The sequence below is a fragment of the Roseibium sp. SCP15 genome, assembly GCF_040329435.1.
Lineage (GTDB): Bacteria > Pseudomonadota > Alphaproteobacteria > Rhizobiales > Stappiaceae > Roseibium.
Genome location: NZ_JBDZYI010000003.1, coordinates 964,254 through 1,078,654 on the forward strand (window position 1 = coordinate 964,254; position 114,401 = coordinate 1,078,654).

The 114,401-nt window shown below is 56.5% G+C and carries 109 protein-coding genes and 2 pseudogenes (1 of these 111 only partly in view); 76 read left to right on the forward strand and 35 right to left on the reverse strand.

All coding sequences use genetic code 11. The features are described 5' to 3' along the window. Positions 1-209 precede the first annotated feature (209 nt). Both ABLO27_RS18495 and ABLO27_RS18500 read left to right on the forward strand, forming a co-directional pair. On the forward strand, positions 210-437 hold the full coding sequence (locus ABLO27_RS18495; protein WP_353034575.1) for a hypothetical protein: 228 nt from the start codon (positions 210-212) through the stop codon (positions 435-437). Between the two features lie 59 nt (positions 438-496). After that, positions 497-727 (forward strand): hypothetical protein, encoded by a 231-nt coding sequence (locus ABLO27_RS18500; protein ID WP_353034576.1) that lies wholly within the window; start codon positions 497-499, stop codon positions 725-727. Positions 728-840: 113 nt separating this feature from the next. Here the strand turns inward: ABLO27_RS18500 and ABLO27_RS18505 are convergent, their stop codons facing one another. Together ABLO27_RS18505 and ABLO27_RS18510 are read right to left on the reverse strand one after the other, a co-directional pair. Then, positions 841-1,272 carry a YqaA family protein gene (locus ABLO27_RS18505; protein WP_353034578.1) on the reverse strand — a complete coding sequence of 144 codons (432 nt, stop codon included), beginning with the start codon at positions 1,270-1,272 and terminating at the stop codon, positions 841-843. 317 nt (positions 1,273-1,589) lie between these two features. Continuing rightward, positions 1,590-1,901, reverse strand: a complete 312-nt coding sequence (locus tag ABLO27_RS18510; RefSeq protein ID WP_353034579.1) for a helix-turn-helix domain-containing protein — start codon at positions 1,899-1,901, stop codon at positions 1,590-1,592. Positions 1,902-2,031: 130 nt separating this feature from the next. Between ABLO27_RS18510 and ABLO27_RS18515 the strand changes: the two genes are divergently transcribed. Beyond that, a complete protein-coding gene (locus ABLO27_RS18515; RefSeq protein ID WP_353034581.1) occupies positions 2,032-3,471 on the forward strand; it encodes a helix-turn-helix domain-containing protein in 1,440 nt (479 codons plus the stop codon). On the opposite strand, the gene ABLO27_RS18520 is transcribed toward ABLO27_RS18515, so the two are convergent. Then, positions 3,468-4,691, reverse strand: coding sequence for a LysR family transcriptional regulator (locus ABLO27_RS18520; protein ID WP_353034583.1), 1,224 nt, complete (start codon positions 4,689-4,691; stop codon positions 3,468-3,470). The genes ABLO27_RS18515 and ABLO27_RS18520 overlap by 4 nt on opposite strands. 120 nt (positions 4,692-4,811) lie before the next feature. Between ABLO27_RS18520 and ABLO27_RS18525 the strand changes: the two genes are divergently transcribed. The 4 genes from ABLO27_RS18525 (at position 4,812) to ABLO27_RS18540 (ending at position 8,342) form a co-directional block, all read left to right on the forward strand. Then, on the forward strand, positions 4,812-5,546 hold the full coding sequence (locus ABLO27_RS18525; protein ID WP_353034585.1) for a PIG-L deacetylase family protein: 735 nt from the start codon (positions 4,812-4,814) through the stop codon (positions 5,544-5,546). 88 nt (positions 5,547-5,634) lie between these two features. Beyond that, positions 5,635-6,594, forward strand: coding sequence for a VOC family protein (locus ABLO27_RS18530; RefSeq protein ID WP_353034587.1), 960 nt, complete (start codon positions 5,635-5,637; stop codon positions 6,592-6,594). 1 nt (position 6,595) lies between these two features. Beyond that, positions 6,596-7,267, forward strand: coding sequence for a 4-carboxy-4-hydroxy-2-oxoadipate aldolase/oxaloacetate decarboxylase (locus ABLO27_RS18535; protein ID WP_353034589.1), 672 nt, complete (start codon positions 6,596-6,598; stop codon positions 7,265-7,267). Then, a complete protein-coding gene (locus ABLO27_RS18540) occupies positions 7,260-8,342 on the forward strand; it encodes a 4-oxalomesaconate tautomerase (RefSeq protein WP_353034590.1) in 1,083 nt (360 codons plus the stop codon). The genes ABLO27_RS18535 and ABLO27_RS18540 overlap by 8 nt, the downstream gene beginning before the upstream one ends. Here the strand turns inward: ABLO27_RS18540 and ABLO27_RS18545 are convergent. The 5 genes from ABLO27_RS18545 to ABLO27_RS18565 all read right to left on the reverse strand — a co-directional run bounded on the left by ABLO27_RS18545 (position 8,339) and on the right by ABLO27_RS18565 (position 11,785). Beyond that, positions 8,339-8,839, reverse strand: a complete 501-nt coding sequence (locus tag ABLO27_RS18545) for a thioredoxin family protein (protein ID WP_353034592.1) — start codon at positions 8,837-8,839, stop codon at positions 8,339-8,341. The genes ABLO27_RS18540 and ABLO27_RS18545 overlap by 4 nt on opposite strands. Before the next feature lie 93 nt (positions 8,840-8,932). Continuing rightward, the gene (locus ABLO27_RS18550) at positions 8,933-9,610 is read right to left on the reverse strand and encodes a L,D-transpeptidase (RefSeq protein WP_417714805.1); all 678 of its coding nucleotides are present in this window, start codon (positions 9,608-9,610) and stop codon (positions 8,933-8,935) included. 24 nt (positions 9,611-9,634) lie between these two features. Continuing rightward, positions 9,635-10,213, reverse strand: a complete 579-nt coding sequence (locus ABLO27_RS18555; RefSeq protein WP_353034595.1) for a L,D-transpeptidase — start codon at positions 10,211-10,213, stop codon at positions 9,635-9,637. Positions 10,214-10,280: 67 nt separating this feature from the next. Continuing rightward, positions 10,281-10,610 (reverse strand): hypothetical protein, encoded by a 330-nt coding sequence (locus ABLO27_RS18560; protein ID WP_353034597.1) that lies wholly within the window; start codon positions 10,608-10,610, stop codon positions 10,281-10,283. A 146-nt stretch (positions 10,611-10,756) separates the two neighbouring features. Then, positions 10,757-11,785, reverse strand: coding sequence for a LacI family DNA-binding transcriptional regulator (locus ABLO27_RS18565; RefSeq protein WP_353034599.1), 1,029 nt, complete (start codon positions 11,783-11,785; stop codon positions 10,757-10,759). Positions 11,786-12,086: 301 nt separating this feature from the next. Between ABLO27_RS18565 and ABLO27_RS18570 the strand changes: the two genes are divergently transcribed. Continuing rightward, entirely contained in the window at positions 12,087-12,749 is a 663-nt protein-coding gene (locus ABLO27_RS18570; protein ID WP_353034601.1) for a hypothetical protein, read from the forward strand. A 44-nt stretch (positions 12,750-12,793) separates the two neighbouring features. Here the strand turns inward: ABLO27_RS18570 and ABLO27_RS18575 are convergent, their stop codons facing one another. Further along, positions 12,794-13,465, reverse strand: a complete 672-nt coding sequence (locus ABLO27_RS18575) for a cyclic nucleotide-binding domain-containing protein (protein ID WP_353034602.1) — start codon at positions 13,463-13,465, stop codon at positions 12,794-12,796. A 169-nt stretch (positions 13,466-13,634) separates the two neighbouring features. Beyond that, complete coding sequence (locus tag ABLO27_RS18580; RefSeq protein WP_353034604.1) at positions 13,635-13,994, reverse strand: nuclear transport factor 2 family protein; 360 nt, start codon at positions 13,992-13,994, stop codon at positions 13,635-13,637. A gap of 289 nt (positions 13,995-14,283) precedes the next feature. Between ABLO27_RS18580 and ABLO27_RS18585 the strand changes: the two genes are divergently transcribed. Continuing rightward, a complete protein-coding gene (locus ABLO27_RS18585; protein ID WP_353034606.1) occupies positions 14,284-15,924 on the forward strand; it encodes a tetratricopeptide repeat protein in 1,641 nt (546 codons plus the stop codon). Positions 15,925-15,977: 53 nt separating this feature from the next. On the opposite strand, the gene ABLO27_RS18590 is transcribed toward ABLO27_RS18585, so the two are convergent. After that, positions 15,978-16,838, reverse strand: a complete 861-nt coding sequence (locus ABLO27_RS18590) for a DMT family transporter (protein ID WP_353035068.1) — start codon at positions 16,836-16,838, stop codon at positions 15,978-15,980. Between the two features lie 115 nt (positions 16,839-16,953). Between ABLO27_RS18590 and ABLO27_RS18595 the strand changes: the two genes are divergently transcribed. Beyond that, a complete protein-coding gene (locus ABLO27_RS18595; protein ID WP_353034608.1) occupies positions 16,954-18,348 on the forward strand; it encodes a PLP-dependent aminotransferase family protein in 1,395 nt (464 codons plus the stop codon). 33 nt (positions 18,349-18,381) lie between these two features. On the opposite strand, the gene ABLO27_RS18600 is transcribed toward ABLO27_RS18595, so the two are convergent. Beyond that, on the reverse strand, positions 18,382-19,269 hold the full coding sequence (locus tag ABLO27_RS18600; protein WP_353034609.1) for a DUF5666 domain-containing protein: 888 nt from the start codon (positions 19,267-19,269) through the stop codon (positions 18,382-18,384). 2 nt (positions 19,270-19,271) lie between these two features. Then, complete coding sequence (locus ABLO27_RS18605; RefSeq protein WP_353034611.1) at positions 19,272-20,084, reverse strand: DUF6502 family protein; 813 nt, start codon at positions 20,082-20,084, stop codon at positions 19,272-19,274. 166 nt (positions 20,085-20,250) lie between these two features. Here ABLO27_RS18605 and ABLO27_RS18610 point away from each other — a divergent pair, with 166 nt between their 5' ends. From ABLO27_RS18610 to ABLO27_RS18625, 4 genes are all read left to right on the forward strand, one after another. After that, a complete protein-coding gene (locus ABLO27_RS18610) occupies positions 20,251-21,873 on the forward strand; it encodes an amino acid adenylation domain-containing protein (RefSeq protein ID WP_353034613.1) in 1,623 nt (540 codons plus the stop codon). Continuing rightward, positions 21,873-23,186 carry a hypothetical protein gene (locus ABLO27_RS18615; protein WP_353034614.1) on the forward strand — a complete coding sequence of 438 codons (1,314 nt, stop codon included), beginning with the start codon at positions 21,873-21,875 and terminating at the stop codon, positions 23,184-23,186. The genes ABLO27_RS18610 and ABLO27_RS18615 overlap by 1 nt, the downstream gene beginning before the upstream one ends. 1 nt (position 23,187) lies before the next feature. After that, positions 23,188-23,958 (forward strand): enoyl-CoA hydratase-related protein, encoded by a 771-nt coding sequence (locus ABLO27_RS18620; RefSeq protein WP_353034616.1) that lies wholly within the window; start codon positions 23,188-23,190, stop codon positions 23,956-23,958. A 349-nt stretch (positions 23,959-24,307) separates the two neighbouring features. Beyond that, a complete protein-coding gene (locus ABLO27_RS18625; RefSeq protein ID WP_353034617.1) occupies positions 24,308-24,781 on the forward strand; it encodes a DUF3775 domain-containing protein in 474 nt (157 codons plus the stop codon). Positions 24,782-24,900: 119 nt separating this feature from the next. Here the strand turns inward: ABLO27_RS18625 and ABLO27_RS18630 are convergent, their stop codons facing one another. Beyond that, entirely contained in the window at positions 24,901-25,809 is a 909-nt protein-coding gene (locus tag ABLO27_RS18630; protein ID WP_353034619.1) for a LysR family transcriptional regulator, read from the reverse strand. Positions 25,810-25,926: 117 nt separating this feature from the next. On the opposite strand from ABLO27_RS18630, the gene ABLO27_RS18635 reads away from it, so the two are divergent. From ABLO27_RS18635 to ABLO27_RS18655, 5 genes are all read left to right on the forward strand, one after another. Continuing rightward, positions 25,927-26,952 (forward strand): D-cysteine desulfhydrase, encoded by a 1,026-nt coding sequence (locus tag ABLO27_RS18635; RefSeq protein WP_353034620.1) that lies wholly within the window; start codon positions 25,927-25,929, stop codon positions 26,950-26,952. A gap of 12 nt (positions 26,953-26,964) precedes the next feature. After that, on the forward strand, positions 26,965-28,167 hold the full coding sequence (locus ABLO27_RS18640; RefSeq protein ID WP_353034622.1) for a DegT/DnrJ/EryC1/StrS family aminotransferase: 1,203 nt from the start codon (positions 26,965-26,967) through the stop codon (positions 28,165-28,167). Continuing rightward, positions 28,164-28,913 (forward strand): aspartate/glutamate racemase family protein, encoded by a 750-nt coding sequence (locus ABLO27_RS18645; protein WP_353034624.1) that lies wholly within the window; start codon positions 28,164-28,166, stop codon positions 28,911-28,913. Before ABLO27_RS18640 ends, ABLO27_RS18645 begins: the two co-directional genes overlap by 4 nt. Continuing rightward, positions 28,910-30,217, forward strand: a complete 1,308-nt coding sequence (hisD, locus tag ABLO27_RS18650; protein WP_353034626.1) for a histidinol dehydrogenase — start codon at positions 28,910-28,912, stop codon at positions 30,215-30,217. The genes ABLO27_RS18645 and hisD overlap by 4 nt, the downstream gene beginning before the upstream one ends. A 521-nt stretch (positions 30,218-30,738) precedes the next feature. Further along, positions 30,739-31,698: a heparan-alpha-glucosaminide N-acetyltransferase gene (locus ABLO27_RS18655; protein ID WP_353034628.1), complete on the forward strand. Its 960-nt coding sequence runs from the start codon at positions 30,739-30,741 to the stop codon at positions 31,696-31,698. On the opposite strand, the gene ABLO27_RS18660 is transcribed toward ABLO27_RS18655, so the two are convergent. Further along, positions 31,688-32,512 carry a choline/ethanolamine kinase family protein gene (locus ABLO27_RS18660; RefSeq protein ID WP_353034629.1) on the reverse strand — a complete coding sequence of 275 codons (825 nt, stop codon included), beginning with the start codon at positions 32,510-32,512 and terminating at the stop codon, positions 31,688-31,690. The genes ABLO27_RS18655 and ABLO27_RS18660 overlap by 11 nt on opposite strands. Positions 32,513-32,653: 141 nt before the next feature. On the opposite strand from ABLO27_RS18660, the gene ABLO27_RS18665 reads away from it, so the two are divergent. After that, the gene (locus ABLO27_RS18665) at positions 32,654-32,959 is read left to right on the forward strand and encodes a SelT/SelW/SelH family protein (protein WP_353034631.1); all 306 of its coding nucleotides are present in this window, start codon (positions 32,654-32,656) and stop codon (positions 32,957-32,959) included. Between the two features lie 209 nt (positions 32,960-33,168). Beyond that, the gene (locus ABLO27_RS18670; RefSeq protein ID WP_353034633.1) at positions 33,169-35,700 is read left to right on the forward strand and encodes a methyl-accepting chemotaxis protein; all 2,532 of its coding nucleotides are present in this window, start codon (positions 33,169-33,171) and stop codon (positions 35,698-35,700) included. A 77-nt stretch (positions 35,701-35,777) separates the two neighbouring features. Here ABLO27_RS18670 and ABLO27_RS18675 read toward each other — a convergent pair whose 3' ends face one another. Continuing rightward, positions 35,778-37,427, reverse strand: coding sequence for a hypothetical protein (locus ABLO27_RS18675; RefSeq protein ID WP_353034635.1), 1,650 nt, complete (start codon positions 37,425-37,427; stop codon positions 35,778-35,780). Positions 37,428-37,708: 281 nt separating this feature from the next. Between ABLO27_RS18675 and ABLO27_RS18680 the strand changes: the two genes are divergently transcribed. Both ABLO27_RS18680 and ABLO27_RS18685 read left to right on the forward strand, forming a co-directional pair. Then, complete coding sequence (locus tag ABLO27_RS18680; protein ID WP_353034636.1) at positions 37,709-39,172, forward strand: SLC13 family permease; 1,464 nt, start codon at positions 37,709-37,711, stop codon at positions 39,170-39,172. Between the two features lie 242 nt (positions 39,173-39,414). Further along, complete coding sequence (locus tag ABLO27_RS18685) at positions 39,415-39,894, forward strand: hypothetical protein (RefSeq protein WP_353034638.1); 480 nt, start codon at positions 39,415-39,417, stop codon at positions 39,892-39,894. Between the two features lie 117 nt (positions 39,895-40,011). Here ABLO27_RS18685 and ABLO27_RS18690 read toward each other — a convergent pair whose 3' ends face one another. Beyond that, on the reverse strand, positions 40,012-40,395 hold the full coding sequence (locus tag ABLO27_RS18690) for a carboxymuconolactone decarboxylase family protein (protein WP_353034640.1): 384 nt from the start codon (positions 40,393-40,395) through the stop codon (positions 40,012-40,014). Further along, complete coding sequence (locus ABLO27_RS18695; protein ID WP_353034641.1) at positions 40,349-40,825, reverse strand: MerR family transcriptional regulator; 477 nt, start codon at positions 40,823-40,825, stop codon at positions 40,349-40,351. Before ABLO27_RS18695 ends, ABLO27_RS18690 begins: the two co-directional genes overlap by 47 nt. Positions 40,826-41,017: 192 nt before the next feature. On the opposite strand from ABLO27_RS18695, the gene betC reads away from it, so the two are divergent. Further along, positions 41,018-42,532 carry a choline-sulfatase gene (betC, locus tag ABLO27_RS18700; RefSeq protein ID WP_353034643.1) on the forward strand — a complete coding sequence of 505 codons (1,515 nt, stop codon included), beginning with the start codon at positions 41,018-41,020 and terminating at the stop codon, positions 42,530-42,532. A 91-nt stretch (positions 42,533-42,623) separates the two neighbouring features. Next, positions 42,624-43,526, forward strand: coding sequence for an HNH endonuclease (locus ABLO27_RS18705; RefSeq protein WP_353034645.1), 903 nt, complete (start codon positions 42,624-42,626; stop codon positions 43,524-43,526). A 68-nt stretch (positions 43,527-43,594) separates the two neighbouring features. Here ABLO27_RS18705 and ABLO27_RS18710 read toward each other — a convergent pair whose 3' ends face one another. After that, positions 43,595-44,446: a hypothetical protein gene (locus ABLO27_RS18710; protein WP_353034647.1), complete on the reverse strand. Its 852-nt coding sequence runs from the start codon at positions 44,444-44,446 to the stop codon at positions 43,595-43,597. 265 nt (positions 44,447-44,711) lie between these two features. Between ABLO27_RS18710 and ABLO27_RS27150 the strand changes: the two are divergent. The 3 genes and pseudogenes from ABLO27_RS27150 to ABLO27_RS18720 all read left to right on the forward strand — a co-directional run. After that, positions 44,712-45,141, forward strand: a pseudogene (locus ABLO27_RS27150) (excinuclease ABC subunit UvrB); the annotation flags it as partial. Between the two features lie 77 nt (positions 45,142-45,218). Then, positions 45,219-47,702: pseudogene (gene uvrB / locus ABLO27_RS18715) on the forward strand (excinuclease ABC subunit UvrB); the annotation flags it as partial. Between the two features lie 26 nt (positions 47,703-47,728). Then, positions 47,729-49,381, forward strand: a complete 1,653-nt coding sequence (locus ABLO27_RS18720; RefSeq protein WP_353034650.1) for a DUF262 domain-containing protein — start codon at positions 47,729-47,731, stop codon at positions 49,379-49,381. A gap of 55 nt (positions 49,382-49,436) precedes the next feature. On the opposite strand, the gene ABLO27_RS18725 is transcribed toward ABLO27_RS18720, so the two are convergent. Continuing rightward, a complete protein-coding gene (locus ABLO27_RS18725; RefSeq protein ID WP_353034652.1) occupies positions 49,437-50,741 on the reverse strand; it encodes an adenylate/guanylate cyclase domain-containing protein in 1,305 nt (434 codons plus the stop codon). A gap of 207 nt (positions 50,742-50,948) precedes the next feature. Between ABLO27_RS18725 and ABLO27_RS18730 the strand changes: the two genes are divergently transcribed. Then, entirely contained in the window at positions 50,949-52,157 is a 1,209-nt protein-coding gene (locus tag ABLO27_RS18730) for a DUF1176 domain-containing protein (protein WP_353034653.1), read from the forward strand. Positions 52,158-52,463: 306 nt separating this feature from the next. Here ABLO27_RS18730 and ABLO27_RS18735 read toward each other — a convergent pair whose 3' ends face one another. Continuing rightward, positions 52,464-52,607, reverse strand: a complete 144-nt coding sequence (locus tag ABLO27_RS18735) for a hypothetical protein (protein ID WP_353034655.1) — start codon at positions 52,605-52,607, stop codon at positions 52,464-52,466. A gap of 23 nt (positions 52,608-52,630) precedes the next feature. Further along, positions 52,631-52,918, reverse strand: a complete 288-nt coding sequence (locus ABLO27_RS18740; protein ID WP_353034657.1) for a GIY-YIG nuclease family protein — start codon at positions 52,916-52,918, stop codon at positions 52,631-52,633. Positions 52,919-53,296: 378 nt separating this feature from the next. Here ABLO27_RS18740 and ABLO27_RS18745 point away from each other — a divergent pair, with 378 nt between their 5' ends. The 5 genes from ABLO27_RS18745 to ABLO27_RS18765 all read left to right on the forward strand — a co-directional run bounded on the left by ABLO27_RS18745 (position 53,297) and on the right by ABLO27_RS18765 (position 59,845). Next, positions 53,297-54,196, forward strand: coding sequence for a dienelactone hydrolase family protein (locus ABLO27_RS18745; RefSeq protein WP_353034658.1), 900 nt, complete (start codon positions 53,297-53,299; stop codon positions 54,194-54,196). An 84-nt stretch (positions 54,197-54,280) separates the two neighbouring features. Then, positions 54,281-55,282, forward strand: coding sequence for an agmatine deiminase family protein (locus tag ABLO27_RS18750; protein ID WP_353034660.1), 1,002 nt, complete (start codon positions 54,281-54,283; stop codon positions 55,280-55,282). A 167-nt stretch (positions 55,283-55,449) separates the two neighbouring features. Further along, entirely contained in the window at positions 55,450-55,737 is a 288-nt protein-coding gene (locus ABLO27_RS18755) for a hypothetical protein (RefSeq protein WP_353034661.1), read from the forward strand. Between the two features lie 273 nt (positions 55,738-56,010). Next, the gene (locus ABLO27_RS18760) at positions 56,011-57,498 is read left to right on the forward strand and encodes a hypothetical protein (protein ID WP_353034663.1); all 1,488 of its coding nucleotides are present in this window, start codon (positions 56,011-56,013) and stop codon (positions 57,496-57,498) included. 184 nt (positions 57,499-57,682) lie between these two features. Further along, positions 57,683-59,845, forward strand: coding sequence for a cation:dicarboxylate symporter family transporter (locus ABLO27_RS18765; RefSeq protein ID WP_353034664.1), 2,163 nt, complete (start codon positions 57,683-57,685; stop codon positions 59,843-59,845). A gap of 33 nt (positions 59,846-59,878) precedes the next feature. On the opposite strand, the gene clpS is transcribed toward ABLO27_RS18765, so the two are convergent. Continuing rightward, positions 59,879-60,181 carry an ATP-dependent Clp protease adapter ClpS gene (clpS, locus tag ABLO27_RS18770; RefSeq protein WP_353034665.1) on the reverse strand — a complete coding sequence of 101 codons (303 nt, stop codon included), beginning with the start codon at positions 60,179-60,181 and terminating at the stop codon, positions 59,879-59,881. Between the two features lie 305 nt (positions 60,182-60,486). On the opposite strand from clpS, the gene ABLO27_RS18775 reads away from it, so the two are divergent. The 4 genes from ABLO27_RS18775 to ABLO27_RS18790 all read left to right on the forward strand — a co-directional run bounded on the left by ABLO27_RS18775 (position 60,487) and on the right by ABLO27_RS18790 (position 64,054). Then, the gene (locus ABLO27_RS18775) at positions 60,487-61,050 is read left to right on the forward strand and encodes a chalcone isomerase family protein (protein ID WP_353034666.1); all 564 of its coding nucleotides are present in this window, start codon (positions 60,487-60,489) and stop codon (positions 61,048-61,050) included. Further along, positions 61,047-62,423, forward strand: coding sequence for an MFS transporter (locus ABLO27_RS18780; RefSeq protein WP_353034667.1), 1,377 nt, complete (start codon positions 61,047-61,049; stop codon positions 62,421-62,423). The genes ABLO27_RS18775 and ABLO27_RS18780 overlap by 4 nt, the downstream gene beginning before the upstream one ends. Before the next feature lie 39 nt (positions 62,424-62,462). Next, the gene (locus ABLO27_RS18785) at positions 62,463-62,822 is read left to right on the forward strand and encodes a DUF6665 family protein (RefSeq protein ID WP_353034669.1); all 360 of its coding nucleotides are present in this window, start codon (positions 62,463-62,465) and stop codon (positions 62,820-62,822) included. Positions 62,823-63,118: 296 nt separating this feature from the next. Beyond that, positions 63,119-64,054: a DUF1402 family protein gene (locus ABLO27_RS18790; RefSeq protein WP_353034671.1), complete on the forward strand. Its 936-nt coding sequence runs from the start codon at positions 63,119-63,121 to the stop codon at positions 64,052-64,054. Positions 64,055-64,183: 129 nt separating this feature from the next. Here ABLO27_RS18790 and ABLO27_RS18795 read toward each other — a convergent pair whose 3' ends face one another. Continuing rightward, complete coding sequence (locus tag ABLO27_RS18795) at positions 64,184-64,855, reverse strand: MBL fold metallo-hydrolase (protein WP_353035070.1); 672 nt, start codon at positions 64,853-64,855, stop codon at positions 64,184-64,186. Between the two features lie 187 nt (positions 64,856-65,042). Here ABLO27_RS18795 and ABLO27_RS18800 point away from each other — a divergent pair, with 187 nt between their 5' ends. The 7 genes from ABLO27_RS18800 to ABLO27_RS18830 all read left to right on the forward strand — a co-directional run bounded on the left by ABLO27_RS18800 (position 65,043) and on the right by ABLO27_RS18830 (position 70,649). Further along, entirely contained in the window at positions 65,043-66,140 is a 1,098-nt protein-coding gene (locus ABLO27_RS18800) for a DUF1176 domain-containing protein (RefSeq protein WP_353034672.1), read from the forward strand. Positions 66,141-66,353: 213 nt separating this feature from the next. Then, positions 66,354-67,178: a cold-shock protein gene (locus tag ABLO27_RS18805; protein WP_353034674.1), complete on the forward strand. Its 825-nt coding sequence runs from the start codon at positions 66,354-66,356 to the stop codon at positions 67,176-67,178. 138 nt (positions 67,179-67,316) lie between these two features. Beyond that, positions 67,317-67,829 (forward strand): GNAT family N-acetyltransferase, encoded by a 513-nt coding sequence (locus ABLO27_RS18810; RefSeq protein WP_353034676.1) that lies wholly within the window; start codon positions 67,317-67,319, stop codon positions 67,827-67,829. 26 nt (positions 67,830-67,855) lie between these two features. Continuing rightward, the gene (locus ABLO27_RS18815) at positions 67,856-68,704 is read left to right on the forward strand and encodes a 23S rRNA (adenine(2030)-N(6))-methyltransferase RlmJ (protein WP_353034677.1); all 849 of its coding nucleotides are present in this window, start codon (positions 67,856-67,858) and stop codon (positions 68,702-68,704) included. A 96-nt stretch (positions 68,705-68,800) separates the two neighbouring features. After that, positions 68,801-69,247 (forward strand): cytoplasmic protein, encoded by a 447-nt coding sequence (locus tag ABLO27_RS18820; protein ID WP_353034679.1) that lies wholly within the window; start codon positions 68,801-68,803, stop codon positions 69,245-69,247. A gap of 24 nt (positions 69,248-69,271) precedes the next feature. Beyond that, complete coding sequence (locus ABLO27_RS18825; protein ID WP_353034681.1) at positions 69,272-69,928, forward strand: ribonuclease T2 family protein; 657 nt, start codon at positions 69,272-69,274, stop codon at positions 69,926-69,928. 70 nt (positions 69,929-69,998) lie between these two features. Next, positions 69,999-70,649, forward strand: a complete 651-nt coding sequence (locus tag ABLO27_RS18830; RefSeq protein ID WP_353034682.1) for a glutathione S-transferase family protein — start codon at positions 69,999-70,001, stop codon at positions 70,647-70,649. A 281-nt stretch (positions 70,650-70,930) separates the two neighbouring features. On the opposite strand, the gene ABLO27_RS18835 is transcribed toward ABLO27_RS18830, so the two are convergent. The 3 genes from ABLO27_RS18835 to ABLO27_RS18845 form a co-directional block, all read right to left on the reverse strand. Further along, on the reverse strand, positions 70,931-74,110 hold the full coding sequence (locus tag ABLO27_RS18835; RefSeq protein ID WP_353034684.1) for an efflux RND transporter permease subunit: 3,180 nt from the start codon (positions 74,108-74,110) through the stop codon (positions 70,931-70,933). 44 nt (positions 74,111-74,154) lie between these two features. Beyond that, positions 74,155-75,654, reverse strand: coding sequence for an efflux RND transporter periplasmic adaptor subunit (locus ABLO27_RS18840; RefSeq protein WP_353034686.1), 1,500 nt, complete (start codon positions 75,652-75,654; stop codon positions 74,155-74,157). Positions 75,655-75,838: 184 nt separating this feature from the next. Further along, positions 75,839-76,507 (reverse strand): outer membrane protein, encoded by a 669-nt coding sequence (locus ABLO27_RS18845; protein ID WP_353034687.1) that lies wholly within the window; start codon positions 76,505-76,507, stop codon positions 75,839-75,841. A gap of 373 nt (positions 76,508-76,880) precedes the next feature. Between ABLO27_RS18845 and ABLO27_RS18850 the strand changes: the two genes are divergently transcribed. The 7 genes from ABLO27_RS18850 (at position 76,881) to ABLO27_RS18880 (ending at position 87,473) form a co-directional block, all read left to right on the forward strand. Further along, complete coding sequence (locus ABLO27_RS18850) at positions 76,881-77,894, forward strand: calcium/sodium antiporter (RefSeq protein WP_353034688.1); 1,014 nt, start codon at positions 76,881-76,883, stop codon at positions 77,892-77,894. A 77-nt stretch (positions 77,895-77,971) separates the two neighbouring features. Continuing rightward, positions 77,972-79,951, forward strand: a complete 1,980-nt coding sequence (gene uvrC, locus ABLO27_RS18855; protein ID WP_353034689.1) for an excinuclease ABC subunit UvrC — start codon at positions 77,972-77,974, stop codon at positions 79,949-79,951. 292 nt (positions 79,952-80,243) lie between these two features. Then, positions 80,244-81,353 (forward strand): endonuclease/exonuclease/phosphatase family protein, encoded by a 1,110-nt coding sequence (locus ABLO27_RS18860; RefSeq protein ID WP_353034691.1) that lies wholly within the window; start codon positions 80,244-80,246, stop codon positions 81,351-81,353. A 94-nt stretch (positions 81,354-81,447) separates the two neighbouring features. Further along, a complete protein-coding gene (locus tag ABLO27_RS18865; RefSeq protein WP_353034692.1) occupies positions 81,448-82,026 on the forward strand; it encodes a thymidine kinase in 579 nt (192 codons plus the stop codon). Positions 82,027-82,545: 519 nt separating this feature from the next. Next, the gene (locus ABLO27_RS18870) at positions 82,546-83,658 is read left to right on the forward strand and encodes an efflux RND transporter periplasmic adaptor subunit (protein WP_353034693.1); all 1,113 of its coding nucleotides are present in this window, start codon (positions 82,546-82,548) and stop codon (positions 83,656-83,658) included. Positions 83,659-83,673: 15 nt separating this feature from the next. Beyond that, positions 83,674-86,733 (forward strand): efflux RND transporter permease subunit, encoded by a 3,060-nt coding sequence (locus ABLO27_RS18875; RefSeq protein ID WP_353034694.1) that lies wholly within the window; start codon positions 83,674-83,676, stop codon positions 86,731-86,733. A gap of 191 nt (positions 86,734-86,924) precedes the next feature. Continuing rightward, positions 86,925-87,473, forward strand: coding sequence for a TetR/AcrR family transcriptional regulator (locus tag ABLO27_RS18880; RefSeq protein WP_353034695.1), 549 nt, complete (start codon positions 86,925-86,927; stop codon positions 87,471-87,473). 55 nt (positions 87,474-87,528) lie between these two features. Here the strand turns inward: ABLO27_RS18880 and ABLO27_RS18885 are convergent, their stop codons facing one another. After that, entirely contained in the window at positions 87,529-88,452 is a 924-nt protein-coding gene (locus ABLO27_RS18885) for a LysR family transcriptional regulator (protein ID WP_353034697.1), read from the reverse strand. A gap of 101 nt (positions 88,453-88,553) precedes the next feature. Between ABLO27_RS18885 and ABLO27_RS18890 the strand changes: the two genes are divergently transcribed. The 9 genes from ABLO27_RS18890 to ABLO27_RS18930 all read left to right on the forward strand — a co-directional run bounded on the left by ABLO27_RS18890 (position 88,554) and on the right by ABLO27_RS18930 (position 96,135). Then, positions 88,554-89,513: a tripartite tricarboxylate transporter substrate binding protein gene (locus tag ABLO27_RS18890; RefSeq protein ID WP_353034699.1), complete on the forward strand. Its 960-nt coding sequence runs from the start codon at positions 88,554-88,556 to the stop codon at positions 89,511-89,513. 116 nt (positions 89,514-89,629) lie between these two features. Continuing rightward, positions 89,630-90,106 (forward strand): tripartite tricarboxylate transporter TctB family protein, encoded by a 477-nt coding sequence (locus ABLO27_RS18895; protein ID WP_353034700.1) that lies wholly within the window; start codon positions 89,630-89,632, stop codon positions 90,104-90,106. A 4-nt stretch (positions 90,107-90,110) separates the two neighbouring features. After that, positions 90,111-91,625: a tripartite tricarboxylate transporter permease gene (locus tag ABLO27_RS18900; protein WP_353034702.1), complete on the forward strand. Its 1,515-nt coding sequence runs from the start codon at positions 90,111-90,113 to the stop codon at positions 91,623-91,625. Next, positions 91,618-92,736, forward strand: a complete 1,119-nt coding sequence (locus tag ABLO27_RS18905; protein WP_353034704.1) for a lyase family protein — start codon at positions 91,618-91,620, stop codon at positions 92,734-92,736. The genes ABLO27_RS18900 and ABLO27_RS18905 overlap by 8 nt, the downstream gene beginning before the upstream one ends. A gap of 196 nt (positions 92,737-92,932) precedes the next feature. Continuing rightward, positions 92,933-93,220 (forward strand): HlyU family transcriptional regulator, encoded by a 288-nt coding sequence (locus tag ABLO27_RS18910; protein ID WP_352940748.1) that lies wholly within the window; start codon positions 92,933-92,935, stop codon positions 93,218-93,220. A 136-nt stretch (positions 93,221-93,356) separates the two neighbouring features. Beyond that, positions 93,357-93,929 carry a CDP-diacylglycerol--glycerol-3-phosphate 3-phosphatidyltransferase gene (gene pgsA, locus ABLO27_RS18915; RefSeq protein WP_353034705.1) on the forward strand — a complete coding sequence of 191 codons (573 nt, stop codon included), beginning with the start codon at positions 93,357-93,359 and terminating at the stop codon, positions 93,927-93,929. 55 nt (positions 93,930-93,984) lie between these two features. Continuing rightward, complete coding sequence (gene moaD, locus ABLO27_RS18920) at positions 93,985-94,236, forward strand: molybdopterin converting factor subunit 1 (RefSeq protein ID WP_353034707.1); 252 nt, start codon at positions 93,985-93,987, stop codon at positions 94,234-94,236. A gap of 3 nt (positions 94,237-94,239) precedes the next feature. After that, positions 94,240-94,719: a molybdenum cofactor biosynthesis protein MoaE gene (locus ABLO27_RS18925; RefSeq protein WP_353034709.1), complete on the forward strand. Its 480-nt coding sequence runs from the start codon at positions 94,240-94,242 to the stop codon at positions 94,717-94,719. 108 nt (positions 94,720-94,827) lie between these two features. Further along, positions 94,828-96,135, forward strand: coding sequence for a multidrug effflux MFS transporter (locus ABLO27_RS18930; protein WP_353034710.1), 1,308 nt, complete (start codon positions 94,828-94,830; stop codon positions 96,133-96,135). Between the two features lie 96 nt (positions 96,136-96,231). On the opposite strand, the gene ABLO27_RS18935 is transcribed toward ABLO27_RS18930, so the two are convergent. Continuing rightward, positions 96,232-97,134: a branched-chain amino acid aminotransferase gene (locus tag ABLO27_RS18935; protein ID WP_353034711.1), complete on the reverse strand. Its 903-nt coding sequence runs from the start codon at positions 97,132-97,134 to the stop codon at positions 96,232-96,234. A 244-nt stretch (positions 97,135-97,378) separates the two neighbouring features. Here ABLO27_RS18935 and ABLO27_RS18940 point away from each other — a divergent pair, with 244 nt between their 5' ends. From ABLO27_RS18940 to ABLO27_RS18950, 3 genes are read left to right on the forward strand one after another with little or no spacing between them, the layout of a single operon-like run. Then, positions 97,379-97,936: a MarR family winged helix-turn-helix transcriptional regulator gene (locus ABLO27_RS18940; protein WP_353034712.1), complete on the forward strand. Its 558-nt coding sequence runs from the start codon at positions 97,379-97,381 to the stop codon at positions 97,934-97,936. Between the two features lie 32 nt (positions 97,937-97,968). After that, a complete protein-coding gene (locus tag ABLO27_RS18945) occupies positions 97,969-98,667 on the forward strand; it encodes a response regulator transcription factor (protein WP_353034714.1) in 699 nt (232 codons plus the stop codon). An 11-nt stretch (positions 98,668-98,678) separates the two neighbouring features. After that, positions 98,679-100,073, forward strand: coding sequence for an ATP-binding protein (locus tag ABLO27_RS18950; RefSeq protein ID WP_417714806.1), 1,395 nt, complete (start codon positions 98,679-98,681; stop codon positions 100,071-100,073). Positions 100,074-100,091: 18 nt separating this feature from the next. Here ABLO27_RS18950 and ABLO27_RS18955 read toward each other — a convergent pair whose 3' ends face one another. From ABLO27_RS18955 to ABLO27_RS18975, 5 genes are all read right to left on the reverse strand, one after another. Beyond that, positions 100,092-100,433, reverse strand: coding sequence for a tRNA-binding protein (locus ABLO27_RS18955; protein ID WP_353034716.1), 342 nt, complete (start codon positions 100,431-100,433; stop codon positions 100,092-100,094). A 69-nt stretch (positions 100,434-100,502) separates the two neighbouring features. Next, positions 100,503-101,201, reverse strand: coding sequence for a TetR/AcrR family transcriptional regulator (locus tag ABLO27_RS18960; RefSeq protein ID WP_353034718.1), 699 nt, complete (start codon positions 101,199-101,201; stop codon positions 100,503-100,505). 92 nt (positions 101,202-101,293) lie between these two features. Beyond that, positions 101,294-102,112: a pyrroline-5-carboxylate reductase gene (proC, locus tag ABLO27_RS18965; protein ID WP_353034719.1), complete on the reverse strand. Its 819-nt coding sequence runs from the start codon at positions 102,110-102,112 to the stop codon at positions 101,294-101,296. Then, positions 102,109-102,609, reverse strand: coding sequence for a YbjN domain-containing protein (locus ABLO27_RS18970; protein ID WP_353034721.1), 501 nt, complete (start codon positions 102,607-102,609; stop codon positions 102,109-102,111). Before ABLO27_RS18970 ends, proC begins: the two co-directional genes overlap by 4 nt. Before the next feature lie 346 nt (positions 102,610-102,955). After that, positions 102,956-103,222: an accessory factor UbiK family protein gene (locus ABLO27_RS18975; RefSeq protein ID WP_353034723.1), complete on the reverse strand. Its 267-nt coding sequence runs from the start codon at positions 103,220-103,222 to the stop codon at positions 102,956-102,958. A 185-nt stretch (positions 103,223-103,407) separates the two neighbouring features. Here ABLO27_RS18975 and lgt point away from each other — a divergent pair, with 185 nt between their 5' ends. From lgt to ABLO27_RS19005, 6 genes are all read left to right on the forward strand, one after another. Further along, on the forward strand, positions 103,408-104,241 hold the full coding sequence (gene lgt, locus ABLO27_RS18980; RefSeq protein ID WP_353034725.1) for a prolipoprotein diacylglyceryl transferase: 834 nt from the start codon (positions 103,408-103,410) through the stop codon (positions 104,239-104,241). Then, a complete protein-coding gene (locus ABLO27_RS18985) occupies positions 104,238-105,326 on the forward strand; it encodes a class I SAM-dependent methyltransferase (protein WP_353034727.1) in 1,089 nt (362 codons plus the stop codon). Before lgt ends, ABLO27_RS18985 begins: the two co-directional genes overlap by 4 nt. Before the next feature lie 54 nt (positions 105,327-105,380). After that, the gene (gene pgeF / locus ABLO27_RS18990; protein ID WP_353034729.1) at positions 105,381-106,145 is read left to right on the forward strand and encodes a peptidoglycan editing factor PgeF; all 765 of its coding nucleotides are present in this window, start codon (positions 105,381-105,383) and stop codon (positions 106,143-106,145) included. A gap of 9 nt (positions 106,146-106,154) precedes the next feature. Next, positions 106,155-107,312, forward strand: a complete 1,158-nt coding sequence (locus ABLO27_RS18995) for a M24 family metallopeptidase (protein WP_353034731.1) — start codon at positions 106,155-106,157, stop codon at positions 107,310-107,312. Between the two features lie 95 nt (positions 107,313-107,407). Next, entirely contained in the window at positions 107,408-107,929 is a 522-nt protein-coding gene (locus ABLO27_RS19000; protein ID WP_353034732.1) for a hypothetical protein, read from the forward strand. Between the two features lie 235 nt (positions 107,930-108,164). After that, a complete protein-coding gene (locus tag ABLO27_RS19005) occupies positions 108,165-109,097 on the forward strand; it encodes a ribose-phosphate pyrophosphokinase (RefSeq protein WP_353034733.1) in 933 nt (310 codons plus the stop codon). A 52-nt stretch (positions 109,098-109,149) separates the two neighbouring features. Here the strand turns inward: ABLO27_RS19005 and ABLO27_RS19010 are convergent, their stop codons facing one another. Beyond that, complete coding sequence (locus tag ABLO27_RS19010) at positions 109,150-109,908, reverse strand: hypothetical protein (protein ID WP_353034734.1); 759 nt, start codon at positions 109,906-109,908, stop codon at positions 109,150-109,152. Positions 109,909-109,996: 88 nt separating this feature from the next. Here ABLO27_RS19010 and ABLO27_RS19015 point away from each other — a divergent pair, with 88 nt between their 5' ends. The 6 genes from ABLO27_RS19015 to pcp form a co-directional block, all read left to right on the forward strand. Next, positions 109,997-110,545 (forward strand): MarR family winged helix-turn-helix transcriptional regulator, encoded by a 549-nt coding sequence (locus tag ABLO27_RS19015; RefSeq protein ID WP_353034736.1) that lies wholly within the window; start codon positions 109,997-109,999, stop codon positions 110,543-110,545. 10 nt (positions 110,546-110,555) lie between these two features. Next, complete coding sequence (locus tag ABLO27_RS19020; RefSeq protein ID WP_353034738.1) at positions 110,556-111,242, forward strand: MOSC domain-containing protein; 687 nt, start codon at positions 110,556-110,558, stop codon at positions 111,240-111,242. A gap of 193 nt (positions 111,243-111,435) precedes the next feature. After that, the gene (locus ABLO27_RS19025) at positions 111,436-112,065 is read left to right on the forward strand and encodes a 50S ribosomal protein L25/general stress protein Ctc (RefSeq protein ID WP_353034740.1); all 630 of its coding nucleotides are present in this window, start codon (positions 111,436-111,438) and stop codon (positions 112,063-112,065) included. Positions 112,066-112,173: 108 nt separating this feature from the next. Continuing rightward, positions 112,174-112,920 carry an aminoacyl-tRNA hydrolase gene (gene pth / locus ABLO27_RS19030; protein WP_353034742.1) on the forward strand — a complete coding sequence of 249 codons (747 nt, stop codon included), beginning with the start codon at positions 112,174-112,176 and terminating at the stop codon, positions 112,918-112,920. A 108-nt stretch (positions 112,921-113,028) separates the two neighbouring features. Then, complete coding sequence (ychF, locus tag ABLO27_RS19035; protein WP_353034743.1) at positions 113,029-114,129, forward strand: redox-regulated ATPase YchF; 1,101 nt, start codon at positions 113,029-113,031, stop codon at positions 114,127-114,129. 74 nt (positions 114,130-114,203) lie between these two features. Then, a protein-coding gene (gene pcp / locus ABLO27_RS19040) for a pyroglutamyl-peptidase I (protein WP_353034745.1) crosses the window boundary here: on the forward strand, positions 114,204-114,401 show its 5' end (the start). Its footprint extends 471 nt past the window's final position; 198 of the gene's 669 nt are visible here — the first part of the coding sequence; the start codon lies at positions 114,204-114,206; the stop codon falls past the right edge of the window.

A 114,401-nucleotide genomic window follows, 5' to 3' on the forward strand; every position in this document is an offset into this window, starting at 1 on the left:
ATTAACGTCGCGTATTCTTGTGTTTACAAGAGCTTAATATTGCCATTTTTACCAAGCGGGAATCTTTCAAGCGCCGCAAAAGTGGCACCTGTCCTGTTGATATACCTGCCTCGAAATTGCCACAAAATCACTCGGTGAGAGCCAGATTGCCGACTGCCTGACGGCGCATTTAAAGCTTCTAATATGGGCCTCTAAAGATGGAGGCACCTATGCAGTTTTTGAGTTCGGGCGTTTCATCTCAGACAACATCCCACACAAGCTTCCCACCGGTTTTGCTGTTCATGCTGGCTGCGGGCCTTTTGATGGTGATGAGCCTTGCGCTTGTACCTGCTCTGGTCCTGCCGCTGGTTGCCTTTGTCGCGATGGTATGGGTAACCCGGCTGCTCGGTCTACGTCTCTACAGAGACCTTACACAGGCATCAAAAAGAGGCCGATAATAATCGGGTCTGCGCACTGCCGACCCTGCACAGCAGTTTAGAAGCAACTGGTATTTGCCATGGCGAACGATAACAAAACAAATCGTCGGAAGACGTCGGTGCACAAACGTGAGTTGCAGGAGGCCCGCCCTCTCCTGCAGGCAATCGCCGTTGGACTGTTGTTGGCCACGGGCCTGATGGCCGCTGCCGCAATGGCCAATCCCGAAGCTGAAAGACAATCAATACAGGAACCAGTCGTTCTGGAGGTTGACCCTAAATCCGAAAGAGCTTCGGGCACTCAAACGCCCTGATCAGGCGAAAGTTCCTCCCCCGGTCGAAACGCGTTTTTCACAATCGAGAGGAACGCACCCTTGATCGGCTGAAGCGTTTCGCAGCCGCGTCTGATCCGCGGGTGCGGAACGCTCTAGAGCACGTTCATGGCGATAAGCGCAACAACGATGTAACGACCCGTCTTTGCGATGGCCACCAGAACCAGAAACGGCCAGAACGGCTCCTTCAATACGCCCGCAGCCAATGTCAACGGGTCTCCAATGACCGGAGCCCAACTGAGCAAAAGGCTCCAGCGACCGTATCGGTGATACCACCTTGTGGCCTTTTCCAGCTTGTCTGCCCTGATCGGAAACCAGGACGCGTTGGAAAAACGCACCGCACCACGTCCAATCGCCCAATTCACGACCGAGCCAAGCGTGTTGCCGAGACTGGCGGCAAAAACCAGAAGAACCACGGGTTCGGTCTTCAGGTAGATCAGGCTGGAAAGTCCGAGTTCGGATTGCGCGGGCAGCAGGGTTGCCGCCAGGAACGAAATTCCGAAAAGACCCATCAGGGAACTGCTCATGAAGGTTGCTTCGGACGCCAAGGGTTGATCGAATAGAAGAACCGCCGGTTAATCCCAGTTGACCGTCAGCGTCAAGTCTCCCGGCACCTGTTCTCAAGTGCGTCCAACGTCTCTTTTTCCTTCGACAGGTCTCAGCTGCAGCTTTCCATAAACTCTGGGAAATCCAAAGCAATGCTGCTTCCAGCTCTGCCCATCCATCGGGTGGAGCCAATACGCGGTTGCAAACAGTTTGCCCGGAAAACCTTAGAGTTTCCCGGGCGTCTCAAGCAGAAAGGTCTGTGGTATGAATGTTGCGATGGGGCCTGTAGGGTTTCCGACTAAGCTGCGCAGGCGGCCGAGTTACGGAAAATTGCGCTGTTGGCCGCGACGATCGCAACCGCATTCATTCTGTTCTTGGCGCCCAATCGCGTAATGGCGTTGCGGATGTGCACTTTCACGGTCGCCGTTGATACGTCCAGCTCATAAGCGATCTGCTTGTTCACCTTGCCTTCGGCCAGCATCAGCATGATTTCCAGCTGGCGCGGCGTCATGCGTTCGCTCAGGTTGATGGGCCAAAGGATATTGCGAGCGATTGGCTTGTTCTGTCCAGTCGGGGTGGTGCTGGTGTCTAGGGCAAAATGAGCAGTCATCACGCTGTTCCTGTCCTTCAAGGTCCGTCGTTGGTGAAGGGACTGTTCACCAAAGAGCTTATATTGTAAAATGTAAAAATGCAGACTGCATAATGCTAAAAATTTGCAATTTGACGATTTAGGACACGTCGTGAGCAAGAAACTCTATTCCGGTCACACCCTCAAACAGATCCGGTCCGACTTCGATTTGTCGCAGACGGAGTTCGCCAAAAAAATCGGCCTTTCAACGGCTTACGTCAACCAGATCGAAAACAACAACCGCCCGGTTACTGCCTCCGTCCTGCTGACGATCAACCGGATATTCGGTGTCGATCTGGCCGCCTTCGAGAAGAACGACCTGGACCGGGTCGTCCAAGATCTGCAGGAAGTTTTTGCAGACACGCAATTTCACAGCTCGTCCGTCAGCAGGCAGGAAATACAGGAACTGGTCACCCGCGCCCCAGGAATCACCAAGGTAATCATGGACCTTTACGGAGCCCTCAGGAACTACCATGACCGGGATGCGATTGAAGACGAACTCGTTCATACCGGAGGTGCGGAGGAAAGCGGGTCGGGCATTCGCATGTCCGCCTATGATGAAGTTCGGGACTACTTCCACTACACAGACAACTATGTCGATTCACTAGACAGGGCCGCGGAGAAGCTCGCCTACGAAATCAGCTTGCACAACTGTCCAAGCAAATTCGACAGGCTGACCGGCTGGTTGAAAAAGAAGTTCGACATCGCTGTCGAACAGCATCCCGACTACAGCGGCACGCTGATCCGGCAGGAGGATTACACCCGGAAAATCTCCGTCTATCGCGCCTCCCCTCAATCAACCAAGAATTTTCTGCTCGGGTCGGTGATCGCCGAGCTTTGTGTGAAGGATCTCATTTCAGAGGAAGTCAAGCGCGCCAAGTTCAAAACGAGGTCAGCGGAAAGTATCGCCCGACTGGCATTGCGCAATTACTTTTCCGGCGCTCTGCTCCTTCCTTACGATGATTTCCTGCGCGCAGCGGCCAAGTGCCGACATGACATCCAGCTGCTTTCAAACACGATGGATGCCAGCATAGAGACCATCTGCCATCGCCTGTCGACTTTGCAGCGCCCCGGGGCAAACGGACTGCCATTTTACTTCGTCAAAATCGACCGCGCCGGCAATGTGGTCAAAAGGCACAGTGCCACACGCTTCCAGTTCGCCCGCTTCGGCGGCTCCTGCCCGCGCTGGAACGTGCACCAGGCCTTTGAGCAGAACTCCAACAAATTCACTGCGCAGGTGGCACAGATGCCCGACGGGGTTCAGTATCTGTGCATTGCCACCAGCATCACCAAGCACCAGGCCGACTACAGCACCGGCGAACGTCGCTACGCACTCGGCATCGGCTGTGAAGTCAAATATGCCGACGCCATCGTCTATGCAGACGGTCTGGCGGTCGATGAGGTATCAGAGCCCGAACCGATTGGCGTGAATTGCCGTATCTGTTCCAGGGACAATTGCGAACAGCGCGCCTTCCCGGCGATCGACAAGGAACCTTTCATCGACCCCGGCCAACGCGGGATCGTGCCCTATCGGGTCAAAACAACGGACTAGGCCAACGCACCAGCAGACTCTCGCAAGAGTTCCATAAACCGGCGATGCATCGACGTCGGCCTCCAGCCAACCCGTGTGGTGATGCCGATCGGGCGCTCGGTGTCTGGAAGATCGAAAGGAACCCGGATAACCTGACCGTTGTCGACATCATCCTGCATCTGGTGGACTGAAATGAGCGCCAGACGGTCACTCCCTCTGAGCACTCCTCTCAAGAGAATAAGCGAGCCCGTATCAACCACATGCTTGGGCGGCTCCCTGCCCGCCTTTCTGAACAAGGTATCGAAGTGACTTCGTGTTGGCGTCCCACTCCTGGGTACGATCCAGGGGAAGGTAGCGAGGTCATCGATCGTGACGTCAAGGCGGCCGGCAAGCGGATGTCCCGTTCTGGCAAAAACTCCCAGGTAATCCGTGAAAAGAGCTTTCTGTTCCACATCGTCAATGGGTGACGGAAAACGCAGCGCGCCGATCATGAGATCGATCTCGCCGTGGCGAAGACCGTGAAGAAGATCATCGTAGGGTCCGTCAACCACACTTATCTGAACCGAGGGATGTGCGGCAGTCAGGGTGTTGATCGCTTGAGGAAGCACCCGGCTGCGCGCCAAAGGCAGACTACCGACGACAATACGTGTGGTTTCCAAACCCCTGGTCGCATCAATTTCCTCGAACGCACTCCTCAGCTCCGCATAGGCGAGTTTGGAGTACTGGGCGAGCACCTTTGCAGCATCAGTGAGATCAATGCCCTGTCTGGAAGTGACAAAGAGCGTCAATCCCGTCGCGGCTTCCAGATCCCGGGCGACACGATGCAACGAGGGCTGTGATACGCCGATATGGCGTGCGGCTAGGGAGAAGTTGCCGGAGTGCTCGACTGCCAGCAGCGCCCTTAACTGGGTACTGGTGACAAGCTGATCGAGTTTTCCATATCCAGCCGCACCACTCCGCGCCTGTTTCCTGAAGGCAAGTGCGCACCCTTCACCAATCAGATCGAGTGCCCGGTGGGCGCGTTCCTGAAGCAGCCCCCCAGCCTCCGTCACAAACATTCCTTTGCTCCGGCGGTCGAACAGCTTTTGCTGAAAAGTTGCTTCGAGTTTGGCAATCGCCTGCGTGATGGCCGGTTGTGAAAGATTAACCGCAGCGGCTGCAGCGGAAACGCCTCGCCCTCTCGCCACTTCAAGGAAAATCCGAACGTGCCGCAGGTTAAGAAGTTCGCGTTCCCTTGTCATGCCTCACTCGCTCGATTTCGTAGCTATAGTATTTTCTTATCGAAAGCGCCGTCAATTGAAATGGTCTTTTGCCTTCATCTGAGAAAGGATCGGGCCCAAGAAAAAGCACAAGGAGGCCCCATGCAGGATCGAAAAACAGCGCTCGTGATCAGTGCACATGCTGCTGACTTTGTCTGGCGCTGCGGCGGAGCAATAGCCCTTCACCAAGAGCTTGGCTATGAGGTCACCGTTGTGTGTCTCTCCTACGGAGAACGCGGCGAAAGTGCCAGGCTCTGGAAAGAGCCGGGCATGAGCCTGGACAAGGTAAAGACCGCCCGCCGGTGCGAAGCGGAAAGCGCCGCGGAAGCACTCAACGTTCATGACATTCAATTCATGGACCTTGGGGACTATCCGCTTCACGTGGATGCGGAAGCAAGAAACAAGCTGGTCGACACTGTTCGAAATGTTCAGCCGGATTTCATGCTCAGTCACTCCAAATACGATCCTTACAATACCGACCACATGTATGCGACGCAGATCGCGATGGAGGTTCGCATGATCGCCCAGGCCTGGGGTCACAAACCGGGCGACAAGGTTCTGGGGGCACCGCAACTTTATCTGTTCGAGCCCCATCAGACAGAACAGATGGGTTGGGTTCCAAATGTTTTTCTCGACATCACTGAGGTCTGGGACAACAAGCGGGCCGCCATCGAATGCATGGAAGGCCAGCATCATCTGTGGGCCTACTACACCAATGTTGCAGAAAACCGGGCGAACCATTTCCGTCGAAATTCCGGCGGTCAGGCCGGCGGCCGACCGGCCAAGTATGCGGAAGGCTTCCAGGCGGTCTATCCCCGCTGCGTCGACCGGCTTTAGCTCGCGATTTCACGCCGAATTCCAGGCCCAGGTCCTGCCCAACACATGTTGCCGGACCACTAAGCAATTCCTACCCAGAGGAACCACCATGACCGAGTCCTGTTCCGACATTGCCCATCTGGCCCATGTCGAGGTTTTGACCGACAAATTCGAAGAAAGTCTAGACTTTTTCACCCGCGTCTATGGATTGACCCTGTCTGGCCTGGATGACACATCCGCCTATCTCAGAGCCTGGGACGACTATGAGTTTCATTCCCTGAAACTCACCCGCAGTGACAGAACCGGTGTCGGGCATGTCGCCTATCGGGTGTCATCCCCCGAAGCCCTGGAACGCAGGATAAAAGCGATCGAGACCAGCAAGTACACCGTCATCGGCTGGGTCGAGGGCGACATGGGGCATGGCCGTGCCTTTCGGTTCGAGGACCCGTTTGGTCACGTCTTTGAAATCTACTGGGGCACGGTCAAATATCGACCCGGCGAGACGGACACCCCGGCCCTCAAGAACAACGCCAGCCGGTTCCACGCGAGCGGTGCCTGCCCGCGTCGTCTGGACCATCTCAACCTCTTGTCGGACGATGTCTCCGAATTTCGGGATTTCATGATCACCTGCCTCGGCGCACGTGTGACTGAATACATTCAACTCGATAATGGCCGTCTGGGCGGTTGCTGGTTTACGGTCAACAACAAGACCTACGACCTGGCCTGCACCGAGGAACACGGCGGCGGGAATGGGCGGCTGCACCATGTCACTTATGCCACGGATCAGCGTGAGGACATTCTGCGCGCCGCCGACATTTTTCTTGAAAACGGCGTTTTCATTGAAACCGGTCCGCACAAGCATGCGGTCCAGGGCACGTTCTTTCTCTATGTATGGGAGCCTGCCGGCAATCGGGTGGAACTCGCCAATTCCGGCGCACGGTTGATCCTTGCTCCGGATTGGGAGCCGATCTGCTGGACGGAAGCCGACCGGAAGAAAGGTCAGGCGTGGGGGCTGAAGACAATCGAAAGTTTCCATACCCACGGCACCCCACCGGCCGGAGGTCGATGACATGGCGATCGTTGTCCAGAACATCGAGCGCGCGGCCCCCGTGATCATCTCATCACTGGCGAAGGTCGGAGTTGCGACAGTTCATGAAGCTCAAGGACGAAACGGATTGATGAACTCCAAGATCCGGCCAATCTGGCCGGGTGCAAGGATTGCCGGATCCGCCGTCACGATTTCCGCTCCACCGGGTGACAACTGGATGATCCACGTAGCAATCGAGCAGCTTCAGGACGGGGATATTCTGGTGCTCGCACCAACCGCGTCGTGCGACATGGGTTACTTCGGCGACCTTCTCGCGACCTCCGCCATGGCGCGAGGTTGCAAGGCGCTCGTCATCGATGCCGGTGTTCGGGATGTTGCCGACTTGAAGGACATGGGTTTCGCAGTCTGGTCTTCTGCCGTCTCGGCGCAGGGAACCGTCAAGGAAACGCTTGGCTCAGTCAATGTTCCGGTCACTTGTGCCGGAGCAATCGTTTATCCTGGTGACGTCATCGTCGCGGACGATGACGGGGTCTGTGTTGTGCCGCGTCAGGACGCCGCCACCGTTCTTTCCGCCGCCGAACAGCGGGCCACTCTGGAGGAAGAAAGGCGCAAACGGCTCGCCTCCGGTGAACTCGGGCTCGATATCTATGACATGCGCCCGCGCCTGCAGGCAAAGGGCCTCAGATATGTCTGAGACTGTGCATGGCGGCATTCCCTGCCTTTGGATGCGCGGGGGCACCTCCAAGGGCGTTTTTTTCAGCGCTGCTGATCTGCCGCACGACGAGAAAGCCCGCAATGCGTTGCTGCTCAGGATCATGGGATCTCCCGATCCCGTGCAGATCGACGGCATGGGCGGTGGAGATCCGCTCACTTCGAAGGTCGCGATCTTGTCCCCGTCCCCGAGACCGGATGCCGACATCGACTACCTGTTTCTGCAGGTCTATGTGGACCAGCCACTTGTGGTGGATACACAGGGTTGCGGCAATATTCTGGCAGCTGTCGGTCCGGCGGCTATCGAGCTTGGTCTTTTTCCTGCGCAGGCCACCGAAACCACATTGCGTATTCACATGGTGAACACCGGCGAAGTAGCCACTGCCAAAGTCCAAACGCCCGGCTTTATGGTTTCGTACGAGGGCTCTGCCTGCATCGATGGCGTGCCGGGCAATCACGCCCCCGTTCCGCTCATATTTGAAAATCTCGCCGGGTCCATGTGCGGGTCGCTTCTGCCAACGGGCAATGTGATCGATCAAATCGACGGGGTTGGTTGCACGCTGATCGACTATGGCATGCCCTGCGTCATTCTGAAGGCGGCAGACTTCGGTATCAGCGGCACGGAGAGCCGAGAGTATCTCGACTCCGATGCCGACCTGAAAACAAGGCTCGAGGCCATCCGACTGACTGCCGGCCGATTGATGGGCCTGGGGAATGTCCGGCAAAAGAGCATTCCCAAGATGATACTTGTCGCCCCTCCGGAAAACAGCGGCGTGATCTTGACCCGAAGCTTCATTCCACACCGGTGCCACGCCTCAATCGGCGTTTTCGCCGCCACAAGCGTTGCAGCTGCATGCCTTCTTGAAGGGTCCCCCGCCAACCTAGTGGTCAGGTTGCCTGAAAATGAAACCTTCAGTATCGAGCATCCGACCGGTGCGACGGACGTGCTTCTCACATTGCGGGAAGATCGATCTGTCGCATCCGCCGGAGTGCTGCGCACCGCACGAAAACTCATGAGCGGATGCGTATTTCCAGGGCCGGAAGTAATCTCCGGTTAGCTCGACAGCAAGCCCCGGAAGGCATCGCGGAGTTGATAAGAACCGCGCTGGCCTTCCAGGACATCCTGCAAATCGCCTTTTTCATCGAACAGCAGCAGAGTGACGTGCTGAACGCCATACCGGTTGGCGAAACTGCGTCCCTTCTGCGTTCTGATATTGGCAATCACATAGTCCAGCTCGCCTTCCTCGAACATCGCAAGTGCCTCACGCGTTTCCTTTTGCAATGCCCGGCACATGGAACATTGCGGATCGTGGATCTGCACGATGGTTGGCTTGCCATTGCCAACCCGTGTCAGGTCATGCTCATGCCTTGCACTCAGGACGTTTTGCGCAAAGACATAACCACTGCCGCCAACCAACGCGGCCCCGATGACCGCGTTGCGCGTCAATCGCAGGAAACGGCGACGGCCCTGATCTGCCTGTGCCTCGGCCTCAATCCGATTGTCGTGCTTTACTTTTCTTGTCTGGGCGCGGGGAGATCTCTTCTGCTTTTTCATGAAATCACCTGTCAAAATGTGTTGGCACACACCTGCGCTCGCTCACACCAAGAGAAATCGAGCGGCAGGTCCGGCTGAATTTCCGATAAGCGGTCAGGTCACCACGATGGAGGAACCGGATCGAACGCGGTCGTAAAGATCGATGACATCCTGATTGATCAACCTGACGCAGCCGGAGGACACCGCCTTGCCGATCGAGGCCGGTTCGTTTGTACCGTGCAGACGATAAAGAGTGTCGACATTGCCCTGGAAGATGTAGAGCGCCCGTGCACCGAGCGGATTGCCGAGACCAGGAGCCATGCCACCATTTTCGGCGCTGTAAGGCGCCAGTTCAGGTTGTCGGGCGATCATCTCGTCTGGCGGTGTCCAGGTTGGCCATGGCCGTTTCCAGGCGATGCGTGCGCGTCCGGACCACTCAAACCCTTGCCGGCCAAGACCCACTCCGTATCGCATGGCGGTCCCACTCGGCTCCACCAGATAAAGGTAGAACGAACTCGTATCGACCACCACGGTACCCGGCTCCTCATCCGTTCGATAAGCAACGCGCTGCCTTCTGAACTCAGGTGCCAGAACCCTCGGATCGATTGCCGGTAACGGGAATTCTTCTTGCGGGCGTGGGCCATAGTTCAACAGGAAGCTTGCATCGACCCTCGGCTGAACGGGCTCGGGTGTTGGCGGCGCTGTTGTCGAAGTTGTGCAGCCTGCCAGAGCCAGCGCAGCCGTACTGAAGGCCCCGGACAGGACCTGCCGGCGTGTCACGATTTTTTCCATCGAAGTCGTATCCAGATCGCCGGGTTAAATGACAACAACCACGGTTCCAAGCGGAACCCGATCATAGAGGTCGATGACGTGATCATTGATCATGCGGATACAGCCGTTTGAAACGGACCGGCCGATGGATTGCGGTTCGGTTGTACCGTGGATCCGGTACATGGTGTCCCGCCCCCCCTTGTACAGATAGAGCGCACGCGCACCCAGCGGATTGTTGATACCGCCGGCCACACCGTCGGCGTAACGCGCGTATTTGTGTGGTTCGCGCCGGATCATGTTCTTAGTCGGCGTCCAACGTGGCCACTCCGCCTTGCGATCGATGGTCGCGATGCCTTTGAACTTGCGCCCGGCCTTGCCGACACCGACGCCATAGCGCCGTGCCTGACCCCAGCCTTCCACCAGATAGAGAAAATGGTTGCGCGGATCGACCACAATCGTGCCCCGCCGATATTGCATCGGGAAATAAACACGTTGCGGCACGTATTGGGGATCGAGCCTGAAGTTTTTCTTGAATTTGGCGCTGTGATGCGCTTCCGCCTCGCCCGGACGCGCAAAAGCCAATGCGGCCGCGCTTCCAAGCAGCAAATGTCGTCTGGTTAACACCGTTAATCTCCTGAATTTTCAATAACTTTCAGGCAGACATCAAAGCCCGCCTTTCAAACGAAAAAAGTCAGGAATTCGGAGGTCTCGGCTCGAGACGCTCGGCAATCGAATTGCGATTGTGGGTCAATTTCCAATCGGGATGATCTTCATCCGTAAAAGGCACAAGCAAGGCTGTCGCAATAACGGCCTTGCACTCGGAAGACGATTTGCAATGAGTCGACTTCGTCTTGGCGGCTGGCTGTTCGCCGCAGCAATCAGGTTGCTGCAAATGCGCCATAGCCTGATCCATTGTCACGAAGACCGGCGCTTCGGCTCCCGTCAGCTCAATATCTCCCCGCGCCAGCGACTGATGCGCGCCAGCGAACAGAAATCCGACAATGAGCAGAATCCGAAACATGACAACAGGTTAAACAACGAAACTAACAATCCCTAAACACGGGGGATCACAGTCGTGTGAGGTGGCATGCCGCGAATTGCCTCGATCGCCTGTTGCGCAAACGGTTTTAGCGAAACTTTCACATGAGGCAACTCGGGCAAAGGCCGTCAGGAAATACGCTTTGTGCTCTTTCTGACCACGAGTTGCGGCTCAATTTGAACCTTGCTCGCTTCAGGCTGTTTGCCCTCCAGAAGGCTGAGGAGCAGCTGGGCGGCATGTTCGCCGACAGCCCGGCGGGGCTGGTGGATGGTCGTCAGGGGCGGAACGAAGTGCTCGGCGATATCGATATCGTCAAAGCCGACGACCGAGACTTCATCGGGCACGCGAACACCCGCTTCGTTCAGGGCCGATATGAAACCGAAGGCAGATCTGTCGCTGGCGCAGAACATCGCCGTCGGCCGCTCGTCCATATTCAGCCAGGCCTCGGCCGCCCGGGCACCGGCTGCAAGTGTGTAATCGCCATCGGCAATCCAGGCATCGTTCGGATCCAGACCGGCTGCCTCAAGCGTCGACTTGAACCCTTCGAGGCGATCCCTACCCGGCTTGTGTGTCAGAAGCCCGGTGATGTGACCGAACTTTCTGTGCCCAAACCGAAGGAGATGCGAAACGGCAAGTTCTGCGCCCAGCAGGTTGTTGACGACGGCGATTGGAACCGCCGGGTCATCGCTCCATTCACCTGCGGTGACGATCGGCGGCAGTTTGGGGTTTGCTTCCCTAATACCGGAGATCGAAAAATGCCCGTCGAGAATCACGATCCCGTCGCAGTTGTTCTTGCTGAAAAACTCCCCGATTCTGGGGCGAGACATGGTTGGCTTGCGCGTATCGGCAATCAGAACCTTCAGGTTCTTCTCTGCGCAAACGGTTTCAATCCCCTGCAAGATGTTCGAGAAATGCGAATTCCCGATGTCCGGAACCAGGGCAACAATTGCGCCCGTGTCCCGCCGACGCAGGTTTCTTGCAGCGTGATTGAGCACATACCCGGTTTTCTCTACCGCTTCTGCAACCCGATTGCGGGTCTTGATTGAAACGCGCTCAGGCGTCGACAGCGCGCGGCTAACCGTTGCGGTGGAAACCTTCGCCGCACGAGCGACATCCTGAACTGTAGGATTTGGTTTTTGGGAATCGGGCTTGGTCATTCTTTGATTATTGGTTGTTGTCGCTCTGACGTTGCGGTCCATTCTTCAAACATCGCTGCCAAAAAGCAATTCCGGTCAGCTTGTGACACGCAAGATAACGTTGGAGGAGCAGTTTGTCGTAGGTGGATGTGAAATCGGTACAGGCAAGAGCATGTAACTCATCTGAATGAAAGTCTGACCGCTAGCTTTCACCATTACAGCTTTGCCTTGTAGGCAAGCTCGGTAGCCTCCAGCGCCAGAAAGCGCACCACTCGAGCAATTGAGAGATTGCAACCCTTAGTTCATCGTTTTAGCTTGAGGCATGTTCCCTTGGGCTATTCTTTTTTGGTGTTCAGCTGCCGCATCTGTGATCTGGGCAGGAATTGTTTTTGCTAACATTCAGATCAGCGAAATTTACCACCCGATGTCGGTGCGTGGTGATCTACTGCATCCACTACGTCTGGCCGCCGCTTTCGCACCACTCATAATCGCAGCATGCTTGCTTACTTTGCGGATTCGATATTGCAGATTGAAGCCACGTATCTATTCATTTGGTGTGTCCCTGCTCGCCATTTTCGCAGTGCTGCCGTTACTTCCTTCTGTTAACAACAATTATCGCCAAGTTTACTGGCTGGACGACATAAAGCATGAAATTCCTTGGCAGTATGCACCTCATAACGGCAGCTCAGAACCCGGAGGCAAGTACTTCCTGATCAAGGTATCCGCCTCAAATTTGGTGCCCGCTTATGAAACGTCAATCCGAACAATCACAATCGGCAAGGCGCTTGGTTTCAACTACGGTGAAGGTGACGCAGTTCCAGACGAAATTTGCTCATTGAAGCCTTATGGGCAGGAATGCCAATGGAGGCGTGGAGACTTCGTTTATTCTGCCAGAGGCGACAACGATCTGTTTCCATCTGACATTTCCAACTTCACAAATTCGGTTACCGATCTTCTCAATGAGCTTGAAGCATCTTCACCATAAGAAGAAGATGACTTGATCCTATCAATGTTCCTCACGCCGGAATGTCAGGTCGACAGCAATTCTGTGCGCGCTGTCTGCAAGAACCGCGAGATCTCCAGACCGAGACTGGCTTCCATATCGATTTCCAGGTCCGAATCCTTTTCCAGCTTGTTTTTCAAGTCAGGGAGGGACCAGACAATGACCCGCGTCGGCTTTGTCGACTGGACAGTGACAGGCGCCTTGAATTGCGTGTCCTTGTTTAAAAAGGCGACGGCTCCAAGAAAGCGCCCCTCGCCGAGCGTGTCCACGTGCTTTCCGTTCATCTCAACGATCACTTCTCCCTCGATGATCAGCGACAGGTTCTCAACCGGTTGACCCTGTGTCAGCAAGGCGGTTGCTGCCGGCACTGCTGCGCGGTTTCCCATATGCAATAGCCTGAACGCTTCCCGCTCGCCCATATTGCGCAGCGCCAGCTGGTAAAGACGCTTTTCTTCAGCGCTGAAGGGCACGGGCCGACGATCAAGCAGCAAACGCACGATCCAAAAGATATTGATGGCAATGAAGACGGCGTTCCAGGTGATGGCCGCCCACAGTGGGTCGACCTGGAGGTAGTAGTACGGCAACAGCATCGTCGCGCCGACAACCGTCAGGATACGCAGCCAAAGGATGTCCCGGACCGAATAGGAGAACAGATAGATTACGTTGGCCACAGTGACCAAAGCGTCGAGCCCCAGCATGTCTTCACCTCATTCGAATGAGTATCAGCCGAATTCATCCTAAGGTGCAGATCGTTAAGGACAAGGCGGTCCCGCGGGCAGTGTTTCGAAGAGCTGAGACCGAGATGGTGTTGGTTGTCTTACGGCAAACTCCTCAAACCTGGAACAACGCCGGAACGCATATCCGTCATTACTCCGTCGGCAGTGGCAGATCATGCATTCTGAGGAAACTCAATTTGTCCCAGTAACCTCTCTGCTGAACGATCTTCCCGTCTATGACGTGAAAAAAGCCGCAACCTCTCAGGCCCAACGGATCCTTCCACTCCAGTATGGCCCACTCGCCCTCTTCAAAAATGTTTTCTACCAGGCAGGTCATATCGGCTTGCGCAAACTCGTTGGCGAACATCCGCATGATCGCTTCCCTGCCTTCCACAGGAGCCTCGGCAACCTGATGGTTGATGGCATCGTCGGCATAAAAGCCACCGAGTTTTTCCGCGTCGGCTTCGTTGAACGCTTGCACCCAACTGGCGACAAGTTCCCTTGGTCTCATGACGAACTCCTTGTTGGTACGCGACTGGCTAAGTGACTATCGGCCTTCAGCTGAACGGCAGGCTCATCGTGAAACTCAGGACAGCAATGGACAAGTCCGCTACCGGAAATGGATAGATTTTCTATCGAAGTCACCTGTTGCTTCCGCTGAACGCACCCATCCGGAAATCAATAACTTGACGTAACGTAACTTATAGGCCTGAATCTCTGCCCACAAACAATTTCACCATTCTTCTCCATCCCCTTGGGGTCAGATTTTGACCGCAATCAGCAACGGGAGGCGTTACGTTATGGAATTCAATCTAGGTACCTATTCGCGCAAGATCACCACCTCCTCCGCAGACGCTCAGAAGCTGTTCGACCAGGGCCTGGTCTGGCTTTACGGCTACAACCACGAAGCTGCGGCAGCCTGTTTTGAAAAGGCGATTGAAAAGGATCCGAATTGCGGCATGGCCTACTGGGGTGTCGCCTATGCTATCGGTCCAAATTACAACAAGCCCTGGGAATTCTTTGAACCTGACGAACGCGTTTCCATGCTGAAGAAAGCAAAGGAAACGGTCGAGGCAGGACTGGCGCATCGGCAAAATCTGGCTCCGGTGGAAGTGGCGTTGATCGAGGCGATCGCCAAACGGTTTCCCGACGATCCGACTGTCGAAGACTACCTCCCCTGGCACGATGCCTTTGCCGATGCCATGCGCCAGGTTCACGCGGCCCATATGGACGATCTCGACGTCGTGACGATATTTGCGGAATCCCTGATGAACCGCACGCCCTGGCAACTCTGGGATCTGCCTAACGGCAAACCTGCAGATGGTGCCTCGACCCTTGAAGCTCAGGCTGCGCTCGAGACGGTTTTCAACGAGCGTGCGGATGCCTGGGATCATCCTGGCCTGCTGCACATGTATATCCACCTGATGGAAATGTCGCCGACGCCGGAAAAGGCCCTCCGGCACGGCGACCGACTGGTCGATCTTGTGCCCGACAGCGGTCATCTGGTTCACATGGCAACGCATATCGATGTTCTGTGCGGCGACTATCAGAACGTCGTCTGGCGCAATCATCGCGCGGCCGGGGTCGACCGCAAATATGTCGAGGTCGCTGGCACCGAGAATTTCTACACGCTCTATCGTATCCACAACGTCCATTTCGAGGCCTACGGTGCCATGTTCCTCGGGCAACCCGATAAGGCGTTGGCAGCCTCTGAAGAACTGATGCACATGCTGCCTAATCATGTGGTGAGCTTCTTCCCGGACCTCTTTGAATCCTTTTACGGAAAGAAAATCCACGTCATGGTTCGCTTCGGCATGTGGAATGAAATTCTGAACGAGCCGTTCCCCGATGAACGCAGTCTCTATAGCTATACTACTGCAGCCATGCTGCAGGCTCGTGCAGTCGCCTATGCCAACCTGGGTCGTCTGGAAGAGGCTGCCAACGAACGCGAACGCGCCAAAGAAGGACGCAAGGCCGTACAGGAAAGCCGCATGGTCTTCAACAACACCGCCGATGACGTTCTGGCTGTCGGGGAAGCCATGATGGACGGAGAATTCGCCTTCAAGTCGGGCCGGCGGGACGAAGGCCTGGAACACCTGCGCCGATCTGTCGAACTCGACGACAATCTTCTCTACGACGAGCCATGGGGCTGGATGCAGCCGACCCGCCACGCACTCGGCGCTTTGCTACTGGAAGACGGACGCTACGAGGAAGCCGAGGCGGTTTACCGTGCAGACCTCGGCCTGGACGATACGCTGGCCCGGGCCTGTCAGCACCCGCAGAACATCTGGAGCCTGCACGGACTGCACGAGTGTCTCAATCGCAGAGGTGAATTGACCGAGGCAAGACACATCAAGCTTTTGCTGGACAAGGCAGCGGCTCGTGCGACTGTGCCGATCCATGCGTCATGCTACTGCCGCAGCAAGGCAAAGGCAGCATAGGATTTCTTTATTGCTTTTGTCATCGCGGCTCTCACGGCCGCGATGACTTTGTCTCACGCAAAACGCTTTGCCCCGGCAACACACAGAACCACAAACACCGTCGCTGCAATCATCAAAGGCGGCGTCGGTTCGGCAAGAAGAAACGCCGACAGCATCAGACCGAAAAATGGCTGGAGCAGCTGCAACTGGCCGACACCTGCGGTGCCGCCAAGGGCAAGTCCGCGATACCAGAAGAAAAAGCCGATCAGCATCGAAAACATGGAAACATATCCAACGCTGATCCAAACCGGCACCGGCAGACCGGAAAGCGTTTCCGGACGAAATGCGATGGCAAGGGCCAACATCATCGGCAAGGCCAGAACCAGAGCCCAAGAGATCACCTGCCAGCCCCCCAGCCTGCGAGAGAGAAGCGCGCCCTCGGCATATCCAAGCCCGCAGACAATGACCGCCGCCAGCATCAGAGCATCACCGAACAGCGAAACGTCAGCATTCTGGGTCAGCGCGAACCCAGCGACGGCAAGGCTGCCCAGAACCGAGAACACCCAGAACAGTGGCTTGGGCCGGGTGTCGCCGCGAAGCACACCGAAAACGCCCGTGGCCAGTGGCAGCAATCCGATGAAGACCACCGAATGAGCCGCAGTGATGTGCTGAAGTGCGGTAGCCGTCAGAAGCGGGAAGCCGATGACCACACCTGCTGCGACAACAATGAGCGACGGCAGGTCTGCACGTTCCGGTTTCGTCTGCCGAAACGCCAAGAGCATTGCCGCTCCCAGGAGCGCAGCAAGCACCGCCCGCACCGAAGTCAGGAACATCGGATCAAGCGAACCAACTGCAACACGGGTTGCCGGCAAGGATCCGCTGAAAATGAGCACGCCCAGAAGGCCGCTGCCCCAACCGGAAAATGAAGTCTGCATCATGTCCTCTTTCTTTGTCATTTTCCTACCCGCCTGGGGATGACACGGACAGACACACAGCAGTACAATAAGAACAAACTGTACTGTTTCATTAACCCATACAGAGGCCATTCGAATGCTCCAGCCAGAACGCCGGACGCTCGTAATGGACGACATCAGGCGCCGGATCACCTCCCGCGCACTCGTCGCTGGTGACAAGCTGCCCTCCATTCGAGGCTGCGCGGCAAGGCTTGGAGTGTCACCCTCCACGGTCGTGGAAGCCTACGACCTCCTCGTAGCGGAAGGTCTCATCCAGGCGCGCCGGAGTGCCGGCTTTTTTGTCGCCGACAAACCGCAACCATTCGCGGTGGCCGAGACTGGTCCCCTGCTGGAACGCGAAGTCGATCCGCTCTGGGTGGCGCGGCAGTCACTCGACACGGGTGAAGATGTTCCGAAACCTGGATGCGGCTGGCTGCCGGCGGACTGGATGCCCGCTGCCTCGTTGCGCAAGGCCATGCGGGCCATGGCATCGGCAGACATTGACGTCCTGACCAATTACGGCAGCGCCAAGGGAGAAATCGGCTTAAGGCGGCATTTGTCCAGACGGCTGCACGATCAGGGACTGGTTGCCGAACCTGATCAGGTCCTCTTGACCGGTTCCGGTTCCCAGGCTCTTGACCTGATCTGCCGCATGCTGCTGCGCCCGGGAGACACGGTTCTGGTGGACGACCCATGTTACTTCAATTTTCAGGCGCTCTTGCGGGCACACCAGGTAACAATCGTCGGTGTGACATACACCCCGAACGGGCCGGATCTTGAGCAGTTCGAAGCCGCCTTGAAAGAACACAACCCCCGCCTCTATCTCACCAATTCGGCGCTTCACAATCCGACAGGTGCAACAATTTCCGCTCCCGTTGCACATCGGCTGCTATCGCTGGCGACAGCTCACGACCTGGTAGTCATTGAAGATGACATCTTTGTCGAGTTCGAACCCGACATCTCTCCGCGCCTTGCTACTATGGACGGTCTGGAGCGCGTGCTTCGGATCGGCAGCTTTTCCAAGACCCTGTCCGCATCCTTCCGCTGTGGCTACATCGCCGCCCGTCCTGACTGGATAGAAGCTTTGACCGATCTGCAGGTGGCAACCAATTTCAGCGGCCCCAGTCCGATGGTCGCCGGCTTGCTCCATACGGTCCTGACCGACGGCAGTTACCGGAAGCACATGGAGGCACTGAAGTCCCGACTGACGGTCTGCCGCAGCGAAGCGATCAGCCAACTTGGCAAACTGAGGGTTTCTCCATGGGTAATACCGCGTGGCGGTTTTCATCTCTGGTGCGAGCTGCCGGATGGGCAGGACGCGGCAGAACTGGCCCGCTCGGCTCTTCAGGAAGGGCTGGTGCTTGCTCCGGGCAACGTCTTCAGCGTGTCACAAAGCATGGGGTCTTTCATGCGCTTCAATGTCAGCCAGATGCGAGACCCGTCCTGCTATGCCGTGCTGGAAAGGTTGCTGGACGGATCTGAACGCAAATGAGAACCGTTTGGTTGCCTCTCGCCAGACCAATCGTTACAGGCAATCGAGTTTTGCCCGGATCGCTTCAGTCTCTTTCGGCGTCAATCCGCTTGTGGGGAATTCACCCAACTTGCCATTTGCGCCGCATTGCAAGGTTCTGACCGAAACGTCGATCATGCCTGGCTGGTCCGTATAGGCGACAAGGCCCGAGCCCAGTACCGTGTAAAGACCATCGGGCTGCGGAGCAGAGAAGTATCCCTCCACCTGGACGATCCCGACCGTTGCATCGAACAGACCTGTTTCAAGTCGCTCGGCCTCGATCCCGCCTGGAACCGGTTTTCCTGAAATTCTGACCAGATCACCCGATGACAGGTGTTGCGGCACGATTCCGCTTATCGCGGTATTGCCGACCCGGTCCGGCTCTCCTGACGAAGCACGGAAGAAAGTTCCACTGACCTGCGCCTCTCCCTGCCAGTCCGGAAGCAGCTCAAGCCTTGAGGCCCGCACTCGGCCCTCCTGCCAGAATCCGCTGACGGCCACCCAGTCGCCGACCGTCACTTGAGCGAAGTGGTCTTCGATTTCGACCTCGGTTCCAAGGATGGTGAGCAACTGGTCGCCCACAGCTTCAACCGTACCCACAAGTGGGAGAACCTGACGGATGTGCTGCGCGTTCCAGATATCGTCTTCCAGCGCCGCCACGACTGCCACGGTATGCCCCGGCTTGAGATCTCCGGCAGTTATGTCCGGTACGGACCCGGTCACCTGCATCGTATCCGAGATCTCGATTTTCTGGTCATTTACGAAGATGCTGCCAAGGCGGATGATCTCACCGACGATCCCGGTCCCGACTATGCCGCCTTCGCGTTCTTCGCTGTCCTGAGCGAAAGCCTGAAAGGCGCCTAAAATGAGCGCGGTAGCTGTGGCAATAAGACGGACGCGCACGTTCATCCTTTCTTGTTAGGCGGTAACTTCGGCAGGATATAGGCACCCACGACGAAGCGGCCGTTCTGGTTGCCGTCTTGATCCCGGTCCTGTAACTGACGCGCCTTTGCGTTGATGTCCTGTAACAGTACCTGCGCCTTTTCTGCAGAAATATCGCGCAACTCCTCAACAGACTCGGCAGTCAAATGGGAATAGCGCACGGCACGATCGAAATGCCTGGGGGCATTGTCGTCGGCAAGAAGGTTGTGGGTCGCAGCTGCCAGATGAGCCGACAATGTGGCACGGTAAGCCGCGACCTGCTCCGCGCTGCCTGCGGTGGGTACAAAAGCTTGAGTCAGGAGGCGATACGTGCCGTTTTCCTGTTTGACCACAAGCTTCTGATCCAGAAGGGTCTGCAGAACCGTCCCCGGCGCCATGTCGATGCGTGTCTGCTTCACGAGTTCATCAAAACCGGGCTGTCCAGCGTTGCTTTTGCGGGGCAGGTCGCGTGGCTGGTTGCTCTTGTCCTGATATTCTGGAGCCGTTGCCCAGTAGCTGATCACCAGTGCTGCGGCACTGCAGCTTCGCTTTTCCGGGACCTGCGCCTCTTCGGCGCGCAGCCGCTTGACATCCTTGCGGTGAAGACCGGTCAAAGCACTGACCCGGCTATCGTTCGGAGGCGGATCGGAGGCATCAACGGCCGCAGCAACGAGTGCCTTTTTCAGCGCTTCGGTTGCCGTACCTATGGTCACACCGCGGGCCACCATCGCCTGTGCTAACGGTATTAAAAGATCGGCAAGCGCAGCTTCAAACGGGTCCTTCGGTCCGGTCGACATCGTATTCCGTACTTCGTTCATCTGGCCTGAAATGTAGCATCCTTTCTAAAAGATCTATTATTTCAGCGCTCAACATTTTCGTGACGGGGAGTTTAACTTTCGTGAAAGAAAATGGGAAATTTTCCCATTATTAATGATCACGCATCATTGATATTGGGAGGTTGCCATGCAGGACTTCGCTCTTCTCGCCCTGAAAGGGGCCCGGCCCATCGGTTCCGTGGGTCCGCAATTCCTATCAGACCCGCTTTCATGCCTATCCACCGAAGATCGCAAGAAGTTCAATGACTTCGGCTGGGGCGAGCAGTGTCGTCCACGTTTCGGTACGATCGCCGCTGCAATCCGTCACCACCTGCGCAACCAGCCGGGCGCGGTTGCTGTTGAGTGTGCCGGCAAGGCCTTGACCTATGGCGAACTCGACAGAGCTTCCAATCGGCTGGCGAGCGTCATGAAATCCCACGGTGTGAAGCGTGGCGATGCGGTCTGCCTTTATCTTCATCGCTCACTGGAAATGGTCATCGGTATCGTCGCAGCACTGAAACTGGGCGCGGCCTATGTCCCCCAGCATGTCGGTGTCGCTCCCGAAAAAGGTTTGCGGCACATTGCAAATGTGACCGATGCGAAAGTGCTGCTGTCTCTTCGCAGTCTGGCCGCACAGGTTCCAATCGAACCGCACCAGGCACTCGTCGCGATCGACGAAGTGACAACAGACGAGTCACTCGACGGCACATTGCCAGAACTCATTTCCCATCGCGCGGAACCTGATGATCTGGCGATGATCCTCTTTACCTCCGGAACCACAGGTGTTCCAAATGGAGTTCAGGTCACTCACCGCAATCTGGCCAATGTTCTCCTGACAGCACCGGGCGACCTTTCCATGCGGCCCGGTCTCAAGGTCGGGCAGATCCTTTCCATCGCCTTTGACATGGCGGCCTGGGAAATTCTGGGAGCGATGTCCAACGGAGCAACCCTGGTCATTCGCGGAAAGTCTATTCAGGAGACTGCTGAGAAAGTCGACGTGCTAATCGCCACACCGTCGATCCTGTCATCGCTCGACCACAGCCGCTGTACACAGGTGAAAGTTGCAGCAGTTGCCGGCGAACCGTGTCCGCGCTCGCTTGCAGACGCGTGGTCCGCCTTCTGCACCTTCTACAATTCCTGCGGCCCGACTGAAACGACGATCATCAACACAGCGGAACCGCACACTGCCGACAAACAGGTGCTCTCCATCGGCCGGCCGACACCAAACAACACGGTCTACATTCTGGATGAAGATCTTCGCCCGCTCCCCATCGGTGACAAGGGTGAAATGTGGGCCGGTGGTGACTGCGTGACCGCCGGTTACCTCGCCAATCCGCAACTCACCAGCGAGCGCTATCGCCCGGACCCATTCCGCCCCGGGCACATGATGTTCCGCACGCGCGACCTCGGACGGTGGACGGCAGACGGAGAACTGGAACATTTCGGACGTGTCGATGATCTGGTGAAGATCCGCGGCTTCCGCGTGGAGCTCGATGGTGTTTCAAGTGCGCTCGAACACTCCGACTGTTGTATCCGTGCCGTCACGCTGAAATTCGATGACCGCAATCTGGTGAGTTTCATTTCCCCTTCCAATGCCTGCCCGAAAAAGGCCAGACAGCAGGTACGCGACAGACTGCCCTACTATTGCATGCCGACGTTCATTCTGCCCTTGAGCGAATTGCCTCGCACGCCGCGCGGCAAGCTGGACAAGCGCCTGCTGCAGCAACTCGCTGAAGACCATATCGCGAGTGAAGGTGTGGAGTTGAACTGATGATCACCCAAACAACGGATCTCACCTACTCCGCCCCTCACTGGCGGAGGGTGACGCGACATCCTGCGCTGATGGAATACCGGCGCCTGTTCGCACTTGTTGCCGCAGTCAACCTGACCGTGCTCGCCTTTGGCATAAGGGATGGTTTGTGGTTTGAAAGTGGCACTTTCCGGCTGGACCGGATCGCCGACATGGCCTTGATCAATCTGTCCCTCGGCATCCTCATTCGCCAGCAGCGCGTCATCAACGCGCTGTTCTGGCTGGCAACCCGCATTCCGGTTTCCTGGCCTCTCTGGATCCGCTGGGGAGCGGGCAAGGTCTTCCATTTCGGCGGCCTGCACTATGGCGGAACGATCGCAGGCACACTCTGGTTTGGCTTCCTGCTCTTTGCCATGGCGGCGGATCGCGTGAACGGAACACCGCAGGTCTCCGGCCTGACGCTGGCACTGAGTGGCATGATGATCGCTCTCATGACCCTGATGATCCTGACCGCCCTGAGCCGGTTCCGGGCAAAGTTCCACAATGCGTTCGAGAAAATACACCGCTTTGCCGGTTGGACGGTTCTGGCTCTCTTCTGGGCGCAGACTGTCTCGATCTCCAACGACATGGGCGTCAACCTTGCCAGCACACCTGCCTTCTGGATGCTGTGCCTGATCACACTGTCCATCGCCTCGCCCTGGTTGACCTTGAAGCAGGTGGATGTCGAGATTGTGAAACCTTCCAACCATGTAGCCCTGGCCAAGTTCGACTATGGCGATACACCCTTTGCGGGGAGTTCAAACGCCATCAGTCACACGCCGTTCGGCGAGTATCACGCCTTTGCAAACATTCCAGCACCGGGCGAAACAGGATACCGGCTGGCGATCTCCAGGGCCGGGGACTGGACTGGCGCCTTTATCGACAATCCTCCCAAAAAGGTCTGGGTCAAAGGCATAACCACGAGCGGCGTCGCCCGGATCGAGGTTCTGTTCAGGAAAGTGGTTTACGTCGGCACGGGCTCCGGCATCGGGCCGATCCTGCCTCACCTCTTGAAAGGTGAAGTTCCAAATCGCCTCATCTGGTCGACCCGCTCGCCGCGCAAGACATATGGCGATGCACTTGTCGATGAAATTGAGGCCAATACCGAAAAACCCCTGATCTGGGATACGGATTCCCGTGGCAAGCCGGACCTGTCGGCCCTCGCCTTGCAAGCGGTTAAAGAGAGTGGTGCGGAAGCGGTGATCGTGATTTCCAACCAAAAGCTCACCCGCAAGGTTGTTCACGACATGGAAACTCTGGGAATTCCTGCCTACGGCGCAATTTGGGACAGCTGACATGTTTGAGACCATCGAAACCAGTGTTGAAGGACGGGTCGCCACGATCCGTCTGAACCGTCCGAAGCAGCTGAACGCGCTCACGACCAAGGTGCTGAACGAGGTGCTTCAGGCTTCTATTGCCTTTGATGCAGATCCGGAAATCGGCTGTCTGCTGCTCCAGGGCAATGAAAAGGCCTTTGCCGCGGGGGCCGACATCACGGAGCTTGCATCTCAGGACTATGCAAGCATGCAGGCAACGGACTTCTTTGCCGGTTGGGACCGGTTCGCCGACCTGAGGATCCCGAAAGTCGCCGCTGTCAACGGGTATGCACTCGGCGGTGGCTGCGAACTCGCCATGATGTGCGATGTCATCCTTGCCTCGGACAATGCCAGGTTCGGTCAGCCGGAAATCAAGATCGGCTGCATCCCCGGAATTGGCGGAACGCAGCGGCTGACCAGGCTGATAGGACGAACCAAGGCGATGGACCTGATCCTGACTGGTCGCATGATCAACGCCCAGGAAGCGTTGCAGATGGGACTGGTGAGCCGCGTGGTTCCGGTGGACGAATTGGAAGGAACGGCCGGCGAAGTGGCGGAGCTCGTTGCCTCGCATCCTCGCGACATTGTTCAAATGGCCCGCGCCTGCGTGAACATGGCCGAGAACAGCACACTGGACGCCGGACTGCGCTACGAACGCCAGATGTATCATGCTCTTTACGGATTGCCTGCGCAGCGCGAGGGCATGTCTGCATTCATGGAAAAAAGAAGTCCGGCCTTCAACTCGAACTGACCTGCAGAGAAGATCGAGGCCCGGCTGCAGGAATGACGCCTGCAAGCCGAGCCCCGAGTGCCCGGTCCGCCCCCGGTCGAACCTCCCCTCAGTCTCTTGACCCAGCCCGATATGCCGGCAGGATAAATCCTGAAGGCATTCAGTCTTTTGCAATGTCTGCGTTGATCCGGGTCAAGGACAGCAATCTGTTCGTGGGCAAAGTAAAGCAAGACAGATAAAAGTTCGCAAGGTTGTTCACGCCAGCACATGAACAAGTTCCGGTTTTTAACTTGATACGAGTTCACAGACCTTGAATATCGTGGATAACCTTACGGAAGGTCTTGGACGTTGCAGAACAGGAATTCGCATCATGACCATTGCCAATGACGAAAAGTGGATCGATAAAGAACAGAAAGGTTTGTCGGAGGCAGCCATGGACATCGATCTCACCTTATCTGCAGATACGATCCGACTGTTTGCCCAAAAGGCCCGCGCAGTTGCATCTTCATTGCAGGACACATTCGACGGCGGCCATGAAGGCGACGTCGAATTTGACGAAGACTCGCTCGAGGAAAGCCACAATCACGACGGCTTGGCGGAAGAGGAAAATGACGACCTCTCCGACGAAGAACTGCGTGAGCTGATTGAGGACCTGAATGTCGACGAAGCCGCAGAGCTCGTCGCCATCACCTGGATCGGCCGCGGCGACTTCGACGCTGAGGACTTTGATCAAGTCGTTGACGAAGCCCGCGACCGGGCGGTTGGTTCAACAGCGAAATACCTCCTGGGCATGCCGCTTCTTGCGGACTATCTGGAAGCTGGCCTGGACGCACTTGATCTTTGACGGTTCCATCGCAGGATGGACTTGGGCACGCCTTTCGCGCGCCTGCCTGAAGGCCTGACTCTGAAACCGTCGTCAATGCTCCGGCAGATCTCTAGGAGCGCTGATTAGGTTAGTGCCTATCAGCTGACCCGGGGCTCCAGAAACTCTGAAAGCTCCTCCCAGATTGGAGCATGCAGATCCTGCACATTGTCCAGTCTCCGCTTACCGACAATCTGCATCCTCAGATCATCAAGTGTGTCGCTCAGATCCCGCAGGCGCCCCTCCGAAACATCAGACGAAACGAGCGCTTCGGGAACCCAGGCGACACCGATGCCTGCTCTCGCCATCTGCATTGCCGCGAGCGTGAGCGCGGTCTCTGCGACCACAGTGACGGCGGCTCTGCTTTCGACCGCAGGCAACACGTGCTTGTTCATCGACATGCCGAGAAACACGTCCGGTGGATAGGCAATGATCTCCAGCTCGCCGACGCCAAGCCTCTTGCGCAGGTCATCCATGCGGTCCGCAGCATAGACAGGTATCAGTCTTTCATCGGCAATATGCGTTTCCTCGATCATCGCGTTCGGACCGCTGCCGCTCTCTCCCGGCAAACGATAGGTGACTGAAAAGTCCGCTTGCCCTGTCATGAGCAGCATTTCGCACTCATCGAGATTGGCTGAGCGCAGTCGCACATGCGCCTTCCCCAGACTGGAAACCATCTTGACGATCGGAGGCCCGAGCGATGTCGTTATCGCGTGCTGGCAGGCCACGACGACCAGCCTCGAGCCGGACCTGCTCTCGATCTGGATCTGCTTGATCAGGTGGCGCTGATGGAGAACTGCCTGGCGCACTTGCTGCTCCTGATTTCGAAGCGCTGCCACAGGACGGTTCGGTTTTGTCTCCCGATCGATCAGTGCCACATCCATTAAATTCTCAAGCGCCTGAATGCGACGCGAAAACGCAGACTGCGAAATGTTACGCGCAGCGGCCGCTTCAACAACTGATCCTGTATCAAGAAGTGCGACGAGGTCCTCAAGCCAATCAATTCGCATTTCGTTGCCTTCGAAAGATTATGCAGTTCCTGCAAGTTATACCGACAAGATTGCATTTGAACATCCTGATTTGCCGTGCCAGTTTCTTCAGAACTTTTCTTTCCGGAGACGCTCAATATGCACTTTTCACGCTTTCCACGCCTGCAACTGGCGCATCTGCCGACGGCGCTTGAGCCGATGGACCGTCTCTCGGAAGCCCTCGGCGGACCGCGTATCTGGATCAAGAGGGACGACTGCACGGGCATGTCCACGGGCGGCAACAAAACCCGCAAACTCGAATTCCTGATGGCCGAAGCCAGGGAACAAGGCGCAGATCTCGTAATCACGCAAGGCGCAACTCAGTCCAATCATGCTCGACAGACCGCAGCCTTCGCAGCCCGGCTCGGCATGGATTGCCACATCCTTCTGGAAGACAGAACCGGCTCGAAGGATCCGAACTACAACGGCAACGGCAACGTTTTTCTCGACTTCCTGCACGGTGCCAGCGCGGAAAAACGGCCGGGTGGCCTCGACATGAACGCCGAGATGGAAATCGTCGCAGATCGCTTCCGGCAACAGGGCAGAAACGTCTACACCATTCCAGGCGGTGGCTCGAACCCCACAGGCGCACTCGGATATGCAAACGCCGCCATGGAACTGGTCCAGCAGGCCAACTCCATGGGCCTCAAGATCGATCGTCTCGTTCATGCCACGGGAAGCGCCGGCACGCAGGCGGGGCTCGTTGTCGGACTGAAGGCGATCAACGCCAACATTCCGTTGCTCGGCATCGGTGTACGCGCACCGAAACCGAAACAGGAAGAAAACGTCTTCAAACTTGCAGTCGCTACCGCTGAAAAGCTCGGCTGCCCGGGCGTCGTCAAACGTGAAGATGTGGAGGCGAACACTGACTATGTCGGCGAAGGTTACGGCATTCCGACCCCCGAGTGCCTGAAAGCCATTGAAATGTTCGCCCGGCTCGAAGGTCTTCTGCTTGATCCCGTATATTCAGGCAAGGGAGCTGCCGGCCTGATCGATCTTGTGAAGAAGGGCGCTTTCTCTGACGATCAGAATATTGTGTTCCTGCACACCGGTGGTGCGGTCGCACTGTTCGGCTACACCGATTCTTTCGGTTATGGAGCACCCGGCTCGGACGCAGCAGAATAGACGGAGAGGATCGTGGAACCGTTTCGTGGCGTTTTCACCCAACAGGAGGCAATCCCAGAACAGGCGGTTGACGCTGCGATAGAGGTATTGCGCAGCGGCCGCCTGCATCGCTACAACACGTTGGGTGAAGAATTGGGCGCAGCCTCTGAACTGGAGCAGGTATTCGCCCGGTATCAGGGAGCGAAATACTGCCTCGCCTGCGCTTCCGGCGGCTATGCCATGTCGATCGCGCTGCGTGCCGCCGGGGTCCGCCCCGGAGACGCGGTTCTGACCAACAGTTTCACGCTCGCCCCGGTTCCAGGTGCAATCGCTGCGGTGGGCGCAAAACCCGTATTCGTCGAGGTCACCGAAGATCTGGTCCTCGATCTCGCCGATCTCGAAACAAAGATCTCGGAAAGCGGTGCAAAAATGCTGCTGCTTTCCAGCATGCGCGGTCACCTTTGCGACATGGAGGCCCTCACCGGGCTCCTTGAAGCAAAGAATGTCATTCTTCTGGAAGACTGCGCACACACGATGGGCGCCAGCTGGAGCGGACGGCTGAGTGGAAGCTTCGGTCTGGCAGGATGTTTCTCGACGCAGACTTACAAGCACCTGAACTCTGGCGAAGGTGGCCTGCTGACATCAGACGACTCGCAGTTCATGGCGCGAGCAATCATGCTTTCTGGGTCCTACATGCTCTATGAACGCCACGGCGCGGCGCCACCGGCGGAAGTTTTCAAAACCATCCGCCTTGAAACGCCCAACATGTCCGGACGAATGGACAATCTCCGCGCAGCCATTCTCCTGCCTCAACTCACGGCCCTTGATGACAGTATCCGGCGCTGGAACGAGCGTTACCACCTGATTGCAGAGCGCTTGTCCAATGTCCCGAATGTGCGGATGCCACATCGGCCGGATGAAGAGGCTTATGTCGGCAGCTCCATCCAGTTCCGCATCCCAGGGATTTCCAAAACGCAAGCGATCAGGTTCGTTGCCGACAACAAAGCCCTTGGCGTCGAACTGAAATGGTTTGGAGATGAAAACCCCGTGGCCTTCACCTCCAATCATCACAGCTGGCAATACGTCGATCCGCAGGATCTTCCGAAGACCGACGAAGTCCTGTCCGGGCTTTTTGATATGCGCATTCCATTAAGTTTCACGCTAGACGACTGCGAACACATCGCGCGCATTCTCTCCCACACGGCCTATCAGAACATGGGATCTGGTGCTACATGACAGACAGCAAACGGGTCATCGGTGTTCTGGGTGGCATGGGACCGGAAGCAACCATTCTCTTCATGCAGAAAGTGGTTCAGGCCGTACAGGCTTCAGATGACGCCGACCATGTTCCACTCATCGTCGACAACAACACACAGGTTCCTTCGCGCATTAAGGCGTTGATTGAAGGAACGGGAGTTGATCCGGCTCCAACACTGGCGGGCATGGCAAAACACCTTGAAACGGCCGGCGCGAGGGCTCTTGTGATGCCGTGTAACACAGCGCACAACTACCAGGCCCAGATCCGAAATGCTGTCGGGATTCCTTTTCTTTCGATGGTGGACCTGACCGCAGAACATATCGCCAGCATTGCGCCGGGCACACGCGTTGGCATCCTCGCCTCCCCGGCGGTTCGAATGACCGGAATTTATCAGAACCCGCTATCGGCAAGAGAATTGAAAACCGTCTACTCGCGGGACGAAGACCGAATTCTTTCCTCGATTAAAGCGCTGAAGGTCTCGGCGCATGATGCTCTCGCGCGCGAGAACGTCCATCTCGCAGCAGCGGAGCTGGAGAGTGAAGGATGCGAAGTTCTGCTTGTCGGTTGCACGGAATTCTCACTCCTCGCGGACGACTTGAAGCAGCGGTTCAGGATCGTCGACAGTCTGGACGTTCTGGTTGAAGCAGCCGTTTCCTTTTCTCTTTCAACGGCTGCACATGGCGCCGCGCAAAACCTGACAAGTGTCGGAGACCAACGACCATGAGTATCGAATACTTGAAAAAGGCGACGCCGGGCGCTGAGGGCAACCAGTCGACCGTTCGTGACGCGGTCGAAAAGATGTTGTCCGAGATCGAAGCGAACGGTGACGAGGCCGCCATCAGATATGCATCCGAGTTCGATAAATGGAACGGTCCGGTCCTGGTCACGTCTGCCGAGTTGGAGGTTGCCGAAGGGTCGGTTCCAGAGAAGCTTAAGGACGACATCCGCTTTGCTCACGACAATATTCGCCGTTTCGCCGAAGCACAAAGGGCAACGATCTCCGACTGCGAGCTGGAGGTTCAACCGGGCTTCTTTGCCGGTCAGAAACATATGCCCGTTTCAGCCGCTGGCTGCTATGTGCCGGGAGGGCGATACAGCCACATAGCCTCGGCCATCATGACAATCACCACGGCCAAGGTTGCCGGCGTCGATCACATCACCGCCTGCTCTCCCCCGCGGCCGGACATCGGCATTCCCCCGGCGATCCTTTTCACGATGAAACTCTGCGGTGCGGACACAATCCTGAACATGGGCGGTGTTCAGGGTGTCGCCTCCATGGCTTTCGGTCTCTTTGGACTTCCGAAAGCCGATATTCTCGTCGGCCCTGGCAATCAGTTTGTCGCCGAAGCCAAACGCATCCTCTTTGGACGGGTCGGTATCGACATGTTTGCGGGCCCAACGGACTCGCTCGTCGCCGCAGACAGCACTGCGGATCCATATCTGGTCGCTTGGGACCTCGCCGGACAGGCGGAGCACGGATACAATTCTCCCGTCTGGCTGGTCACCGATGATCGCGACCTTGCTGAAAGGGTCATGGGGCTCATTCCGGACATCATTGCCAGTCTGCCAGAGACCAATGCAAAAAATGCCGAAGCCGCCTGGCGGGACCTCGGTGAGGTCATCCTGTGCTCAAACCGCGAGGAAATGGCACAGATCTGTGACAGCTACAGCCCGGAGCACCTGCACGTTCAAGCAGCCGACCTGCCCTGGTGGCTTGAGCGGCTTCGCTCCTATGGATCACTGTTCCTGGGAGAAGAGACAACCGTTGCCTTCGGAGACAAGGCGGCAGGGCCCAACCATGTGCTGCCGACCTCAGGCGCGGCAAGATACACCGGCGGGCTGTCTGTTCATAAATACATGAAAACGGTCACCTGGCAGCGTTCCACAAGGGAGGGTTCACGCCCCATCGCAGAGGCAACTGCGCGTATTTCCCGGCTGGAGGGGATGGAGGGACACGCACGCACGGCAGACGTTCGCCTGGAGAAGTTTTTCCCCGGTGAAACCTTCAAACTTTCGGCGTCAGACTGATTTGCTCAGCCCGATTTTGGTCACAATCCGGCCTACCGGAGCAGCGTTTTCGCCGACCACATGTGGATAGAAAATCTGCGGTGAAAGCAGGCTTTCACCAAAAGGCACAAGAAGTCCGGATAATTCAGCAGAATTTACAAGAGCTTCGCTGGGTCAACACGCAAAATATTACTTTGCCGGTTACTCCACAACTTGGCAGTTTTCTTGGGAAAACCGGTTTAGATTTCATTTACCATCTTTCCGTTGCCCTGTTGTTACAGCACTGTCGTGACACCTGATGGTGGGACAGAGGGAAAATTGGTATGTGGCAGGATCCGGCGAACCATGATGTGTTTACCGTCCATCGGCCTTCTCCTTGGCCATATGTGGGTGCCATGCTGGCAATAGCGGCACTTTTTACGACACTCGTCGTTACCTTCAGCAGTTGACCTTCACTCCGACAGAATTCATCCCGACAGCTTGATGAAATGGTTCCGAGACTGTAGCACTCGGCAAGTGAACCATTTCTGGAAAGCCCGCTGATGCAGACAACACGATTGGCCGTGCTCGACCTAGCCCGAGGCCTCGCCGTTGTTGCCATGGCGGTTTACCATTTCTCCTGGGATCTTTCCTGGTTCGGATTTGTCGATTGGCCTGTAACTCTAGGTGCCGGATGGCGCAGCTTTGCGGCTTCCATCGCCGGAAGCTTCTTGTTTCTGGCCGGTGTAAGCCTTGATCTGGCACATCACAATGGCATTCGCTGGCATGCCTTCTGGCGCCGCTTTGCAGTGATTGTCGCAGCCGCCGCCGCAATTTCTCTCGTCACTTATTTTGCCTTCGGAAACAGTTTTGTCCGCTTCGGCATATTGCACTCCATCGCTGCAGCAAGCCTGATTGCCATTCCTTTCACGCGCGCACCTTGGTGGCTGACAGTCGCTGCATCCGCTTTTTTCCTGACACTGCCGTTGTGGGCCAGTTCCTATTTCTTCAATGGGCAACTCTGGCTCTGGACGGGACTTGGAACACCCGACTATGGCAGCGTTGATTATGTGCCTGTTGCTCCATGGGCAGGCGTTACGCTTGCAGGCCTCGCTCTTTCCAGGTTTTTTCGAGTTTCAAGAATCTGGGAAAAGCTCGGCGCGTTGCGCTTCGCGGGACCGACTGGACGTTCAACGAGGTTCGTTGGACGGCATTCCCTTATGGTTTACCTGCTGCACCAACCGGTTCTCTTCAGCCTCGTCTGGACAGCAACCTTGTTCGGACCGGACGTCGACCGGGCAGCAACAACTTTCATCCGCAATTGCTCGGTGGCTTGCCAGGACAATCTCGGTGCGCCTGATATCTGCGAGGCGGCGTGCAGCTGCACCGTCGACCGCCTCAAAAATGACGGTGTCTGGACGGCTCTCAATGACGATCCCACCAACCAGTCGCTTCGCGCCCGGATGAACAACAGTTACGTCCAGTGCCTGGCAGACCCCGAATGGAAGTCTGTCATCGACTAGTCAGCCGTGTTTCGACATCATCGAGCCTGTGCAGTGCCCTTTCGATCCGCGCTCGTGCGAATGGCAAAAAGGTCGCTTCGTCCCGCCCCTTCACCAGCTGCTCCAGAGCCCAGGCGGCGGAAACGGCATCGCACCTTGATTTCATGATCCGCAAGTCTTCCGCAGTCGGACAGACCTCCGAAGCTCCGCTCGCGCAATAGGTGGCAAGCAATGCAGTTTCCTGCTCTTGCGAGAAACCATTTTCGAGGACCGCGTAGGCAAGATCCCAGGCGGGCTCGGACATGCCCGAATATTCCCAGTCGATCAGCCAGAACTTTTCTGCAGTCACCAGACAGTTGCCGGGTGACAGATCTCCATGACTTGGCACCAACCGCATTGCAGAACGGGAGTTCGATAATGTCCTCATCTTCTCCATTGCCGCATCGAGCAGATTGATTTCCTTCCTGTAACGCGGTGAGGATGAAATGGAGTGCTGTTGCGCGCGATAAACCTCGTCCGGATCCAGCCGCCCTGAAAACGCAAGACCGGAAGCATGCAATCGTCCGACTGCGCGTCCGATCTGGATTGCCAGGTCCTCTGGAGCACATTCGACTTCGTCCATGGCGCGGGTCAGCAATATTCCCTTGTCGGGATCGCAGAACAACGGAGGCAAGGCCACACCGAGTCCGGCAGCCCCTCGCAGATTATACGCTTCGGCATTCCGGTCGATCATGCCGGCCGTTTCTTCGCGTGGCAGGCGAAGAAAAAAAACACCTTTTCCGGCCTCAATCCGGTAGACGCGATTTGTCAGGCCGGCATGCGGTGTCACACGCATCAACTCACCACAGATGAGTTGGAGTCGCGCCTGAGTTTGAAATACCAGGCAAACGTCAGGGTACAAGTCTTCTGGTTTTTGCGTATCGGAATATGGCACAAGCAGATGCAATCACGTCATGAAAGGATCAGGTGAGACGCCATGACCAACGTCCCCTCGCCGCATATCATCATCACCTACTGCCGCCAATGCAATTGGCTGCTCCGTTCTGCGTGGATGGCTCAGGAAATCCTGTCCACATTTTCCGAAGAAGCCGGGGCTGTCACACTGGTGCCGGGAACCGGAGGAACCTTCACCATAACCTGTGAGGATACCCTGATCTGGGACCGAAAACAGGACGGAGGCTTCCCGGAGGCAAAGATTTTGAAACAACGGCTCAGAGATCTTCTTTGGCCTGAAAAGGACCTTGGACATTCCGACAGGGAAAAACCATCCGCAAAAACCTGACCACGGACGCAGCGCCCTTTACCAAAACCGAACAGCGTCAATGGGTCTGGAAATCACTGCACAAGCTTGTACTACAAAGCAAATTTTTCAAATCCATCGGTTTATCTGGCAACACAGTGAAAATTTCTTACTCAAATCTATTCTCATTTGGCTCTTTTTAAATATTTGCAGGCATTGTGCTCTGAACAACGCTGGGTCGGAGCCGCATAATGAAGTTCCCTTTCCTTTCTTCCGGGAAAAACGTTTCTGAGACCTCTCGCAACCAACAGGACGTTGCCAGCCCTCAACGGCAACGCTTCTTCTTTGATTGGTCGATCAAGACACAATTGCGGATCGGCTTCGCCGTGATGCTGTTATGCGCCATCGGCGTCGGTGCCAGCGGCCTGATCGCAGCTTCGCGGGTTCAGAACTCCGTGACTGTTGCCAAAACCGCGAATGAACTTCTTGGCGGTGTTCCCCAGCTGCTGACGCACGCCCAGAAATTCAGCCGCGAAGGAAATGCCAGCGACGCTGAAGCGGTTCAGGCCGATATTGCCCTGATCTCTTCGGAAACCGGTCAGCTGGCAGAGGAAAGGCCGCAGGTTGCCCAGGCGCTCACATCGATCGTGGCCGATCTCGATACCAATTTCGGCGGCTTGACCGAAAACCGGGGCAAAAGAGACGTTGCCGTTGCTGAACTCGACGGCCTGACCGCCACTCTCGTCGAGACCACAAACAAGGCATATACAGATTACAAGGCTCTTGCCTCGTACCGGTCCGTGCATGCGATCAACAACGAAGGCAAGATGACAAAGCTGTCGCAGGTCGCTCCCCGTTTGAGCAACATGCGCGTGGCAGCGATCGTGCTGGAACAGGAAGCTTCAGCCTTTGCCGCGTCTCCCGACAAAGCCAGCGCCAAGAAACTGAGCGACCGGGTCAAGGCCCTGGACAAGGATGCCAAGGCCGTCCGGCGGGCGGTAAAGACCGATGGAATCAAGGCAAACGTCAAGAAACTGACAAAGAGCTCCAAGGCTTTTGAGAAACTGATCAAGGCACATCTGAAGTCGGCCGGAAGCGGAAATACGGACGCTGCCTGGGAAAGCGATTTTCAACCCGCCGTTCAGGGCTTGACCGAACTGGCCATTTCCATTGTCGAGGCGGCCGAAGAACCGATCAAGGAACTGACCAAGGAGTTGAGGGAATATGATCGTGCGACGGCGGATCTCGCATTGCTGTCGAACTATACCCAAAGCGTTGCGCGCAATGTGCTCGGCATCCGCAGCGCCTATTCGGATTACCTGAACACTTCCTCCGAGGTTTCTGCGGAAGCCTTTCAGGTCTACCTGACCGATGCGCAAACAGAGCTGAACAGCCTGGAAGAAATCCGTCTTGCCGCAGCGAAACACAGCTCCGACAAGGCCATGACCGATCTGCTGGATGGGCCCTTGAAGACCCTCGTGACGGCCGGCAATGAAACGCTGCCTCAGCTGGATACCACCTTTGCCAACGTCAAATCGACGACTCTGGCCCTTCTGGACAGTGAACAGGCCTTCGCCAAGGCGGCAGCGGAACTGACGGATCAGGCGGCAAACATCAGCACAAGCGCTGGAGCATCCGCGGTTACGAGCGCAGGTGCCGCGCAGACCCAGATCATTCTGACATTGGCCCTTGCCCTGATGCTCGGCATTGCTTTCGTCGTCCTGCTTTCCGCAGCCATTGTTCGCCCGATCAGGGGACTGACAGCCGCGATGCTCAAACTGAAAGACGGCGACACCGACTTGTCGCTGCCGGCGGCCCATCGCAAGGATGAGATCGGCCACATGGCAAAGGCAGTCGGCACATTCGCGGATCGTGAACAGGAACGCTTGCAGCTGGAAGAACAGACACGTGCCGGACAGGAAGAAGTCCGCAGGCGGCAGCAAACCGTTGATGCGCTCGTAGCCGAATTCCGCGACGATATCGAGACCGCGCTTTCCACCGTCACCGGCAACATGCAGCAACTCGACCAGACCGCGGAACTGCTGTCAGGCATTGCCCGCAACACCAGCGGCAAGAGCGAGGAAGTCAGCACGGCCTCCACGCAGGCCAGCGACAATGTGCAGACGATCGCTGCAGCAACGGAAGAACTCAGCGCATCGGTGCAGGAGGTCGGCCGTCAGGTTACCGACACGCTGCACCGGGTTGAGGAAGCGACCGGTGCGACGCGCACATCCAATGATCAGGTCAAGGGTCTGTCGGCTGCGGCCGAGAAAATCGGGGCCGTTGTCCAGCTGATCCAGGACATTGCCGAGCAGACCAATCTGCTGGCCCTCAACGCCACCATCGAGGCGGCCCGCGCCGGAGAGGCCGGAAAAGGGTTCGCGGTGGTTGCTTCGGAGGTCAAATCCCTTGCAGGCCAGACAGCCAAGGCGACCGACGAAATCTCCAGCCAGGTTTCCGAAATTCAGTCTTCCACGGATGCCGCCGTCCAGGCCATCAGCGCCATTATGGGCATGATGGAGGACGTCAACGAAACGGCGGCCGCCATGGCTTCTTCGGTGGAACAGCAGGCGGCTGCGACCGCCGAGATCTCTTCGGGTGTCTCCCAGGCAGCGGCCCAGACCAGTAGCGTAACCGACAACATTGGCGATCTTTCCAAAGGCTCCAGCGAGACCAGCCAGTCCGCCCGTGAAGTCGAAGACATCACCGACGCAGCCACCCGGCAACTGAACGAAGTTACCGGCAGGATCGACCGTTTTCTGCAGGACGTGGCAGCCGCATAAGCTGCCCCTTCCCTTTCAACCTGTTTTGATAATCAAAGTGCATTCCGGAGACCTGTGAGAGGTCTCCGAGCGCTGACTCACTTCGTCACATTCACACACCGGGAAGGTCCGATGGTCATTTTGCTCATCGGGCAGGCATTCCGAATTCCGAATACAAAGTCCGACTGAACAGCCCTCACTTCCGTGGCCTGCTCCTGGCCGTTCACACCGTAATAGGCGTTCACGTAGAACCATCCCTCTTCAGGTATGCCCGTGGCACTTTCTGAAATTCCCGAATAGTTCAGATGATTGATCCGCATCCCGAACGGCACGAGACCGCGCTGATCTATCGCGGCACGCGCATGACACGAGATGCATGATGAACTGTTGACCAGACCGGCTTCCGTGACAGAATTGCCCAGCAGAGTTGACCTGCCTGTTGCCGACACGAAATCGGTCTGGCTGCCCTTCATCCTGTAGGATCGCCAGGCCTTGTCCTCGGGAGTTGGCAATCCGGACTTGTTTTCTTCCTCGGCTGACGCGATCCGCAGCGCAGTCAGAAGTGTTTCAAGAGCTGACCCCATCCGGTCGGCACCAGCATAGGATTTTGCCAGGTCAAACACGGCTGTTGCGTCTCCATCAACCTCTCGCAGTTGGTGCGGCGGGATGAAATTGGCTGCCTCCCCCTGAAGATCTGCCTCGTCTGAGTGGTGCTGATTGGTGCTGATGAAACCGAAGCTGTCATTGCACCCCGTGAAGTCGCATCGCCCGGGATTGGCAGCGTGTTCGAACGTGGACCAGAACCAGTTTGGCAGGTCTTTGGAAATGATGTGAAAGGCTATCAGGATATGAGGTTCTGGCGTTCTGGATCCCGTGCCGGCATGCTTCGACACGAGGTCCATCCTTATGAACGGAAGCTCCGGATCATCAGGATCCAGACCGATCATTCGGGCATTTTCAAACGACAGCCAGTTTGCCTTTACGACAATCGACCTGATCGGAAATTCGACGGATGCAGGCACTTGCGGCCGCGCGAATTCGGCATTCGGATCGAGGATCTTCGGCCGATAGGGAGCGAAGGCGCCAAGCTTGCCCACATGCGCCTGGTAGATCGCTCTCAGGCCGTCGGCATGATACATCTGCCTGTCAAAGATGTAGTTCATCATGTGCTTGTTGCGGTAGACCAGCTCTCGTTGCAGGTCACCGATCACGGCTGCTTTCAGACTGTCAGGCACGTTTTCCCAGGTTACCGATTGATCTTTTCCCTGTGTTCTGGTTGCCACTGACAACGGCAGACTTCTTGCCTTGGAAGGCGCTTCGAGTACGTGTTCGGGTACACCGGCCACATCGCCCGGAAACACCGGGCAATGCGCCGGTTCGCCATCGTTCGATCCTTCAAGCCCGGAGCAACAGTTTTCAGCGAGACTACCCGGCTGGCACCGTGGCCAGGGGTCTGGCGGCCAGGTCTGGCGGTCGCTGCTCCAGTTTTCCCAGAACTTCGACAGAACCACATGGGTAAACAGCTTCCAGGCGAAGGAATCCGGGCAGGACATTGCCGGGTTGGTGACGTCCGGACCGAAATCATATCTGCCATCCCGATAGGTCAGATCGCATTCGGGCGTGTCGCGTATGTCGGACTGGAACCACATGGCGAAATCTATGTGGTTCGGTTCGTCCTCTGCCTGCAAGCCCCGAACAGTCATGGACAGCAGGACCAGAAAAGCTCCCATAAAGAGCAGAGCTCGCATCGATTGCCCCCTTGAAGCGAAGAGGATGACAACACCCTCGAAACGCAGATTCCCTTTCAGCCGATTGCGTCAGGAAATCACACCGGGTCGAAAAAGTATAATCCTGCAGGAACTTCATCGACATGATCTGGGCAACTCCGATGTCAGCTCCGTACACTCATAAAGGTCGGGACAAAGCGGCTCACTTGATCGGGACTTGAGGCTTTCAAAGCGGCCCATTAGGCTTCAGGTCATTCTGGAAAGTTGTTTGTTTTTGTGTTCGAAGCCGGGGAAGCACTGGCATGCAGAAAGTCAAAGACCGGGCTTCAACGTCTCCCATTCGCACACTCATTGCGCTCTTTTCCGGACCGCTGCTCTACATTCTTGTCCGCTTCCTGCCCGCTCCGGAAGGCATGTCCGCCGAAGCCTGGGCGTTGCTTGCGCTGCTTTGCTGGATGGTGGCCTGGTGGCTGAGTGAAATCCTGCCGCTTGCAGCCACGGCATTGCTGCCGGTGATCGTGATGCCGCTCTCCGGTATTGCCGATGTCGGCACCGTCACCCGCGCATACGGCCACCCGCTCATTTTCCTGTTTCTGGGTGGTTTCATGCTGGCCATGGCAATTGAGTCCGTCGGTCTGCACCGGCGCATTGCCCTGGCGATCGTCTCCCGCGTGGGGACACGGCCGCGGGAACTCACGCTCGGCTTCATGGTGGCAACCGCATTCCTGTCCATGTGGATCACCAATACCGCTGCAACCATCATGATGTATGCGGTGGCACTGTCGGTTGTCGACTTCATCAAGGCGAAATCGACAACACCGGATACCTTGAAACAGTTTTCCGTCGGCCTCATGCTCGCCGTTGCCTACAGCGCCTCCATCGGCGGAATGGCGACACTGATCGGTTCGCCGGTCAACGCCCTGTTGGCTACGATCCTCTATGGCGAGTACGGCATCGTGGTCGAGTTTGTCGACTGGCTCATGATCGGACTGCCGGTCACTCTGGTGATGCTGGTTCTCGCCTGGCTCCTGCTGACCGTTGCGCTCTATCCATCCGGGAACATCGAAGGACGCGACCTTGCCGAGGCCGTTCGAAGTGAACACGGCAAACTGCCACCCATGAGCCGTGCGGAAAGAACGGTCGCGGCCGTCTTTTTTCTCGCCGGGGTCGGCTGGATCTTCGGCGATCAGATTTCGCATCTCACCGGACTGCCGATCACCGATACGACAGTGGCATTGGTCGCGGCACTGCTGCTCTTTGCCCTGCCGGTAAACTCGGACATGACGGAATTCGCGCTCGACTGGAGGACGGCAGCGGGACTGCCGTGGAACGTGCTGATCCTTATCGGGGGTGGCCTGGCCGTCGCCCTGGCCTTCCAGATCACCGGACTGGCAGACTGGATTGGTGAACAGGTATCCGGTCTCGACATCGCCGTCTTTGCCATGGTGCTTCTGGTCACGACAATGATGGTGTTCTTGACAGAAATCATGTCGAACCCTGCTTCCGCTGCGACAATCCTCCCCGTAGTCTCCGCAGTGGCTGTCGGTTTCGACCTGACCCCGTTGTTGCTTGCAGTCCCGGCAGCCCTTGCAGCAAACATGTCTTTCATGATGCCGGTGGCGACCGCTCCCAATGCGATCGTCTTTTCCAATCCGGATCTGAAAATCCTCGATATGGCGAAGGCCGGCATCTGGCTCAATCTTTGCGGGATCGCCGTTTGCACCCTGATGGTCTACTTCGTCTTCAGACCGCTCGCCGGGTGGTAAGCCCGGATCAGGCGCGTTTCAGAACTTTGCCGCCCGCAGGTTCAAGTCTCGCTCCGCACAGGATTGCACGGTCGACAAAGCCAGAGTGAAGACCGAGCAGCCTCAATCACAAACACATCTGAAGGTCTCGAACCTGTCAAAAGTTTAAGGTCCAACGGACTGTTTTCCGCGGCATTTCGTCCCCATCTCCTAACCAGTCGTCTCAAAATGGGACAAGACAACCATCTAGGGAGAACTTGCAAATGATGAAAACTCTGGTTCCTGCCGCCCTGATGGCGGGTTCGCTGGTCGCCGCCCCCGTCGCTCTTGCCGCCAACAGTGACAACACTGCTATCGAAGGCACATATCTGCTGGTGCAACCCAATACCAGCCAGCGGGTACTCGCGCTCAAACCCGGAGGTACGGTCAGCCTCATAAGCCAGGGACAGCAAGTTCGCGGATACACATCCGGTCTCGGATCCTGGAAGATGACCGGGCCGGACAGCGCACGCGCGACGATCATTGATTTCAACCACCCTGAAATCGAGACCGGCGACGACGGCGCCACCCAAATTGTCTATGACCTGACTTTCTCCGATGAAGTCGACGGCCAGTTCCAAAGTGTCACCGGTCAATTTACCGGCCAGTCCTTTGCCAAGGGACAAAACCCGTTGGCCACTGACGTCAAACCGGCCCGCACCTTCGGCAACCAGTTCGACGGGATGCGCATCGGCGTCAACTGATCACGTCAGAGCCGGACGATGACAATCCTTCGCTGATTTTCATTGCTCATGCACACTTGAACGCCAGTGGCGACAGGTTCGCCACTGGCTGGATTTTCGCCGAAAACCGCTCCGAAACTATGCTGGCTTGTCCTGCTGATCAAAAACATCACGCGCTGCATTCAAACCGTTAATCGCCGCAGGCAAGCCGCCATAAACCGCCATCTGCCAGATCGCTTCAACGACCTCCGTCCGGCTGGCGCCAGCAGCCAGCGTATGTTCGATGTTTATTTTCAGCTGCGGTGCGGTTTGGCCGCCCAGCGCTGTCAGGGCGGCAATCGTGCATAGCTGTCGGGTTTTCAGATCCAGCCCCTGCCTCGCATAGTGCCGGCCATAGGCCCACTCGATCAGGCTCTCCGCGAACTCCGGCAGCAAATCGTCATACCGATCCTTCAGGACGGTTTCCAGATCCGGATTAAGGTTTTGCGTCAGCGCGCGTCCCCGCTTGAGTGCTTGGCTCATGTGTTTGCCCCTTCAGGCCTGGCTGGGCACCGTGTTCGGTCCGGGCACAGTTGTCGAAGGCGGGATCGACAGGTTCGCCTGCCTCCATCCTTCTGTAGAGGTCGATCTTTTCGTCCAGCACAGACAGCATCTCGGCAAGCCGCGAAATGTCCTCGCGAACCTTCACCCGATGGACCTCCAGCATTTCCCTGCGTTCGGTGAGCGATGCACCGCCCTTCGTCCGCAGGTCCGCGTATCGCAACCGGTCTTTGATGCCCATTCCGGTTGCCTTGAGCCGATCGAGAAAGTCGATCCAGCGCAGGATCGTCTGATCGTAGATCCGGCGCCCACCCGCATCGCGCAAGGGTTTGGGAAGTAGTCCGATCTTCTCGTAATAGCGCAATGTGTCGGTGGACAAACCCGACTTTTCCGCAAGATCACCAATTCGCATGTCTGTCTCCGAACAGGACGATTTTCTTCACCTACCGGTTGGAGTGCACTCCAGGTCAAGTGTAATTTGTTCGAATTCGCCCTCACTGGCGTAAATCCCGACAATCACGTCGATATTGATTGATCGATCAATCCAAAAAGCCGCATCATGAAAAGCAGATCATTGCGCATCATGTTTGGGAGGAAATGACATATGGACCGCAAGAACATCCTGATCCTGATGGTCGACCAGTTGAACGGAACGCTGTTTCCGGATGGTCCTGCGGACTTTCTGCATGCGCCCAATCTGAAAAAGCTGGCCGAGCAGTCAGTACGCTTTGAAAATTCCTATACCGCCTCGCCGCTTTGCGCGCCGGGTCGCGCAAGCTTCATGTCCGGACAGCTGCCGCGCCGCACTGGCGTTTATGACAATGCCGCAGAATTTGCCTCCGACATTCCAACCTACGCGCACCATCTCCGCCGTGCCGGCTACACGACATGCCTGTCCGGCAAGATGCACTTTGTCGGCCCCGACCAGATGCACGGTTTCGAGGAGCGCCTGACCACCGATATCTATCCGGCGGATTTCGGCTGGACACCGGACTATCGCAAGCCGGGCGAGCGCATCGACTGGTGGTACCACAATATGGGATCGGTGACCGGAGCGGGTGTCGCCGAAATTTCCAACCAGATGGAATATGACGACGATGTCGCGTTCCAGGCTGTGCGCAAGATCTACGACTACGGCCGGGGCAAATACGATCGGCCCTTCTGCCTGACCGTCAGCTTCACCCACCCGCACGACCCCTACGTCGCCCGCAAGAAATACTGGGACCTCTACGAGAATTGCGATCACCTGCTGCCGGAGATCCCGGCCATGGCCTATGAAGACCATGACCCGCATTCCAAACGCATCTTCGATGCCAATGACTGGCGCAACTTCACCATTACCGAAGAAGATATTCGCCGCTCGCGCCGTGCCTATTTTGCCAACATCACCTATCTCGATGACAAGATCGGCGAAATCCTGCATGCCCTCGACGCCATGGACCTGGCCGAAGACACGACCATTCTGTTCGTTTCCGATCACGGCGACATGCTCGGCGAGCGCGGGCTCTGGTTCAAGATGACCTTCTTCGAAGGATCGTCCCGCGTGCCGTTGATGATTTCCGACAAGAGCCTGACACCGGAGAAAGTCCCAACGCCGGTCAGCACGCTGGATGTATTGCCGACGGTCTGTGATCTCGCCGGCATCGACATGAGCGAGATCATGCCCTGGACGGACGGCGAAAGCCTGATCCCGCTCGCGATCGGCAAGGAACGCACCAGCCCCGTGCTCATGGAATATGCTGCGGAAGCCTCCTATGCCCCGCTTGTCGGCATTCGCGAAGGCGAGTGGAAATACATTCATTGCGAACTCGATCCACCGCAGCTCTTCAACCTGGAAAGCGATCCGAACGAACTGACCAATCTCGCCGACGATCCCGATTATGCGGACGTGAGTGCCCGCTTCGCACAGGCCGTCCGCACCGGCTGGAACATGGCAACCTTCGACGCCGAAGTTCGCCAGTCACAGGCCCGCCGCTGGATCGTCTATGAAGCCTTGCGCAACGGCGCCTATTTCCCCTGGGACTACCAGCCACTGCAGAAGGCCTCAGAACGCTACATGCGCAACCACATGGACCTGAACGAAGTGGAAGAAAGCCAGCGCTATCCGCGGGGTGAGTGAGAGATCGCACCAGTGTCCAATTTCATGGATTGACCGAAGCACTTTATCGGATAGGTTGAAACGGTAACCTTTTCAACAAACTATGCGATTGATGGCAAACGCGATTTTTTACTACAAACCCAACAGTCCTTATGATGACATAAAGGGTGTCAAGCATCACTTCCCTAAGCGTTATCTGCGCACAGTCGAACAGTCGATTGGGGACTGGGTCGTTTACTATGGGCCTGTCATTGGCATGCCAAGTAGATATTACACAATGGTTGCAAAGCCTACGCACATCACCCCCGACACTGAAAAAGAAGGTCACTATTACACTTACCTGGAGGAGAGCGTAGATTTTGATCACCCGCTGGAATACTCAGAGCATGGCGGATACGAAACTGGACTTTTCAAAGCAGACGGAAAACCCAACGGCGGTCGTGTAATAAATGCAATAAGACCTCTGTCTGATGAGGACTTTCGTTCCATAATCAATGCAGGTTTATCGGCACAAGATGAATGGCCTGCTCGTACAGATAATCCGGACGAGGCTTCTTCCTCCGACGGTTTCGGCGAACTCCACCAAACGCCGCTAGCGGGGCCTTATGGCGAACGCCCGATAATTTCTCAGCTTGTTAATCGGCCATTCCGAGACGCGAAATTTCGACATCACATTCGCAAGCTTTATGACCGCACCTGCGCCTTTACTGGACTTCGTCTCATCAATGGCAAAGGGCGACCTGAAGTCGAAGCAGCGCACATCATACCAGTTGAGAACGGTGGAAATGATTCAATCCAAAACGGAATAGCACTATCAGGCACAGTTCATTGGATGTTTGATCGAGGTTTGTTGTCACTTTCAGACGACTTCGACATTCTTCCATCACGACATCTGAATTACGACGTCTCTCACATGCTTCATGCAGACATGAAGGCTCGCGTACCTGAGGATCCGGCGCATCAACCTCATCCGCATTATCTGGATTGGCATCGGACAAACAAGTTTAAGAAATAACCTCGAGCATCGCATCTGAACTTCGAACGAACAACGGAAGTTATTGATCAGGCACTCACTGACGAATTTCAAAACTTCGAATAGGCCTCATATCCCGGTGGCAACGCCTTGCCGCTTTGCTCGGCTTCCTGTCTGGCCAACTCCAGAAAGGCGACCCGGCTCTCGGTGAAATCCGGAGCCGGTTTGCCGGCCGCCATCGCGAGACGTTCCAGACCGAAGCCGCCGCCGACAGGTCCCGGTCTGGCGGCCTGCTGGTCCGCCAGTGCGATCTCACCGATCTCGAGATAACCTTGCAGGGGATAGCTCAAGTCTCCGCCGGTGCTGCTGTCTGACGGATAATAGATGCCGGCCGTGGGGAAACCCGGCGTTTGCGGATGTCCGGCAGGAGCGAAGTATCCTGATCCGTCGCCGACGGACATCGCCTCATTCAGATCCCGACGGACAAACCGGCCTTTCTGCAACAGCGCGCTGTCGTTCAGATATGGTTCGAACAGGTCGGTAGACACGAACACAAGCTGTTCCGGATCGAGCTCGCCTTTCTCGATGGCAAATTCGATCAGCCGTTCGGCAATGTCCCCGGACCTCGAAGGGTCCGGCATGTTGACCACCATGATGTTGAAGAGCGCCAGAACGCCGGGTTCACCAGCCTTGCCGATATCGTCGATCCTGCAGGCCGGCTGGACACAGGTGGAGGCTCCATCCGGATAAGCGGGACGCGTATCGTCGAAACGAAGCCCACCATTGAATCCGAAATCGGTAAGCAGACTGAGTGGTTCGAGAGTCTCGAACCCCTGAGCCGAGAAGTGATCCAGAAAGACAGTTGCCATTCCGTCTTGAGCAAGTGACTTCGTGCCCGGCAACAACAAACCGGCAGCTCCGGCCACGGACAGGTTCATCAATTGTCTGCGATCGAGCAACATCGGCGCGTCTCCAAACTTTCTAAATCAACCTTGGTCGGTGCGGTCATGACACCACATCCGAGCGTTACGTCAACTTACAAACCCGCCACTTTTGTGGCCCCGGCTCCTGGCACCGGACTTCAGATCGCAGGAAGCATTTTCTGGACAGCCCTCGAGCTCCTCCTGACAGCCTTGTGTCAGGAGACTGACAGGAAGTGGCAAAAAGTGGAACAAAGCCGCAACAGCCCCCTTCCCTCGCGCGGGGAACCGGACCATATTGCGCAGCATGAGCAAACGCCCCACCAAATCCGGTTCCGACGACACGACATCCCCAGACGGCTTCGGCGAAGCGCCGCAAAAGCCCCTTTCCGGCACACCCTTGTCCGGCTCTATCAGCGATTGGGCCGCGGAGATCGCCGAGGAAGCCGAAAAGCCTGTCTCACAGACCGCAAGCAAGGGCAAAAGATCTCCTGAGCAAAGCGAAGGCAAGCGCGACCGCGCGCCGGCCGGTCAGGCCGCCCCCGCGGAGGACAGTGAGCGCAGCGAACGTGCGTCTGTGAGCGCCAGACGAAAGCCTTCTCCAAAAAAAGAAAAAATCACGAAGTCGGCGCGTGGAACCTCGATCGGCAAGGCTGACAGCGTCAGGGAACGAGCTGCCGGCGGACTGAACCCGGTCGCCGGGCTCGACATGACGCTCGAAGAGGCGGAGAAGCTCGAGCAGCAGCTCAAGGAACACAAGAAAGAAAACAAGAAGAAGAAAAAGGAAAGCAAGTTCGGCGAGCTGACCGGCAATCAGGGCGCGACAGCCACTGTCGAAGCGTTGTCGGCGCTGATCGAATCCGGCAATCCGCTGCACAAGAACGGTGAGGCCTGGGTTCCACACCGGCCGGAACGGCCGCCAAAATCCGAGGGCGGCGTCGAGATCGTTCTGAAATCGGACTACCAACCGCAGGGCGACCAGCCAACCGCGATCGCGGAACTGGTGGAAGGCATCGAGACCGGAGAGCAGACCCAGGTGCTGCTCGGCGTCACCGGCTCGGGCAAGACCTACACAATGGCGCAGGTGATCCAGCGCACGCAGCGCCCCGCACTTATCCTGGCACCGAACAAAACCCTTGCCGCTCAGCTCTACGGCGAGTTCAAGGCCTTCTTCCCGGACAACGCGGTCGAGTATTTCGTCTCCTACTACGACTACTACCAGCCGGAAGCCTACGTCCCGCGCACCGACACCTATATCGAGAAGGAAAGCTCGATCAACGAGCAGATCGACCGGATGCGCCACTCGGCTACCCGCGCCCTGCTGGAGCGTGACGACGTCATCATCGTTGCTTCGGTGTCCTGCATCTACGGTATCGGCTCGGTCGAAACCTATACGGCCATGACCTTCGCCATCGAGGTCGGCGAGCGCATGGACCAGCGCCAGCTGATCGCCGATCTGGTGGCCCTGCAGTACAAGCGCAACGACGCGGCCTTCCAGCGCGGCACATTCCGTGTGCGCGGCGACACAATAGAACTGTTCCCGGCCCACTATGAAGACCGCGCCTGGCGCATTTCCATGTTCGGTGACGAAATCGAGAACATCACCGAGTTCGACCCGCTGACCGGCAAGAAGTCCGGCGAGCTGAAAAGCGTCAAGATCTACGCCAACTCGCACTATGTCACCCCGAAACCGACGCTGAACCAGGCGACCAAGTCGATCAAGGAAGAGCTGAAGCACCGGCTGGAGGAACTGAACAATCACGGCCGCCTGCTCGAAGCCCAGCGCCTCGAGCAGCGCACCATGTTCGACCTGGAAATGCTGGAAGCCACCGGTTCCTGCCAGGGCATCGAAAACTACTCGCGTTACCTGACCGGCCGCAAGCCGGGCGAGCCGCCCCCCACCCTGTTCGAATACCTGCCGGACAACACGCTGGTTTTCGCCGATGAAAGCCACGTCACCATTCCGCAGATCGGCGCCATGTACCGGGGCGACTTCCGCCGCAAGGCGACGCTGGCCGAATACGGCTTCCGCCTGCCCTCCTGCATGGACAACCGCCCGCTGCGCTTCGAGGAATGGAACGCGATGCGGCCGCAATCCGTCGCGGTGTCGGCAACCCCGGGCTCCTGGGAGATGGACCAGTCCGGCGGCGTCTTTGCCGAACAGGTCATCCGCCCGACCGGCCTGATCGATCCGCCGGTGGAAATCCGCTCCGCCTCAAGCCAGGTCGACGACCTGCTGGGCGAAGTGCGCGAAGTTGCCCAGAAAGGCTATCGCACGCTGGTGACGACACTCACCAAGCGCATGGCGGAAGACCTGACCGAATACCTGCACGAAAACGGTGTGCGGGTGCGCTACATGCACTCCGATATCGACACGCTGGAACGTATTGAAATCCTGCGGGACCTGCGGCTCGGCGCCTTCGACGTGCTGGTCGGCATCAACCTGCTTCGCGAAGGTCTCGACATTCCCGAATGCGCGCTGGTCGCCATTCTGGACGCGGACAAGGAAGGCTTCCTGCGGTCGGAAACCTCGCTGATCCAGACCATCGGGCGCGCTGCCCGAAACGTCGAAGGCAAGGTCATCCTTTACGCGGACAACATGACCGGCTCCATGGAGCGGGCGATTGCCGAAACCAATCGCCGCCGGGAAAAGCAGCTCGCCTACAACGAAGAGCACGGCATCACCCCGGAAAGCGTCAAACGCAACATCGCCGACATTCTCGACAGCGTCTACGAGCAGGACCATGTCACGGTGGATGCAGGCTTTGCCGAGGAAGGCTCGCTCGTCGGCCACAATCTGGCGGCTCATATCGAGGATCTGGAAAAGAAGATGCGCGATGCTGCGGCCGATCTTGACTTCGAAACAGCGGCACGCCTGCGCGACGAAATCAAGCGCCTGCAGGAAACCGAGCTTGCCGTCGCCGACGACGCCATGGCCCGCCAGTCCGACGTCGACGCCAAGACCGGCGGCTACAAGGGCAACAAGAAATTCGGCGCCGGCGGCACCAAGGAAGGCGCCAGCGGCAAGAAGAAACAGACCGCTGCCGACAAGGCCCGGGCCGCACGCGAAAGAAACGCAGGCCGTGGCCCGGACAGCCTTCCGCCTCCATCAAGCAAGGTCCGCAAGAACACACTCGACGAAATGACCGTCGGCCGTACGGAAGTACCGCTCGGCCAGGACAGCGATCCGGTCAAACCGGTTGTCCGCGGCAAGATCGGTGCAGGGTCCTACGAAGATCCGGCGGATGAGAAGAAACGGCGCGGACGACCGAAAAAAAGTGGCCGGCCGGGACAGTAAGATAGATACCATTTTAAGGTGATCAAATGAAAGATCTAGATGGAGAAAAAGTTTCTGTCGGAGATTTATTCTCAGGACGAAACTTTTTCAGAGTTCCGGAATACCAGAGGCCATTCTCCTGGGACGAAGATAACTTTGAAGATATAATAGACGACTTGATAAACGCCGATAAGGATGAGCAGTATTTCCTTGGCACGGTAGTACTTCATAAGATCAATGACGACATTGTCTATGACATAGTTGATGGACAACAAAGGGCAACATCGCTAATCATCTTATTTGCCTGTCTACGTGATCTGATCGAAGCAGAAGACATACAGAATGATATCCAAGAAAAAATCGTACAGGAAGCGAGCAGACTTAATAAAATCTCGCGAAAAGAGCGAATTGAAGTCAGGGACATCGAAGTATTTAATCAGCACATTCTAACTCCTGGCGGAACAAAACTCGAGTTCGGAGCTGACAAGAACAAAGAACCTCACTGGCGATACAAAACAGCGATCGATATTTTTCATCACAGCTTATCGCCCTTGTCTCAGAAAGAACTTGAAGACTTTGTATTCTTTGTAAATCAGAACTGCATTATAATACGTCTTTCAACGTCATCGTTCGATGACGCCTTTCGACTGTTCTCAATTGTAAATGACAGAGGGAAGAAACTACGCAGAATTGATATTCTGAAAGCTCAGAATTTGAGCCCTGAATTTATTGCTTCAGATTCTCAAAGACGAACAATCGCAAGAACCTGGCAAGAAACCGAAGAAGATCTCGGAGCGGACACTTTTGAAGAAGTGTTTTTCTTAATAAGATTAATAACAGTCAAGGAGAAGCCTCAGGGTGATCTACTCAAGGAATTTGAACGTCGGATATTCCGAGCGAGACCACCACTCATCCATCGCGGAATAACTTTCTTTGAAGAAGTAAAAAAATACACAGATTTTTACAAAAGAATTTTTGTCGACAAAGACATATTAGATATTGATGGAATTGAAAATGCCGAATACAGAAGCTTAATATTCATTATGCAAACTGAATTTCAAGCATCAGAATGGAAAGCCTGCATATTATACTATTGCATAAAATTTGGAAACACAAATCTACTTGAATTCATCTATCAACTTGAAAAAATATACCTAGAGCAATGGTTTGGCGGCGTCAGAAAAGACGAAAGGTACGCACAATACACGGATATTCTAAAGTCTATCGAAAAAACCGAAGATACACATGATGTTATTTCCTCGCTTAAATACTCGGAAGAAAACATTATTCAAGGTGTAACTAACGTAAACCTATACAATGCTGGATACAAAAAATACGTTCTATTAAGACTAGAATTGTTAAAATCTGAACTTGAAAGACCACAGTACATTGAAGCAAAATCAATTGAGCATGTACTACCTCAAAATCCTGCAGAAGATAGTAATTGGCTAAAGTCTCACGATAAGGAAGACATGCAAAATTACGTGAATTCGATTGGAAATCTGGTTTTAATTAGTAAATCCAAAAATTCAACAGCGTCTAACCGAGATTTTGAAGAAAAAAAGAGTACTTACCTAACACAACGAGTGTCCGACTATCCAAGGTCCAATCAAGTATGCTCCGAAAGTGAGTGGACTCAAGAAACAATCAAGAGATGGACTGATGAAGCTGCGGACATTTTTTTAAGGAATCTACAATAGCTATTCTCATCGGCACGTTGTCGAACTCCCCTCAATGTCGCCAGTATCGAGATACTCAGCCGGTCGCATAAACCGTGATTGCCTGTGACAATCCCGGCAGGCTTTGATCGTCGAACTGGTCAAGTTCGCTTCCAAGACTAATTGCAACGGCTCGGTCAAGCAGAATGGATCTGTTCAACACCTTGGCATGTGCCTCCAGCCGGGCGGCGCGATTGACCGTATCGCCATAGACCGTGAAAGCCTGACGGTCGGAAGAGCCGATGCTGCCGGATGCGACCGGACCGGCGGCGAGACCGATGCGGACCGAGAAGCCGGACTGGCGCGCCTGTGCGACCAGTTCCTCACTTGCGGCAACTGACTGGCGTTCCGGGTTGTCGCTGTCGATCGGCGTTCCGAACGAAGCCATCAGGCCGTCTCCCGTGAACTGGATGACAACGCCATTGTGCCTTCCAGTGATGTCGGCACAGCCTGCGAGAAAATCATTCAGGCGTTCGATCACTTCCGTCGGACTTCGTTTGGATGAGTAGGCGGTGAAACCGGCAATATCCATGACCAGGATCGCGGCATGCCGTTCCTGCGGCTTCAGCGCAGCAGGATTGTCGATGAGCCGTTTCGCGATGGCCTCGGGCACATATCGTCCGAGTGTTGCGGCAATGCGTTCGCGCTCCGCCTGAGCTCTGACCTGCGCCTGGAACACCTGACGAGCTCTTAAAACCGCAAGAGCCAGAATGGCCGTCGCGATGAACAGAAAACCGGTCTCCTCCACCCGGTTGCCGCGGCCGATGAAATCGATCGACAGAAAGATGTTTTCATAATCCGCACGGGACGGTGCCGGGGCGAGGTCAGCCCAGGAAAGCGTGCGCTCCATCCCGGAGGTGATCAGCAGGAACACGGTCCACCACCCGGCGACAGCGACAGTTCCGGTCCATAGAACCAGCAATGGTGACAAGGACAGCGTCGCCATGGCGATCACCGGAAACAGGTAGTAAATGCCATAGGCACGAAACGCGATGATCTGGGGTATCTCGGCTCCCTGGCTGATCGGAAAGAGTGCGAAGGCCGCGCAAATGCCGAGCGTGTCCACCATGTAGATCGCGTATTTCATCCAGCTGCGGTCGAAGCGGGTTCCGATGACGCACGCATGGGCAATTCCTATGGCCGTATAGGCGCCAAGAGAAATGAACACCCAGGGACTTGGGGTGTAATCCAGAAAGAACCAGGACGAGGCAACCCAGAGAAACGCGGCACCAATGGCCACCGTTCGGCAGATAATCGCCAGGCGCAGCCCTTGTCGCTCAGCCCTTTCGAGGCGCTGACCATCCGGCGGAGATACTGGAATTTTGGAGGAAATGATGTTCAATGGCAGGTACCTTTTCTCCCGAAAGGATAGGTCAGACGGTTCACGCAGGAAAGGCATGACCAAAGACGGGCGCACTCTCTGCCAAGACAGCGGTAGCAATTGCGGGCCGCTTTCTCCTCTGAGCACCTGATTGACTTCCCCATCGTTCCCGTCATGCTCTCCCGGGGAGACGGCCATCACCGATGATGGCGAAGTCGGGGGAATGATGTGATCTATCGAATTCTTTGCGCTGCCGGAACATCTTTGCTTGCGGTTGGAACAGCATCGGCCGAGCTTGCCTCAACCAGCTTCGGCGACTGGTCGGTCCGGTGCAACGACAAGAATTACTGCGTTGCCGAGACCAATGGCAAAGGCTCCAATGACGAGGCCTTCCGGCTCAAGGTTGAACGGGGAGCGAAGCCGGATTCGCAGGTCTACGTGACCTTCCGTCCGAAGACGACACTCGAAACGGGCATGCGGGCGCGGATCGAAATTGAAAGCCTGGACGAAGAAAACTACGGCTACTTCGGCAAAGCCTCCAAGATCTACACCGGCAACGAGATGACATTCGGCGGCGTGTCGGACCGCGAGTTGATCGAGAAACTGCGAATGGGCAAAGATGCTGCCGTTCAGATCGAGTTCGGCGGCGCAACCGGCACCCTCACCTACCAGGTCACGTTGAACGGCCTCACCCATGCCCTTTTGAAAATGGACGAGGAACAGGGACGCATCGGCCGGCTGGATGCCATTGTGGCCTGGGGTGGCCTGCCGTCGGACAAGTCTGTCACCTTCGCTTCGGCATCCTCAACATCAAAAAGCGCGTCATCCCCTGCGCAGTCGTCTCAAAGCACGGCATCGGCGGCACCCGCTCCCGCAGTTCCCGCGAATGATCTGCCGCCGCCGGTCATGCCGTCGCAGGATGTCATCGGCAGCAGTCCAGGTGCGTCGAACGGTTTGTTCTACAACGTCAATGAAATCCCCGATCAGGTGCAGATGGTCGGCTATCGAACGCTCAATTGTGATCTTCAGGAAAGCGTGCCGGCCTTCGGCGCACAATTGCACGCCGTCGGCGATGTGGAGGTCTGGGTGGTTCCGTGCAGCATGGCCGATGCCAACGTGCCCTACTACATCACCTGGCACGTCCCCTTCGCCCCGGCTAATGACGAGACCTTTGAATTCGAAACGCCTCCCAGCTTCAACCAGCCCAATCACAGCCTGGTCAACAATCTCTTCTATGACCCGGACAGCGGTCAGATCACCGGGACGACCTACTATTCTCCCAACTACGACTGCGGTGCATTTGAGCGTCACGAATTCGAGGCGGAGTCTGGACAATATGCTCTGGTCGAATATCTGGAAAAATCCAACTGCGACGGCATCACCGGCCCACCGGAGGGCTGGCCACTCAGCTGGACCATTGCCGAGATGGGAGACTAAAGAAACGGTGTCCTCTTGAAGAATGCCGCACTAATCGCGCGAATGATATCTGGATTCCGGATCGGCACTCGGCTTCGCCTCACTGGTCCGGAATGACGGTGTGCCTTGCAGTGACGCTTTTCTGATCTCACCACATTTTCGTGGTCATTCCGGACAGCGTGGCACGCCAGTGCCATCACATGATCCGGAATCCAGATATGAGCGCGAGCAACGCGAGCTCCAAACCTCGCAAAAGCTCAAACCTATTCGAAGGCACGCACTTCGCGCGAACGATTTTTGGATTCCAGATCGGCATTCGGTTTCGCCTCACTGGTCCGGAATGACGGTGTGAAACGTAAAGGGCGCATGGCCTGCACCGCCTTCCGTCATTCCGGACAGCGTGGCACGCAAGAGCCATCGCGTGATCCGGAATCCAGATGTCAGCGCGAGCAACGCGAGCTCCACTTTCATTAAACAACACCGAGAGAAATCCGTTAGAACAACAGGGTCTCGGACAGATCCCGCCAGTCCGGATTGCTGTTCTCAATCAGGTCGATTTTCCAGGCACGCTTCCAGTTTTTGAGCTGCTTTTCCCGTGCAATCGCCTCATCGATGCGTTCGTGCTCCTCCGCATAAACGAGGCGCTTCACGTCGTATGTCTTGGTAAATCCGCCTATCAGACCGTTTTGATGCTCAAAGACCCTGCGCGGCAAATCCGAAGTCACTCCGATGTACAATGTGCCGTTTCGATCGGAGGCGAGAATGTAGACGCGGGCAGACATGAAACAATCATTGAGTGCTATTGAACAAATTACAATTAATAACTCTTGCGAGTAGTGATCTCGAGTTGCGTATCTTCAGATTTTTGCAAAGCCGCGCTGACCGCGCGAAGGACATCTGGATTCCGGATCGGCGCTCGGCTTCGCCTCTCTGGCCCGGAATGACCGTGTGAAGGGCAAAAGCTCATGGCCTGCACGGCCTCCCGTCATTCCGGACAGCGTGGCACGCCAGTGCCATCGCGTGATCCGGAATCCAGATGTCAGCGCGAGCAACGCGAGCTCCTTTTCCCAGAATGCTTGCCCCTATCCCCGTTTCCCGGCACTCTTTTGCCCAAGTGAACATTGCCGGGAAAAGGCAAGGCGCTGCAAAGGGAGGAAGTGATGTTTTGTTTCCGGGAGTGCCGTTGGCGTCTGATGCTTGCATGCGCGTTTGCCATGATCTGGCCAATGGGCGTGACGTCCGGCCAATCAGCCCAAAACCAGCCTGTTGAGTTTGAGCTGCCCCGTGCCCCGCTGACACCGCTTCAGAAGAAGCGGCTGCCTCCGGATGCACGAAACATCTCCCAGGGTACCTTCACTGGAAAGCTCCGTCTTCCGATAGGGCAAGGCCCGCATCCTGCCATGGTCGTGGTCCGGACCTGTCATGATGCTTCCTTTTATGACCCGTGGCTGGATCGCCTCGACCAGTGGGGCTATGCCACGCTCACCTTCTCCCGCTGCCAGCCTCCCGACTATCTGCCAGACGACGCGGAAATCCCCGCTCTCGACTGGAAGCGTGGCTCCCTCGCGGCCATAGGCGCGCTGAGCCATCTTGCCAAGCAGCCGCAGATCGACCCTGACCGGATCGGCATCATGTCCTGGTCACGTCTTGGTCTCATCCCCCTGAGCACACTGCAATATGAAGGCTTCGCCCAGTTCTTCGATACCGGGTTTGCCGCCGGCGTTGCGCTTTATCCATTCTGCTCGTTTGCACGCGGTCCGCACAAAGGGCCGATCCTGATCGTCGGCGGTCAAGACGACAGCTGGGTCGACAACACGGTCTGCGAACGCGTCGAGGCCGCCACCAGCAACGATGAGTTTCCTGTCACGACCATTCTGCTGGAAGACGCGGTCCACGGTTTCGATATTCCTGAATTTGGACCGCCCAAAGCCGTTCCGGCCTCGGTCATCAATCCGGACCGCTTCGCCGCGAATGGCGGTGTGCTTGGTTTCAGCAAACCGGCAGCCGACCGTGCGAGCGAAGAAGTTAGAACGTTTCTGGAAGCGCAACTGATGAAGTAAATGCCGTTTTCTCCACTTGTTTGCTGCCGAGGGTCTGCTTAAGTGGTTGCTCGTCAACGGATATCGGAACAATGAGAAAAGCAGATGCCGTCATTGAGAACGCTCGCCCTGGGTACTGTCCTTGCCAGCCTGCTGTTGCCTTCCATGGCTGAGGCGGCAAGTTACCGGGTGCCGGCGGAATGGGAACCACAGGCCGCCATCTGGATGCAATGGCCGGGCAACTACGAAAAGTCGATGCGACCGGCATTTGCCGACATCATCCGCTCCGTTCAAAAGCACGAAAAGCTCAATTTGCTGGCAAGCTCTGAAAAGGAACAGAAGGCTGCGCGTCGTTTTCTGGAAAAGCGCGGCGTTTCGGACACCAATATCAGCTGGCACCTGGTCCCGATCGACAACGCCTGGATGCGAGACAACGGACCGATTTATCTGACGGACGGCAAGGAGACCTGGATCCAGAACTGGTCCTTTAACGGTTGGGACGGCACGACCGGCGCGGAGTATCGCCAGGACAACAAGGTGCCCGTTCGTGTCGGCAAACTGCTCGGTCTGGAGGTCGAGGATCTGACGGATTATGTGCTGGAAAAAGGTAATCTTGAGGTCAATGGCGCAGGCGTCGCGATGCTCAACTGGGATTGCCAGGATCAGCGAAATCCGGGCCTCACCAAGGCAGAACACGAACAGATCCTGAAGGAAGCTCTCGGCCTCAACCAGATCATCTGGTCCTATGGCCATCACCCGGACGATCTGACCACTGGACATATCGACGGCGCGGCGCGGTTCATCAACGCCACCACCGTTGCCATTGCAGATACCGAAGAAGATTCCGAGCTGCGTCTGGCCAGGGACCTTGAAGCCGCCGGTTTCAAGGTCGAATGGTATCCGGGTGATGTCAATTGGCTGGTCGGCGACGGATATGTTGTTGCCATGAGCGAACTGGAGGCTGAAGCCGACAGGGATCTGGAGAAACGGTTGAACCGGTTCTTCCCGGGGCGACAGGTGTATCTGATCGATGCCTGGTCAATCGCCGATGGCGGCGGTGGCATTCACTGCGTCACCAACGACCAGCCGGAACTGGCTTCGCGCTGATCGCCTCGCGCCGCTTTGACATCCCTGTCCTTTGCTGTCGCTTTGCCCCCATTCCAAAGTCTGCTTAAATGAGGTGTTCGCAAGACGCGGACACCATTGCCGATCGTATGCCTTTTCACTGTGCCCTGCTGACAAGCCTTGGCAGGCCCTTTTGCAGGAGACTGAAAATGCGTTTGATGATGACTTTCAAGATCCCGACAGATGCCGGCAACAAGGCCGGAGCAGCAGGCGACATCGGAGCTGCAATCGACAAGCTGATCAAGGATACCGGTGCCTATGAGTCCTATTTCTATATGAAAGATGGCATGCGCGCGGGCGCGCTTTTCTTCGAGGAAGCCGATCAGGCCAACCTGACGCGTTACAACGAACCCCTCATGCAAAGTCTCAGCGCCGAAATCGACATCATTCCGGTGCTGAACCTTGAAGACCTGAAGCGCGGGCTTCAAGGCCAGTAAATTCGCGCGTCCCCGGATTATCCCTTCTTCGACCCCGACTCGCGGGCGATTCCCTCTGCACGGACGTTTCATGCAGACGCTTGCACGTTAACCATTTGGGCAATTCCGTTAAAATGCCGGGGATATCTGTCTTTTTGAGGTAACACTTCACAAGGTATCCTCCCTGCCGCTCATGCGAGTCGTTGAATCGCCGGAGCCACATAGGTTAATAAAGAATTAAGAAATTGACGCATTACGCCGGAGCGGCGCCGGCGTTGAAGGCAGGAGACAGGAATGGGCATTTTCTCGAAGTCCCCGCGTCCAGGTGGAGACCAGGAACAGCGGATCGAGACAAAGACGGAAACAGTCGAGGTACAAGAGGCCGTACAGGTGACTGAACCGGTCGCAAATGTGGAACAACTGTCTCCCTTTGCCCTGAAAATGCAGGAAAAGATGAACCACCTGGACGGGCTGAAGTCCCGGGTCGGCGGGCTCAATCAGACCTTCGACCAGATGGCCGCCTTTGCGGTGGAAAGCCAGACCAGCATCCGCATGATGGCGGAGTACATCGAGGCCTCCCGCCATACCGTGGAGACGGAGGTCCGGCTGAAGTCGGAAAACGCCAAGATTTCAACGGATCTTCTGGATGCCGAGCACAAGGTCAAAACCCTGACCACTCAGCTGGAAGACGCTCAGGCGGAAGTTCATTCCCTGCGCAAGCGCTCCACGGAAACCCGCACGGCTCTGGAAACGGCCCGCAACGACATTGTCACGATCCGTGACAACAACAAGAAGGTCAATGACGAGTACCGGCTGCAAAGCGCCAAGCTGGTTGAAGTCAACGCGATAAACTCGGACCTGTCGGGCCAGTTCAACGACCTGAAAGCCAAGCACGAAACCCTGGAGACCCAGGCCGAAGGACTGAGTTCGGACCTGGAAGCCGTCAGGCATCGTGAAAAGGAACTGCAGCAGAACCTTTCCGAAAGCGCGCAGTTGCTGGAAGACGAGGTCCGCAAGAACAACCAGTCCACAAGCGAGCTGGAAGCTGCCAAGCGCGAACTGGTCGAGTTCAGAAACGATAACATCGACCTGAAGTCCCATCTCGATGTTGCCAACCAGGAACTGGTCTACGCGAAGAACCGCCTGGAAGAAGAACAGCGCAAGCACGACAATGAAGTCTACGCGCTGAACGCAGAGATCGAGAACCTGTCCTCGCAGCGCCGTATCGGCGCGCAGTCGCTTCAGGACATGGCCCGCGAGAATTCCACCTTGAAGGAACGTGGGCGCGATCTGTTGAAACGTATGCAGGAAATCGAACACCTGCTCGACAGTGCACAGAAGAACCACGAGAAAGATCGCACAGAACTGATGGCGACCACCGCCAAGCTGCGCGAACTGAACCTGCGCTACAATTCGGCCCTCACCGACCTCAATCACCAGCGCAATCAGAACCAGAAATTCGCCGACAATCTGGAAGATCTGGTGGATGAGAACAAACGTCTGCAGCGCTACAAGATCCAGGTGGACACAGCCAACGAGCAGATCCTCCAGTTGAAGTCGGTGATCGCCAATTATCAGATGGCCATGGAAGGCAAAGGCCCTGCCGAGGAACTCGGCCTGACCGACGGCTACGACCCGGCTGCAGAACTTGGCATCACGGAACCGCTTGGGAGCGACTATCAGCCGATGGATATCGTTTCCGAATCAGGCGCGTCTGAAGAGGACACACCGGATGATGATCCTTCCGGTGGCGACGACAAGATCGTCAAACTGCGCGATTAAGTGCATCTGCGCCGAATCGCGGCGCGGCTCCAGACTTTCCAGGCCTCCCGCCCGTTCCTTTGCGAACCCGCAGGAGGCCTGAATTATTCATTTCACGTTGAATCTGTTACGGTTCTCTACTGAGAGGACCCAAAATGCCCTCACCATGCTGATCGGGTCCGCATGAAGTTGAGGAGCCTCGCCTGTGAATGTCGGATTGCTGCCCCTGCTGGTTCTTGTCGGTGGAACAATCGGGATCGTAATCGGGTCGTTCAGTCCTTCACTCACCGTTATTCTTCAACCCTTTGGCGACGCCTATATCCGGCTCATGGAAGTGGTGGTCCTGCCTTATCTGGTCTCTTCGCTGCTTCTGGGTCTCGGCAGGTTGTCGCCGAATATTGCCATCACGCTGTTCAGAAAAAGCTGGCCGGTCTACCTGCTCCTCTGGCTGGTGAGCTTCTTCTTTCTTGCACTGGCCGCTTCAACTGTCCCGCTCGTGGACAAGACAAGGATCGTTGATTTTTCCGCCACCCTCCCCAGCGACAAGGGCTCGGTGAAGTCTCTGGTAGACCTGCTCATTCCTGACAATTTCTTCGAGGCGTTGAGCCAGAACTACATTCCATCCGTTGTCCTGATGGGCGTGATATTCGGTATTGCGATCCAGCACAGCGTTCGCCCGACAGCGCTGTTGGACATGCTCACGATCATTCGCAATGCGTGCATCCGCATTTGGGGCTGGATCGTCTACCTTGCTCCAATTGGCGTGTGCGCTCTTTTTGCTGAATCCATCAGTTCGGTCAGCCTCACCGGCTTCGCCGCCCTCTCGATCTATATCGCGGTTGTCCTGCTGAGTGCTCTGGTCCTGGCGTTCTGGGTGTTTCCCATGCTCCTGACCGTTTTCCTGCCCTTGTCGTATCGCGAGATCCTGTCAGGATTGCGGGAGGCGTTCATCATCGCAATCGTAACCTCGCTCTCCGTTGCGGCATTGCCCTTGTTGCAGCAGGCCACGCAGAAATTTGCCGAAAGACTGGGAGACGACCACGACGAGAGCCATCAGAAGAAGGAAATCATAGAGACCTCTCTGTCGGTGAGTTATCCCCTCGCGCAGATCGGCAACTTCTTCATCATGGTCTTCCTGATCTACGCGGCCTTCTATTACTATCTGCCGATCGAACGGCAACAGCTGATCGAGATACCGTTCGTCACGCTCCTTTCAGGTATCGGATCACCGACATCTTCCATAGGCGCCGTTACATTCATGGCTAACTGGCTCGGTCTGCCGGAAGGAACGACAGGCCTTTACGTGGAAACCATGGCGATTACCCGATACGGCCAGGTGATCACATCTGTTTCCGCATTTGCTTTCGTCACGACGCTGATCACGTTTCTGTTTTACGGCAAGATCCGCTTCAACGCCCGAGCGCTCATCCTGACGATTGCCGTTTCAGCCGTTGCTTTTTCAGGCATATGGGCGATCGGCCGCTGGGGAGGATCACACGCGCCGCTTCATTCCGAAATCAGTTACCGCGCAGCGGGTCTGCCGGATTATCTGCAGACCTTGAGCGATGCGAACCTGACTTCGCGACTTCGTCCGGCCGAAACCACGGAGAAAACAACACCGTCTGGCGCAAACGCGGACGAAACCTTGAACACGATTGCGCGGATACAAGCGACAAACGTCTTGCGCGTCGGCATCAATCCGAATGTCATGCCCTTTGCCTATGAAAACAATGATGGCAGGCTGGTCGGCTACGACGTGGAAATGATGTACCGCTTCGCGCAAAGCATGAATGTCGAGCTGGTATTTGTACCCTACAACTGGCAAAGCCTTGCCGCGGATCTCAAGCAGAAGAACTTCGATATCGCCGTCGGCGGACTGTACATTACCGATGATCGGCAAGAGACACTCACGGTCAGCAACCCCTATTTCGAGAACCCTCTGGCGTTCATCGTGAAAAGCAACCGTATCGAGGATTTCAAGTCTGGCGAGATCATTACCGCGAACAAGGACCTGACACTGGCCGTCTTCGACGATCCCGTCTTGATCCCCCTGGCGAAACGAAGCTTCCCCGAAGCGAAGATCAAGGTCGTCAAGGACTATAGCAACCTGCAGTCTCTCACTGACGTCGATGCTGCTCTGTGGACCAGGGAACAGGCCAGGGCCCTGGCAATTTCACTTGAAGGTTACTCGGCCGTGGTTCCCGAAGACACGGCAACAAGGTTCCTGTTCGCCTATCTCATGCCGCCGTCCTCACCGGGATTAGCTGCATATTTCAACTACTGGATGGACCTGTCGAACGAGCATGGCGTCTTGCAGGATATGGCACGCCGCTGGATCGATCCGGCGCAATCGGACGGAACCCGGTAAGAACCAGTCAGGACCGTTCGAGATTGAAACGGTTTATTCCGGTTCCACCGTGAACTTCAGCGGATAACCCACCTGCGCGGCTGCATCGATTGCCCTGGTTGCCTTGGTTTCGGCGACATCGCGCGGATAGACCGAAACGACACAGGCGCCCTTCTGGTGGGCAGTCATCATCACGACCTCGGCCTGTGCATTGTCCAGCCGGAACTCTCCCTTGAGAACAAGGACAACAAATTCACGCGGTGTGTAGTCATCATTTAGAAGAACGACCTTGTAGAGTTTCGGTTTTTGAACCTTGGTCTTCTTCTGAAATTTCGGTTTTAGATCAATATTGCTCATTGCACTGGCCTAAGCTTGTCCCCCTGTTCAGAGGCCCAGTTAACTTCAGGTGAGAGCTCACCATTTCTCTGGAATCGACGCCGGTTTTCCCGGCACTTTATTGCTCAAATGCTGCTCGCCCTGGAAACCTGATGCTGTCTCTGGTTTTCCGGCAGGCGCATTTGGATATCTGCGCATTATAATGCAACGCAATATCGAAGAAAACATGACGTGCTTCAAGATTGGCAAAATCGAAGCAGATCCGAGTGCGCTTCTCCGGCGTAGGACAGCATAAGGCGGCTGTCAGAAGTCCGGAGGTATTGTCCATGTTGTCTCGCCAGATGAATGCAGTCATTCGAGGATCGATTTTTGCCCTTACCGTTCTTGCCTTTGCAATAGCGCCCTTTCTTTTGCAACCCGCGTTTGCGGACACCGGTCCCGCTGTCCGCACAGTACCGTCAGCCCAGCTGGTTGGAAAAGGCCGCATGACCTATCTCGGTTTCAAGATGTTTGATGCGGAGCTTTACGCCCCCAAAGGCACCTACAGCTCCGGCGCTCCGTTCGCGCTCAAACTGACTTACCTTCGCAATTTCAAGGGAAAGAAGATCGCCGAAAGTTCCGTCGATGAAATCAAGCGGCAGGGCGGTGTCTCCCAGACGCAACTAGAAGCCTGGGGCAAGAAGATGCAGTCGATCTTCCCCAATGTCTCTGCGGGACAATCCATAACAGGTGTGCGAACTGCTAGCGGCAGTTCCGTTTTCTATCTGGGAAGTCGAAAGATCGGCACGATCAGCGATCCGGCTTTCACCCGCAGATTCTTTGCAATCTGGCTGGGCAACAACACCCGGAACCCGAGATTGCGTGCAAAACTCGTCGGGGCCGGTTCGTGACAGGAGACCAAGGCGGCCTCAACGAAGTCAATTCGACTGATCAGCTTTTCAGTGAGCACCGCCCCCAAAGGACGGTTGGTTGGCCGGAAAACGCAGCAGTCTCCCAGCCGATTTCGACCTCCAGCCTTGCCACCTACAGTGCAATCGCCTTCCCCCTGGCGTTCGCCGGCCTGCCGATCTATTTGCACGCGCCTGACTTTTATGCCGTCACTCAGCAAGTTCCCTTGGCGGTACTCGGATCTGTTCTCCTTGCCCTGAGGCTTGTCGATGCGATCCAGGATCCGTTCATCGGCAGCCTGAGCGACAGGTTCCACAAGTACAGGAATTACATTGTCATTACCGGCGCAATCCTGCTTGGAGCCGGTTTCTGGATGCTCTTTCATCCCTCTTCACAAGCAACAGTTGCCTGGTTTGCAGCCTCGGTCCTCATCTGCACAACCGGCTTTTCCGTTGTTTCCATCAACTTTCAAACTCTCGGAGGGCTTTGGCTGACAGGGCCCGCCGAACGCACCCGGATTACTGCCGGCCGGGAGGCTGTCGGACTGCTCGGCCTTCTGGTTGCGGCCATTACGCCGCCGCTTTTGGCCAGAGCCTTCAGTCCGGCAGACGCCTTCCATTGGCTGACGCTTTTGTATCTGCCTCTTCTCGGCATCGCCTGCTGGCTGCTCCTCAGGTGGATGCGGGAGGTCCCAATGGAGGCTCCGGTGCCGACCCGGCAGCGCGCCGGCTGGCGAGCGCTCTTGAAGGACCGGTGGCGTGCGCTTTTTTTCGGTACGGTTTTCCTCAACACCTTCGCCAGCGCCATTCCGGCAGTCCTGGTTCTGTTCTTCGTCCGCGACCGGCTGAACGCAGAAGCTTATACAGGGCTCTTTCTGCTGGTCTATTTCCTCAGCGGCGCGCTTTCGATGCCGTTCTGGACCCGCCTTGCCCGAAGGTCAGGCAAACTTCGGGCCTGGCAGATTTCGCTGGGTGCTGCTGTCGCAACTTTTTTCTGGGCGGCATTTCTGGGTCAGGGAGACCTGATTACCTATGGTCTGATCTGCATGCTGTCAGGGCTCGCTCTTGGAGCGGATTTGGCGTTGCCTCCGGCAATTCTGGCAGACCATATCGAAGCCGACCACCGTCAGCAGGAGGCCTCACGCCTGTTTTCTGTTATGGCGTTCCTGTCCAAATCCGCCCTAGCAATCGCAACCGGGCTTTCCCTGCCTCTGTTGGGTCTCTTCGGTTACCACCCGAACGTACCAATGACCTCCGAATTGGAGTTCGCACTGAGTTTCACCTATGCAGGCCTGCCCTGCCTGTTCAAGATCGTTGCACTTGGCGGACTGATCTTCTTTGAAAAAGATCTTGCACAGAACAAATCAACCGTGTGACTCTTCCCGAAATTCATCAAATCTGCCGGAAACTGGCGAATGTCTGTGCGCCCGCCTCAACTGAACAACAACGCCGACAAGGATCCGCTGACGGCAGCCCTGGAACAGGAGGTTTTCAATGAAAAAGCCTCAACACTCATCCGCCTGACCAAGAAGCTTGAAGCGGCACTCGACTTGTTGAGTGAGAGCACCGATGACCTTGAGACCACCGAAGCAGAACGCTTTGACCGGTTGGCCGCGGCCGGTGAGGCTCTGTGGCATGTCACCATACAGCGCGAACTGTGCGGTCTTCGCCAGCACAAGGCGTTCCTCAATCATCTGAATGTTCCCAAAGCCGTTCGCCTTCGAATGGGCCCCGCAAGCTCCTTCAAACCGCCCTCAAACGAAGGAAAAGACTGAGAAACGGACCGCATGTGACAAGCGTCACTTCCCTGTTGATGGCCTCGGCCTAGTCAAAAGAACCAGTTGCATCTTCGCTGCAGCAATGGTTTTTTCTGGGGGCTAATTGCAAGATGAGTTATTTACTGTCGCTATCAGCGAACTATTTGTTGCCGCTACGGTTCGCTGGTGCTGAGGCCTGTGCCCGGCGCCTATTACACGACAACGCCAAGCGCAGAGCGAATATTATGTGCAGGAAGACCGGACTGGTTAGGTATCAATCTCGATTTTTGTTTGCAGGTTGCCTGATATTGGGAATGCTTCTGAGCCCCTCCCAACCGTCTTCCTTCTTCACTTCATCCGCTCATGCCCAGTCCGTCCGGGTCGTGCCGGAAGGGAACCGCTACAAGTCCCAACCGAAGATCCCATACGCCTCTTCCCGCCGCACGTCTGCGTCCAAGTCTTCCTATGATGCCAAGTTCGACAAGGTGTTGGCCGTACTGAAACGTGACCGGCGCCTGATGTCTTCCATCAAGCGGGTGTCGAAGCGCTACGGCATCGACCCCATCCACATCGTCGGTGCGATTGTCGGAGAACACACCTACAATTACGACACGTTGGACAGCGCCCAGTCCTACTATGTGAAGGCCCTCGCCTACGCGGGCATCCGGTTTGATTTCGAGCTTGACGGTGAACACGTCGACACCTTCGTTCTGCGTCCGCAATTCGACCGCTGCCGCAAGGATCACATTCAGAAAAGCAGTGACCGCCGCTGGTCCTGTTATGAAGGTGTCTGGAACAGCAAGTTCCGGGGCAAGAAGGTTGATGGTGTCCGCTACCCGAAAAAGAACTTCAACGAAGCGTTCTTCCAGCCGCTTTACGCAGGTCAAAGCTTCGGATTGGGGCAATTGAGCCCTCTCACCGTCCTGAAGATGACGGATCGCGTTTCGCGACAGAGCAACTTCCGCAAGCTGCAGGCCAAGGATTCCGAGGCCGTTTACAAGGCGACCATGGATCCCAACATCTCGCTGCACTACATGGCCGCGATCATTCAGGACGCTATTGCCGCTTACAAATCCGTTGGCAAAGTGGACATTTCCGACAATCCCGGATTGACGGCAACGCTCTACAATCTGGGGGATCCGTGGGGAAGAGCGGCAAAGTTCCGCAGAACCGGGCAGTCGTGGCCCCGCGAAAACTATTATGGCTGGCTGGTCAACGATCGGATCGATGACCTGAGAGCCCTGTTTTAATTCGTTTCGCAAATCCCTTGAAACAAAGACCATTCCCTATCGCTGTCTGAAATCATGGATTTCAGACAGCGATAGGTGGCTCAATCTGTTCACGAAATGCCCTGGACAGAACCTCGGCACATTGTTTCGTCAGGTCAGGAACGGGTTGGTTGCACGTTCGTGGCCTAGCGTGGATGCCTGTCCATGCCCCGGCAGGAATGAAACGTCATCACCAAGCGGCAACAGCTTTTCCTTGATGGACCTGATCAAGGTCTCGTGGTCTCCGCCCGGGAGATCCGTTCGTCCGATCGAGCCGGCAAACAACACATCCCCTGAAATCGCGAAACGCAGTTCCTTGTCGAAAAACACCAGGTGTCCGGGAGAGTGGCCCGGGCAATGAAAGATGTCGAACATCCGTCCGGCGATCTCGACCTGCTCTCCTTCGGACATCCAACGGTCGGGTGTCACCGGCTTGACGCCATCCACCCCGAATTGTGCTGCCTGGTCCGCAACTCTTTCTATCAGGGGCTGGTCCGCTTCGTGAGGACCTTCAACCGGAACGTTGAGTGCTTCGGCAAGATCCGCTGCGCCACCCACATGATCGATATGACCATGGGTGAGCACGATTTTCTCCACCTTCACACCATACTTCTCGATCGCAGCCTGTATCCGGTCGATATCGCCACCCGGATCGATCACGGTTCCGCGAAGGGTCTTGGGGTCCCAAATGAGCGAACAGTTCTGCTGAAACGGCGTGACGGCGATGACCATGACCTGGATCGGCGGTGCTTCGGACTGGCCGTTTTCCTGCTGGCCACCCATATCGGAATCACTTGTCTCTTGCGGCACAACCGCCTCCTTTCACGAGGAATTCACTCGCATCAGCAACAAATACGGGACAAAGCCTGCCGGTATCGTGTTTCTGCCTTGTGGCGGCTTCACCTAGCCGCGTGCATTTCGTACAAGATGTATAGGCCAAACGGCAATCACAATCGGATATCCGGACCTTATGACGCTCAGACTGTTGACCTTCCTGATTACCGCCACCGCAGCAATTGTGACTGCGACCGGCGGGATGGCACAGCCAGGTCGCACTGCACCCAACTTTGAGGGTTGGACTGTGGACTGCGGCAATACCGGCGTATGCTTTGCCTCTTCATTCACTCGCAGCCAATCGGTCTGGGTGGACTTGCGCATTATCCGGGATTGGCAGGCAGAGGCCCAGCCTCTCGTCCGCCTAACAACCAACACCGAGCTTCCGCAAGAAGGCATGATCCGATTTGACGTTGATGGCGAGTCGATCGAGGAACTGCCGGTCGAACAGCTTCGCGAGATGCAAACTGCGGTGGTACCGCCGGCTGGTTTCCGGCCGCTTGGCGGCGAAGGTTTCTGGTATCCGACGGGCCCGGCGACCGCAACACTTCTCAAGGCCATGCAAAAGGGCAAGGAACTGACGGTGCATCTTACGGCGGCCAACGGCACGGACGCGATTGCTGTTCCGGTTCCCCTGCAAGGCCTCAAGGCAAGTCTCTTGTGGGTCGACAACCGCCAGGACCGGACAGGAACTGTAGCGGCAATCGTTGCCCCAGGCACGTCACCGGCCAAGGATGCTCCTCATGCCATTCCGCTCATGAGTCCGGATCAGCTTCCTCCCGAAGTTGCCGCGATCTGGACCGCAAACCGTCTGTGTTCGGCAATCGATCCGACGATCTTCGCAAGCTTGAATGCTGTGCGCGTTCCTCTCGCCGACAATGCGTCCCTCTACGTTGTCCCTTGCGGAGCCCCTTCCGCATATAACAGCCCCTATGTTGCCATCCTCTCCGGCAAGGACGGCGCGGCCCGCCAGGTGCACGTGGCACGCATGTCCGACAAGGGCCCTGTTGCAAGCGACCTCATCTACAACGCCAGATGGATACCGGCCGATCAGCAGTTGGTCAGCTACTTCAAGGGCTCCGGTGTTGGCGAGTGCGGCCTTTGGAACCGGTGGAGCTGGAACGGAACAGGTTTGGTCCTTTTGGAGGAAGCAACCCGCAAGACTTGCGACGGTACGGCACCCGACTTGTCCAATTGGTCAAGCACGTGGCCGATTAAAAACACCTCGAATTAAGGCATTGACCAAGGAAATTCTTGCGATTTTGTGCTTCAGGCCCTTAAGATGTGGTTGCAGCGGCTGGTGAGGGATGCGGCATATTTGTTTCAACCCGATCCCAGAGTGTTGAACGGGCGCACGCAGTGCGCCTGAGCGTAGCGGCTCGACTGTGAAGACGGGTGAGATGGGTGAGATGTGCCGGAGGGGCACAGAAGTTAAGGTGATTTAGTAATGCACGATGGTGATTCGGACCGGCGGTCGCGTGGTCGACGCGGCGGCAAGCGCGAGTTTGGCGGTCCGCAAGACTTCGGCAGCGATTTTGGCGGAAGCGACTACGGTGGTGATTTTGGCGGCGGTCGGGATAGAGGCTACCGTGGCGGACGCGACAATGATTTCGGCGGCGGCCATGGCCGCGACGATAGAGACGGCGGCTATGGTGGCGGCCGCGGTGGATATGGCAATCGCGACGGCGGCGGTGGATACGGCGGCGGTGGCGGTGGTGGCCGTGGTGGCTACGGTGACCGCGAAGGCGGCGGTGGTGGCCGCGGTGGTTACGGTAATCGCGACGGCGGCGGTGGTTACGGCGGCGGCGGTGGTCGCGGCGGTTACGGCAATCGCGACGGCGGCGGTGGCTACGGCGGCGGCGGAGGCCGCGGTGGTTACGGTAATCGTGACGGCGGCGGTGGCTATGGCGGCGGCGGTGGCCGAGGCGGTTATGGCAATCGTGAAGGCGGCGACGGTGACGGATTCCGCTCCTCTCGTCCGAACCGGGACATGCCTCCGGTCGAACGCGGTCCGCGTCAGTCCGGAACAGTAAAATTCTTCAAGAGCGACAAAGGCTTCGGCTTCATCACGCCTGACGCAGGTGACGCGGATGTGTTCGTGCACATTTCCGCCGTTGAACGCTCCGGCCTTACGACGCTCGACAGCGGTCAGCGGATCTCTTTCGAGACCGAACCCGATCGCCGTGGCAAGGGACCGAAAGCGGTAAACCTTCAGGTGATCGAAGAAGGCGGTGAAGAGCCTGCTGACGAAGGTGCTCCGGCAGAAGAATAATCAACTTCTGCAAATGACAAAGTCACACGAAACGGGCGCGGCTTCGCTGCGCCCGGTCTTTTTGCCCTCCCGCACAGCACCTTTTCAAGTCAAACCGCACCACTTATAAGGCGGGTCCGATCAATCCGAGGTGCACTCATGACATCCGAAACAGCCGTCGCCCCAAAGATCCGCCCCTTTGAGCCAGGCGACCTGAGCGCGCTGCTTGCAATGAACAATGCCGCTGTTCCAGCTGTAAGTGAAGCGACCGCGGAGAAGCTGCTTGACCTCATCAATGCGGCGCTGGTCTGCCTTGTCGCCGAAAAGGAAGGCAACGCAGTCGGCTTTCTTTTGTGCCTTTCGGAAGGCATTGAATACGATAGCCCCAATTATCACTGGCTGAGCGAGCGGTATTCAAAGTTCGCTTACACTGACCGCATTTGCGTCGATGAATCCACCCGCGGCCAGAAAATTGGCGATGCAATGTACGGCGCCCTGTTCAACAGAATGGCCGGCTCCGGGCGGACATTCCTGTGCGAAGTCAACGAGCGCCCACCCAATCCGGGCTCGCTGCGGTTTCACAACAGGCTTGGATTCGAAGAAATCGGCAAGGCCGACAACGGAAAAGTTGCGGTGATTTACATGCAACGCGATCCGAAACCGACCGACTGACACGGCCCGAACCAGGAACAGGTTTCATGAACTACCGGCATGCATATCACGCAGGCAACATTGGCGACGTGTTGAAGCACGCCGTTCTGGCTCGGCTTATCCTGTATTTTCAGCGTAAGGATAAGGGCTTCCGGATCATCGACACACATGCCGGAATCGGCCGGTACGACCTGAGCTCAGAAGAGACGCAGAAGACAGGTGAGTGGCAACAGGGCATCGGAAAGATTCTCAGCGCGGATATGCCCTCTCCGGTTGCAGACCTTCTGGCCCCGTGGCTAAACGTGATCCAGGAATTGAACCCAGACGGCAACCTGAACCACTATCCAGGATCGCCCGATCTGGCCCGCCACCTGATGCGCAAGAACGACCGGCTCACCCTGACGGAGCTTCACCCGGCCGATTTCAAGACCCTCTCCGATCTCTTTGCCGGAGACTACCAGGTCAAGACGATCCATCTTGACGGCTGGATGGCCTTGGGCAGTTTTCTGCCGCCCAAAGAAAAACGTGGTCTGGTCCTGATCGATCCTGCTTTCGAAGTCACCGACGAATTCGACAGGATGACGGCGGCTGTCGTCAAGGGTTGGAAGAAGTGGTCCAGCGGCACATTTGCCCTCTGGTATCCAATGAAGGATGCCAGGGCGATCCGGAAAATGCACGAGACCTTCCGCGAAGCCGGCCTGCGCGATGTGCTGACTCTTGAGCTGAATGTCGGCAAAAGCGGCCCTGACACGAAGATGCTCGGATCCGGCATGACACTCGTGAATCCACCTTACACGCTGGCTGATGAAATGCGCCTGATTTTGCCTTGGTTTTGCGATGTTCTGCATCAGGGACCGGGGACAAGTTGGAATGTTTCACAATTGATCAGCGAATAATGGCGAACATTGCCACTTTTGCAGCCGCAGGTGCTTGACCTAGGAGCTTCCCTCCCCCATCGTTTGCCTCACAGTTTGCCATCCGGAGTTAATACCGTGCTCATTGCCCGTTCCGCCCGTTTGATCCTGTCCGCCCTTACAATTTGCGCGGGTATTGTTGCGCCAGCGTCCGCTGAAGAAAATCGAGCCTACTTCTCATTCGGCGGCGAAAAGCGCTTGCCCGAATGCACCGCGGCTTCGGTTCAAAGCGCGGTCGCAGGGTCCGTGGCCAGGGCTCGTCAGGATTACTACGGCGGTCGCACGATCCTTGGCATCAACGACATTCAGGAAGTCGCCTTCAGGGTGAACGGGCTCAGCCCCCTCGCCCGGCGCTATTGCAGCGGCACGGCCAATCTTTCCGACGGCAGCTATCAGTCAGTGCATTACCTGGTTGAGGAGCATGCAGGTTTCGTCGGCGTGAGCTGGAATGTCGAGGCATGCCTGGCTCCCCTCGACAAATGGCGTGTCTACGGCGGTCACTGCAGCACGCTTCGCCCTCGCTAAGCCACACTCCGAAAGGGTCCATCGATGGCGATTTTCAGCCACGCATGGAGGCTGTTCGCATGTCTTGGTGTCGGGCTGCTATCGATCCCGGCAGCAGCCGATACCCCCGGCGAGTTTGATTTCTACGTCCTGTCTCTTTCCTGGTCTCCGACCTACTGCAAACAGGAAGGCAACAACGCCAGTCCGCATCAATGCGATGTCCGGGACCCGTTTCGCTTCATCGTTCACGGTCTGTGGCCCCAATATGAGCGCGGCTATCCCGCAAGCTGTCAGGGCGTCCGCCAAAGGATCGACCGGCAGATAGCCGTTGACATGGAGGACATCATGCCCAGCCATGGTCTTGTTTTCCATCAGTGGAGAAAGCACGGCACGTGTTCAGGACTTGAACCTGAAGACTATTTCGATCTCACCCGGGCAGCATATGAAAAGATCAACATCCCCGGCGCTTTTGAAACCCTCGACAAACGTGGCAAGGCGTCTCCCGAGACTGTTGAAAAGGCTTTTCGCCTCGCCAATCCCGGCCTCAAGCCTGATGGCATGGCTGTCACCTGTTCCAGGGGAGAATTTGAGGAGATCCGGATCTGTCTGACGAAGGACCTGGAGTTTCGAGCCTGCGAAGGTGTCGACCGGTCCGGATGCCGCCAGGACAGCATGTCGGTTCCTCCGCCGCGCTCCCGGTAGGTTCTACCGTTCGGAGTTTTCGTAACTCCTGTCACCAAGCAGGAACAACACTCGCTTCAGGAACCAGACCATGATGAAACTTCGCTCGTCTCCACCATCACCATTCGGACGGAAAATCAAGCTCGCAATGGAAGCTCTGGGCCTGCGGGACCGGATCATGATTGAAGAGGCCAACACGGCTGACCCGTCGGACAGTCTGCGCAGCCAGAACCCGCTTGGCAAAATCCCGGCGCTGATCCTGGACGATGGCGAAGTTCTCTTCGACAGCAGTGTCATTCTTGAATATCTCGATTGGCTGGCGGGAGGCAACAAGCTCTTCCCGAGCGGTGAAGTCCGGTTCGCCGCGCTTCGCGACCAGACGCTCGCCGACGGCATCATGGATGCAGCTATCCTTCGGGTTTACGAGAAGCGCTTCAAGGAACCGCAATTCAGAGACCCGGACTGGGACGCTTATCAGGCAGCCAAGATGGAACGCGGACTGGCCTACTTCGAAGCCAATCTCCCCCCAGTTCCTGCATCCACGACGGATATAACAGCAAGTTCTCTGACGCTTGCCTGTGCACTCGGTTATCTCGATATGCGGTTCGGTGACGGCTGGCGTCAGAACTATCCGAAACAAGCTGCTTGGGTTGACGCATTCGAGGCAGCTGTTCCGTATTTTTCCGAAACCAAACAGCCACCTGCCCTGGTTCCGGACGACGCACACGCACCGCTGAGATAACTCGACCGGTTCAACGCGCAAGGGTCCAGACAACCGGGCAACCCTCTGCACCGCTAATATAGTCAAGATCCGCCCCCAACTTGTCTTTGCGATCAAGCTGGGGGCAACTTTTTGCGAGGAAAGAACGGAGGGACGACAGGCATTTCGCTCAATTGTCACCTTGGAACCTCAGCCAACAAGCCCGAACGAGAAAACCGGACAATTGCGTTAAACGTCACCTGAACAAAAGTGAGAACGCAATCAAGCCGTGAGTGCCCTAAGACGCGCGCACGCGCGCCTCTTCATGTTTGCCCGCCAGACAGGGAACCGCGACCGCGGATCTTCAACAAACGCCTGCCACTGGCAATTGACTGGCCGAAATCCTTTTGCACGGCAAGAAGCGCCGGGACCAGAAGGATAACCAGGAACAGGCCGACACCAAGGCCGTAGGACAGCGTGATGACCGTCGGCTTCAGGAACTGTGCCTGACGGCTGGTTTCAAACAGAAGCGGTGCCAGGCCGAAAACGGTGGTTGCCGTCGTCAGAACGACGGCGCGCAAGCGATCGCAAACGCCATTGATCAGTGCCTGACGGAAGGGATGATCTCTTGCGTACTCGTCAATGGTGGTTACCAGCACGATGCTGTCATTGATGATGATCCCGGACATGCCGATAAAACCGACAACGGAGAACATCGACAACGGCACCCCGTGCAGGTAGTGCCCCCACAACATGCCGATCGAGCCGAAGGGAATGATGATCATGATCATCAAGGGCCGTGTCCAGGATTCAAAGATCCAGCACAAGGTCAGGTAGATACCTGCCAGACACAAGCCAAAGCCGATCATCGCATCGGACAGGAAAGATTGCTCCTGCTCAGCAAGGCCGCTCAATTCGCTCTCCACATCGAAATCCGACGCAAGCTGCGGCAGCAATTCTTCAATCAAGGTCGAGGTCACCCGGGCGGCGGCTTCAGGATTGTCTTCCGAAACATCACCCGTCACCTGCAACGTGCGCAGCCCGTCGCTTCTGCGTACAGAGGCAAAGCCGTAAGTGCTGTCGACATCAACAATCTCGCTCAGGGACACATAGGTTCCCGAATTCGTGCGCACACGCGTGGTGTAGAGGAACGCCGCGTCTGTTTCCTCGTCCGGCATCAACACCTTGACTTTGGTGGTACGCCGCCCGACCGGGAACTCGGCAACCTCGATACCTTCCAGCCTGTTGCGAAGGATGCGGGCAACATCATCAGTGGTGAACCCAAGGGCTTCGCCGCGCGGAGTAAGCGTCAGATTCAATTCCGGCTTGTCGTAGGAAAGCGTATCTTCAAGGGCACTGACCCCTTCCATCGGAGCCAGAGCCTGTTTGAGAAATTCCGCCGCTGCCTTCAGGTTTTCCGTTGAGTTGCCGTACAGCCTGACATCAATCGCATCGCCTCCCGGACCGGAGTGCTCACCACGCAGGGCCAGCGTTTCCAGCAGAGGCGGCCGATTGATCTCACCCTGCCATTCCCTGATAAACTGAAACGCCGAGTAAGGCCGCAGATCCGGATCCAGCAACTCGATTGATATGCCGCCAAGCTGATCGACGTCCTTCGTATCGGCACCGCTAAGCCCTCGGCCTGCCGTCGCCCCTACCGTGGATAGCGCAAACAGGACCGGTTCAGACCCGTATTCATCCGCGTAGCGCTGATTGACCGCGTCGAGCGCTCGCTCCATTTCGGCAATCATCCGCTTGGTGTCTTCCCGCTCCGCGCCCGGCATCATGGCGATGCTTGCCGAAACCACCGACCGCTCGGGCGCATTGAAGAAGCGCCAACGCACACTGCCGTCAAAAAAGAGGGTCAGCGACAACAACAGAACCATAACGCCAAAGCCGAGCACCGGATAGCGCATCCTGATCACCCACCCGATGAACCGTCGGAAGAGCGTTTCTCGGAACCATACAAAACCCCTGTTGAACAGCCGGTTCGGCAGATCGTACCAATGCTGCTTCTTGCTGGCTGTCAGGGCATGGTTCATATGCGCAGGCAGGATCAGGAACGACTCAACCAGGCTGGCGATCAGCACCACGGCGACCGTGAACGGAATGTCGGCGATCAGATTGCCAAATCGTCCGCCGATCGCAATCAGCCCGACGAAGGCGATAAGTGTGGTGATCGAAGCACTGAAAACAGGCGCTGTCATGCGCCGGGCAGCCAGGCTCGCCGCTTCCGCCGGTGAATAGCCTCGCCGATGAAGAAAGTCAGCGTGCTCACCCACGACAATGGCATCGTCAACGACGATGCCCAGGCAGATTATCAGCGCGAAGACCGATACCATATTCAGGGTCAGGCCAAAGGCATACATGAGCGCAACGGTAGCCGCCATGGCGACCGGAATGCCGGCGGCGACCCAGAAAGCGGTGCGTGAAGACAGGAACAGAAACAGGAAAGCGAGAACCAGCCCGAGGCCGAACAAACCATTTTCAACCAGGATGTTCATCCGGTCGATGATGTTTTGCGATCGGGTGCGCGTGAGCTGGACTTCGACACCTTCCGGAAGCGTTTCCTGATACTCCGCGGTGATCTTTTCAACTGCCCTTTGAATCGAAATCGTGTCGCCCTGAGCGCTGCGGTCTACTCTGAGAACAACTGCTGGCATGCCTTTGTGGTAGTAGGCACGGCCGCTTTCCACACCTTCCGTGACAATGTCCGCAACGGACCGGAGCTGAAGTTTTTCCCCCTGGCTCGGAGCTTTCAGAACAATTTCGCCGAGTTCCCGTTCCGTCCGCCTTGTCTGACCGGTTCGCAAACGGGCTCCGCCACCGCTGACATCTCCCGCTGGTGTGGTTTCCATTTCCGCAGAGACAACATCAGCGACATCGCGAAGGGTCAGGTCGTGCCGGACAAGCATGCTTTCGCCGACATTTATCCGGATAACCGGATCACCAAGTCCCTGAATGCTGACGCGCGTAATTCCGTCGCGAAACAAAATGGTCTGAAGATCTTCCGCAAAACGTGCAAGCTGATCGATATCGACCGGACCGAAGATGACCACATCGGTGACCCGGTCGCGATAAACGCCTCGACTGACAACCGGTTCTTCAATCCCTTCGGGCAAGCTCGAGCGGGCCTGGTCAACGGCGGCTTTCACCTCATCCGTCGCCTGCCCCATGTCCCAGCCGTCTTCGAATTCAAGATTGATTCTGACGCTGCCTTCCCGAGCAAGCGACGTAGCCTCATCGACACCATTGACGGCCAGAAGTTGAGGACCGAGGATTTCGACCACGGATCTGTCCAGGTCCTCAGGCCCTGCGCCCGGCCAGGAAATTCTTACATCCACTTCCTCACGGACAAAGTCAGGAAAGAACTGGGTTCTGATCTGAGTACTGGCAGCGATCCCCGCAAGAAGCATAAGCGCAAGCAACAGATTGGCCGCCGTCCGGTGACGCACCATGTAGTCCAGGAACGACGCAAATCGCGGTCCACCGGGAGAACGCATGTCAGGACACTCCAATCATGGTGAGGCGGAACAACATGGCAGGCTTAACCGCTTTGCCCGCGACGTTGCTCCAACCGGTCGACCAGATCCTTCGGAACCATCGGCTTGCTCAGGAGTGCGAGCAACCTGGCTTTCCGGTTCTCCGGCATGTTGGAACTGTTGAGCTGCTCGATCAGGGCAGCACGACGTTCCGGCTCCAGAGCCACAAGATCCCCCGGAGGTCCCGCTTCCTCTGCCGTCGGTGCCTGGGCCGTCACTGGAGCTTCGACTTCCGTCTCATCGGTTTTGCGCGGACTAACCTTTAACCCTGTACCCAATTGGGGCAGACGTTCTCGCACATAGTTGGTTCCGAACGGCACATCGGCAACGACCACTTCGTTCCCCATCCGCCTCAGGACGCGGCTCTCGACTTCGCGGATCCTGTCGTTTTCATCCACGATCAGCAAACGGCCGTCCTCAGTGATCGCGGAAGCAGGCAGCAAGGCAATTTGGGTCAGCTCAGGCTCTTCCACGTCGACCTTGACGAAATCGCCCGGCCGAAGAACCGTTCCGGGAGCAAGTTCAAGGGTTGCGAACAAGGCCCTGCCAGCTTCGCCCTCCGAAACAACAGCTGCGGCACGGTCAATATTGCCCGGAACTTCAACCGACCTTGCTCCCAACTGCAGCGTCACGGTGACCGGTGCCTTGATCAGGTTGCCACTTGCATCGAGGAGACGGGAAAATTCGCTGGTGGAAAGGGAAAACTTAACTTCAAGCGCGGATGGGTCGATCAGAAGGGCCAGGGTTTCCGAAGGATTGACCCGCCGCCCGAGCGTGGCATCGACCTGGGACAGGTATCCCTCGAACGGTGCCGTCAAGGTGGTCTCATCCAGAACACGTTGCGCGTCTTCGAGCGCAAGACGCGCCCGCTGTACGGTCAGGTCCATGCGCTCGATGCGCTTCCGGGCGGTGATGACCGACTGCAGACGGTTACTGAGCGCTTGTTCCAGAGAAGCGACAGCCAGCTCTTCGGTCTCCACCTGCACAGCGGTCGAATAGCCTTTGTCCTTCAACTGGGTTTGGCGCTCCAGAGCCTGCCGGCGCAAATCGAGCTGGCGTCGAGCAGCTTCAAGCTCCTGCTCGGCTCCGACGATCGCCTCTTCGGCTTCAGCCTTCTGCGCTTCAGCGTCGGCCAATGCTGCCTCCGCATCCAGATACTGGAATTCGGCGTTGGCGGGGTCGATCCGCAGAAGAAGTTCGCCCTCTGCGACCGCTGCACCATCCCGAAACTTGCTCGCGACATCCACGAGACGCCCTTCGGAACTGGCCCTGAGCTGAAGTGTGCGCCAGCTTTCAATCTGACCATACGCGGTGGTGACCGGAGAAACGGCAACCGGGGTCAATTCGGCGACATTTACGGAGTAGCTGCGTTCGCGGGCAGGTCTGTGCCGGGCAGTTTCCTCCGCCGTCATCGCCTCATACAGGCGCAGGGCGCCGAAACCGGCAAACCCCAACATGATTGCCATCAATGCCAGACCGACCAGTCCGCGCATTAAAAATCGCATCCACCTCTCCACCAAAAAATCCCGTACCCACTGGTCCGCAGGTACGGCCACTCTCTTAGCATTTAACGCCAAGACCATGTTTTACCATGGTTGTACGGCAAAAATCCGAAAAGGTTGTAACCACTTGTAACAAAAAACCCGGCGCTTTTGGCACCGGGTCATTTGGGTCAGGAATGTGCTTGGCTTAGAATTTGTAGCCAACGCCCAGACGAACGGTCGAATTGCTGAAATCCGAGCTCACACCTCTGCCGTTCAGGTTGAAGTCCTGGCTGCCGAAGTCCTGGTACACGTATTCCAGACGCGTGGTCACATTGTTGGTAACCAGAGCTTCCGCACCTGCACCAGCCGTCCAGCCTAGGGCTGTCTTGCTGTCGCTTGCACCGTTGCCCGAGACTTCAAGGTCAGCCAGCGCAAGACCACCGGCACCGTAGACCATGTAGCGGTCGAAGCTGTAGCCGATCCGACCCCGGATATTGGAATTCCAGTTCGACTTGGACTGCAGGTTCAACCCGCCGTTGGTGCGCGACTCTTCCAAGTCAGTCAGGCTGAAGTCAGCTTCTGCACCCACGATAACGTTCGGGGTAACCTGAAAGTTATAGCCTGTGTAAAGGCCACCGGACACGCCGCTGGTGCTGGTCCCAAGACCGACGCCACCGCTGCTGTTGTCGAAGTTGCCGAAAGCCCAGCCGACGTTACCGCCGACATAAATGCCAGACCAGTCAATGCTTTGCTGCGGGGCAGGTACTGCCTCGTAGGCCGGAGCGGGGGCTTGCGGCAGATCCGCGGCCCAAACCGGCGCGGTTCCAGCCGTAGTGGCAGTCAATGCCAGGCCAGCAATTGCAAGACGTTTCATGAAATGTACTCCAGATCCACATAACCCTAACTGAGATGGCCACTGTAAATTTGACCAATAGAGCAGGACGGGGTTGTCACATCCTCACTCTCCCCACGGCGGAGATATGGAGAGTGTTTGTGGCGGATCAGGATTGAGAATTAGGAGTTTTGGTGACGAAACACGGCAACAATCTGTCAGAATGAACATGACGTTAAGGTATTTGCAATTTGCAAAGCCGCTCTGCGTAAAGTTCAACGCTTTCAAACGCAAAGATCCTTGTGCACGGCTTTCCCCGCACCAATCTATTGCGTATAAGGCGCCAACATGATTTGCGCGCCCTTTCCCGAAGCTGCGCTCGCTGACCGAATTTGACCCGAACCGGAACTCATAAATGCTGTTTGACTACATAAGCCTCGCAGGCGGATTGGTTGTGCTGATTATTGCCGGCGATGTCTTGGTCAGAGGCTCGGTCGGTATCGCACAGCGGTTGGGTATTCCCAACCTGGTCATCGGTCTTACAATTGTTGCGTTCGGCACATCTGCACCCGAACTTGTCATTTCCCTGAAAGCGGCTCTGGAAAACGCTGGCGGTATCGCAATCGGTAACGTTGTCGGCTCAAATATTGCCAATGTCCTGCTCGTCCTCGGTCTGCCTGCACTCATCGCCGCAACGCCCTGTGGAGAAACCGGCGCGACACGCAATGCGATTTTCATGGTGGCAGTCACCATCGTCTTCATAGCCTTGTGCTTTTTCTCCCCGATAGGCTTCTTTGCCGGAGTTGTTCTTCTTGTTCTGCTCGGCGGGTTTCTCGCCGCTTCGACAATCACCGCCCGCAAGCACCGCAAGGAACAGAAAAAGATTGCCGCAGCCTCTGCCGGCGCCGCCGTTGCGGACGCGGAAATCGAGGAAGAAGACGAGCTTGACGATGTCGACGATGTCCCCGATTCCATGTGGGTAGCACTGATTTACATCGTTCTCGGTCTCGTCGGCCTGCCTCTCGGTGCCCATTTCACAATTACCGGCGCAACATCGATTGCCATGGCCTGGGGCGTCAGCCAGGCCGTCATCGGCTTGACGATCATCGCTCTCGGCACATCCCTGCCGGAACTTGCAACAACCGTCATGGCTGCCATCAGACAGCATGGTGCGGTCGCAATCGGCAACGTCATCGGCTCAAACATTTTCAACCTGCTTGCAATCATCGGCATCACTGCTGTCGTCGTTCCGATCGACGTTCCGGCCGAGGTGCTCAAGTTTGATGTCTGGGTGATGCTGGCCTGCGCGATACTGCTCACGGTCCTTGCCGCCTGCCGTATCTGTCTCGGCAAGATTTCAGGCCTGGTCATGACGGTTGCATATGGCGCATACATCGCAACTGTCTACATGCTCGGCTACGCCGGCTGATTGCACCACCGCTCTCATGTTTCATCGGAAAGGAGCAACCTCTTTTCCTGAAGCCTCTCACGGCTTAAATGTCAGGCATGCAGGACACTTCTGATTCTCAAAATTCGGCCGCAACTTCACCGGCAGATGATCCGGTTCCCACAAAAAAGGGCGTCGATGTCATTGCCGACGAGGTAAAACGCCTGCCCAATGGGCCAGGCGTCTACCGGATGCTGGACGAGAATGGAGAAGTTCTTTACGTCGGCAAAGCTCGCAGCCTGAAGAAACGAGTGACCAGCTACACGCGGCTTCAAGGTCAATCGAACCGGATCATGCGCATGATCCTCTCAACCGCGGCGATGGAATTTGTTGTCACCCGGACCGAACCGGAAGCCCTGCTTCTGGAAGCCAATCTCATCAAGAGGCTTCGGCCGCGCTTCAACGTTCTCCTCAGAGACGACAAGTCCTTCCCATATATTCTGGTAACCGGTGACCACGAAGCCCCGGCGATCGTCAAACACCGGGGTGCCCGAAAGCGAAAAGGCGAGTATTTCGGACCATTCGCCTCCGCCGGAGCGGTTGACCGAACCATCAACGCCCTGCAAAAGGCCTTTCTCATCCGAACCTGTTCGGACAGTTACTACGAGAACCGGTCCCGCCCCTGCCTTCAGTATCAGATCAAGCGCTGTGCAGGCCCCTGCACCCGCGAAATTGAGCCCGAGGACTATGCCGGCCTGGTCTCTGAGGCAAAGGCCTTCCTGTCCGGCCGGAGCCAGTTGATCAAGAAACAGCTTGCCGAGCAGATGGAAGCGGCGTCTGCGGATCTGGAATTCGAACGAGCTGCCATCTATCGGGACCGGCTGTCCGCCCTGTCTCACGTACAGGCGCATCAGGGGATCAATCCGCAATCGGTGCAGGAAGCGGACGTGTTTGCCATCCATCAGGAAGGTGGCCAGACCTGCGTCCAGGTGTTTTTCTTCCGCACTGGCCAGAACTGGGGCAACCGCGCCTATTTCCCGAAAGCAGACAAATCCTTTGAAGAGGCTGACATCCTGGAAAGTTTTCTGGCGCAGTTCTACGACGACAAGCCTGCGCCGAAACAGATCCTGCTGTCGCATGATCTTGCTGAACGCGAGTTGTTGTCGGAAGCCTTGAGCGAACGAACTGGTCGCAAGGTCGAGGTTACGGTTCCCAAGAGAGGCGAAAAGAAGGAACTGGTCGACCATGCGCTGACCAACGCGCGTGAAGCTTTGGGCCGCCGTCTTGCGGAAACATCCAGCCAGGCACGGCTCATGAAGGGTGTTGCCGAAGCCTTTGATCTTGGCGCAACGCCACGCAGGATCGAGGTCTACGACAACTCGCATATCATGGGCACCAATGCGGTCGGTGGCATGATTGTCGCCGGTATGGAAGGTTTCGCCAAAGGCCAATATCGCAAGTTCAACATCAAGTCCGAAGAGCTCGTTCCCGGAGACGATTACGGCATGATGCGCGAAGTGCTCAATAGAAGGTTCTCACGCCTCTTGAAGGAACACGCCCGTTCCAATGAAAACGAGCGCGCGGAAGAAGTCTTGCCGGACGATGAGGGCACTCCCGAAGAAGAGATCGTGTCAAACGCCTCCGAAATACCTGCCTGGCCCGATCTTGTTCTGATCGACGGCGGACAAGGACAGCTCACCGCGGCACGTGAAACGCTCGAGGAACTTGGCATCACCGACGTTCCGCTCGTGGGCATTGCCAAAGGGCCGGATCGTGATGCCGGCCACGAAAAATTCTTCATTCCGGGCAAGCAGTCCTTCATGCTTCCCGAACGCGATCCCGTTCTTTATTTCGTTCAGCGGCTTCGCGACGAAGCACACCGCTTTGCCATAGGCAGTCACCGCGCCCGCCGCAAGAAAGACATCGTCAAGAACCCGCTGGACGAGATTGCCGGAATCGGTCCCACCCGAAAGAAGGCCCTGCTGCGCCATTTCGGCACTGCGAAAGCAGTCTCGAAGGCCGGTGTCGACGACCTTGCATCCGTTCCGGGAATTTCAGAAGCAATCGCCAAGCTCGTCTATGATCACTTCCATGAATAAGAGACGGGAGAGAGCACCCAGGCGCATTTTTTTTGCCTGGGATCCGATCTCGGAAGACCAGGCTTTTGCTCATAGCGTGATGAGGCTCAGAAAGCCGAATTAAACCAGTTCGGTAAACCGTTACGACAAATATGGTGACAACTTCAGTTCTGTGCTCAATTCCCTCGGCGAGGTTGAGAACTGACACTTTCTGCCGTTTACCGAGACTTGCGAAAACGGAAAAAGTTTCAGACCGGTAGCAATCAGTGTGGTATGGCTGCGCCAATCCTGCCCAATCCAACCTGCTTGCTCCATGTCATCATCAGATACCCGTTCCCGCCGTTCATTGCGCATCACACTGTTCTCGTTCATTTGCTGGTGCGGATGCCTGGGAGCGCTTTTGGCAGGTGTTCTCGGCTTGTCGGCCTTCGTTGCACCTGACTTCTGGTTCGCTGACAATATGAGCTTCTTTCTACGGCAGTTTCTCGCCGGAGGGCTTGCGGGTTGTATCGCAGGGGCGTCAGGCCTGTGGATCCGGCACAGATTGCCTCTATTCTACAAGGCAACATTTGGACTGGCGGTAATTTCGCTTTTGGCTCTTGCTGGTCTGACAGGCGCCCGAACCTTGGCAAACACCGTCCCCGTTGTCGTTTCGCCAGACGGTGCACGCCCAATCAAAATTGTTTCGATAAACATCGAGCACCTGTTTCTGGGAGACAAGGTTCTTCAAAAATTTCTGCTGAGAGAAAAACCTGACATCGTCGTCGTTCAGGAAGTGCTTTGGTGGCTTCAGGAAAGACGCTGGAACCGGCTCGAGAAAGACGAAGACAGCTTGATTCAAAACGGTTTCCCCGAGCATCGGATTGTCGGCAAACTGGGAGGATTGGTTGTCTTCTCACGCTTTCCGGTTCTGGAAGATACCTCAATAACGATAAGCGGAGAGTTTCCGGACGGAGCTCATGTCTATTATGACCCGGATCGGGAACTCTTGTCCCTCACCCTGGACACGGGCAAAAAACCGCTTCGCCTCTTGTCGATCCATCCCGACAGTCCGCGGTCCAAAGCCCGATGGCTCAACAAGCGCCGCTACATGGAAGAAGTTGACTCGGCATTGCAGGACCTGAGGAACGAAAACCCAGGACAGATACTGGTGATCGGTGACTGGAACAGCGCACCCTGGTCCTGGCGGTTCCAGCAAACACTTTCCGAAAACAACTTGAAGACCGCCTATCCGGGCGGCTGGCCGCAGACCACACGCTTCTTCTTCGACTATCGCCTGCACTGGATTCTGGGTGCTCCCGTCGATCAGTTTGCCGTGTCGGACGACGTTCAGGTCACCAGTGTTTCCCTTGGACCTGATTTCGGTTCGGACCACCTGCCACTTATCGTTGAGATCAATCTGCCAGAAACACCCAATAATTGAAATATTGGCTGTGACTTCAACTCTAGAGTGTTTGAGGCAGTTGTCGGGATTCGGAACACTGCTCACGTCCTGACACCGATTCCCTGACGAAATTATGGCCAAGCTCTACTTCAACTATTCTTCCATGAACGCCGGCAAATCGACGGTTCTGCTGCAGGCCGCCTATAACTACGAAGAGCGTGGCATGAACACGCTCCTGCTGATTGCCGCATTTGACGATCGGGGTGGCAAGGGACGGATCGCATCCCGCATAGGACTGGCTGCCGAGGCAGATGTCTTTTCGGCTGAAAACGATGTATTCGCGCATGTTTCAAGGTCGCATGAGGCCAAACGCCTGGATGCTGTTCTGGTTGATGAAGCACAATTCCTGACCGAACAACAGGTATGGCAACTGGCAAAAGTCGCGGACGAATTGCGCATTCCAGTGATGTGTTTCGGGCTGCGTACGGACTTCCAGGGCAAACTGTTTCCCGGGAGTGCTGTCCTCCTTGCTCTTGCCGACAATCTCAAGGAAATCAAGACGATTTGCTGGTGTGGCCGCAAGGCGACCATGGTTGCTCGCCTCGACGGCGATGGCCAGATTGTCGAAGAAGGTGATCAGGTTGTCATCGGCGGCAACGAAACCTACGTGTCGCTGTGCCGCAAACACTGGACTCACAGACAGCTGAGCTAGCACGCATCCGCAGGTCCATTTCTTTCTTGCCTTCATTTTCTCACTTCGTGTGCACACGATCTCTTCCGAGTTACCATTGCGGCTGCCAGGTGCTCTTGTGCACGCAACAGGGCTGTCTGCTCTTGCTGATCTGACGCCCGCCCACAGCTGGAGCCCGCACCAAGTTTGGCCGGTCGCTCTTCGTTTTTCATCATGTGTTTCGGCAGATAGTCCAGGTAGAGCCTGTGCCGTTTGAGCGTATGAATTGCATGCTCAAACGCTCACCCGTTTCTTCTTCCAACCCCGCACTACAAGAGAAACCCTCGCATCTAAAGCGAGATACGTAATCAGAACGCGGCGGCTCTTTCTTCTCCAACAGCTCCGAATTACCTCCTGCCCGAAATTTCCGCCCGGGACAAACACCGGCCCGGCCCCATTCAACGCGCCCGAAAGAGTCCTCTTGAATTTTTTTAATTACGATCGTATTTAAAAGCCAATTCGAGGACCAAACGTGTCCTGACTTTCAAGAACAGAGAGCAAATGATGAATTTCCTGCGCTGGACAACGCTTCTTATGGTGATTTGCGGAGTGATCGGCGGTCTCGGGTATTACAAATACGTCGAAATCAGCAACAGCATCGCCGAGGCGGCGAATTACCCTGAACATTCCGAGTCAACCGAAGCAACGATTTCAAGCTATGTTCTGCACACGCCGCAGACATCCGTAATCGGTGAAGTGGTTGCGCCGGAATGGGTCACGCTTCGAAGTCAGAAGGCAGGCAAATTAGCCAGGCTGGGATTCCAGCCCGGCGAGGATGTCTCAAAAGGGCAGCTGCTGGTTCAGCTTGATGTTTCTGAAGAAACCGCGCGCCTGAAAGGTGCCAAAGCAGACGCCGAACTTGCGCGCATCAGCCTGGAGAGGGCCGAGAAACTGGGCAAGTCCGGCAGCATCAGCCAAAGTCGCATCGACACGCTGCAGGCCAATCTCGACACCGCACTCTCGAATGTCGGGATCATCGAAAGCACGATCGATCAAAAGACCATTAGAGCTCCCTTTGCCGGAAAATCAAATGCGGGAAGTCTTGTCGTCGGGCAATACGTCAACATAGACGAGACCTTGGCCGAAATCGTCAGTGACAAACCCACTCTCTGGATTGATTTCCGCCTGCCCCAAACCCACTACGACCTTCCCGTTGGAACGGAAGTCTCAGTCGCTCTCAGGGGGAAACCACCCGTTTCCGGCGTCCTGATCTCGCGCGATGGCAGCATATCTAGCGAGAACCGGACGAGGTTGCACCGTGCCCGCATCAAGACCAGCGATCTGGCAGCGCCTCACGGCGCTTTCGTGGAGGTGAAGGTTCCAGCCTCCGAGCAGCAACAGCTGATCAAACTGCCAGTCTCCGCCCTGCGTTCCGACGCCTATGGACAGTTTGTCTACTCGATCGAACAAGCGGAACAGGAAGAGGCCTATCGAGCGAAAAGACATGATGTCGATGATGTCACTTTTCTCGCCGACCAAGTGTTGATCGGAACAGGGCTGGAAGCCGATCTGCAGATTGCCACCAACGGTTCCTTCAAGCTGTATCCCGGCATATTGACACAGGTTGTGGATGCCCTTCCCGCCGAGGAAAAGCCGACGGACAGCTGGAACTAGAAGCGGAGCAGCTCCATGGAAATTTTTGTTCGCAAACCGGTTCTTTCGCTGGTGATCTCACTGTTGCTCGTATTGGGTGGACTTTACGCGACGACCAAAGTCCCCGTGATCCAGTTTCCGGTCATTGAGAGTTCAGCCCTGGAAATCACGACCAACTACACAGGGCTTTCCGCCGAAGTCGTGCAGGGTTTCATAACCGACCCGGTGGAACGGGCCGCAATGAGCATATCGGGCGTGGATTTTGTCGACTCCAAAACAGTGGCAGGCCGAAGCACCGTAACAGCCTGGCTCAAACTGAATGAGGACAGCACGGACGCACTCGCTGAACTGACTGCCAAACTCAATCAGATCCGTTCGGATCTTCCAACCGGTGCCGATGATCCCTTTATCGAGCTGAAGCGTGCAGATCGAAGTGCGGCCGCATTCTACTTGTCGGTCAAATCAGACTATTGGGAACGCCATGAAGTCACCGATTATCTGAACCGGAACGTCATCCCGACCTTTTCCTCGATCGAGGGTGTTCAGCGTGTCGGAATTGAAGGCGGACGCAATCCCGCTCTGCGCATCTGGCTCGATATGACACTCCTGACCGGCTACAACCTGTCTACCCAGGACGTCCTGCTTGCTTTGCAGAACAACAATCTTGTCGCCGCGATCGGCAATGTCGAAGGTGATCGGCAAAAGCTCAACATCATCACGAATGCAAGTCTGCAGAACGAACAGGACTTCCGCGACCTTGTTGTCAGGGATCAGGGTGGCTTCATTCTGCGTCTTTCAGATATCGCCCGAGTTGAGATGGCCGAGGAACCAGGCACAATCGACGCCAGGGACAATCAGGAACAACGGGTTTTTCTCTCTGTCTGGCCGCTGCCCGGAGCCAATGAGATTTCCATCGGCGATGAGTTGTACAAGCGTCTTGTGACGGTGAACAACGCTCTTCCCGCCGGAATGGAAATCAACATCGTCTACGATTCCACCACCTACATGCGCAGCGCCTTGATGGAGATTTTCAAAACACTGGTCGAGACGGTGCTGTTGGTCGGCGGTGTCATTCTTTTGATGATGGGCTCGGTTCGGGTGGCACTGGTTCCGCTGATCGCAATCCCGATCTCAATCCTCGGCTCTATCGCCGGAATGATGGTCATGGGCTTCACGCTCAATCTTCTGACGATCCTGGCCATTGTGCTTTCAGTTGGCCTTGTCGTTGATGACGCCATCGTCGTGGTCGAAAATGTTGCGCGGTACAAACGTCAGGGCAAGTCACGTCTGGAAGCGGCATTGCTGAGTTCACGGACGCTTTTCCAACCGATTGTGGCCATGACATTCACGCTCGCAGCCGTCTTTGTCCCAATCGGATTTGTCGCCGGTCTCTCCGGAGCCCTGTTCAAGGAATTCGCTTTCACAATGGCAACCGCCATTGCCATCTCCGGAGTCGTCGCAGTGACGCTTTCGCCGATCATGAGCGCCTATGTGACGACCGACAAGGGGCATGAGCCATTTATGGCCCGGATCGTCAACAGGGCGTTCGACAGGCTGAGCAGCGGTTACGGACACTTGCTCAGAAGTCTTTTGAACTGGCGTTGGCAGATCATCACCTTTGCCTTGGTTTTCTCACTCCTGATGGTTCCGTTTTACCTGTTCTCGGCCAAGGAACTTGCCCCTGTGGAAGATCAGGGAAACATCAACGTCGTCATCAATGCCGCACCGGGCAGTTCCCTGGACTCAGTCAATGAAGGCATGAACAAGCTCGTTGATCTCGGTTTGCAGCTCCCTGATGCGGAAGAGTTCTGGCAAATCCTGACCAAGGATGGTGGGTTCGGTGGCATCAGTTTCAAGAACTTTTTCGATCGCGAGCAAAACGTGAAGGAGATCTTGCCCCAGTTTTACGGACTGCTTGGTCAGGTCGGGGAATTGAAAGTCCTTCCCTTTCTCGGGTCTGCCTTGCCAACGGCCGGTCAGTTCGATGTCGAGATGGTGATCAAGGGTCCAGGTGACTATGAGGAATTGCAGCAGCTGACCTACCAGTTTCTCGGTGCGGGCTTTGAAAGCGGAAAGTTTCTCTTTGTCGACACCGACCTGAAGGTGGACTTGCCGATCATCAGACTGGACTATGATCACGAGCGGATGGGAGATCTGGGGTTGACCAGTTCGCAGATCAGCAACCAGCTTTCCTTCATGCTTTCAGACAGATACCTGAACCGTTTCGATGCAAAAGGCAGAGCCTATCAGGTCATACCGATGGCGAAGCAGGACATCAGGCAGAACCCTCGCGAGTTGGAAAAACTGTCCATTCGACTGAATGACGGCTCGTTCGTTCCGCTCGGATCAATTGCAAAAGTATCCATTGCGGCGAGTCCCCGACTTCTCGGCAAGTTTGATCAGCAGCGGGCCTTTCGGATCTTCGGCGCCGTGGTCCCCGGCACGACAAATAGCGAAGCGCTGGCATTTCTGGAAAAGGCAGCCGAAGACATTCTCCCCCCTGGCTACAGTGTCGACTATGCAGGTGTCTCACGGCAGCTGAAACAGGAAGGCAACAGCCTGATCGTGGCGCTCATGTCTTCACTGGCTCTTGTGTATTTTGCCCTCGCCATCCAGTTCAACAACTTCCGGATACCGCTGATCATTCTTCTGGGTTCGGTGCCGCTTGCCCTGTCGGGCGCTCTGATGTTTGCGTTTCTGGGGCTGACTTCGATCAACATCTATTCGCAGATCGGCATCATCACGCTGGTGGGTCTGGTCGCCAAGAATGGCATTCTGATTTCCGAGTTTGCCAATGTGCTGTTCGAGCAAGGAAAAAACCGAGTGGACGCGGTCATAGAAGCAGCGCAGTCTCGCCTGCAGGCCATTTTGATGACAACGGCTGCAACCGTTGTCGGTCACATCCCGCTGCTTCTTGTCGAAGGGCCTGGAGCCGAAGCCAGAAACAGCATCGGCATCATTATTGTCGCGGGCATGGTGGTCGGAACCTTCTTTACCCTGATCGCTCTGCCCTTCATTTATCTCCTGTTCAGCCCTTCAGGCAGGAAAGATGAGCAGGTCGAAACCTCCAGCGAAAGCGCGCTTCAGGGAGGGTGATCAGTTCCTCCGTTGTCCACCCGGCGTTTTTGCGACATAAAGCCTTTCCCGCAGGTTCATTCGGATTTGAAATGACCCAAATCCCTTTGACGCAAACTCGGCGCCGGGTGGACACCTTTCGGTCGAACCGGCACTTTTGTTGTGTTCCCAGGTGGTTGAGCCTGGATCGGTTCGTCTCGGAAAGGACTTTCGTGTCTCGTTACAAGAAACTTGATCCGGATCTTCTGCTCGATGCCGCCGAAAGCGTCATCATCAATGAAGGTGCGCATGCGATTTCCATTGGCACGGTCGCGGCGGCAGCCGGTGTCACCAAAGGCGGCATCCAGTCCAATTTCGGAACCAGGGAAAAACTCATCGAGGCGCTGTTCAATCGATGGGGCATTGCGCTTGACGACAGGATTGAACAGATCCGCAAGACCATGCCGGAAGACGCGGACCCGCTCGACATCTTTCTTGAAGCCAACTGGCAGCACCATCTTGAGAACCCCAAGCAAGATGCCGCGATGATGTACCTGTTGACGCAGAGCTCCGAACAACGCGAGGCTGCGCGGGAATGGATCTCTGACAAACTAGAAAAGTTGTCACTAGGCAAAGAAGACGGCAAACGGCGGCGCCTGAGGTTCATCGTTTTTCAGGCGCTCATCGTCATGAAGTCGATGGAACTGGCCCCGTTCTCGAAAACCGAGTGGCAAGAGATCTTTTCTGAAATCAATGACCTGCTCGGCGACCAAAAGACCTGATCCGAGTGCGGATTTCGCCCTTTGCCGAGCGTTTCACCGGAACAGCAAACTTCCTTCAACCACCGCCCGTCAGGTCCTGCATGGTTTCGCTGCCTTCACATGATCTTCGGACGTGGTCCTTAAGCATTTTCTCGAAATCGAGTGCTGCTTTTGCGGGTTCCGTACGCCTTGAATATAGAAGACCGAAGGTCATCCAGCGTTCCGGAATGATCGGAACCGTCTCGACCTGCTCTCTGAAAGGTTGGGCGACCATTTCGTCCGCGATCGTGATGCCGCCACCGGCGGCAACGAGAGAACAGGCAAATTGCGATGATGAAACTTCAAGGCTGCGCTCCGGCATGATGCCGGCGGAGTGAAACATATCATCGAGCTGTTCCCGAAGCAGCAGGCCCGGCATGAGCCTGATGACTGTCTCGTTTGCCAACATTTCCGTAGTAACGGCATTTTTCCCTGTCAGCCGGTGTTTCCTGGGAAAAATGGCAAGTGCACGTACGCGCAGCAAAGGAACAGTCCGGATTTCTGGATGTCTTACCGGTAAGGCGCCGATGCCGATGTCGTATTCCTGCCCCGCCAACCACTTGCCGGCCTCCCGTCTTGCCCGCAAGTCCACGCTGATATTCACATCCGGGTTCTTGCGGGAGTATTCGACCACAACAGGCGCGGAAAGATACTGCGCGATCCGGGGCATCGACACGATGCGCAGTTTCTGGGATCTGCCGGCGCGAATTTCGTCTGCGATCCTCCTGACCTCATCGAGATTGTCGAGGATGCGTCCTGCCTCGCGATAGAATGCAACGCCTTCCGGTGTGGGAGACAGGCTGCGTCCGCTACGATCGAACAACTCGAGTTTAAGTTCGGCTTCCAGGCCGGAAATCAGGCGGCTGACGGCTGGTTGGCTGAGATGCATCAGTTCGGACGCGGCGGCAATCGTTCCCTCGGACAGCGCATACCGGAAAGCACGCAACGCTTTGATGTTCATCGCCACATCCTTACATTTTTCGCAAGATATAATAACATAATTGCAATTTTTGCAACGAACTCCAACTGGTACGATTGATCATCGCTCAGGGAGGAAAGCGCATGAAACGCAGAGATCTTTTCAAGGCGGCCCTTGCAGCCGCATTTGTCGCCGTCAGCAGCACTGCAACAGTCGCAGCGGACTGGCCCAAACGCCCGATAAACCTGGTCGTTCCCTACAAGGCCGGCGGTGGTACCGATGCCTATGCTCGCGCCATTGCAGCCGCGGCCAAGGATGTGCTCGACGTTCCGGTCGTCGTCGTCAACAAGGCGGGATCCGGTGGTCTGAATGGTGCGAATGCCGTGGTAAGAGCACGCCCGGACGGCTACACGATGATGATGACGTCGGGCGGTTCGTTCCTGCTCTCCACGATGACCCGTGACACCGACATCGACGCTCTGGAGAGTTTCGACTTTGTCGCCCAGGTGGGACAACTCAGAACCTCCTTGATGGTTCCGGTCAGCAGCCCGTTTCAATCGGTGCAGGATGTCATCGACGCGGCCAAGGCAAACCCGGGCTCACTTCGTTGGGCGCATTCCGGGCGCGGGGGTTTCCACCACGTAGGCGGCCTCGGCTTTCTCGCCAACAACGGCATCGAAGCCCAGGATGTCCCGTTCAAGGGCGGTGGCCCCACCCGTGCGGCGCTCATAGGCGAGCAGGCTGATTTCGGTTTTCTGGGCGTGCAGCAGCACCGCGGATTTGAAGACCAGCTTCGTGCGCTTGCCGTCAACAGCCAGGACCGCGACAGTGTCATGACTGAAGTTCCGGCCTTTGGTGAGCTCGGCATCCCGTTCGCGGCGGTCTCTTCTCCGGTGATTGTGTTCGCTCCCAAAGGAACACCTGCGGAAATCGTGTCTGCAATGGAAACCGCATTGGCGGAAATCGCGGCCAAGCCTGAGTTTGCGCAGCTTCTGGCAGAGCGTGGCACAGGCCCGGTCTACGCTGCGGGCGCAGATGCCAAGGCTTCACTTTCTGCAATGAAAGCGGATGCCCAACCGCTGGTCAACTCACTTTCAAACTGACTGTCTGGCGGGCCGAAACGCAAGAGATCGGCCCGTCCGACATCTGCAAGGAAAGCAAACCGTGGTGCCGGGACTGTCCCGGTCCAACAAGCTCAGTCCATCAGGAAGGAAGCGTCATGAAGGACATGATTGAAGGCCTGGCGTTGCTCTTGCTGTCTCTTGTCGCCTTGTGGGGAGCCTGGCAGGTTCCCCAGGCTGCACCGGGCGAGACCTGGGCAGGTCTGGTTCCATTCGGCGCGGCTCTCGCATTGCTTGGCCTTTCGCTTCTGCTTGTTACTGGTGGTTTGCGAACAGCGTCCAACGGTCAGGAAATCGACAATCAACAATCCGCGGCTACAGGAACTCGTGAAATTCTCACGCTTTTCCTGATCGCACTCATCTACCAGCAATCGTTCCGCTGGTTCGGCTATCTCCTGCCGACCGCGATCGCAGCGCCGGTCGTGCTGTATCTGTTCGGCGTCCGCAATCGTGCGGGCCTGGTGACCTCCGTCATTCTTTGCCCGCTCGTCTTCCACATCATCTTCTTCGAGTTGCTCGGTGTCTTCCCGCCCTACGGCGAAGTCTTCGACCTGCTCGACGTCATTCGGGGATAGGCAAATGGAAATCTTTCCCGCTCTTCTCTCGGTGATCACCGACCCTGTTCTGCTCTTTGCCATTGTCCTGGCTGCAGCTGTCGGAATGATCGTCGGTGCAACCCCAGGCCTCACGGCATCAGCCGCCATTGCAATGCTGCTACCGATCACCTTCTACATGCCACCGCTTTTTGCTCTCGCATTTCTGTACGTGATCGGGAAGTCCGGACGTTATGGCGGTTCGGTCGCGGCAATCCTGTTCAACACGCCCGGGACGGCAGCCAGCGCTGCGACACAGATCGATGGGTACCCGCTGGCCAAGGCGGGAAAGGCCGGAAAGGCGATGAAGGTCGCAACGATTTCGTCCGTTATCGGCGATTTCATGGGTGACATCATGCTTGTCGTCGGCGTCGGATTCATTGCGGCCCTTGCGTTGAAACTCGGCCCGCCGGAAACCTTTGCCATCTATTTTGCCGCTTTTGTCGTCATCGGCTCCGTCATCGGCAAGTCGATCGTCAAGGGCATGATTTCCGCAGTGCTGGGCATTCTGGTCTCCATGGTCGGTCTCGATCCGATCACCGGTCAGGAGCGCTTCACGTTCGGTTCCTTTGAACTTAGCAATGGCATTGGACTGGTGCCGCTCATGATCGGGGTCTTCGTTCTGGGCGAAGTCTTCGCCCAGTTGGAGGAACGCAGTAAATCCAGCGGCGAAGTTCGCGAAAACACCAGCGCCCCAGACGGTCATTCGCTCACATATGAAGAATACAAACCCTGCATTCCGCATGCGATACGCGGTGGTTTCATCGGCGCCGGCATCGGTGTCCTGCCCGGGCTCGGGTCAGCCATCGCTGCATTCATTTCCTACGGAGAAGGCAAGCGGCGGGCAAAGAATCCGGAAATGTGGGGCAAGGGTGCACTTGAAGGTGTCGCCGCTCCGGAAGCAGCAAACAACGCTGTCTCCGGCCCGTCCATGGCACCCTTGCTGACACTTGGCATTCCCGGATCAACGATCGGCGCCATCCTCCTGGGTGTCTTTCTCATTCACGGCATTCAGGTTGGACCAACCTTGTTCCTGACGGACCGGGAGCTCGTCTATCAGCTGTTTGCCTGCGGCATGCTTGGGATCATCGCCTACGGTCTGATCGGCTATTTCGGAGCAAGCCAGGTTGCCCGGGTCATTCTGAAAATCCCGGCCTCCGTACTTTATCCATTGATCTTCCTCACAGCTTTCATTGCCGCTTATTCAGCGAGGGGCTCTCTCTTCGATGTCTCCGTGATGACGTTTGCCGGCTTCGCCGGCTGGCTTATGCGCAAGTTCGAGTTCAACGTTGCGGCCTTCGTGATCTCTTTCGTGCTGGCCAAGGGCGCGGAGGAAACCTTCCGGCAATCGCTTCTGATGTCCGACGGCGGCATTCTCATCTTTGTCGAACGGCCGATCGCAACCGGGTTCCTGCTGCTCGGCATTCTGGCCATGGCCGCGCGCATCCGCGCAATCATGCGCGAGCGGAAAGTCGTTTCCGGAGAGCTGGAAGATGCTTAGTTACGACCTATACAAAGACTGCTTGTCGACCGAAACCATGCGAAATATCTGGTCGGAAGCCGAAACGATTGCCAGTTGGCTACGCGTGGAACAGGCGCTGGCACGCGCACAGGCAGATCATGAGCTCATACCTCAGGAGGCTGCGGACCGGATCGGGGAGATCGTGCCTGCGCAAATCGATGCAGAAGAGCTCAAACAAGAGATGATGCTTGTCGGACGCCCGATTGTCGGTTTGGTCAGGCAACTGAAACAGCTGGTCGGAGACCATGCCGGACGAGTTCATTTCAGGGCGACCACACAAGACATCATGGACACGGCACTTGCGCTGCAGATGAAGAGCGGTCTGTCAGATGTCACCACTTCTGTCCTTGCGATCATCGCCTTGGTTGAACATTCCATCGAAAAATACGGTTCGGCTGAAATCATCGGCCGTACCAATGGACAGTACGCAGTGCCTGTTCAGCTGTCCTTGAAGTTGACCCTATGGCGGGAAGAACTTGCGCGCCGTCTCGAAGCAATTGAGCAAGCCGCGGATCGTGGTCTCAATGTCCAGATTGGCGGTCCGGTTGGCGATTTGCGGGGGTATGAAGCCTCGAAGGGAATGCACATCAAGCAGGCGGTCGCGAAACATTTCGGTCTCGGCGTGATCACCCCTCACTGGCAAAACACACGGGACGGGGTTTTCGACGTGACCAACGCTCTCGGATCCTTGTGCGCCACACTTTGCAAGATTGCTCACAACATCAATCTGTTGGCTTCTTCTGATATCGCCGAGGCTTCAGAACGTCATACGAATGGACGCGGGGCTTCTTCCGCCATGGCACACAAGCGTAACCAGCGCGCATCGGAGTTTGCAGAAGCGCTTGCGCGGCTCGGCAGACAGCGCACCGAACAGATGGGGGAGTTGACGCTCCATCAACATGAACGTTCCGGTGGTGTCTGGATCGGTGAATGGCTTTTGGTACCTGAGATCTTCCTTTTGACCGCTGGTGCCTTGCACTGGACCACACTCATGTTCAGCGGACTTCAGTTTCACACAGATCAGATGCAGGATCGCATCCGGGAATTTCAGAGCTCGAAATTGCCGGCGAATGCGACCCCGGGACACTGATCCCCAGAGCTTGCACCTGAAGGTGCGAGCGGACCCGTTTGTGCCGCCGGTTTTCTGGCCGGTTGTCATCTGCAAACGTGCTGGTGGTGTTGAGCAATTCTCACACCAGATTTCCTTTCCGTGAAAACAGACACCTTGAAGCCCACTCTCCCGCCCCGTAAAAGGGATGGAAACGGGACAGGAGTGGGTCCAGAAAATGATCGGCAAGATTTTCAAGTCTCTATTCGGCTCATCCGAAGAGGGCAAAAGCGCGTCCAAAAGCACTGTCGTCGTATACGACGACTTTCAGATCATCGCGGAACCGCAGCCATCGAACGGCCAATGGCAGGTCGCCGGACGGATTGAAAAGCAGTTTGGGGAAACGACCAAGACTCATCGCTTCATCCGCGCCGACACATTGCCCGGCGAGACAGACGCGGCCAACGAGATGGTTCGCAAGGCCAAAATGATGATTGACCAGCAAGGCGATAGGATATTCGATTGAGGTCAAGCATGAATCGGTGGCTCTGACCGCTGTTTCTTGCCTCTAATCTGGACGATGGAGCACGATACCATTGCCAAATGCCCTCGGCCTTGGGTATTTGACGCTCTGGTCTGCAGTCCGAATTTTGAAAGCCGATATGACACGACAAGTTGTTCTGAGTCTGCCCAACATTTTGACTTATGGGCGCATCCTGGCGGTTCCGGCTGTCGCGGCCTGTTTTTACTTTGAAGGCACCACTCCCCGCTGGATCGCTTTGGGTCTGTTCGTTGTTGCAGCCATCACCGACTTCTTTGACGGCTATCTTGCCAGGGCCTGGCAGCAACAATCCGCACTTGGACGCATGCTTGATCCGATCGCCGACAAATTGCTCGTTTCCGTTTGCCTTCTCATGCTGGCGGGCGACGGCACGATCGGCGGGTGGTCCATGATCGCCGCAATCATCATCCTGTGTCGTGAAATACTTGTTTCCGGCCTTCGGGAGTTTCTCGCCGAGCTTCAGGTCAGCGTTCCCGTCACGCAATTGGCGAAGTGGAAGACGACCGTGCAGCTGGTGGCCATTGCCTTTTTGCTGGCAGGCCCTGCAGGTGACACGATCCTTCCCTTCACGACGTTGATGGGACTGGTTGCACTTTGGCTTGCCGCCACACTTACACTATATACGGGTTACGACTACTTCCGGGCCGGAATTGGCCACCTTATTACTGAATAGGTGCCGGATCGGGATTACTGGTCGATACCTTGCAGCCGCATCATTGAGGGGTCTCATGAACATCCGCTATTTCGCCTGGGTTCGCGAACGGGTTGGCGTTGAAGAAGAAGAACTGGAAATTCCGGGTGGCGTCAAAACCGTGGGTGATCTGATCACTCACTTGAAATCGCTCGACGAAAACCACGCTGCTGCTTTCGAGGAAGAAGAAGCCATCCGGGTAGCTCTCGACCAGGTTCATGTGGAAGCTGACGCAGACCTGGGCAACGCAAGAGAAATTGCGTTTTTCCCGCCGATGACAGGTGGCTGACAGATGTCGGTAACACCGCTGGTCCGAGTTCAAAGTGAAGATTTTGACGCCCAGGCAGAAGCTGCCCGACTGACCGAAGGTCGCAAGGATGTCGGCGCAATTGTCAGCTTCACAGGTTTGTGCCGTGACGAATCCGGCACGCTGAGCGCCCTTGAACTCGAACATTATCCCGGGATGGCCGAAGCCGAACTGACCCGCATTGCCAGCGAGGCAATCGACCGCTGGCCACTGACAGGTCTAACGGTTGTTCACCGGTTCGGCAAAATTCCTCCGGGAGAAAACATCGTTCTTGTCATTGCAGCTTCGTCACATCGCCGCGCTGCGTTCGAAGCGGCGGACTTTCTGATGGATTTTCTGAAGACCCGTGCTCCCTTCTGGAAGAAGGAACACCTGGTTTCCGGTGACAGCAGCTCCTGGGTCGAAGCCAAGTCCGTTGACGACAAGGACGCCGAGCGCTGGCTGAAATCGGGATCCACCGATTAAGTTTTTCAGCCGCCGGTCGAAAAGCCCGGCTATACTGCAACTTCTCTCTCCGCCCGGGCACCGATGCGATGCGACTGGGCCTTGCCTCTTTGAAAAGGTCCCCAACTGGTGAAACACACAAGCGATTCAACTGGTTCATTTGCCGAGGCTCCGGCAGATAGACGAGCCACTTCGGATGGCTACAGCGAAACGGTAAGGGACCCGGGCATTCCCTTTGCAGAATTCGTGACGATCATCGCCATGATAATGGCGCTGAACGCCATGGCAATCGACGTGATGCTCCCCGCCCTGCCCGCAATCGGCGACGCACTGGAAATCGTCGAAGAGAACAATCGCCAGCTCATCCTTCTCTCCTACCTTATCGGCTTTGGTGGCGGGCAGCTGTTTTTCGGGCCCATCACCGATGCCATGGGCAGGCGCAAGGTCATGACGGGAGGACTGGCGCTTTACAGCATTGCCAGTGTCGCAGCCGTGTTTGCGGCAGATCTTGACCAGCTTCTGATCGCCCGTATTCTTCAAGGTGTCGGCTGCGCCGCGGCGCGTGTCGCTGCCCTGTCCGTTGTGCGGGACTGCTACACCGGCCGCCGCATGGGCAAGGTCATGTCACTGGTCATGATGGTCTTCATGGCCGTACCGGTCATCGCACCGTCAATCGGACAGGCAGTCCTTATCTTTGCCGGCTGGCCGTGGATCTTCACTCTACTGCTGCTTTCCGGCGTTGCCATGCTGGTGTGGACCGCCGTCAGGCTGCCGGAAACCCTGGCGCCGGCAAACCGTCGACCGATGGTTCTTTCCAAGATCATCGGCGCCTACAAGATGGCGCTGACGACCCGGGTCAGCCTTGGCTACACGGTCGGCACCGCGTTCATCTTTGGCGGTCTTTTCGCGTTTCTCGCCATGTCGCAGCAGATCTTTGTCGATGTGTTCGGGCTCGGAACCCTGTTCCCCATCGTTTTTGCAGCCATCGCAATTGCCATGGCTATGTCTTCGTTTACAAACGCGCAACTGGTCGAAGCAATCGGCATGCGCAGGCTCTCGCATGGCGCAACCGTCCTCTATACCGGCCTTGGCTTCCTGCTTCTGCTCATGCCATTGCTTGGTCTTGAGAACTTCTGGACATTCATGATCCTGACCTCCCTGGTCATGATGTCCTTCGGCTTCATGGGGGCGAACTTCAATGCCATGGCCATGGAACCGCTTGGCGCAATCGCAGGAACCGCTTCATCCGTGATCGGAACCATAAGCACACTTGGCGGAGCGATCCTTGGATACATCATGGGTCAGCTCTTTGACGGCACCACCCTGCCTCTGGGTCTCGCCTTCACGGTCTATGGGCTCTGTGCCATCGGATGCATTCTCTTTGCAGAACGCGGCCGCATGTTTCATGCCCTGGAACGAACCGGTTCACCGGACTAATTCCGGACTTCCGCTACCGATAGGCGGGCAATCGAAAACGAAACAAAAAAGGCGGGCAATTTTGCCCGCCTTTTTTATTCAACCAATGGCGCCCGTTCAGCCAGCCGCCGCCTGAAGTGCCGGGGTATTCGGCCTGACAGCTGCGTCGTAGTCTTCCATCAGCGTCTTGATGATGTCACCAACCACAAACTGTTGACCGGCAATCTCGGACACAGGCGTAACCTCGGCGGCCGTACCGGTCACGAAGCACTGTTCGAAGCTGGCAAGTTCATCCGGCATGATGGCACGCTCGATCACTTCAATACCGCGATCCTTCGCAAGACCGATCACGGTGCGGCGGGTGATGCCGTCAAGGAAGCAATCCGGCGTCGGAGTATGGATCTTGCCGTCCTTGATGAAGAAAACATTGGCACCGGTGCATTCAGCGACCTGGCCGCGCCAGTCCAGCATCAGTGCGTCCGTGTATCCCTTGGATTCGGCCGTGTGCTTGGAGATGGTACAGATCATGTAAAGGCCTGCAGCCTTGGCTTTGTAAGGGGCGGTTTTCGGATCCGGACGGCGATACTCCGCCATGTCCAGGCGAATGCCCTTCAGGCGCTCTTCCGGAGCAAAATAGCTCGGCCATTCCCAGGCGGCAATTGCCAGGTGAATGGTGTTGTTCTGCGCCGAAATGCCCATCATTTCGCTGCCCCGCCAAGCGACCGGGCGAATGTAGGCGTCCGTCAGCTTCATCCGGGCCAGGGTTTCTTCCTTGGCAGCGTTGATCTGTTCGGCAGTCCAGGGAATCTCAAACCCGAGCATGCGGGCGGATTCAAGCAGGCGCTCAGTGTGCTCTTCGGATTTGAAAATTCGTCCGCCGTAAGCCCGCTCACCTTCAAACACGCTGCTGCCGTAGTGCAGACCGTGGCTCAGCACGTGAAGCTTTGCGTCAGACCACGGCACGAAATTGCCGTCGTACCAGATGTCACCACTGAGCTGATCAAAAGGCGTTCCAGCCATCTTTCATCTCCCGCTCGCTCTTTGAGCGAATATTGTTTTCCTGTAACAGAGGTGAATGACGCCAAAGACTTGCGCCAATATCCCCGCTGTATTTTTTGCACAGCACGCCAACTATCGGTATCCTGATGACCGCAGCGGCGACGATTGGATTCGTTTAACATCTGATGCCTAATAATGCATCAAAAAGACCGATCATTTCGCCTGCGGCTGCTAACAAGTAACAATCGACCAGAATTAAGTCAATATGACTGACGTAAATTTCAAACCAGTTGTTCCACCCGTTACCGGTGACCGGAACAATGCCGGAGACAGGCTCGACGGAACCGGGGGCGAGGAGTCGCTTCCCTACGACCTGATCGAGCTTCTGTTTTTTGCATATCGCGATTTCACCAAGGATCCGGACGACGTCCTGGCCGAGTATGAATTCGGCCGGGCTCACCACAGAGTGCTCCATTTTGTGGACCGGAACCCGGGTGTGATGGTTACGGATCTCCTCGGGATATTGAGGATCACAAAGCAAAGTCTCGGCCGGGTGCTGAAACAGCTTGTCGACGCTGAAATCATTGAACAGCGAGAAGGTCATCACGACCGGCGGCAGCGGCTGCTGTACACCACGGAACGCGGCCATGCCTTGGCTGTGGACCTGACGCGTCTGCAGCAAAAACGCCTTGAACGCGCCCTAATTGGAATGCCAGATGGCAGCGAGGAAATCGTTCGCCGGTTTCTGCTGCAAATGATCGATCCGGCTGATCATCCCGATGTTCTGAAGCTGGTTCGCAGTCCATTCGATTTGAAAGACTAACCCTTGCTCGCCCATAGGGAAAAGTGGCCAAGATGACTGTTCAGGTGCCTGACGACAACGCCAATCACATTCTCCTGGTTGATGACGACAAGCGGATCAGGGATCTGCTTTCCAGGCTTCTGAAAGAGAACGGATTTCGAGTTTCGACAGCAGCCAATGCAGCGGAGGCGCGCACTTGCCTGTCAGGTCTCGAATTCGACCTGATCATATTGGATGTCATGATGCCAGGAGAGACCGGCCTGGAACTGGCCGCGTCCCTGCGCGAAGACTCGCAGGTTCCTATCCTCATGCTCACGGCAAGATCGGAAGCCCCGGACCGGATCGCTGGTCTTGAAGCAGGCGTCGACGATTATCTTTCCAAGCCGTTTGAACCGCGCGAACTCATGCTGAGAATTGCTGCGATCCTCCGTCGCGGCAATCTGCAACCTGTCATCATTTCCGAAGAAATCCACTTCGGACCGTTTTCATACAACGCTTCCAGAGGGGAGTTGAAGAACGGTGAAAGTCTGGTCCGGCTGACCGACCGCGAAAAACAGATCCTGTCGATTTTCGCTGAGCAGCCAGGAGCAACCGTTCCCAGGCACAAGATCGTCGGTGACGACAGCGGCCTCGGCGAGCGCACCGTTGACGTTCAAATCAATCGCCTCAGGAGAAAAATTGAAACGGATCCGGGAAACCCGATCTACCTGCAGACGGTCCGGGGTATCGGCTACCGGCTTGCTTGCGATTAAGTTGAGCGCATATGGCGGATCTTGAAGCTTTTTTCCAGCGCTTTCCTCTCGCAACTCCACTGAAACCGCTGCACCGCGTATACCGGTTCGTTTCTCATTTGATGTACCGGGTGATGCCTAAAGGGCTGTTCACTCGAACCTTCCTGATCATCGTCGCGCCGATCGTGATCCTGCAGTCGGTCCTGGTCTTCGTGTTCATGGAACGGCATTACCAGCTGGTATCCCGTCGCATGTCGGAAGCTGTTGTCAGGGAAATTGCGGCTCTGGTTTACGTTCTGGAGAACTATCCGCAAGACGCCCAGCACGCCAAGATCGAGGAACTTGCCTCCCGGGCTCTTGGCATGTCGCTGACTGTCCTTCCCCTGGAGCCTCTGCCACCACCTACGCCGAAACCATTTTTTGACGTCATTGACCAGGAATTGAGTCTCGCGATCAGCCGGAAGATCGGCAAACCGTTCTGGATCGACACCGTAGGCCGGTCCAGGTTTGTCGAGATCCGCATTCAATTGCAGGACTCCATCCTCAGGATCTTCACCCGTCGCAGCCAGACATATGCCTCCAACTCGCACATATTCCTCGTCTGGATGTTTTCGACATCTCTGGTGCTCGTTGTCATCGCGCTCTTGTTCCTGCGCAACCAGATACGCCCGATCATCAGGCTGTCTGAAGCAGCCGAAGCGTTCGGCAAGGGACGGCCGGTGGAAAATTTCCGCGCCAGCGGTGCGCGTGAGGTACGACGGGCCAGTCTGGCTTTCATTGACATGCGACGGCGTATCGAGCGTCAGATCGAACAGCGCACAACCATGCTTGCCGGCGTCAGTCACGATCTCAGAACCATCCTGACCCGTCTCAAACTTCAGATCGCCTTCTTGGGCAACTCGCCGGAAAGCGAAGCCATGCGCAAGGATGTGGACGAGATGAGCCACATGCTGGAAGACTATCTCGCCTTTGCGAGCGGCGACGGCGATGAAGACATCCAGAAGACCGACATCGCCCTTCTTCTGGAAGAACTGGAGGAAGAAGCGGAAATCTCCGGACATGCAGTGACGACGTCGTTCGATGGACCAGCCGAAGCGGAAGTCAGAAGACTGTCCCTGAAGCGGTGCTTGTCGAACCTTGTCACCAATGGCTGCAAATACGGCAACAGGGTCGAGGTCGCAGGCAAAATTGAGCGCGATTGGCTGATCGTGACTGTCGATGACGACGGTCCGGGCATTCCGGAAGACCAGCGCCAGATCGCCTTCCGTGCTTTCCACCGGCTTGACCTTGCCAGGAACCAGGACGAAACCGGTAGCGGACTGGGGCTTGCCATTGCACGCGACATCGCACGCGCTCATGGGGGTGATCTTTACCTGGAAGACAGCCCGCTTGGTGGTCTGAGAGCCAAACTTCGGATACCGGCTTAGTATTCGGCTTGCATCAACCTAGTAGAGCCGTCCACCTATCGGCACATCCTTGTCAGGCGTCAGCAATATGACCTCGCCGTCCGCGTCAGGCACTCCCAGGGTCAGCACTTCCGACATGACGGGACCGATCTGGCGTGGCGGGAAATTGACAACTGCCATCACCAGACGCCCGACCAGTGTCTCCGGCGTGTAGTGCCTGGTGATCTGTGCCGATGTTTTCTTGATGCCGATATCGGGACCAAAATCGATCCGCATCTTGTAGGCAGGCTTGCGCGCTTCGGGAAATACCTCGGCTTCGACAATACGGCCAACGCGGACATCCACTTTCAGAAAATCATCAAAACCAATCTGGTTGCTCATGAAATCACCCTCTTAATTTGGCGAGCGACCATGAAGTGTCTGAAATTTCAATGCAAGCGGGATTTGCAGTTATGCTCCTGCAGGGGCTTCTCCTCCATAACCGTCGTCATCACCGATGTCGTTCTCCCGGTGACTGCGGCCACGGCGCCGTTTTGAGGCTTTCCTGAGGACAGAGCGGAAGCCTTTGGCAACCTTTTCCAGACCGTCGATGCGCTTCATGAAGGATGTTCCCTTGTCCAGCTCCTTGTCGAGCCGGGCCATGGTACGTGGCATGCCTTCATCTTCTTCATCAAGCCAGACATCGACAACGCGGGCAAAAGCGATCGAAAGCCCTTGAGCTATGATGCCGGCCCTGAGACCGGAAACATCGATCCCCGCTGCAATCAGCATCCATTTCTGGGACCGGACTTCCAGACGGTTGAAATCAATGGCTAGCGCCGGATCCCGGCGGGCTGCCTTGTGCAATGCGCGCACAGCGTCCTTGTACTCCGCCAAAGCATCAATTCGCGTCATCAGAATGTCGAAGAGACGATCTCTGGCGGGCTGATCGCCGAGCTCCTCGTCACGCTCGTCGAGCACTTCGGTGTCGATCCTTTCGGCAAACGCAGCCACCAGCGCCAGCTTGGACGCATAAGCTCCGCGCATGTCGGACAGTTTGACCTTTGCCTTCTCTGCAATCAGCGGCAGAGAAACGTCCTCGTAAGGATGCTCGGCCAACAGATCCAAAAACGTCTGAAGGATCTTCTGCCTGGTCTTTGCAGTTGCCATAGAACGATCTCCAATATCCCTTTGAAAAGAAACATAGGAGACCGGGAATGCGGCGAAAAGGGTGACGCTCCGCCGCAGACCGGAAAAATGCTTTATTCCGCCAGTTCCTTCGCCCTTTTCACGGCGGCGGCGACTGCATCGCTCATTACCGGCTGCAAACCTTCTGCATGCATCAGCACATCCAGGGCAGCCGCCGTCGTACCATTCGGGCTGGTCACATTCTGACGGAGAATGGAGGGATGTTCACCGGACTGGTGCATCAGCTCGCCGGCGCCGCACACGGTGGCAACTGCCAGCTCATGCGCCAGTTCTTCCGGCAATCCGGCAGCCTTTCCGGCTTCACTGAGGGCTTCGGCCAGGTAGAACACATAAGCGGGACCGGAGCCGCTGACACCTGTAACCAGATCTATCTGGTCTTCAGTGTCCAGCCAAACCACCTTACCGACGGCAGAGAGCAGCTTGGCGACGTCTTTCTTTTGCTCATCGCTTACGGTTTCCGTCGGATAGACGGCCGTGATGCCCCGTTTCACCATGGCTGGCGTGTTGGGCATGCACCGGCAGATCGGGACGTTCCCGAAATAGGACTGGAATTTGGAAACCGCAGTCCCTGCGGCAACCGACAGAACCAGTGTGTCCGGTGCGACAGCGGATTTCACACCCGGCAGAACCTGATCCATCAACTGCGGTTTTACCGCGATGAGAACAATCCCGGCGGTGAGATCTTCAGGCACTGAGGTGACATGGCGAATGCCATGCTGTTTCAACAAGGCGTCCATCTCTTCAGACAGACGCGGATCACAAACGGTGATGGCAGCGGGATCAATCCCCTCCGCCATCCATCCTGATAACATCGCCCCACCCATCTTGCCGGCTCCGACAAGCAGAAAGGGCCGTTCTTTGGAAAAACTCATGCTTCCCCTGCGGTTTCAAACAAGGCCGAACTCATCGCCTCCGAAGCCGAGTGCCCGGCCCAAACGACGAATTGAAAGGCTTGATAGAAACGCTCGCAGTTTTCAAGTGCATTTGTCAGCATGGCTTCAATCTGTGCCGATGAAGCCTCCGCACCGCCCGTCAAAAGCAGTGACTGGCGGAACATGATCACGTTCTCTTTGTGCCAGAGGTCGAAATGCCCCATCCAGAGCTGCTCGTTGACAAGCGCCAGAAGACGGACGATCTCGGTTTTGCGGGGTTCCGTCACCTTGAGGTCAAAGGCGCAGGCAAGATGCAACGCCTCGACTTCTTCCATCCAGGAGAAGGAGACATGATAATCGCACCAGCTCCCGCCGAGAGAGATGGTAATTTCATCCTCGTCCGACCGTTCAAAGGTCCAATCGTTCAAGGCTGCGACTGTTTCGATTGTGTCAACGGGGTTGCCTGGACGGTCGAACTCGATCTCGATGAGGCTCATGGTGCCTTCTCCCCTTCCGAGCCGGGGCCGAGTACCCGATCAGGATAACCGGGTGGGCCGCCGGGAAATTTCCCATGCCGGAGGAGCAACACGCATCCTTTGTTGGCCCAATGAGCGAACTGGCTCCGCCTTGCTCCGACGAATCCCTGTTATCATTGAGTATAGGATCAGGAATGATTTAAGCGATACATACCAAGGGGAACGAAAAAGCCCAAACTTGTGGACGACTCAGCGGGAAAATTCATCACATTGCTCAAAATCACTGCAATTCCGCCAAGTCTATCCGTCGTATTTCTGTCATTAACAATTAACAGAAATCAATCAACTCAACGTCAACCGGACGACATCAGGCGTCGCCGGCATCCGCAGAATTACCATTTTCCAGTTTGGCGAGTCGTGATTCGAGTTCTTCGACCTTGTCGAGCGCACGCACCGCCATTTCCTTGACTGCCTCATGCTCTTCGCGCGAAACCACGTCCATCTCGGACAGGAAGCGCTCGGCCTGAGCTCTGAAAGCGGTTTCCACTTCACGGCGCGCGCCTTGGGCAACTCCGGCAGCGTCGGTCATTAGTTTGGCAAAATCATCAAGTAGCCGGTTCGGGCCTTGGGTCATGTGACCCTCCTTCGTCAGGATTAAGAATTGATACTTGAGAGGTATGAGGGATTTGTCTCAACTTCAAGGTCCAATCGCGCCGCACCCCTGATTGAATCTCTTGCTTGACGGACGACCAAAGATCGCGCAAGCGTTGCCCCGCAATTCAGCCCGCCTTTCGCGGAAAAAGCACAAAAGGACTTACAGTGCCGCCATTACTCGTCCTGCCGTTTCCGGCGATCGACCCGGTCATCGTCGAAGTAGGTCCGCTCGCCCTTCGCTGGTATGCCCTGGCCTATATTGTCGGTATCATTCTTGCGTGGCGATACATGCGGGCATTGATACTCAATGAAAGTCTCTGGGGCAGTTCCTCCCGGCCAACATTGGCCGACATGGACGACTTCGTGCTCTGGGGAACCCTTGGCATCATTGTCGGCGGCCGTCTCGGCTATGTACTTTTCTACAATCCTGCCTATTACCTCGCCAATCCGGGCGAGATGCTTGCGGTCTGGACAGGCGGCATGTCCTTTCACGGCGGCTTTGCGGGCACGGTCATCGCCATGGTCCTCTTTGCCTGGCGGCGGGGGCTGTCCATCTGGACCCTGTTCGATCTTGCCGGTTGCGCGGCGCCGATCGGCCTGTTTTTTGGACGCGTAGCAAATTTCATCAACGCTGAACTCTGGGGAAGGCCGACTGACGTTCCCTGGGCCTTTGTTTTTCCAGGGGCCGGCCCGGAACCCCGCCACCCCAGCCAGCTCTATGAAGCTGCCCTTGAAGGTGTCGTCCTGTTCCTCGTGCTTCGGCTGTTGAGCAACAGGTTCATGCTCCTGAAAAAACCCGGTTTCCTGGCCGGTGCCTTTGCATTCGGTTACGGAGTGGCGCGATCCATCGCCGAGCTCTTCCGGGTGCCTGACGCTCACATCGGTTATCTGAGCGGCTTCTTCACCATGGGCATGTTGCTCTCGCTTCCGATGATCCTGGCAGGACTGGCCGTCATGATCTGGGCCTCGAACCGCAATCCCGAGGCAGCCGCCCAGTGACCGACCTGAAGGACAAGATCAAGGCTCGGATTGCCAATGATGGGCCGCTCACGGTCGCCCAGTTCATGTCCGTCTGTCTGTCTGATCCTGACGCTGGGTATTACACGACCCGCGAGCCTTTCGGCAAAGATGGCGATTTCATCACGGCTCCCGAAGTCAGCCAGATGTTCGGCGAACTGGTCGGAGCTGCTCTTCTGTCCGCCTATGAAGCATTGGGGTCGCCCAAGCAGTTTGAACTGGTCGAATTGGGCCCCGGTCGCGGAACGCTGATGTCGGATCTCCTGCGCATGGCTTCATTGCGACCGCCCTTCTTGCAGGCCGCCAGATTGAACCTGGTCGAAATGAGCCCGAGGCTCCGCGCCATTCAGAAAAAAACACTTACCCGGTTTGCCCTCAAGCCGGAATTCCGAGATGGTTTTCGCGATGTTCCGGACGGTCCGCTCATTCTTGTCGCCAACGAGTTTTTTGACGCGCTGCCAATCCACCAGTTCATCAGAACAACCGAAGGATGGAAGGAACGGCAAATTGGGCTGGACCGGAGCGGAGAACTCTCCTTCGGAGCAGGCACAGCAAGCCTCCCGGAGGAGGCAGTACCGCAGGAATTTGCCCAAAGTCCGGAAGGAACGGTTTTCGAAACCCAGCCTGCATCCAATGCGATTGCCGAGGAAATCGGTGCCAGGCTGGCGGCGCGGGGCGGTGTCGCGCTCATCATGGACTACGGCTACCTGAAAACGGCGCCGGGAGACACGTTGCAGGCGCTTTATAAGCATGCATATGACGATGTTCTCTCTCATCCGGGCGATGCCGATCTGACAGCGCACGTGAATTTCGAAGCGCTCGCGGCAGCAGCCCGTCGCAGCGGAGCCTCGCCACTCCCTCCCCTGTCGCAGGGAGAGTTTCTGTTGCGCTCCGGCCTGCTGGAGCGGGCCGGTGTTCTGGGGACGGGAAAAACGCACCAAGAGCAGGAAACAATTCGCGACGCGGTGGAACGCCTTGCTGCTCCCGACCAAATGGGAAACCTGTTCAAGGTTCTGGCGATAACGGGCAATGGAGAAGTGTTTTCACCGTTTGACAGTGCTGCCTGAAGTCCTCAAGGATCGTTGCTTGAAAAATCGAATCGCACTCCTTCGGAGATCGGTATGAAAATTGAAGCGGATGCACTGAAGCTGGACGGCATTCGTCATGGCTTTTTCACCCGGCAGGGTGGTGTCTCGAGCGGCATATACGAGAGCCTCAACATCGGGCTCGGTTCCGATGACGAGAGAGACATGGTGCTTGAAAACCGGGACCGCGTGGCAACCGAACTCGGCGTCGCGCCGCAAATGCTTGTCTCCCCCTATCAGATCCACTCGCCGGACGTGATCTCACTGGACGGCCCATGGGAAGAAGACGCCAATCGCAAAGCCGATGCCCTGGCAACGAACATGCCTGGACTGGCGATCGGCGTTTCGACGGCAGATTGCGGGCCGGTGCTTTTTGCGGATCCCGAAGCCAGAGTTCTGGGCGCAGCTCATTCCGGCTGGAAAGGCGCCATATCGGGCGTGCTGCAGAACACGGTTTCCGCAATGGAGGGTCTGGGGGCTGACAGAAGTCGCATCGTTGCGGTTCTCGGGCCAACGATCTCCAGAACGGCGTATGAAGTCGGCCCGGAGTTCCATGAACGTTTTGCCGAGGCTGATGCTGAAAACACCCGTTTCTTCGGCCCTTCCGAACGTGAGGGACACTACATGTTCGACCTGCCGGCCTTCATCACTGGCAAGCTTTCAGAGCTCGGCCTTGGTCAGGTGGTCAACCTGGGCATCTGCACGTATGACGACGAAGGACGGTTCTTCTCCTATCGGCGCACCACTCATCGCAACGAGCCGGACTACGGCCGCCAAATCAGCGCAATCGCACTAGACTAAGGACACCTCATGGCACTGCATTTTTCAGACGCTGAATTTGAAAGCCGCTTCGAGAAGCTGAAGGCGGCCATGGAAGCGGAAAAACTGGACGCCATGCTCCTGTTCGCTCAGGAGAGCATGTACTGGCTGACCGGATACGACACATTCGGATTCTGCTTCTTTCAGTGTCTCGTTGTTACCAAAGAAGGTGAAAAGGTCCTGCTGACCCGATCTGCCGACCAGCGTCAGGCCAAGCACACTTCCAACATCTCCGACATCCGGGTCTGGGTGGACAGAGGCTCGGCCAGCCCTGTACTCCAGTTGAAGGAAATGCTCTTCGACATGGATCTTCTGGGCAAGAAGATCGGTATCGAATACGACACCCACGGCATGACAGGCAAAATCGGCCTGCAGATAAATGCCGAACTCACGACATTTGCCGATATCAGTGACGCATCCCCGCTCATTCCGGCATTGCGGGCGGTCAAGAGCCCGGAAGAAATCGTCTATGTCCGCAAAGCAGCCGAACTGGCCGACAAGGCCTTTTATGCCGCGATGGACGAAATTGGTCCCGGAGCGGATGAAGGCCGCATTCTTGCGGCCATGCAGGGCGCGATTTTCGAAGGTGGCGGCGACTATCCCGGCAACGAGTTCATCATCGGCTCTGCCGAGGACGCACTTTTGTGCCGATACAAGGCAGGCCGCCGGACCTTGTCGGCTCAGGATCAGATCACTCTGGAATGGGCCGGCGCCTACCGGCACTACCATGCAGCCCTCATGCGGACCGTGGTGGTCGGCGCTCCGAGCGATCGGCATCTGGATATGTATGCAGCCGCGCGCGACGCCCTTGCAGCAGTCGAGACGCAACTGGTTCCGGGCAAAACCTTCGGAGACATTTTCGATGCTCATGCCGAGCGCGTGGACGCCCATGGCATGATGCAACACCGGTTGAATGCCTGCGGTTACTCTCTGGGAGCACGCTTTACACCGAGCTGGATGGACACACCCATGGCCTACAAGGCCAACCCGGCGGAAGTGAAGCCGAACATGGTGATCTTCATGCACATGATTCTCATGGATTCGATCACCGGAACCGCCATGACCCTCGGCCAGACTTACTTGACCACCGAGACCACCCCGGAGTGCTTATCCAAGCTGCCTCTCGACCTGCCGGTCAAGTCAGGCTAAACCATGATCAACTTCGCGGACCGGCGTCTTCTCCGGCATCCCAGCCAGCTGGTCCGCACCCAAGACGAATTTGACCACCAGAGCCAGGCATCTCCATGCTCCCCATTTCAAGCCAGAAACACTTTTCCATTCCGCGGATCATGGCGGGGTTGCTGCTTGCAGGCCTGTTAGCTGCCTGCCAGTCGTCGCCGCAGCCGCCGAGTCCGATTGCAACGGCCGCGCCGACGCCGTCGATTTCGGGTCAGGTGGACGAGCAAAATGGTGTCACATTCGCTTTCGAACCTTTCACCGGCGCACCCGGAAATATTGCGGATGAATTGTCTGAATTCATCGGGGCCGAAGCCCGCAAGCAGGGCATCACACTTGTCCGACGCGTTGGCGCCAGCGCCACTTATCGCGTGAATGGTTATCTTGCCGCCACTGGCCAGCCATCCAATGGCACGGTCTTCTATGTTTTTGATATCGTCGACAACTCCGGCAAGCGTTTGAAGCGAATCTCCGGGACCGAAGCCACCGGCGGCGCTTCCGGTGACCCGTGGCGCTCCGTCAGCTCCGGCACGCTGTCCCGAATCGCCAACCGCTCAATGGTAGAAATCAAAGCCTGGCTCAACCGATAATGATCAGTTCGACGGGTAACGACCGTTCTGCGTCATAAAAAATCAAAAAAAGCGGGTTTCAGGGGCCAACGACTGTTGTGGTCCGGTTGGTTGATTGTTACAACGCCGCCGCCTGCCAAGGGTTTCCTCCAGAGGCCTTCGGCATCGGCACTTGAACGACCTAGGCCCTTTCCGCGTGTTTGCCCGGCCGTCCCAGCCAGCAAACCCGGCGTCGCACCAGAAGGACTTGCGGCTCATGAAGATCGTCGCGGGCAATTCCAACCGAGCCCTGGCAGAGGAAATTTCCAAGTATTTGGACGTGCCCTTGGCCAAATGCCAGGTCCGGCGATTTGCCGACCAGGAAATCTTCGTAGAAATACAAGAAAACGTGCGTGGCGAAGATGTATTCGTCGTGCAGTCAACCAGCTATCCGGCTAATGATCACCTGATGGAACTGCTCATCATCATTGATGCGCTGCGCCGTTCTTCAGCTCGCCGTATCACTGCGGTGCTGCCTTACTTCGGCTATGCCCGTCAGGATCGACGAGCTTCCGGCCGAACGCCGATTTCGGCGAAGCTGGTGGCGAATCTGATCACCGAAGCCGGTGCGGACCGCATTTTGACCCTGGATCTCCATGCCGGACAGATCCAGGGTTTTTTCGATATACCGACCGACAACCTGTTTGCGGCACCTGTCATGACCCGCGACATCAAGGAACGTTACGCCACTGACAACGTCATGGTCGTCTCTCCCGATGTCGGTGGCGTGGTGCGCGCCCGTGCGCTGGCCAAGCGTATCGAGGCTCCGCTGTCGATCGTCGACAAGCGTCGCGACAAGCCCGGAGAATCGGAAGTCATGAACATCATCGGTGATGTGGATGGCTACGATTGCATCCTGGTCGATGACATCGTCGACAGCGGCGGAACGCTTTGCAACGCGGCCGATGCGCTGCTGTCGCAAGGTGCCAAATCGGTAACAGCCTACATCACCCACGGAGTTCTCTCCGGTGGTGCTGTTGCCCGCGTCACCTCGTCGAAATTGAAGGAACTGGTGATTACCAATTCCATCGAACCGACCGCAGCCATTACGGCGGCAGCCAATATCCGGGCGGTTTCCATCGCCCCGCTTATCGGTGAAGCCATCAATCGGACGGCCCTGGAAAAATCGGTTTCCAGTCTGTTCAACTGATACGGTCAGCAGGCTTGAGAAAAGCGCCGGGTTTTCCGGCGCTTTTTTTGTTTCAGTCCAATTTTCCCGGCAAGCTCAGATCGCCGGAAGCAACGTCGAAGACATCCACCACACAGAGCAAAGGCGCATGAACGCTCTGATTGACGCGCAAGGCCGAGGTCACTCCATCATAGGATAGACCTTCAACCACGCTCGGATCACTGAACGCGACGTTGATGACAATTTCCCGGTCGTCCAGGACCGGAGAAAAACCCGGACTGTCGATATAGATCGGCAAGCCTGGCCATGTGGCAGGCATTTTGGGGGAAGCACCCTCTGGAATGTCCTGAACGGAAAGCGCACCGTCACCACAACTTTCGTTGGGTGTAAGGACGACCCAGTGAGAATGCCACTTGGCACCATCATTGGTCACATCCCCGTCACCATCCTCATCGAACAGCGGTGTGTCGTCAAAATCCGGATGACTTGTTGCCGCCAGGGCCAGAATTCCCTCCCCGCCCTCGAAACCAACCGCTTCAGGTTTCAGAGACGTTGGCCAGACATAGGAATGAACCGGCGCGCCGGCCAGCGTTCCTTCCGGCCGCGGAACAGATCCACCGGCAGTTCCTTGCAAGGTCATGTGAAACGTCACCACCCTGCCCTTGCGATGCACATGGGCGGCAAGAATGTCGTAGTTCCGGTCGATCTCCTTGTTTTCCGGCGAGACAATCGCGCCGTCCTGATGAATTGCATGAGACCCGTGACTGCCTCCTGCAAGAGCAGTGGTCGTCAGACCTGTGGCCACGAGGCCTGCAAGGATTAATTTCAGCATTGATGGAACTCCTGTTTGAGAACGCCATCACTAATAGTAGCGAGTCGAAACTATTGCAAGATTAATTTCGACTCGCTACATATTGCTCATGACAGGAATCTCGCAGACACAGATCATTCAGGACCTCATCGATCGGTTGACCCGGCTGAGCGCGGCGGAAGAATGGAATGGCCCGCTGAACCCGTCGCAATTCGCGGCGCTGAGCTACTTGTCCCGTGCAAATCGTTTTTCGCGCGCGCCATCCCATGTGGCGGACTATCTGGCCACGACCCGGGGCACGGCTTCCCAGACCTTGAAAGCGCTTTCCCGCAAGGAACTGATCAAAGAGACCCGTTCAGACACGGACAAGCGCAGCATCCGCTACGACATCACGTCTGAAGGCAGTGATATTCTAAAAACCGCCTCCGGCCTTTCCGGAGTGATCGAAACCCTTGATCAGGAAACATCCCAGACACTCGCCGATTCCCTGAAATCTCTGGTTCTTGCCATGCTGCAGCATCGCGGGGGCCGTTCATTCGGCGTCTGCAAGACCTGCAGGCATCATCAGAAAACCGAGACGGGCGGTTATTGCCAGCTTCTGGAAGTACCGCTTTCCGGCAGCGATGCCGGTCAGATCTGCCACGAACATGCACTTTAGGAATTTCAGAATGACTCAATCCGCACACATACTCGGCCTCTTTGTCGGCGAACCCGAACATCGTTGGGAAGGGAAGGATCCGTCAGCTATTCGCAAGTCGCGCGCAGACGGCCAACTTGAGGTGACCAAAACCGGGATTGCGGGTGACAAGCAAGCGGATCTGGCGGTTCACGGCGGACCGGAAAAAGCGTTGCACATCTATCCTTCGGAGCATTACGCAACCTGGCGCAAGGACTTTCCGGAAACCGATTCAACCTACGTATCCGGCGGCTTTGGAGAAAACATCTCAAGTGAAGGCTTCACCGAAGAGGACCTATGCATTGGCGATGTCTTCTCCGTTGGTTCGGTCCGCCTGCAAATTTCCCAGGGGCGCCAGCCCTGCTGGAAACTGAACCTTCATACCGGCAATCCTGGTCAGGCGGCGGCGTTTCAAAAAACGGGCAAGACGGGTTGGTACTTCAGGGTTCTGCAAACCGGCACCCTGGGAACCGGCGACGAACTTTCGCTGATCGACCGCCCCTGCCCGGACTGGAACTTGCGAGAGGTCATTCTGGCTCGCTTCAATCCGAGGTTAGACCCTGAAATCGCGATTGCCTTGTCAGAACTCGATGAACTTGCAGAACCCTGGCGCGCATCCTTTGCCAAGAAGGCAAACGCGGGATATAGGGAAGACACATCCAAGCGCCTCAAGGGCTGAGACAGCGCGACCGGGGGGACGGTTTCATCCCGGCAGGAAACGTGAGCTCTTGCATCCACTGCGCTTTTCCGCTATACGCGCGCTCGCGCCTGCACCCCTGGAGGAGGCGCTTCTGGATCGATCCCGGACAACTGAAGTCTTTACCTAGGCGCGGTGGTTCGCCGATCCGTTACTATATTCAAGGAGTTCTGCCATGGCTGCCAGCTATGAGCTGAAGGCGTCGGCACGGGACCGCGTTGGCAAGGGGGCTGCACGGGCACTGCGTCGCGAAGGCCTTCTTCCTGCCGTGATCTACGGCGACAAAAAACCGGCCCTGCCGATCACCATTCCGGTGAAGGAAACCACCATTACCCTTCATAAGGGTGGCTTTACCGCACAGATCGGCGTGATCGACGTCGACGGTGAAAAGCACCAGGTTATCGCGAAGGACTATCAGCTGCACCCTGTGCGCGATGACGTCCTGCACGTTGACTTCCTGCGTGTTGCCAAGGGCGCGACACTGACGGTCGAAATCCCGGTCCACTTCCTCAATGAAGAAGACTGCCCGGGCCTCAAGAAGGGCGGCGTTCTGAACATCGTTCGCCACACTGTTGAGATGACCGTACCGGCCGACAGCATTCCGGAAGCACTTGAGCTTGACCTGATCGAAGCTCAGCCGGGCGACAGTCTGCACATTTCCGCAGTCAAGCTGCCGGAAGGCTGCCAGCCGACGATCACCGATCGCGACTTCACCATCGCTACGATCGCTGCTCCGGCCGGAATGCAGGAAACTGACGAAGAAGCTGCTGAAGAAGGTGCAGAAGAAGAAGCGGCAAGCGAATAATCTTCTGTTTCATTCGAAGCTTTTGCAGGAGGCGGGTCCCGCCTCCTGTTCCCAAGCAGCCGCAAGCGGCTGCTTTTTCATTTCAAGAAGTCTCTTGAAAGGCACGTGATGAAACTGATCGTTGGACTTGGCAATCCCGGTTCCAAATACGAAGGCAACCGCCACAACATCGGCTTCATGGCTGTGGACGAGATTCATCGCCGCCATTCCGCCTTTCAGCCCTGGCGCGCCCGCTTTCAGGGCCAGGTGTCGGAGGGCCGACTAGGTTCCGAAAAGGTCCTGCTTCTCAAGCCGTCTACTTACATGAACGAATCCGGACGCTCGGTTGGCGAAGCCATGCGCTTTTACAAGGTCGAGCCGGAAGACATTGTCGTTCTTTATGATGAGCTCGACCTGCCCCCGGCCAAGTTCCGCATGAAAAAAGGCGGCGGCCATGGTGGACACAACGGTCTTCGCTCGATCACCGCGCATATCGGAGCCGACTATCGCCGCCTGCGGCTTGGCATCGGCCATCCCGGCGACAAGAAACTGGTTTCCAATTATGTCCTCGGAGACTTCGCTAAAGCCGACCGTGATTGGCTCGAGCCGCTGCTGACGGAGGTTGCCGACCACGCGGACTTGCTTGCGGAAGGCAAGGACAGCCAGTTTGCCAACAAGCTGACACTCATCCTCGAGCCGGAAAAGGCTCAGCGGAAGAACAAGGCGTCAAACGGCGAAGGTGGCGCAGCCAAAGCTCAAAAGGCCAAAGGCCAAAGTCACATTCGCCAGGCGCGTCAACAAGCACCTGCCAACGTGCCCAAGTCCGGCCCCATGGCGGAGATGCTGAAAAAGCTTCTGGGCGGCAGCAAAGACTGACTTTGTCGCCGCTCCTTTCCGGGCAAAGACCCAAACCCTTGACCTGCCGACCATGCTCAGGCATGTAGCCCGGCAACAGTTTCAGACACAAACCGAAAGCGAACTCCCATGGGTTTTCAGTGCGGCATTGTCGGGCTGCCGAATGTCGGCAAGTCCACGCTTTTCAACGCGCTCACCAAGACCGCGGCGGCACAGGCCGCCAACTATCCCTTCTGCACGATCGAGCCGAACACGGGCGAAGTGGCGGTTCCGGATCCGAGACTTTACGCCATTCGCGACGTAGCCCAATCGAAGGAAGTCATTCCGACCAGGATCACCTTTGTCGATATCGCGGGCCTCGTTCGCGGTGCCTCCAAGGGAGAAGGTCTCGGCAACCAGTTTCTCGCAAATATCCGCGAAGTCGACGCAATTGCCCACGTGCTGCGCTGCTTTGAAGATGACGACATTACCCATGTGGACGGTGCCATCGACCCGTTGGCGGATGCCGAGACGGTTGAAACCGAACTCATGGTCGCCGACATGGAAAGCCTTGAGCGCCGCATCGCTCCCTTGAAGAAAAAGGCCACGACGGGCGACAAGGAAGCAAAGGCCGTTCTGCCGATCATGGAAGCGGCGTTGGCGCTGCTGCAAGACGGTAAACCCGCGCGCATGCTGGCGACCGCTGACGCAGAAGAGGCAAAGATCCTCAAAGGCCTCAATCTCCTGACGTCCAAGCCGGTTCTCTACGTCTGCAACGTGGATGAAGCATCCGCAGGCGAAGGCAATTCCCTTTCCGACAAAGTTGCCGAACGAGCAAAGGAAGAAGGTGCTTCGTCCGTGGTCATCTCCGCCGCCATCGAAGCGGAGATTTCTCAACTCGACAGTGAAGAACAGGCCGAGTTTCTGGAAACCATCGGCCTTGAAGAGCCTGGGCTCGACCGTCTCATCCGCGCCGGCTACGAGCTCCTGGATCTGATCACCTATTTCACGGCCGGACCGAAGGAAACACGCGCCTGGACGATCACCGAGGGCACCAAGGCTCCGGGAGCCGCCGGTGTCATCCATACCGACTTCGAACGCGGCTTCATTCGCGCGCAGACCATCGCCTATGACGATTACGTCTCTCTCGGCGGCGAGAATGCAGCCAAGGAAGCGGGCAAGGCGCGCGACGAAGGCAAGGAATACATCGTCAAGGATGGCGATGTCCTGCTCTTCAAATTCAACACCTAGGTGGTTTTGACCGCTTTCCCTTGCCCCGGTTGCGAACTAACCTTCCTGCCGGGACATCAAGGGAGAGCGGTCCGATGAAATCTGTTCTGCTGACCGGCTTTGAAGCCTTTGGCAACACCCCGATCAATCCGGCCGAACACGTTGCCAGGCATCTCGATGGAGAGCTCATCGAAGGCGTTAAAGTCGTGTCGCGGATCATACCGAACAGCTTTTTCGTCTGCATAGATGCGGTGAGGGAAGCCCTGAGCGAGACCAGCGCTGGTGCGGTCATA

Bases quoted from the DNA above. Each gene is read 5' to 3' on its own strand.
- ABLO27_RS18860 (WP_353034691.1), top strand. From the start codon at position 80,244: ATGTCATCATCAGATACCCGTTCCCGCCGTTCATTGCGCATCACACTG.
- proC (WP_353034719.1), bottom strand. From the start codon at position 102,112: ATGAGTTTTTCCAAAGAACGGCCCTTTCTGCTTGTCGGAGCCGGCAAG.
- ABLO27_RS18740 (WP_353034657.1), bottom strand. From the start codon at position 52,918: ATGTCTGCCCGCGTCTACATTCTCGCCTCCGATCGAAACGGCACATTG.
- ABLO27_RS18630 (WP_353034619.1), bottom strand. From the start codon at position 25,809: ATGCGAATTGATTGGCTTGAGGACCTCGTCGCACTTCTTGATACAGGA.
- ABLO27_RS18575 (WP_353034602.1), bottom strand. From the start codon at position 13,465: ATGCTGGGGCTCGACGCTTTGGTCACTGTGGCCAACGTAATCTATCTG.
- pgsA (WP_353034705.1), top strand. From the start codon at position 93,357: ATGACACGACAAGTTGTTCTGAGTCTGCCCAACATTTTGACTTATGGG.
- ABLO27_RS18895 (WP_353034700.1), top strand. From the start codon at position 89,630: ATGAAGGACATGATTGAAGGCCTGGCGTTGCTCTTGCTGTCTCTTGTC.
- ABLO27_RS18625 (WP_353034617.1), top strand. From the start codon at position 24,308: ATGACCATTGCCAATGACGAAAAGTGGATCGATAAAGAACAGAAAGGT.
- ABLO27_RS19015 (WP_353034736.1), top strand. From the start codon at position 109,997: ATGACAGGAATCTCGCAGACACAGATCATTCAGGACCTCATCGATCGG.
- ABLO27_RS18905 (WP_353034704.1), top strand. From the start codon at position 91,618: ATGCTTAGTTACGACCTATACAAAGACTGCTTGTCGACCGAAACCATG.
- ABLO27_RS18520 (WP_353034583.1), bottom strand. From the start codon at position 4,691: ATGACAAGGGAACGCGAACTTCTTAACCTGCGGCACGTTCGGATTTTC.
- ABLO27_RS18695 (WP_353034641.1), bottom strand. From the start codon at position 40,825: ATGCGAATTGGTGATCTTGCGGAAAAGTCGGGTTTGTCCACCGACACA.
- ABLO27_RS19000 (WP_353034732.1), top strand. From the start codon at position 107,408: ATGCTCCCCATTTCAAGCCAGAAACACTTTTCCATTCCGCGGATCATG.
- ABLO27_RS18760 (WP_353034663.1), top strand. From the start codon at position 56,011: ATGGGCATTTTCTCGAAGTCCCCGCGTCCAGGTGGAGACCAGGAACAG.
- ABLO27_RS18795 (WP_353035070.1), bottom strand. From the start codon at position 64,855: ATGGGTGGCCAGCAGGAAAACGGCCAGTCCGAAGCACCGCCGATCCAG.
- ABLO27_RS18785 (WP_353034669.1), top strand. From the start codon at position 62,463: ATGTCTGTGCGCCCGCCTCAACTGAACAACAACGCCGACAAGGATCCG.
- ABLO27_RS18540 (WP_353034590.1), top strand. From the start codon at position 7,260: ATGTCTGAGACTGTGCATGGCGGCATTCCCTGCCTTTGGATGCGCGGG.
- ABLO27_RS18940 (WP_353034712.1), top strand. From the start codon at position 97,379: ATGACTGACGTAAATTTCAAACCAGTTGTTCCACCCGTTACCGGTGAC.
- ABLO27_RS18975 (WP_353034723.1), bottom strand. From the start codon at position 103,222: ATGACCCAAGGCCCGAACCGGCTACTTGATGATTTTGCCAAACTAATG.
- ABLO27_RS18665 (WP_353034631.1), top strand. From the start codon at position 32,654: ATGACCAACGTCCCCTCGCCGCATATCATCATCACCTACTGCCGCCAA.
- ABLO27_RS18590 (WP_353035068.1), bottom strand. From the start codon at position 16,838: ATGCAGACTTCATTTTCCGGTTGGGGCAGCGGCCTTCTGGGCGTGCTC.
- ABLO27_RS18840 (WP_353034686.1), bottom strand. From the start codon at position 75,654: ATGCGATTTTTAATGCGCGGACTGGTCGGTCTGGCATTGATGGCAATC.
- ABLO27_RS18545 (WP_353034592.1), bottom strand. From the start codon at position 8,839: ATGAAAAAGCAGAAGAGATCTCCCCGCGCCCAGACAAGAAAAGTAAAG.
- ABLO27_RS18605 (WP_353034611.1), bottom strand. From the start codon at position 20,084: ATGTCGACCGGACCGAAGGACCCGTTTGAAGCTGCGCTTGCCGATCTT.
- ABLO27_RS19005 (WP_353034733.1), top strand. From the start codon at position 108,165: ATGAAGATCGTCGCGGGCAATTCCAACCGAGCCCTGGCAGAGGAAATT.
- ABLO27_RS18685 (WP_353034638.1), top strand. From the start codon at position 39,415: ATGATGAAAACTCTGGTTCCTGCCGCCCTGATGGCGGGTTCGCTGGTC.
- ABLO27_RS19025 (WP_353034740.1), top strand. From the start codon at position 111,436: ATGGCTGCCAGCTATGAGCTGAAGGCGTCGGCACGGGACCGCGTTGGC.
- ABLO27_RS18885 (WP_353034697.1), bottom strand. From the start codon at position 88,452: ATGAACATCAAAGCGTTGCGTGCTTTCCGGTATGCGCTGTCCGAGGGA.
- ABLO27_RS18960 (WP_353034718.1), bottom strand. From the start codon at position 101,201: ATGGCAACTGCAAAGACCAGGCAGAAGATCCTTCAGACGTTTTTGGAT.
- ABLO27_RS18925 (WP_353034709.1), top strand. From the start codon at position 94,240: ATGTCGGTAACACCGCTGGTCCGAGTTCAAAGTGAAGATTTTGACGCC.
- ABLO27_RS18835 (WP_353034684.1), bottom strand. From the start codon at position 74,110: ATGCGTTCTCCCGGTGGACCGCGATTTGCGTCGTTCCTGGACTACATG.
- ABLO27_RS18680 (WP_353034636.1), top strand. From the start codon at position 37,709: ATGCAGAAAGTCAAAGACCGGGCTTCAACGTCTCCCATTCGCACACTC.
- ABLO27_RS18995 (WP_353034731.1), top strand. From the start codon at position 106,155: ATGGCACTGCATTTTTCAGACGCTGAATTTGAAAGCCGCTTCGAGAAG.
- ABLO27_RS18865 (WP_353034692.1), top strand. From the start codon at position 81,448: ATGGCCAAGCTCTACTTCAACTATTCTTCCATGAACGCCGGCAAATCG.
- ABLO27_RS18510 (WP_353034579.1), bottom strand. From the start codon at position 1,901: ATGACTGCTCATTTTGCCCTAGACACCAGCACCACCCCGACTGGACAG.
- ABLO27_RS18565 (WP_353034599.1), bottom strand. From the start codon at position 11,785: ATGACCAAGCCCGATTCCCAAAAACCAAATCCTACAGTTCAGGATGTC.
- ABLO27_RS18800 (WP_353034672.1), top strand. From the start codon at position 65,043: ATGACGCTCAGACTGTTGACCTTCCTGATTACCGCCACCGCAGCAATT.
- pth (WP_353034742.1), top strand. From the start codon at position 112,174: ATGAAACTGATCGTTGGACTTGGCAATCCCGGTTCCAAATACGAAGGC.
- ABLO27_RS18945 (WP_353034714.1), top strand. From the start codon at position 97,969: ATGACTGTTCAGGTGCCTGACGACAACGCCAATCACATTCTCCTGGTT.
- ABLO27_RS18595 (WP_353034608.1), top strand. From the start codon at position 16,954: ATGCTCCAGCCAGAACGCCGGACGCTCGTAATGGACGACATCAGGCGC.
- ABLO27_RS18735 (WP_353034655.1), bottom strand. From the start codon at position 52,607: ATGAAAGTGGAGCTCGCGTTGCTCGCGCTGACATCTGGATTCCGGATC.
- ABLO27_RS18950 (WP_417714806.1), top strand. From the start codon at position 98,679: ATGGCGGATCTTGAAGCTTTTTTCCAGCGCTTTCCTCTCGCAACTCCA.
- ABLO27_RS18525 (WP_353034585.1), top strand. From the start codon at position 4,812: ATGCAGGATCGAAAAACAGCGCTCGTGATCAGTGCACATGCTGCTGAC.
- ABLO27_RS18505 (WP_353034578.1), bottom strand. From the start codon at position 1,272: ATGAGCAGTTCCCTGATGGGTCTTTTCGGAATTTCGTTCCTGGCGGCA.
- ABLO27_RS18875 (WP_353034694.1), top strand. From the start codon at position 83,674: ATGGAAATTTTTGTTCGCAAACCGGTTCTTTCGCTGGTGATCTCACTG.
- ABLO27_RS18745 (WP_353034658.1), top strand. From the start codon at position 53,297: ATGTTTTGTTTCCGGGAGTGCCGTTGGCGTCTGATGCTTGCATGCGCG.
- ABLO27_RS18815 (WP_353034677.1), top strand. From the start codon at position 67,856: ATGAACTACCGGCATGCATATCACGCAGGCAACATTGGCGACGTGTTG.
- ABLO27_RS19010 (WP_353034734.1), bottom strand. From the start codon at position 109,908: ATGCTGAAATTAATCCTTGCAGGCCTCGTGGCCACAGGTCTGACGACC.
- ABLO27_RS19020 (WP_353034738.1), top strand. From the start codon at position 110,556: ATGACTCAATCCGCACACATACTCGGCCTCTTTGTCGGCGAACCCGAA.
- ABLO27_RS18535 (WP_353034589.1), top strand. From the start codon at position 6,596: ATGGCGATCGTTGTCCAGAACATCGAGCGCGCGGCCCCCGTGATCATC.
- ABLO27_RS18690 (WP_353034640.1), bottom strand. From the start codon at position 40,395: ATGAGCCAAGCACTCAAGCGGGGACGCGCGCTGACGCAAAACCTTAAT.
- ABLO27_RS18910 (WP_352940748.1), top strand. From the start codon at position 92,933: ATGATCGGCAAGATTTTCAAGTCTCTATTCGGCTCATCCGAAGAGGGC.
- ABLO27_RS18560 (WP_353034597.1), bottom strand. From the start codon at position 10,610: ATGTTTCGGATTCTGCTCATTGTCGGATTTCTGTTCGCTGGCGCGCAT.
- ABLO27_RS18670 (WP_353034633.1), top strand. From the start codon at position 33,169: ATGAAGTTCCCTTTCCTTTCTTCCGGGAAAAACGTTTCTGAGACCTCT.
- ABLO27_RS18775 (WP_353034666.1), top strand. From the start codon at position 60,487: ATGTTGTCTCGCCAGATGAATGCAGTCATTCGAGGATCGATTTTTGCC.
- ABLO27_RS18720 (WP_353034650.1), top strand. From the start codon at position 47,729: ATGAAAGATCTAGATGGAGAAAAAGTTTCTGTCGGAGATTTATTCTCA.
- clpS (WP_353034665.1), bottom strand. From the start codon at position 60,181: ATGAGCAATATTGATCTAAAACCGAAATTTCAGAAGAAGACCAAGGTT.
- ABLO27_RS18655 (WP_353034628.1), top strand. From the start codon at position 30,739: ATGCAGACAACACGATTGGCCGTGCTCGACCTAGCCCGAGGCCTCGCC.
- ABLO27_RS18570 (WP_353034601.1), top strand. From the start codon at position 12,087: ATGTTCCCTTGGGCTATTCTTTTTTGGTGTTCAGCTGCCGCATCTGTG.
- ABLO27_RS18615 (WP_353034614.1), top strand. From the start codon at position 21,873: ATGATCACCCAAACAACGGATCTCACCTACTCCGCCCCTCACTGGCGG.
- ABLO27_RS18645 (WP_353034624.1), top strand. From the start codon at position 28,164: ATGACAGACAGCAAACGGGTCATCGGTGTTCTGGGTGGCATGGGACCG.
- ABLO27_RS18635 (WP_353034620.1), top strand. From the start codon at position 25,927: ATGCACTTTTCACGCTTTCCACGCCTGCAACTGGCGCATCTGCCGACG.
- ABLO27_RS18825 (WP_353034681.1), top strand. From the start codon at position 69,272: ATGGCGATTTTCAGCCACGCATGGAGGCTGTTCGCATGTCTTGGTGTC.
- ABLO27_RS18750 (WP_353034660.1), top strand. From the start codon at position 54,281: ATGCCGTCATTGAGAACGCTCGCCCTGGGTACTGTCCTTGCCAGCCTG.
- ABLO27_RS18580 (WP_353034604.1), bottom strand. From the start codon at position 13,994: ATGAGACCAAGGGAACTTGTCGCCAGTTGGGTGCAAGCGTTCAACGAA.
- ABLO27_RS18790 (WP_353034671.1), top strand. From the start codon at position 63,119: ATGCTTCTGAGCCCCTCCCAACCGTCTTCCTTCTTCACTTCATCCGCT.
- ABLO27_RS18890 (WP_353034699.1), top strand. From the start codon at position 88,554: ATGAAACGCAGAGATCTTTTCAAGGCGGCCCTTGCAGCCGCATTTGTC.
- betC (WP_353034643.1), top strand. From the start codon at position 41,018: ATGGACCGCAAGAACATCCTGATCCTGATGGTCGACCAGTTGAACGGA.
- ABLO27_RS18585 (WP_353034606.1), top strand. From the start codon at position 14,284: ATGGAATTCAATCTAGGTACCTATTCGCGCAAGATCACCACCTCCTCC.
- ABLO27_RS18955 (WP_353034716.1), bottom strand. From the start codon at position 100,433: ATGAGCAACCAGATTGGTTTTGATGATTTTCTGAAAGTGGATGTCCGC.
- ABLO27_RS18530 (WP_353034587.1), top strand. From the start codon at position 5,635: ATGACCGAGTCCTGTTCCGACATTGCCCATCTGGCCCATGTCGAGGTT.
- ABLO27_RS18660 (WP_353034629.1), bottom strand. From the start codon at position 32,512: ATGCGTGTGACACCGCATGCCGGCCTGACAAATCGCGTCTACCGGATT.
- ABLO27_RS18705 (WP_353034645.1), top strand. From the start codon at position 42,624: ATGGCAAACGCGATTTTTTACTACAAACCCAACAGTCCTTATGATGAC.
- ABLO27_RS18935 (WP_353034711.1), bottom strand. From the start codon at position 97,134: ATGGCTGGAACGCCTTTTGATCAGCTCAGTGGTGACATCTGGTACGAC.
- ABLO27_RS18500 (WP_353034576.1), top strand. From the start codon at position 497: ATGGCGAACGATAACAAAACAAATCGTCGGAAGACGTCGGTGCACAAA.
- ychF (WP_353034743.1), top strand. From the start codon at position 113,029: ATGGGTTTTCAGTGCGGCATTGTCGGGCTGCCGAATGTCGGCAAGTCC.
- ABLO27_RS18610 (WP_353034613.1), top strand. From the start codon at position 20,251: ATGCAGGACTTCGCTCTTCTCGCCCTGAAAGGGGCCCGGCCCATCGGT.
- ABLO27_RS18830 (WP_353034682.1), top strand. From the start codon at position 69,999: ATGATGAAACTTCGCTCGTCTCCACCATCACCATTCGGACGGAAAATC.
- ABLO27_RS18870 (WP_353034693.1), top strand. From the start codon at position 82,546: ATGATGAATTTCCTGCGCTGGACAACGCTTCTTATGGTGATTTGCGGA.
- ABLO27_RS18970 (WP_353034721.1), bottom strand. From the start codon at position 102,609: ATGAGCCTCATCGAGATCGAGTTCGACCGTCCAGGCAACCCCGTTGAC.
- ABLO27_RS18810 (WP_353034676.1), top strand. From the start codon at position 67,317: ATGACATCCGAAACAGCCGTCGCCCCAAAGATCCGCCCCTTTGAGCCA.
- ABLO27_RS18805 (WP_353034674.1), top strand. From the start codon at position 66,354: ATGCACGATGGTGATTCGGACCGGCGGTCGCGTGGTCGACGCGGCGGC.
- ABLO27_RS18845 (WP_353034687.1), bottom strand. From the start codon at position 76,507: ATGAAACGTCTTGCAATTGCTGGCCTGGCATTGACTGCCACTACGGCT.
- moaD (WP_353034707.1), top strand. From the start codon at position 93,985: ATGAACATCCGCTATTTCGCCTGGGTTCGCGAACGGGTTGGCGTTGAA.
- ABLO27_RS18755 (WP_353034661.1), top strand. From the start codon at position 55,450: ATGCGTTTGATGATGACTTTCAAGATCCCGACAGATGCCGGCAACAAG.
- ABLO27_RS18900 (WP_353034702.1), top strand. From the start codon at position 90,111: ATGGAAATCTTTCCCGCTCTTCTCTCGGTGATCACCGACCCTGTTCTG.
- ABLO27_RS18675 (WP_353034635.1), bottom strand. From the start codon at position 37,427: ATGCGAGCTCTGCTCTTTATGGGAGCTTTTCTGGTCCTGCTGTCCATG.
- ABLO27_RS18550 (WP_417714805.1), bottom strand. From the start codon at position 9,610: ATGGAAAAAATCGTGACACGCCGGCAGGTCCTGTCCGGGGCCTTCAGT.
- ABLO27_RS18620 (WP_353034616.1), top strand. From the start codon at position 23,188: ATGTTTGAGACCATCGAAACCAGTGTTGAAGGACGGGTCGCCACGATC.
- uvrC (WP_353034689.1), top strand. From the start codon at position 77,972: ATGCAGGACACTTCTGATTCTCAAAATTCGGCCGCAACTTCACCGGCA.
- hisD (WP_353034626.1), top strand. From the start codon at position 28,910: ATGAGTATCGAATACTTGAAAAAGGCGACGCCGGGCGCTGAGGGCAAC.
- pgeF (WP_353034729.1), top strand. From the start codon at position 105,381: ATGAAAATTGAAGCGGATGCACTGAAGCTGGACGGCATTCGTCATGGC.
- ABLO27_RS18710 (WP_353034647.1), bottom strand. From the start codon at position 44,446: ATGTTGCTCGATCGCAGACAATTGATGAACCTGTCCGTGGCCGGAGCT.
- ABLO27_RS18850 (WP_353034688.1), top strand. From the start codon at position 76,881: ATGCTGTTTGACTACATAAGCCTCGCAGGCGGATTGGTTGTGCTGATT.
- ABLO27_RS18495 (WP_353034575.1), top strand. From the start codon at position 210: ATGCAGTTTTTGAGTTCGGGCGTTTCATCTCAGACAACATCCCACACA.